We start from the raw sequence: 115,343 nt of genomic DNA, 5'->3' as shown, positions 1-115,343 counted from the left end.
GTGGAATAACTCAGGTAATAGGATCCAAGCCCGGCCACGGCCGCCACCGCGCTCAGTACAAAAGCCACACCGATTTGTTTAAAGTCTTTTTCCCTGATCCATTTCACAACATAAAAAATAGTGATCAATGCTGCGATGATGAAAAAATAATAATTGACCTGCGGGTGGTTCGACATCAGCTCCTGGTAAGCCCCGAGGGTGGCTACCGCCAGGCCGATCCAGTATCGCTTATTGAAGATCAGCAGTAATCCTGCCAGCAGCAGCGGCATAAAGCCGATGGCATACATTTTTGTTTCATGCCCCGCAGAAAGGATGACGGGATTATACGTGGAAAATCCGTACGCCAGCGCACCCAGGATGCCCGCCAGCGGGTTCAGCCCCATCGCCAGGGCCAGGATATAAAAACAGATGCAGGCAATAAAGAAAAAATTAGCGGGGTTGGGCAGCCCCAACCCAAAGATCTTTGTAAGGTCCGGTAATACGGATTTTCCCTCCATCGCGATCTGGTAGTTGGGCATACCACTGAAGAGCCCCGTATTCCAAAGCGGCATCTTGCCGGTCTTTTCTTTTACCGCAAATGCATTCTGGGCGGCGCCCTTCCAGCCAACGATATCGTGCTGGTTCAATACATTTCCCTCAAGGACCGGTCGGCAAAAAGCAAGCGCCGCCACTATAAAAATAACCACGGCAATCACATGCGGAATTATTTTCTTCACCCAATTATTTTTCATTCGTTCATTATTAAATTTACGGGCGATCGTTTAAGTCAGGGGCTGCGTCTCTGGAAGCCCCAACATGAAACCCTTTAAGTTTGGGCAAAATAATGCTATTTTACAAGAAATTAGCTTATGCGCTGGTTAATATTTTTATCAAGAGTAGCGTTTTTATGCGGTATCACGGTCATTCTGGCCTTTTCACTTCTTTTTAATGAATGGAACCGGGGAGAGACGATCAGCTCTTCGATCATCACCTCCGGGTATGCACTGGGACTGATCCTTATTCCGCTCATCAATTTCCTCTATCTGATCTGCTGGATTTTGGGGAAGAAACCCGGGGCCATTGTTCCCCGGTGGCTGATCTTCTTTAATATCCTTTGCCTCCTCCTTATTTTTGCATATACATTTTATATCAATGATCCATACTATCACCAAAAATAAACCCACAAGACTTTTCATACTGCTGGGCTGTTTTTTCGTTGCCAATGCCATTATCGCCGAAGTGATCGGGGTAAAAATATTTTCGCTGGAAAAAACGATCGGGATTCCCCCCTTTAACCTGAACCTCTTTGGCAATACTTTTTCTTTTAATCTTACGGCAGGTGTTCTGCTATGGCCCGTGGTGTTTATCATGACGGATATCATCAACGAGTATTACGGCATAAAGGGGGTCCGGTTTCTCTCTTTCCTGGCCGCAGGGTTGATCGGGTACACATTTATCATGTTCCAGGGTGCCATTGTGCTTACCCCTGCTGATTTCTGGGTAGGCAATTACACCAAAAGCAACGTCCCCAATGCAGATCATGCATACCGGGTGATGCTGGGCCAGGGCTCCTGGATCATCATCGGTTCCCTGAGCGCCTTTTTACTTGGGCAAATACTGGACGTTGCGGTCTTCCATCGCATTAAAAAGGTCACCGGCGAAAAAGCGATCTGGCTCCGCGCCACCGGCTCTACGCTTATTTCGCAGCTGGTAGACAGCTTCCTGGTGCTCTTTATTGCTTTCTATGTTGGGCCAAGATTATCGGCAAACCAGGGCGAGCCCTGGAGCCTGGTACTGGTGCTTAGCATCTGTGTAGGCAACTATATCTATAAGTTCATCGTAGCCATTGTTATGACCCCCGTGATCTACTGGGTACACAATGTTATTGAAAAGTACCTGGGCCACGAGCAGGCCGCAAAAATGAAGCAGGAGGCCATGAAAAGCTGATCTGCAGCCGGGTTGCTCTCCGGAATGGCTCCGCGGAAACAGGCATTGTGGAATATTTTACGGCCAAACGATTCAACTATTCAACTTTTCAGCTTATCTTCGCGTGATTTTTTTAATTTTCAATAGATCTAAATGTCTGATAATCAATCTCCCGCAATTTTACTTTTAGAAGATGGAGCGATTTGTACCGGTAAAGCCTTCGGTGCTATCGGCACTACCACCGGTGAAATCTGTTTCAACACCGGCATGACCGGTTACCAGGAAGTTTTTACTGATCCCAGCTACTACGGCCAGATCGTGATCATGAATGCTGTACACGTAGGTAACTATGGGGTGATTGATGAAGATGTGGAGTCGGACAGTGTAAAGATCCTGGGAGTGATCGCCAAAAACCTGAACGAGAACTATTCCCGTAAAAGAGCGATCGGATCTTTAGATGCCTATCTGAAAAAAAACAATATTGTTTCCATTCATGATGTAGATACAAGGGCGCTCGTAGCGCATGTCCGCACCAAAGGGGCCATGAACTGCATCATTTCATCAGAAATATTTGATGTGGAAGAACTGAAGAAACGCCTTGCAGCGGTGCCATCGATGGATGGACTGGAGCTGGCTTCAAAAGTAAGCACACAGGAGGTATATGAGTCCGGAGACCCCCAGGCGGGGATCCGCATTGCGGTTATGGACTACGGCATCAAACGCAATATTCTCAGATGCATGACGGACCGGGGCGCCTATGTAAAGGTATTTCCGGCAAAGACCCCGTTGGAAGCAGTAAAAGCGTTTAACCCCGACGGTTACTTTATATCCAATGGGCCTGGCGACCCAGCGGCTATGGATTATGCGGTACACCAGTTAAAACAGATCCTGGATGAAGGCAAACCGATGTTTGGCATTTGTCTCGGGCACCAGTTGCTGGCCCTGGCAAATGGCATCGCTACTTTTAAGATGCACCACGGCCACCGCGGATTGAACCACCCGGTAAAAAATTTAATTACAGGCCGATCCGAAATCACCACTCAAAATCATGGTTTTGGAGTAGACCCGGATTCGATTAAAAAATCGGAACTGGTAGAGATCACCCATGTAAACCTGAATGATCAATCCATCGAAGGCATCCGGATCAAAGGGAAACCCGCTTTCTCCGTTCAATACCACCCGGAAAGCACCCCCGGTCCCTACGATTCAAGATACCTGTTCGACGAGTTTATTAATCTCATCAAACAATCAAAAAATAATTAAGAAACGGTTGTCTCCTACGTTTGTGCAAGTGCAGGAGACTGCCGCTTTTTGTGAAACGCGATCGTTGAACGGCCCCGCGCTAAACAATGATCCGCTCCTGAAAAAGCTTCCTGTAAGATTGCGAAGGAGTCCCCGAAAATCAATATCCGCCTGCGTTGCAGTGTCAGGATGTCGTGTGCTCCCCGGCCCTTCCCGCCAACATACTGCCATCCGTTGCTTTCAGCCGGAAAAAGATCAACCCGGCCAGCGCCGTGATTCCTCCCATTGTCAAAAAAGTATATTTAAACACCGTAACGGCATCTCCCGTCCGGATCCAGGAAGCGCTTCCATACTTCGATAACAGGTAGGCACCTACGGACACCCCCAGGCTCATCGACAGCTGCTGCATTACCAGCAACAGGCTGTTGCCCATGCTGGCGTTCTCATTGTTCAGATCCGATAGGGCAAGCGTATTCATGGTGGCCATTTGAATGGAATTTACAGCGCCGAACAATACCAGAAATGGGATCAGTAAAGGCAACGGCGTGTGCGCATCCGGAACGGCAAAAAGCATGATCACCGCTGCGATCAGCATGGTATTGATGATAAGCGTTCTTTTATAACCAAACCGCCTTACAATGGGCACGACCCAGGGCTTCACCATTATAGTGGTGATCGCAGAAGGCACCAGCATCATGCCCGATACCATTGCCGTATGCCCAAAGCCCACCTGGAAAAGCAGCGGCAACAGCAAGGGCATGCCTCCGATACCCAAACGGGTAAGCAGGTTGCCAAACACGCCAATGCGCAACGTCCGGATCCGGATCAGGTGCAGGTCGATCAGCGGATATTGCTGCTTTTTAAAATGCCGGTAATATGCATGCATCAACGCGATACCCAGTGCGGCAACGCCTACCAGGTACCAGCCCTCCACCAGCTTTTCGGATCCCAGCTCTATTGCTACGGTAATGCAAACCAGGGATCCGCCAAACAACAGCATTCCCAGCGTGTCAAATGGTTTTCCCCGGTAAATATAGTTGGGCATTACTTTCCAGGCAAAGGCCATCCCAATGATCCCAACGGGTATATTGATCAGGAAGATCCAATGCCAGCTGGCCACATCTACCAGCCAGCCTCCCAGCGTAGGACCGATAATGGGGCCCACCAGGCCGGGTATGGTAATAAAGTTGATCACCCCCAGCAGCCGGTCTTTTGAATACGTATAAAGAATGGCCAGCCGCGCCACCGGCACCATCATGGAACCGCCCACCGCCTGCACCACGCGGGAAAGGATCAAAGCAGCCAGGCTGGTGGAAAACGCGCTGAGCAGGGAACCCAGGGTAAACAGCCCAATGGCCCAGATAAAGATTTTCCGGGAGCCAAAGCGATCCGACATCCATCCGCTCAGCGGGATCAGCAATGCCAGGATCAGCACGTAGCTTACAATGATGGACTGCATGCTCAGAGGCGACCGGTGCAGATCGGCAGCAATGGAAGGCAGTGCAGTATTCAGAATGGTGCCATCCAGCGATTGCATAAAGATCGCAAGGGCCGCTATCCAGGGCAGATACCGGTAAATAACGGGGGCGTTCTCTGTTTCCAAAACATACGATTTTATGTACGGTGGAACTTTTTTTATCACACGCATTACCGGAGCGCATTAAAACCGTGGCAGACCCGGGACTTTTCTTTTTAAACCCCGTCAGACCTCTAACGCTCCCAACCGCTGCAATGCATAAAGCATACAGGTTACGTGCATGGATTGAATGAACTGGTTGTTCCGGAACATTTCTTTAAAGCGCTCCATCGGTACCAGCTCAACATGGATCTCTTCATTAGGATCCAGCTCCTGGTCGCCGGTCTTCTTTCCGCCGGTAGCCAGGAACATATGCATCCAGTTATTGTTGGTAGACGGATTGGCGCAGGTTTTACCCAGGTATTCATACTTCGAAAATTCGTAGCCCGTCTCTTCCCGCAATTCCCTTTTGATCGCCGCTTCAAGACTGGCATCCGTATCATCTACACAACCGCCGGGGATCTCATAATGCGTTTCTCCTATCCCATGCCGGTATTGCATTTCCAGCAATACGTGGTTATCTTCCGTAAGTGCGAAGGCGGTCACCCAAGTAGGGAATTCATAAACATAATAAGGATCTACGATCTTGCCCAGGGGCGTTTCGCACCGGTCCCGGCGCACCGTAAACCACAGGTCCCTAAATAAATATTCTGAAGAAAGTATCTTCCAGTTCATTGCTGCCATTTTCTTTTTTCTCTTAAATAGTTGACCTGCGCCACATGATGTTTACCATGCCAGGCATATTGCTGCAGGTAATGAGACAATGGTAAAGGGCCGCCGGTGGCGGGATGAACAATCATCCGCCTCCATTGGGCGTCATCCAGGTCCCTGACCGCTTCAAACCACCTTGCATGCAGGGCATAAAGAAGCGTAATCGAAATATTGACGGGCAGGGAACGCACGTCATCGAGGCTCGCCCATTTTTGCTCATCATAAGGTTTGATCACCGGATGGTCTTCCGTTAATCCCAGCTTAAAACGGATATAAGCATTCAAATGACTGTCTGCTACATGATGCACCAGCTGATGGACCGTCCATCCGCCCTCCCGGTACGGGGTTTGCAGCTGCGCTTCATCCAGACCGGAAATTGCAGCTTCCAGCATATTTGGCAGGAACCGGATAGCACCCAGGCATTCCTGCTTTACGGATGCCGTAAACACCCGCTCTTCAAACTGCCCGATGGGATATTGATTCTCGATCATCAATTTTACAGGATTATTTTGAATGGATGCGCCTTTCTTGAATACAGCTTTTTAGTGCACCTGTAACAGTTCCACCTCAAAAAGCAGGGTTGCCCCTCCGGGGATATCGCTGCCCGCCCCGCGGTCGCCATATGCAAGATCCGACGGGATCCACAGCCGCCAGTGGCTGCCTTCTTTCATCAGGGGAATGGCGATCTGCCACCCTTTGATCAGCGCATTCAGAGGCGCCGTAAACGGCTGGTTCCGTTTAAACGAGCTGTCAAATTCCGTCCCGTCCAGCAATGCGCCCCGGTAATGGGCCGTTACCACCTGATGAACGGCAGGTTGTTTTCCTGCGCCCTCTTTAATCACTTCATACTGGATGCCTTCCGGAAGTGTTTGCACCCCCTCCTGCTCTTTATTTGTCTCCAGAAACTTCCTTCCGGTCTCTTTTTGTGCTTCAAGTTTATTATTCATAAATGCTTTCAGTTTATCCTGTAAACCCATAATTTATTTTATCGTTTCAACAAAAGTAAATAGCCTCAAAGATAGCAAATCCGGCATAAAAGACACCGATGTTTTTGTTGTTTTCCGCTTCATTCCGGCGCGTTGTATATCAAACCTCAAAGCCATCTTCCCGGCGCCCCAACCGAAAGCAGCCGGCTGTCAGCTGCCGGCCAAACGGCCATCAACGCCCTCCCCGAATGCTTTGCCTCTATTTTCCTTAAAATTTATATCCCGCCAAAACATGATCTTTTATATAGTTTTGGCGAGATATACATTCGCGATTCTACCTGCACATAAATTTATATTCTGCCAAAACATGACTTTTTATATACTTTTGGCGAAATACAGATCATGGAGGAAATCATTGGAAGAAGTGAAGAGATCCGGATCCTATCAGACATAAAAAAAACGCCGGAAGCAGAACTGGTGGCCGTTTATGGAAGAAGACGGGTGGGTAAGACCTACCTGATCCGGAGCTTCTTTGAAAACGAGATCATCTTTGAAATTTCCGGGCTGCACAATGCGTCGCTCCGGGAGCAACTTGAAAACTTCAGGGACTGTCTTTTAAAAGCAGTGCCCAAAAGAAAATTGCCGGTCCCCGAAACCTGGCTGCAGGCATTCCAGCAGCTTATCAGAATCCTGCAGCTCCGGCCAGCAAAAAAGAAAAAGGTCGTTTTCTTTGACGAATTCCCCTGGCTCGACTCGCCCCGATCCGGCTTTATGCGGGCCTTCGAGAACTTCTGGAACAGCTGGGCTTCCCGGCAAAAAAATATCATTGTGGTCATTTGCGGATCGGCCGCTTCCTGGATGATCCGCCGGATCGTAAACAACAGGGGCGGCCTGCACAACCGGCTTACCCGGCAGATCCGGCTGTTGCCCTTTTCGCTGGAGGAAACGGAACATTTTTTCCGGGCAAAGCATATGCACCTTGACCGGTACCAGGTGCTCCAGCTCTATATGGCCATGGGCGGTGTGCCTCAATACCTCAAACAGGTCAAACGCGGGGAAAGTGCCGTACAGGCCATCGACCGGGTCTGCTTCGCAAAAGACAGCTACCTGGCCAACGAATTCAGCAATCTTTACCGTTCTCTTTTCAACAGCGCCCAGCACCATATCGCCATTGTAAAGGCGCTTGCGGGGAAACCCTCCGGTCTTACCCGCAACGAGATCATCCAGGCGCTTCGTTTATCCTCCGGCGGCGGCATCACCCAGACCCTTGACGAGCTAACAGAATCCGGGTTCATCAGGCCTTATATCCCCTTTGGCAAAACCATAAAGAACAGCATCTACAAACTGGCGGATGAATACTCGCTGTTCTATATGAAATTCATTGCTGCCAACAAAAGCTCCGGAAAGGGCACCTGGATCAAACTGTTTAATACCCCTTCCTGGAAAAGCTGGAGCGGCTATGCATTTGAGGCCATCTGTCAAAAACACCTGGAGCAGCTAAAGTCGGCGCTGGGCATTTCCGGCATACATACCCGCGAAAGCATCTGGCGGACTACGGCTCCAACATCCGGGCGGCAGGGCGCACAGATCGACCTGGTTATCGACCGCAATGACCGCTGCATCAATATTTTTGAAATGAAGTTCTCCACCAATCCGTTCATACTCTCCAGGTCATACCTGTCGGCTTTAATGAACAAACAGGAGCTTTTTATTGAAACTACGGGAACAAGGAAAACCGTGTTCCTTGGCTTTATGACCACTTATGGTGTTAAGAATGCAGAAAACCACTCCGGCGTCATCCAGCACCAGTTTACGATGGACATACTGTTCTGCCCTGTGCAACCGGCACCTTAATCTTCCCGCAGGTTTCTTCCTGTGAGGTGAATAAACACATCTTCAAGATTCGCTTTTTTCACTTCCCGGGGGCGTTCAAACCCGGTGGCCACCAGGTTATCAATTAATTGATCCGGGGTATCGAGGGCAACGATCTCTCCCGAATCGATGATCGCGATCCGGTTGCATAGATATTCTGCCTCATCCATATAATGGGTGGTAATGATCACAGTGGTGCCCTCTGCGTTGATCTTGCGGATCAGCTCCCAGAGGTTTCTCCGCGCCTGGGGGTCCAGGCCCGTAGTCGGCTCATCTAAAAAGATCACACGGGGTTTGTTGATCAGCGTGGTCGCCACCGAAAACCGTTGTTTCTGTCCACCGCTCAGGTCTTTGAACTTCGCCCGTGCCTTTTCTTCAAGGTTCACCGTTTTTAACAGCTCCAGCGCATCTACCCGCTGGTTGTACAACCCGGCAAAGAGATCAACCAGCTGCAAAAGATTCAGCCCCGGATAATAGCCGCTGGCCTGTAGCTGTACACCGATGATGCTTTTGATAGCATCCGGTTCCCGGTCCAGGTTATAGCCTGCCACCACTACGCTGCCGCTGGTTTTTGCCCGCAGTGTTTCGATGATCTCCAGTGTAGTTGATTTGCCCGCACCATTAGGGCCCAGCAGGCCAAAGATCTCACCTTCATATACTTCAAAGGAAATGCCTTTTACCGCCCGGAACTGATCGTAATTCTTTACAAGATTGCTTACCGTAATGATGGGAGTAGCCATGCGCTAAAACTACAAATAAGTTGCCAATTGCCTGGCGGTTTATTTTTGAAAGATGGGTACATTAATTTTTAGCGACAGATCTTAGTAGCCACCGGTTGTTTATTTTATAGCCACAGATTCGCAGATTAGTTTTCGATTCTAGTGATTAAAGATCTACCGCAGATCGTGGCTGCGGTACCTTTCTGCACATCAGTGGTGTTCAGAACAGATAGCCGGCTGCTCACGAGCCATCTTCGGTTTATTTTTACGCGGTCAGTTGCTTTTCTCAAAAAAGGACGACCTTCGTCCGCAAAATAAAAAGACAATGAAGGTATATAAATTCGGCGGAGCCTCCGTGAACAGTGCAGAGCGGGTTTCAAACGTAGCAGATATCCTGGAGCGCTTTCCCGACGATGACCTGGTCATTGTTATTTCCGCCATGGGCAAGACCACCAATGCGCTTGAAAAAGTGGTACAGGCTTATTTTGAGCATAAGAAGGAAGAAGCCCTGCAACTTTTTGAGGAGATCAAAAGACAGCACCTTACCACCGCCAAATACCTGCTGGTAACGCATTACCTGGCCTGCGAGGCAAGATTAAGGGATTTTTTTACCGAAGTGGAATGGATGCTGCATGACCAGCCGGTCCGGGAATTTGACTATTACTATGACCAGGTCGTGAGCATCGGGGAACTACTGGCTACCTGCATCGTAAGTGCTTACCTGTCGGAGCGCGGGATCACCAATGAGTGGGTTGATGTGCGGGATATTTTCCGGACAGATGATAATTTCCGGGATGCCAATATGAACGAAGATCATACCCAGCAGCAGATTGATACGCTGATCCGCCCCCTCCTTGAATCAAAAAAATGGGTCATTACACAGGGATTTATCGGGGCCACCGATGAAAACGAAAGTACCACCCTGGGGCGCGAAGGCAGTGATTACTCCGCCGCTCTCTTTGCCAATATGCTCAACGCACAAAGTCTTACCATCTGGAAGGACGTGGAAAGCGTGATGAGCGCCGATCCCAAAAAGATCCCGGATGCCGTACCCATCCATGAGCTAAGTTACAATGAGGTCATTGAAATGGCCTATTACGGGGCCCAGGTAATTCATCCCAAAACCATCAAACCCCTCCAAAACAAAAACATCCCGTTATATGTAAAATGCTTCCTGGATGCCGATCTGCCCGGGACGGTTATCCGGGACCGCATGAGCAAGGACCTGCCGCCGATCATTGTGATCAAAGAGAACCAGGTAATGATGGAATTAAAAACAAAGGATTTTTCTTTTGTAGGAGATGCGCACGCCTACCAGCTGTATCAGTGGTTCAATGAACATTCCCTGCGGCCCACGCTTACACAAAACGGAGCCATCAGCCTTATTTTCGCTTTCGACAACTGGGAAGAAAAGATCAGCCGGTTCTCATCAGCAGCAGCCGCGCTGTTTGATGTGCACGTAACCCCTGGGCTGACCCTGACCACCATCCGGCATTACGACCAGGCAGCATACAATCAATACGTAAACAACAAGGAGATCCTTGTAAAACAACAAACCGTCCGGAATATAAGGGCGTTGCATCATTAATGCCCCGTAAGAACGACCCGGTCCTTTCTATTCGCCATTGACGGCAATGGTCTGTATCATTTTTTTTGCAACCGGTTTTTCCCGCAAAATGGCCGGGGACCAGGCAGGCATCTTTTCCAGCTTTGACAATAATACCTTATCAAAATAGTCATCTACCCCACCCCTCAATATTTTAAAATTCACCGGGCTTCCGTCTTTATCAATAATGAACTCCAGTTGCACATAGGCATGCGTTACACTATCGGGCAATGCTTTTACCATTTCCCCTCCTACCTGCTTCAGGTATTCAGAAAAAGCAGCTGCACCGCCCGGATATTCGGGCCATTTGGCCACGGCATCCGCAACAAAATCGATCTTCCGGTGGGTAGGTACAAAGTTGGATTTGGGGCGTTGTTTGGGCTGGAACCGCAATGCCAGCTGTGGAGCGTCGTTCACCACATACTCTCCGTTATCCTTTGTCAGGATCACGGGCAGCTGTTTGTGCTGCTCAAAATATTCGAATGCCTGCTCCAGTTTTACATTCAGTGCTTTGTAAGAAGGGTCTTCATTCAGCAGTTTGTTCAGGTATTCATAGCTCCTCTTTACGCTGTAATTGATCGGGAAAATATGCACCGGTATATAATCCAGTCCTGCACTCTTGGCGCTTGCGGTTAAAATATACAGTTCGTCGATCTGGTCATTCTTAATCGGAATGCATCCCACGGTTGCGCATCCCCCGTGAATAAAAATATCGCCTCCCGGTTTTGCCTGGTCCGAAAGAATACGGTCAGATGCATTGGGATAGTTCAAACCCAGCGACAAATAATAGGAACTGTTGGGATTAAATTCGTTGATATAATAAAAGCCTTCGGGCACCTGGTAATCACCTTCAAACCGCTTGGGTCCCAAAGATCCAGCCAGGGCACATACTTTATAGATCTTCAAGAGCTTGTATTGCTCTTTTATCGAATTCTTCACCCATACTTCCAGCTGGCTGTCATACTTGAACGAACGGATGTACACATATTTTGCCGGCCAGTTGAGCCCCTTCAGTTTAAAAAGATTCTTCAGATATTCTCCTTTTTTCTGGAAAGACTCTTTGGGACGCGGCAAGCTGGTTTGCGCGTCAAAAAAAGCACCATAAGATACCGTGGGCGTATAAGAATTTTGTGCAGAGCCGCATATTGAAAATATAAAAACGCTTGCAATGATAAAGTATCCCTTTTTTCCTCTCAGTTTTAAAGCCATTTTAAATCAATAATAATTCGTCGGATAATAATAGATCGCCGTTTAAAATTTAATGATCACTATTTACAAAATGAACCACCGCATCTGCTCTTTAAAAACGAAAAAAAGAGACAGATATTTTGATGATGTGTTACAAATTATCTACAAATTTAGCTTTTATATGTTAAAAAATATATAATGTAACCATCCTTACTGAATTTCATTTATTTAAGCGCACCCGTAAATTTCAGCGCACAGTGATGCCGGCTTCTTTCAAAATCCTAATTTTGGAACCCAGATGATTGATCTACGTTCAGATACCGTAACGCGTCCCTCTCCCGGCATGCTGCAGGCTATGATGCAGGCAAAGACCGGCGACGACGTTTTTGGGGAAGACCCCGCCGTTAATGACCTCGAAGCGCGTTGTGCCGCATTGTTCCATATGGAGGCAGCGCTCTTTTGTGCCAGCGGCACGCAAACCAACCAGATAGCGATCAAGTGCCATACCCAGCCCGGGGATGAGGTGATCTGCGATGCGGATGCCCATGTGTATCAGTATGAGGCCGGCGGCATTGCTTTTAATTCCGGAGCCTCCGTCCGTTTGCTTCCGGGAGACCACGGGCGTATTACAGCAGCTCAGGTGGCAGCGGCCGTTAACCCGGATGATGTGCACAAACCGGCAAGCACATTGGTCTGCATCGAAAACACCAGCAACCGCGGCGGCGGAAGCTGTTACGATTTTGAAGCGTTAGAGCAGATACAAAAAGTATGCGCGGCCCGCCATATGGGTTTTCATCTCGACGGGGCCCGTTTGTTCAATGCGCTGGTGGCCCGCGGGGAAACACCCGGCCAATATGGTCAGCTGTTCGACAGTATTTCCGTTTGCTTTTCCAAAGGCCTCGGTTGCCCGGTAGGCAGTGTATTGCTGGGTAGCAAACCGTTTATTGCTAAGGCAAGGCGCTTCCGCAAGGTACTGGGAGGCGGCATGCGCCAGGCAGGCATCCTTGCAGCCGCAGGAACTTACGCGCTGGAGCACCATATTACCCGGCTGCAGACCGACCATGCCCATGCAACAGCGATCGCCGGCGCCCTGGAGCATTGCAGTTTTGTTGAAAACATTTTACCCGTAGCAACAAATATCATTATTTTTGAAACAAGCGGCCATGCCTCCGATCTCGTTGCAAAACTCAGAGAGCAGGGAGTGCTTTGCAACGCGGTATCTGCCAACCGTGTCCGCTTTGTATTGCACCTGGACGTTACCGGGCATATGGTAGACCAGGTGCTCGAAAAGATCCGGTCCATTTAAAAACTACTAAACAAAAGAAAGAATATGTTACCAACCCAAAACCCATCCAAAACAAAAAGCTGGAAGAAACTGGCTGCCCATGCCGCGGTGATGAAACAGGTGCAGATGCGGGACCTTTTTGCCGCCGATGACCAACGCTTTCAAAAATATTCCCTCCGCCACGGTGATATACTCTTTGATTACTCAAAAAACAGGATCACGGACGATACCCTTCAGCTGCTGAGGGAGCTGGCAAAAGAAACCCGGCTGCCAGAGGCGATCCGTGCCATGTTCTCCGGAGCGCTCATCAACCAGACGGAGCACCGGTCCGTGCTGCATATAGCACTGCGGTATTTTGGGAAGGGCGCCATTTTCGGCAATGGTGAAAACGTAGTGCCAGCAGTACGCAGGGTGCAGCAGAAAATGAAACGCTTCTGCGAGGCCGTACACAGTGGAGCGCATGTAGGATACACCGGTAAGAAAATCAGGTCCATCGTAAATATCGGGATCGGGGGAAGCGACCTTGGCCCGTTTATGGTTACGGAAGCCCTGAAACCCTACACCATCAGGGGCATCGAAGCCTATTTTGTATCGAACGTTGACGGCACACAGATCACAGAGGTCCTCAAAAAGGTAAACCCCGAAACAACGCTCTTCCTGATCGCTTCAAAAACCTTTACCACCCAGGAAACGATGACCAATGCACATACGGCCCGGGATTGGTTCCTGAAAAAGGCCAAGGACGTCAAACAGGTATCCAAACACTTTGCAGCGCTGAGCACCAATGCCCCGGAAGTAAAGAAATTCGGCATCGATCCAAAGAATATGTTCGAGTTCTGGGATTGGGTGGGTGGCCGTTATTCGCTTTGGTCCGCCATCGGCCTGTCTATAGCCCTGACCATTGGCTATGATCATTTTGAAGCACTCCTGAAAGGGGCTTCCGATATTGACGAACATTTTAAAACTGCCCCTTTTGATAAGAACATCCCGGTGATCATGGCGCTGGTAGGACTCTGGTACACCGATTTTTTCGACACACAAACGGAAGCCATTCTTCCTTACGACCAGTACCTGCATCGCTTCCCCGCTTATTTCCAGCAGGGCAATATGGAAAGCAACGGAAAAAGTGTGGACCGCAACGGAAAAAAAGTTTCCTATGCTACCGGACCGGTGATCTGGGGCGAACCCGGCACCAATGGTCAGCATGCTTTCTATCAGCTCATTCACCAGGGCACCCCTCTGATCCCCTGCGATTTTATAGCCCCTGCGCAAACCCATAATCCCGTTGGAGACCATCATCAGAAATTGTTAAGCAATTTTTTTGCACAGACCGAGGCCCTGATGAATGGCAAATCACTGAAAGAAGTAAAAGCAGCATTGAAGCAATCCGGCATGCCGAAAGCCGACATCGACAAGCTGGCGCCCTTTAAAGTATTTGAAGGAAACAAGCCCACCAACTCCATCCTGATAAAGAAGATCACCCCTTATACACTGGGGCAGCTGATCGCCCTGTATGAGCACAAGATCTTTGTTCAGGGAGTGATCTGGAATATTTACAGTTTTGATCAGTGGGGTGTGGAACTGGGCAAGCAGCTGGCCAATAAAATCTTGCCGGCCCTCGAAAATGATGCCGCGGTCTCCGGGCACGACAGCAGCACTTCCGGTCTGATCAATGCTTATAAAAAGATGCGATAATGTCTTCTGTCCGAAAGGTATGTGCGCGCCTTACCGGCCGATTTTGCCTGTAAAAGCAGATCATTGACCACAAAAAAGGGTTATATTTGTCGATTAAATACCCCGTATTTAAGAATTGTGATATATGAAAAAAATCGAGTTAGAAATAGTGGCTTTATCACACAGCATAACCCAGACCCATTCATATGCCGTGGTGCTGGGTGAAGTAAATGGCTTGCGACGCCTGCCGATCGTCATCGGCGGATTTGAAGCGCAGGCCATTGCAGTAGCCCTCGAAAAAATGAATCCCAGCCGGCCTCTGACTCATGACCTGATGAAAAATTTCCTGGTGGCATTCAATATCGATTTACACGAGATCATTATTTCAGACCTGCAGGAAGGCATATTCTTCAGTAAACTTATCTGTTCATCGGATCATGATACGGTGGAAATCGACAGCCGCACTTCTGATGCCATTGCACTGGCCGTTCGCTTTGGGTGCCCCATTTACACTTACGAGCATATATTGGAAACCGCGGGTATTGTAATGGATGAAAAAGGCGAACCCAAAGCTACCAAGGAAGAGGCAGTGGGCGCCACTACCAGCGAGCCCGCACGGGACGACCTGAAAACGCTGAGCCTTGAGGAGCTCCATACAATGCTGAATGAGGTTTTGGAGAACGAGGATTATATCCGGGCAATAGCCATACGCGATGAGATCAATAGCCGGACAAAAAAATAACGCCCCGCACCACCATCTAATACACGGTCAAAGTGGTATTCTTTTCCAATTGTAAAATAAATTTAGGGCTGCACATTACGGCCCGGCGGCCGGATGGATATCACGACCTGGAAACGGTCTTTTACCCCCTGCCACTCTACGATGTGCTGGAACTGCTTCCCGCGGAAGAAACCGGGCTGAGCCTTTACGGACTTCCCATCCCCGGCAATAAGGAAAACAACATCGTATTGAAGGCCTGGCAATTGCTAAAACGTGACCGGCCCGAGCTGCCTCCTGTCTGGTTTCATCTTTTAAAGAACATCCCGGCCGGTGCCGGTCTTGGAGCGGGCAGCGCCAATGGGGCTACCGCATTGAGCGCACTGAACCGGCTCTTTGATTTACAATTGCCGGAAAAACAATTATTAAAATATGCCCTGACCCTCGGCAGCGATTGCCCGTTTTTCATCCGCAATACGCCCAGCTATGGCACCGGCCGCGGTGAGGAGCTTCAGCCGGTTTCACTGGACCTGGGCCGGTATTACCTGGTTATCGTGAACCCCGGCATCCACATCAGCACCGCATGGGCATTCAGCCGGCTTACACCCGGTCCTCCGGCGCACTCATTAAAAAACATTGCCGCTTCCCCTCCTTCCGAGTGGGTCTCCTTTGTTGCCAACGATTTTGCTCCCCTGGTGTTTGAAGCATATCCCGAAGTGAAGGAGATCCGCGACCGGTTACATGCAACCGGTGCCGTGTTTACGGCCATGACGGGAACGGGCAGCACGGTCTTCGGCCTCTTCAGGAGCCGCCCGGGCACGATCGCTTTTCCGGATACTTATTTTGTCAGATACATTTGCCTGGATGACCCATTGCTTCGTTGAATGCCATCATCCATCCCACATTTTCATTCTCATATTTTCACATCTTCAAATTCCCGTTGCGTTTATCCGCCATTTTTTGTATCTTGCGGCTATGCTTACAGCAGGTACGCTCCGACTTTCATTTTTGCGACAGCATCTCGATCTGTTGAACCACTGACATCTGTCAGGGTCCCAAACCGGTACTGCTCCGGACAATTTCCGTTTCTGATTATTTTACTCATTTTTTAAACTTTCTGACTATGTCTGCAATTGCTCAAAATACAGATAGCTATTTTATCGATCTTGAAGAAGCCTATGGCGCACACAATTATCATCCCCTTCCCGTTGTTCTTTCAAAAGGAAAAGGTGTTTTTGTATGGGATGTGGAAGGCAACCGGTACTATGATTTTCTAAGTGGTTACTCTGCCGTAAACCAGGGGCATTGCCATCCGCGCATTGTGGCAGCTTTTACGGAACAGGCGCAGCAGCTGACGCTTACCAGCCGTGCCTTTTATAATGACAAGCTGGGTGATTTTGAACAGTACATTACCAATTTGCTGGGGTATGATAAAGTGCTGCCGATGAATACGGGCGTGGAAGCGGTGGAAACCGGCATCAAGCTCTGCAGAAAATGGGCCTACGAAGTAAAGGGCATTCCTGAAAATGAAGCAGTGATCATTGTTTGTGAGCAGAACTTCCATGGAAGAACGACCACGGTTATTTCCTTTAGCAGCGACGCTTCCTCAACCAAAAATTTTGGCCCCTTCGCCGGTGGTTTTTTAAAGATCCCCTACAACGATCTTTCTGCGCTGGCCACAGCGCTGAAACAAAAAAATGTGGCCGGCTTCCTGGTTGAGCCGATACAGGGAGAAGCGGGTGTTATTGTACCCGACGATGGTTACCTGGCAACCGCCAAGCAGCTTTGTGAAGAAGCCGGTGTGCTGTTTATTGCCGACGAGATCCAAACGGGCCTCTGCCGTACCGGTCATCTGCTGGCCTGTGATGCAGAGCAGGTAAAGCCCGATATGGTGCTGCTGGGAAAGGCGCTGAGCGGAGGCATGATGCCCATTAGCGCAGTACTGGCCAATGACGCCATCATGCTGACCATTAAACCCGGGGAACATGGCTCTACCTATGGCGGCAATCCGCTGGCTGCGGTTACGGCCATCGCCTCATTGCAGGTGCTGATCGATGAAGATATGGCAGGCAATGCCCTGAGGCTGGGCGATTATTTCCGCGAACAGATCCGGGGGCTTTCTTCCCCGCATATACGCCAGGTAAGAGGCAAAGGGCTGTTGAATGCTATTGAGATCCACGCAAGCGATCCCGAAGCGGCCTGGAAGATCTGCCTGAAGATGAAAAAGAACGGGCTGCTGGCAAAACCCACCCATGGTGATAAGATCCGGTTTGCCCCTCCTCTTTGCATCACAAAAGCCCAGCTGGAAGAGGCCGTCGGAATCATTGGTCATTCATTAAACGACCTCAATGCTTAAAATATCCGCCAGCTATTTTTCTTCCGTCCTCATTGGTGCCATCGACGGCATCATTATTCCCCTTACGGTGTACTGTTTTCTTACGGGGCTGGGGAGCCCGTTCCCTGCCGCCCGGATCTATACCATTTATGCGGCGCTGGCCACGGCAGTGCTGATGGCCGCAGGCGGATTCTTTACCCGCAGGGAAGAGCTGTCGCGCACCCATGACAAACGCATTCTAAATGTCTATAAAGGATTGGATGTGGCCGACCACATCAAGGATGACCTGATAAAAGATGCACAGCGGGAAAGCTCCGAATGGAAAACAGCATGGAGCGGAAAGACGGCTCCCGGAGAGCCTTTGGCGCCATTACATTACGCATGCTGGATCTTTTGGGGATGTATTGCCGGCGGCCTTATCGTATTGCTCAATATCCGGTTAGCTGCACTACCCGGGTATCGCTTCTTTGTGCTGCCGGCGCTGATGCTGATGATAGCGGGATTTTTGAAATACCGGCTGTTTGGCCGCCCTGCATGGGGTGGGATCCTGTTAACCGCAGGCGGGGGCGTCATCGCGGCGGCAGGCGCCTATTGGATCGGCACCCTGCTTTAACCTGTGAAACTTTTAAACCCTCACAGGTCTTGCTCTGCTTCATCCTTTAATTCCATTTTAGGAAACAGTATGGTCAGCATGAGGATAATGGAAGCCAGCAGTACGAGGTATAAACCGATCTGCCGCTCAGGACAGTCGCCTGCTTCGCAGCGACCAAAAAGAATGAAATTCCGTATCGCCCACGACAGGTTCAGCACCCCAAAAAGCAGGTTCATTCTTTTTGCCCAGATCCGCGCAATGAGCGTCAGCACCAGGATCACCGTCGTCAATATAAAATGATTATATCCCGGTTTGCCATAACGGGTACCCGTGGTATCAATGCCGGATAAAGTAAGTCCCATTGACCGGATCTGTGCCCAGGGCATAAAACAGGCAATTGTAAGGACGATTGCTGCTAAAAGTGCCAGCCATTGAGAGCGACTTAAGATTTTCATCCTGCAAATAAAGAACAATCGCCTCTATAAAACAAGAGCGCCCCCTGTTCAAAGGAGCGCTCTTAAAATTTTATAGGATAAGCGTTGAATGGCCACGTATCTACACCAGATAAGAACTACGCTGTTTTTTTAACCATACAAACCAGCAACGGCCTACCCTATTATTTGTAAATATTATGCCAAAATTGAGATCCGGGAAAATTAAGCACATAAACATCTAAATACCATCCATTTACCCGTACAAATTCCCAAACATGCTGCTCCCGGCCGCAGGCTGCCCGGGCATATCTGTTGCGAGAACCGCGCTATTTCCGGTGTGGCAACCGGTCTGTTCTTTTATAAGAAATATCCTCCGGCACCGGCTTCTCCATCGCTGAAGCTTTCCGGATCAATTGTAACAGTTCTTTCCGGTAAACATCCCTTCCTTTTTTATCGGGGCCACTCACCAGTTGCTCCGCTAGCTGGTAGCCACCGGTTCCTTTGTATTCCGAGTTTTTCAACAACATGCCAAACTGGGCCAGCCCGGCAGCCAACCGGATATCAGCGCCGGCACCTGCAAACGCTACCGGGTTCCCCTCTATGCTTTTTTGCAGCAGCAGGCTTCTTTTCCCATCCGGTTTTTTATACCGGAATTTTATGGTCATCAGCTCATTTTTAAACGTTGCGGTATTGCCGGCAGTATTTTTCCGGTACCGGAGCGCATCAACGGTTTTCAATTCCGGCGCTTTTATACCAACAGGAATGATCTCATAAAGCGCGGTAACCGTATGACCGCTTCCCAGCTCACCGGCATCCTTCTGGTCATCATTAAAATCTTCTTTTGCCAGCATCCGGTTCTCATAGCCGATGAGCCGGTATCCCTGTACCCTTACCGGGTTGAATTCCACCTGCAGTTTTACATCCTTTGCGATGGTAAACATGGTACCGCCATACTGGTTGATCAACACCCTCCGTGCCTCGCTCAGGTTATCGATATATGCATGATTGCCATTTCCCTTATTGGCCAGTTTCTGCATTTTGGCATCCTGGTAATTTCCGGTTCCATACCCCAGTACCGACAAATAGACCCCGGACGCCCTCTTTTCTTCGATCAGCTTTTCCATCGCGGCATCGCTGCTTGCTCCCACATTAAAGTCCCCGTCTGTACAGAGGATCACCCGGTTGTTCCCACCTTTTATAAAATTTTCAGAGGCTACTTTATAGGCCAGGCTGATGCCTGCTCCTCCAGCCGTTGAGCCACCAGCCCTGAGTCCGTCGATGGCGTCTTTTATTTTTGTTTTGTCGTCGCCACCGGTAGGCGGCAGTACAAGCCCCGCACTACCCGCATAAACCACGATGGCTATGTTGTCTTTTACCCTTAGCTGATCCACCAGCAGCTTCATTGATGACTGAACCAGCGGAAGTTTATCCTGAGACTCCATGCTTCCGCTTACATCGATCAGGAACACCAGGTTGGAAGGCGGCAGATCATCCATAGGGATCTTCTTTCCCTGTAACCCGATGGCAACCAATTGGTGACCGGTATTCCAGGGACAGCTCGTATATACCGTATGGATCCCAAAAGGATCATTTCCTTTTGGCTGGGGGTAGTCGTAGCTGAAGTAATTGATCATTTCCTCGATCCGCACCGCGCCCGCCGGCGGCAGCTGTTCACTGTTTAGAAGGCGGCGGATATTGCTGTAGGAGGCTCCGTCTACATCTATGGAAAAGGTAGAAAGCGGATTCTCTTCTGCTTTTAAAAAGGGGTTCTCTTTATAATCTTCATACCCTTCCCGGTTCATATTACCGTTATAGCGCCAGCGTTCCGGTACCGGCCGGCGGGAGCCATACAGGGATGCGCCCCTTATCATTATGGAACCGACCACCGCAGATTTTTTTTGGGTACCCAATCCTACTACTACCACTTCGTCCAGCTGCTTCCCCAAAGGGGTAAGCACAATGGTCAGATCCGACGCTTTGCCCACGGTCACCTGCTTTTGAGCAAACCCCACCGCGGTGATGATCAGCACATCCTGATTATCTGCCCGGATGCTGAATGCACCCTGTGCATCGGTGCTTACTGCCTGCTGTGTACCTTTTACCTGTACGGATGCATGCACAACCGGCGCTTTGCCGTCATCCAGCACCACACCTTTAATGGTCCTTTGCCGGGGGGTGAGCCCCAGGGCTGCGATACCCAGGAGCAACACAGCCATTCCCTTCAGTAGTTTCATATTTTTTACTTTATGGTTCAGAGGGAGGATGCCTTATTCTTTCCGATTACACAGGCTGGGAAAAAAAAATTATCTTGCAGCTGATAAAAGGTCCTAACGGGCCGTTTTCATCCGCTTGAGTAAAATCATCAGCATACCTGTACACGCCGAACAGAGCGACGCGCAACTCCTTGATCAGTTCAAACTCAGGAAAGATCAGGAGGCGCTGGCGCAATTGTACCTGAGATACAGTGATCTGATCTATGGGGTATGTCTTAAATACCTGGAAGATCCCGAAGACGCAAAGGATGCTGTTATGAATATTTACCAGGAGCTGAGGGAGAAACTGCCCCGGCATGAAGTCCAGAATTTCAAAAGCTGGTTGTATGTACTCGCTAAGAACCACTGCCTCATGATCTTAAGGGCGGCCAAAAAGAACCGGACCATAAATTTAGATGCACAGGTTGTGCAATCGGGCGATTTTTCGCATCTGGATAGTGTCATTGAAAAAGAAGAGACCTTTAAAAAACTGGAAAAATGTATGGAATCGCTTCCGGGCGAACAGGCAAAAACGATCCGCTTATTTTATTATGACAATAAATGTTATAATGAAATAGCGGCAACAACGGGCATGGAATGGAACAAGGTGCGCAGCCTGATACAGAACGGAAGGCGGAACTTAAAAAACTGTATGGATAAAGATGCCAACTGATCCTACATATCAGTACACGGTTGAGGATATCCGGCGATATCTGAGCGGCAGCATGTCCTCTGCAGAAATGCATGAGATGGAAAAGGCTGCATTGAGCGATCCGTTGCTGGCGGACGCGCTGGATGGTTACCGGAGTGCCACGCCATCGGTAACGGATGCGCACTTAAATGAAATCCGGAGCCGGATCGGCGGCCGGCAGGCGGAGGAGATGAAACAATCCCGGGTCATTTCACTTTCCCAAACCAAGGCCCGGTGGTGGCGGGGTTTGGCCGCTGCTGCGGTTATCTGCATTATGGCAGCAGGAGCCTGGTTTTTTATGAAACCGGAACAATCCGCTACGATTGCGCCCATTGCCAAAATTATCCCGCCCGCTCCGGCTGAATCAGCCAGGGCTAAAACAGTACTTTCGCCCGACACGGTCATCATCGGGGCGAAATCATCAAATACGCCTGCCGTACCTGAAAAAAAAGCGGTCCGGCTCGCTGCAGGCAAAGTCCGCCATCCCGTAGCAGCCGCAGCCCCTACGCTCCCGGCTGCTAAGCAAAAGGCCCCGGTTGCCGGTCAGCTGGTTGGTCCCGGATCCAGGGAAATTGCCGGGCTGGCTATGCGAAACGATACACTGCGGTCCGGCATCAGCGCTGCGCAATCATCCATTCGCATACGAGGCATGAGCCCCTCCGCAAAAGCGCCCCCCGCCCCGGCTCCGGCAAAAACGGGTTTTATGATGGCCAAAAACCAGGAACCATCCTATTATCTGGGGAAGGTTACCGATACTTCCGGCGCTCCCATTCCCGGTGTCACCATTACCACACCCAACAACCATTCCACGCTCTCCAATGTAGACGGAAGCTTTCGTCTGCCGGCGCAGGACTCGGCCGGCAGCCTGGCTTTTACCGCCCCTGGCTACGACCAAAAGACACAGGAGCTGCTCGCCGGAAAAGTAGCCGGGATCCAGTTAACCGAGTCCGATACCCGGGCAAATGAAGTAGTGGTCGTTGGCTATGGGCGGCAAAAAAAGCGGGCTATTATCGGCAGCATCAGCAGTCATAAAGTAGATACCCTGCCTTATAAGGAATCGCCCTACCCCCAGGGAGGCTGGGATCGCTTTTACAACAATCTTACTACTGAAATGGGGGTGAATAAAAACAGCGCCACCAAGGAACTACACCTCCGCTTTACCGTGGAGAATGGTTTGCCCGAAAAATTCACGGTGATCAAAGCACCCGATGCTGCCACAGCACAAAAAGCCATCTCGATCATTAAGAAGGGGCCTAAATGGAAGGCCAACAGGAAGAAAAGGAAGGTAGACGTAAAAATGAAGGTAGACTAAAACGGACGGACCAAAGGCCTTTTTAAAGGGATGATCGCGCCGAGTACTCTATTTACGGGGACAACGTCAACGAGACAACAACACTTTTATCAATCCTGGTGCATCCCATCCGGTAGTGGAAGAAACGCCCTGCAATGGGAGACCTGTTAGGTCTTAAGGACCTCTAACTGGTCCCAAACCTCACGGATTTTACCGGATCCTTATCCAATTCGCTTTAATTTAGCAAAAAAGAACCTTCTTTTATGATCAGATCCCTTTTCTTTTTTCGATTGCTGTTTTTCGCCACTCCTTTTCTGTTTGTACAACCGGAAGCCCATGCCCAAAACAATGCTGGTTCTCAACCGCCCAATATTATTTTCATTATTGGGGATGACATCAGCGGGGATGACCTTGGGGCCTACGGGAACGGGCTGGTAAAAACCCCCAACCTCGACCGGATGGCGGCAGACGGCGCTCTGTTCCGCAATTTCTTTGTAACAACCAGTTCCTGCAGCCCCAGCCGCACCAGTATCTTAACCGGAAGATACCCGCACAACACCGGTGCCGCCGAGCTGCATACCCCCTTGCCTGCCAGCCTTACCTATTTTCCCGAACAACTGCGCAAGGCCGGATATTACACGGCCCTATTGGGTAAATGGCATGAGGGCCCAAACACCAAAAGAGCCTATGACCGCATCACCGGTGGTGCTGCGCGGAACGGCTCCGGAGGCGAAGCCCTGTGGGCCGATATGATCTCTAAATGCAAAGCAACCGGCAAACCCTTTTTTTTATGGCTGGCCCCGTTTGATGCGCATCGCACCTGGTCGCCCGACCGGGAATTTGCGGTGACGCACGACCCTAAAGATATCCGGGTTCCTCCAACGCTCGTCGACGATTCGTCCACCCGACGCGACCTGGCCTCCTACTACAACGAGATCGGCCGGATCGACACCCACCTGGGTAAACTCAGGGCAACGCTTGAGCAGGAAGGACTGGCACAAAATACCATCATTATTTTTACAGCGGATAACGGCCGCCCCTTTCCCGGCAGCAAGACCCGTTTGCTGGACAGGGGGCTTAAGGAACCCTTTATTATTTATTGGCCGGGCGTTATTGAACCGGGCACTGTAAACCATGCCCTGGTCAGCAGCATCGACATTGCACCTACTCTGCTGGAGATCGCAGGGGTGCGCCCTGCGCCCTCCGTACAGGGCATCAGCTTTCTGCCGCTTCTGAAAAAGCCGGCAAAAACCTTCCGCAATTATCTTTTTGGCGAGCATAACTGGCACGACTATGAGGCCTATGAACGTTCGGTACGGACAAAAGATTTTCTCTATATTTTCAATGGCCGGCCCCGGCTGGACAACGGCGGCCCCATCGATGCCAATCAAAGCCCTTCTGCACGATCCCTAAAACAACAGCGCGACCAGCTAACGCCCCTTCAAAGCGATGCCCTGGCTGCGCCGCGTGCACCCGAAGAATTCTTTGTGATGGGTCAGGACCCGCTCCAGACACTCAATCAGATCCAAAATCCAAAATACCGAAGGGAAATAAATGCCCTGCGCAAAAAGTTAAAGCAATGGCAGCGGGAAACGGGAGATACGGAACCGGTACAACTGACCCCCGACTGGTACCATCGCATAACCGGTAAAGCGCTGCCACAAAAAAATACGCGCGGCGAAATGCCGGGCGCGGCGGCCGATGCCCCCCACAACAACAACAAAGGGCCCTTTTAAGGCCCTTTGTGCATCCTGTAAAAAGATTATTATTTTGCCGGAGTGATCACGATCTTCCGGAACTCGATGGGGCCATGATCGCCCTGGATATAGATCGGTCCGGGTGCTCCCTCGTCGCTGTCCAGCGCACCACCGGTGATGCCGGGGATCTCCTGATTGCTGATCACTGTTTTCCCGTTCACGACAACCGTCACCATTCTTCCGGTCAGCGTAATATCGTAGCGCTGCCATTGATCGGGTCCTTTTGCATTGATCTCGCTGGGCGTCAAAAATCCATAGACGCCGCTAAACAGCACACTGGAGGGATGTGCATCTTTGGGGCTGTCTTCGATCTGTGTTTCATAGCGGCCTCTCAGGTATACACCGCTGTTGCTACCCTTATGATAGCGGAACTCAACGTGCAGTTTAAAGTCATTGAATTTTTGATCGGAGATCAGGTTGGCGCCTGAATGCGGGCTTGTTAAAACACCATTCTTTACCACCCACTGATTGTCCGCACCGATCGCCTTCCAGCCGGTCAGGTCTTTCCCGTTAAACAGGTTGATCGGTTTGCCCCAAGCCGGGGCTGCGGTCCTTTTCAACAAAGGAGCCCTTACCCCCTTCCACTGATGCGTCTTCCCTTCACTGGTCACAACCGTTCCTTCAATACCGCCGTTCTTCAGTTCCCCTTCGATCACAAAATCCTGATTTCCCTCTTCCCACTGCGGCGGAATGGTAAAGCTGAATTTGCCGTTATCGAAATTGACCTTTGCCACCGGTCGCGCGCTCCCGGTTACACCTACAAAATAGCCCACCAGTGTACGGGTACCCGACAGCTTTACTTCCAGCCAGGAAGGAGAAGGTTTGCCATCTACATCCACCGTAATATCCCAGCGGCCGATCAGGTCCTTTGCTTCAACAGCAGCTACCTGCCCCCATGCACGTTCCACAGCCGGCAGCGGTTTGCCGTAGGTGGCCACAGCCATCAGGCAACCAGCTCCAAACACAAGAAAATGTTTACGCATAAAAATGATTTAGAATTTAATGATTCAATGACCGGTGCTTCCGCAAGGAGGGCTCACCGGTTGCAATGCGTGCGAAAGATAAGATTTATTTTCGTTTTCCGCCGGCCTCATTCCACAAACGGGTGTATAACATTTTATTCCCGGGCAGGCCTGTGAAGACGCGCGGCTGCGGAACCACGGCCGCCCTGATTCCTGTCCTTCAGAAAAATGTTATGAGCCCCTTCTACAAACAGAAACGCCATCAGCCGCAGCTGGTATACCGGCGGACACCCGGGTTGTTGCAAAAGAGCTACTGCTTGCGATAAGCCGCAAAGCCGTCAAAGATCTTTTTTAAAACCGCCGCCTTTTCTTTATCAACGCCGATCAGATTTACCCGTTCCGAGGGGTCTTCATCCAGGTTAAACAGTTCCTTTACAGCCGGGATCATTTGCCCGGTGACCGGGTGCTCCCAGGCCGGTGCTTCCCGGTACTTCCACGGGCCCCATTTAACTGCTTCCGGTTTGCCGTGATTGACAATGAATATCGGGCGGTGCTCAAAACCAGGGCCAACCCTCCGCTCCAGCAGGCTGCTGATATCCTGTCCGTCCAGGGCCTGCCCTTCCGGCAGCCGGGCACCCGTCCAGGTTGCGATCGTAGGCAGCAGGTCTACATTGCTGATCGCCCGGGTCAGCCGATGACCGGCCGGGATCCTGTTCTTCCAGTAAAGAATAAAAGGAACACGCGCCCCACCTTCGTAGGACTGCGCTTTGGAACCCCTGAAAATGCCGGCTGCCCCGGCATGCGAACGCCTGGTGACGCCGTCCCTTTCCATCCGTGCCGGATATTCGCTCCAGGGGCCATTATCACTGGAAAAAATAAAGATGGTGTTATCGGCCATTTTCTTTTGCTCCAGCGTTTTCCAGATCGCTGCCAGTCCCTCGTCGATCTCCGTGATCACCTTGCCCAGCGGGCCACCCTGTTTTCCGTTCAGCCGGCCGGCTGCAGCCGCATACGCCACCGGCAGGTGGGGCAGGTTATGCGCCAGGTATAAAAAGAACGGCTGCCCGGGCTGCTGCTGCTCAATAAAACGGATAGATTCCCGGGTGTACAATCTGGTAAGCAGCGAATCCGCCGGGCGTTCCAGCTCCGGCGCTGTGTTCCGGAAGATCTTGATCACCGTATCCGTCTTTACATAAGGTGCCCGGTAATCATGGCTGTACAGGATCCCGTAAAAAAAGTCAAAGCCCTGGCCATTGGGTTTGTTCTGCGCCTGCTGATCGCCCAGGTGCCATTTGCCCACCATTCCGGTCCGGTACCCGTTCTTTTTCAGCATTTCCGCAATGGTCACTTCCGCATCCGGCAATCCCAGCCGGGAACCCGGTGCAATCGGATCCGGAAGATCGTACCTCGAAGCATACCGGCCGGTGAGCAGGGAAGCACGGGAAGGGGTGCAGGAAGGGCTGGTGACCACATAATTGGTGGCCAACAGACCGCGGCCCGCCATCTTGTCCAGGAAAGGGGTCTGTATCACCGGGTTTCCGTAGCAACCCAGATCAGAATAGCCCAGGTCATCTGCCAATACAAAAACAATATTGGGTCTTTGCTGGCCAAATCCGTTAAGACCCATAAGCAGCAGCCATGAAAAAAAATAAAGATGTCGCATTTTATCTGTAAATATTATCCTAAAAAAGTGCCCTATCCGGCCACCGTTCCGTCAACCGGCAGTCTTTAAATGCAGCAGGGCGTTCAGCACTTCGCTTTCAATCCGTTTTTGCCGCCGGTTGCTGCTGTCTATGGCATAAAGATCGATCTTATACTTTACAAAATCTTTTCCGACCTCCGCAATCCGGATCAGGGCCTCGCCGCCGGCAGCCAGGTCGGGCATTGTTTTCAGCACCGGCTCCAGCTTTGCCGCCAGTGCCCGGATATCCATTTTATCCTCAAGCGGCAGCTCAAACCGCACAGTCAGCTTATTGGAAACCTGGGCCGATTTGTTGACCACCGTGGCCGTAAAAACAAGATTATTGGGTACTAATACCATATCCTCCTCGTCGTTCAGCACCACAATATTCGTAAAGGTAATGTCGATGATCTTTCCCGAATGATCGCCGATACGGATGTGATCACCGATCGAGAACTGCTCCGAGAACATAACGATCAACCCGCTGATCATATTGGTAATATACTCGCGGAAGATCACGGCAATGGCCATGGCAACAATGGTCATGCTGGTAATGAATTCCCGGAGATCGATGCCAAACGCGATCATCAGCGCAATAACGGCAAAAACCGCGTTCAGGATGGCCGCAAGCCTGCCAATTCCCAACACAAAATTGCCCCGTACCCTGCGCGCCGCGTGCCGCCGGTTGTAGAAAGAGACCATGATGAACCGTCCAATGGAAATGACAACGCTGGCCGTAAGGAAGGTATTGAGCCCGTAAGCCAGCTGCAACAGGTAGGGATGCCGGACATAATAGGCTTCAAAGAAGGGGAACGAAATGCTCAGCAGGACCCACAGGATGAACCTCAGGATAAAAGAAACCGGTATTGCCTTTTTTTGTTGCTCCATCGGGCATCAATTGAAGCGCCAAACTAATCATTTTGACCGAATTTAAAAACAGGATCTTTATGCACGGGTGTGGATTTAAATTTTTGTTCTGCAGCATACAGCCTGCTATCTTTGAGCGGATGGATGAACAAAAAGAAGTAAATGCCCTGCTCAATCTGATCGACGACCCGGATCATGAGATCTATGAGGCCGTCAGCGACCGGATTATCACATACGGGCTGCCGATGATTCCCAACCTGGAGCACTTGTGGGAAACAACAGCAGACTCGGCCGTGCAGGAGCGCATTGAGTTGCTGATCCACCGTTTGTATTTTTCAGGCCTAAATGCCGATTTCAAACAATGGGATGAAGCGGGGCATCACGAACTGATGCCGGCATTGCTTTTGATCGCCAAATTTCTTTATCCGGAACTGCAGGCCGCTAAGGTACTGCACCACGTGGAACGCCTGCGCAGGAATATCTGGCTGGAGATCAACAATTACCTGACCCCGCTGGAGCAGGTACACATCATCAACAGCATTATCTATAATTATATTGGCATAAAGGGCACATCCAATAATACCGACCGCCCGAATGAATACCTGCTCCCGCAGATCCTCGAATCCAAAAAAGGGAACCAGACCGGCATTGGGGCGCTCTATTTACTGCTGGTGGATATGCTGGATATCCCGGTGCGGCTGATGCGCATCCCCCACCAGTTCGTGCTGGGCTACTGCAAACCCGGGCTGGGAGACGCCACGGGGAACCATGACGTTGACTTTTTTATAGAGCCCTCTCTGGGACAGGTATTTACACATACCGACCTGCATCATTACCTTACAAAGATCGCCGTGGAAAACTCGCCGGAACTGTTCCGTCCACAATCCAACCGCGAAGTGATCAGGCAGGTGCTCACCGACTTCAGGGAGTGTTTCAACAACGATCTCCAAAAAATACAGTACCAGGAGCTGGAGACATTGATCCGGCTACTGAACTAACATTCAGGGGAATAAGACCTGTTGTTCTTCCCCGACAGGAATTTGGCTTTTTCTTTAGGCAACCCCTTCTTTTATTTTGCGGTCTTATGCTTTCAGAAAAGATCGCATCATGAAAAAATACGCAAGAGCCTTTCTTATTCTTTTGTTTGCCACCGGGCTTGCAGTTACCGGCAGCGCCCAAAGCACCGCAGATTCTACGGATGGGCCTACAGTGGCAGTAATACCGTCCGGTAATGCAGACAGTACCAAAAGCAGCAAAGAGCTGGAGGAAAGTCTTGCAAAAGCAGCCGCTGCCGCCGAAAAGGCGGCCGGCAAGATCAGGGTCATCGTGGAGCAGAAGGCCAGCAATCTGGCAAAGACCAGCCAGCCCTATATTGACAGCCTCGCCGCATCTACTGCCAGCCTGATCGAAAAGCTGGCCCTGGAGCTGGAAAAGATCGCAGACGAGCCTTCCCCGAAGAAGGCCAGGTAAGCGGTCTTTTTAATGAGAAGCCTGCAAACCCGGAATTTGAAAATCTGAATCCCGATGACCATCGCGCCTGCGTCAAGTTCGTTTTACGATGAAGAAACTGCAGCGCAGTATTGATCTTTTTAGTCCCCCTCAACAGGCCCTGAAAGTGTCCGTACGGATGATCGTCCCTTTAGGGCACTGATCAATACGGGCACCGGTCCCGTTTGCTTTTTCAGGTTGGCCGTCATGGGGAAAAAGAACGGCGGTCCCGATCCGGTCCTGCAGCTACCCGGCAACCGAAAAATATCCTGGCAGGCTTCGCATCATGATATTGGTAAAACAAAAACCTGCAATGCCGATCTGTACCGCACGAACATTGCCCTTTAAGCCCTCCTACCTGTTTCCCAGTGGCGACAGACAGGGTTCGTAACCGATGCCCGTTAGTGTTTCCACCACCACCCGCACCGTGGTTTGCGCGGGATCCGGGACAATAAAAATCTCGTCGCGGAAAAATTGACACGGAAGGATGAGGTGCCCGGCTGCAATGTATATGCGGAACCAGGAAGATAAGATGGGTTTGCCGGTCAACGGAAAACGATACCGGGCATGAGGAAGACCGGAAAATAAGGAGGATCAGAGACGGGGGTTTGCCGTTCGTGTCAGTTTTTCCAGGTCGAGCAGCCGTATCCGTTTTCCGCTCAGCCCAATGAGTTTGTCGTGATTGAATTCCGACAGCACCCGGATGGCACTTTCTGTGGAAGTGCCTACATAATCGGCCAGTTCGATCCTGGATAGCTGTATGTTTAACGTAGTGCCGTCATTTTCCAATCCATAGGTATTCTTGAGGAACAGCAGCGCTTCGGCCATCCGCTCGCGTACATTCTTTTGCGACATGGAAACAATCAGCTGTTCCGCGTTCCGGAGATCGGCGCTGATCTTCTTAAAGATCGCGCTGCAGAACGCACGGTTGGAATGCACCAGTTTTAAAAAACAATCTTTTTCGATATAGCAGTAATCAACATCTTCCAGCGCAACGGCCGTGCAATGATACCGGTCGTTGGAAAGCAGTGAACGGTACCCGATGATGTCGCCCGGCTTTGCCAGCCGCAGTATCTGCTCTTTCCCGTCAAAACCCACAGCGCTGAGCTTGATCTTTCCTTTGCTGATGCAGAACAATCCGCTGGGCATGCCCCCTTCGGAAAAGATCACCCGGCCTTTTTTGGCACAGCTGCAGGATTTATTGCTGTTCAATACCGCCAGTTCTTTTTCCGTCAGCCCGGAGAAAAATGAATTCTGGTGCATGGTACAAGCCTGACAGATGGGGTTACTGAAATGATCCATGGTGCCGCAAAGGTACCGAAATACCCGCTGCCGTCAAAAGCCTGCCGCCACCGCCGGCGATACGCAGCGCTTCAAAAATTTGTTAAAAAGCGGTAAAATGAACCGGGCCTCCGGTTTGATACGAAAAAAATCGTAAATTGCGGATAAATGGAAGTCTTATGCCAGATAACAAATCATTGAAGCCCACTGAAAGCGAACTGGAAATTTTACAGGTACTGTGGGATAAAGGAAATGCTACTGTACGGGAGGTTCATGAGAACCTGCTTGCGTTTAAGGACGTTGGATATACCACAACGCTCAAGCTGATGCAGATCATGAATGAAAAAGGGCTGGTAAAACGCAATGATTCCTTCCGCACCCATATTTATAAGGCGGCGGTGAATAAAGAGATTACCCAAAAATACATGCTGAACAAGTTTGTCAGTAATTTATTCGGAGGCTCGTCCTCTCAACTGGTGATGCAGGCCCTGGGTGACGGCAAAGTAACCCCGGAAGAACTGGATAAGATCCAGCTAATGATCGATGCACTTAAAAAGAAAGACTAAATCATGCAATACGGATTGTACCATGTGTTTACTGCTTTGGGAAATGCGCTGTTCAGCAGCGTCTGGCAAATGGGGATCATCTGGCTGCTGATCACCCTTTACACGTATCTGCGTCCCTCAAATTCTGATGCGTCAAACAGTTTGCTGCGTTTTGCCGGACTGGTTTCGGGCTTTGTGCTTTTCCTGATCACCTTTTTCACTTCCCTTGATGCGCCGCAGGCAAACCGGGGGCTGCTAAAATGGATGATTCACCTGGAATGGTTGCGCCCCCTGCTCAACTACGGTGCCATCCTGTACCTGGCATTACTGGTGCTGCCGCTGAGGAATATCCTGAAAAATTCTTTTGAACTGCGCCGGCTGCGAAGAACCGGTACCGGCCGCGTACCGGGAGCTCTGAAGATCTTTATGCTGGATGCTGCCGGTTATCTCAATATAAAGAGAAAAGTGCAGCTTTATACATCCTCCATCATTTCTTCCCCATTGACGCTTGGTTTTTTGAAACCGGTGATCCTGATTCCGGTGGCCCTTATCAACCAGCTCACCCCGCAGCAACTGGAGGCGATCCTGCTGCATGAACTGGCGCATATAAAGCGCAACGACTATTTTTTTAACCTGGTGACCCAGATCATCATTACCTTTTTATATTTCAACCCCTTTGCGCGCCTGCTGGTTAAAGCGCAGGACCTGGATCGTGAAAAATCAGCAGACCAATGGGTATTGCGTTTTGAGTACGGACAATCCATGTACGCCTCCACCCTCCTGCAGCTGGCCCGCAATCAATTTCCCGGCAACGGGTTTACCATGCAGGCTTCCGGAAAGGAAAGCCAGCTGGGCAACCGGGTGGCCTCTATTATGGGAAGCGTCCAGAAAACAACGCTACCCTTTAAAAAGATCGGGCTGCTGGCATGCATGCTGTTGTTATCCGGCGGCTTTTACCTGACACGCAGCACCCGCCCGATGACGGACCGGGTCGCTCTTGCCGCTACAAACAGCCTGCCCGCCTCCGCCATTGCCGAAGCCCGGTACATTATGCCCGTGGCTGCTAAAGAAAGCGCTGCAGACAGCAGTCAGGAGAAATATTCGATACAACCCATTCCGGTCATCGATGATCCCGATGCCCGCCCGGGAGATAATGCCCTGTATCTGAAGATCGCTGAAACGCCCGACGGCAAAATACAGGCACCCGCACCACCGCCCGCCGCAACCGCTTCTGAGCCCCTGATCCTTTTTGCAGACCACCCAACGATCATCGTACCGGCCCTCGACAGCGCTGCGGAAGAAAAAGTACAGCAATCGATGGATGCCTTTAAGAAACTGGTGACCGAATTAAGCTGGAAGCACATGGAGAACAGCCTCGCTGAAACTGTAACGGAACAACAGAAAAAAGCGCTGAAGGACAAACTCAGCCGGCTGATCGACCAGGTTAACTGGGAGCAAAACGCCAATATGCTGCGTTCTTTTTATAAAGACATTAACTGGCAACAGGCCGATGATCAGCTGAGGGCAAGCCTGGACGCCCTGTTTCATGCAGGATCCGCCCGGCAGCACGGTTTAAAGCAAAAGGAATATCGCCGGCTGGCCGATAGCCTTTTCAGCAAAGCAGGTGTAGAGCAGCAACAAAAAGATCACCCACACTCCGCTCCCCGTACAAAAGACAGTCTTCAGGACAGGAAGGTCGTTGCCCTTTAACAGGTGGCCAGCTCCTTCGACCCGACAATAGCTTTCCGATTCATGCGGATGCCATAGCTGCCAACTTATGGCCCGGGTTATCACCGGGATCCTGAGCGCCTGTTTAAAAACAGAATGTTGATTCCCTTGATAAGCGGCGCACTGTTATCATTAAGAGGCTGACTAAAAAGTATCTCCTGTCATACCGAGTTTTCAATTTGCGTTGTAAAATCAATGAAGCCATGACAAATCTGCTTTGGGTTATCCTGAAGATGTCATCCCGGACTTGTTCCGGGATCTATTCTTGTTTCAGGATCTGCCTAAATCATGCATAGATGCTGAAACAAGTTCAGCAAGACATTCGGCATGACTAAAGTATAATTGATTTCAAATGCGTAAGCAACCTGTCATTGGCAATTTATTTCAGCATCCAAAATGAAGACTGATTGTCCGACCACTCGTCCATGCTGCAATTCAAAATGATAATCTTCCATAAACAAATTTTTTGGTTGGCCCATTAACGGGGCAGTAATCCCATAAGTGCCATGGACATGGCCCATCATGTACCGGGTCCGACCGTTTAACGGGCGGATGGTTCCCGGATACGAACCGGGGCCGCGAGCCGTGGCGTATATCTCCATGCGCCGTATCCGTATGAAGATGTTATGCGGTCCGGTCCTTTTTTGCTCCCTTTATTTTGCTACCTTTATGGTTCAATCCAGATCAGGTATGAGAATAACCGCAGACAATCGTTTCAGAAAATTAATCGTGATCGGCGACCGGCTTTTGATCAAACCGGTAAAGGGGAACGAGCGCACCGAAAGCGGGTTATACCTGCCCCCGGGCGTTCAGGAAAAAGAAAAAGTACAGCAGGGCTATGTGATCAAGACCGGGCCGGGCTATGCGATCCCCATTCCGGTTGAGGACGAGTCCTGGAAATCGGAGGAAGACCAGGTGAAATACGTTCCTTTGCAAGCCAAAGAGGGAGACCTTGCCATCTTTTTGCTGAGCGGTGCTACAGAAGTGATGTATGAAGGCGAACGGTATTTTATTGTTCCGCAGAGCGCCATCCTGATGCTGGAACGGGAAGAAGAACTTTAACCAGAAACACAATACACCATGAACGGATTTCACACTGACATCGAAAAAGACACGCTGGCCAATAATGCTTTCAGAAAGGTGCTGTACACCGCAAAACAGCTGCAGCTGGTACTGATGACGCTGCAGCCGGGAGAAGAGATCGGCTCCGAAGTACACCCGGAGAATGACCAGTTCTTCCGTTTTGAAGGCGGCACAGGCATTTGCCGGATCGACGATCAGGAATATGCGGTAGGCGATGGCGTTGCCGTTATCATTCCTTCAGGAGCCCGTCATAATGTGATCAACACGGGCAGCGATCCCCTGAAAATGTACACCATCTATGCTCCGCCGCATCATAAAGACGGCATCATCCGGGTCACGAAAAAAGAGGCAGAAGAGAACGAGGAAGATTTTGACAGCGTCACGAGTGAGCCCTAACCGGGGCAAATCGTTCAGTAATCTCAACAAAAAATCCGGGGACCTGCGATTTAGACGTCTGCCGCCAGACCTATCCATACGGAACAGATCTGCTATATATAAATTTGAATGCTGTTCACCTGCAAACAGGAGCTGCGATCTGCAGTATATTTCATCTTGGATCTTCCTGAAAATCCCCCCGGCCCGCCTTCTTATTTTCCGGGAAGCCCCGTTTGGAGATGCGCCTGCCGGAAGGAAGCACCGATAAAGCAAGCAGATTGGTTTGGGCTTACGGATATTGCCGTTTCACCATTTTTGCTTTGATGATCGTTACATTCCGGATGGGGCGGTCCCGGTCCTTTCCTTTGCTGGTGGGTACCGCGGCTATTTTGTCCAGCACCGCAATCCCCTTTACCAACCGGCCAAATACGGTATAATGCTGATCCAGGTGCGGAGCGCCGCCAACGGTGGTATAGACCTTCCGGTACGCTCCGGGGATCTTTCTCCCGTTCAGACGTTTCCATTCCAGCGTATCCAGGGCGCCGTTCGTCCATACTTTTCCCTGAACGATATAGAACTGGCTGCCGCTGCTGGCTTTTTGCGGGTTCACATCATCTCCCTCCCTGGCGGCCGCCAGGGCACCTTTACGGTGAAACAACTGCTCCCGGAACTCTGCCGGTATGGTGTACCCCGGCCCCCCTTCTCCCAGGGGTTTCCCTCCCGGCGCATTCCGGCTTTGCGGATCGCCGGACTGGATCATAAAATCCCGGATCACCCGGTGAAACAGGACACCGTTGTAGTACCCGGACTTCACCAGCCGGATGAAATTATCGCGGTGCTGAGGCGTTTCGTCGCTCAGGCGCAGCACCATATCACCATAGCTGGTGCGCAGCAGCACGTCCTTTTTATAATCGGACCGGACCGGTTTGCCCGTTGCACAACCACTCAACACCAGCATACCGATGCACAGCACCGGAAAAAATCTTTTCATTTCAAGCTTTTGTTGTATCAGCAGTAAGTCCGCGCCGGCTATTTCACCCGCTTTTTCAGATCGGCCACTTTGATCGTCATTTGCCGGCCGATCTCTTTTTTCCCTTTGTAGGTAATGATCCGTAGCTCATTGGCGTCCTTGGGGATCTGCAAAGGCCGGGAATACTTTGGATAGAAACGATCAGGCGCAGAATTATCAAAACTGGTGTAAATATCCAGACCGTCTATTTCCGGTGTGAGGGTTACAGAATATTCGCCTTCTTTTTTAGACACGGTTACGATGGGGTCATAAATGGCCGGCGAATATTTGATCTCCGCTGCATTGAACCGGTCAAAGAACCGCTCGGTCTTTGCCGCAAATTTTTTCCAGTCCTTTTTGTCCAGCGGCGACCAGACAGACTCTGCAATCGCCAGCCCGCGCGGCCAGGTCATGTACTCCGCCTGCCGGATGTTGGACACATTCTCCGTCCACAGGTTTGCCTGACCGCCCAAAATATATTCGGCATTTGCCCCTTCCGGAACCGGGTTGAATTTATACGCCTGCGATAACCGTAGGGAAGCATAAATCGGCACTTCGGTGCTTATATCCCCCTGCATGTAATCAATATAGGTAAACTGTGTGGGGCTCATTACCACATAATGCTTCGATTTTGATGCTTCGATGCCATGCTGTTCCCCGCGCCAGCTCATCAGCGCGGCCGTGGGAGAAATGCCCCCTTCGAGGATCTCGTCCCAGCCCATCAGCTTCTTGCCTTTTGCATTTACGATCTTTTCCAGCCGCTTCTCAAAATAAGCCTGTACCTGCGGGATGGTTGTGAGCTTTTCCCTTTTCATAAGGGCCTTCACCTGTGCACTTTTTTCCCAGAAATTATGAGGGGCTTCATCACCGCCTACGTGAATGTACGGGAACGGGAACAGTTGTGCCACTTCGGTGATGACCTTATCCATAAATCCATATACTTTTTCATTTGCCGGGCAAAGGGTATTGTCCATCATCGCGATCGGCGGCGCCCCGTGCGACCAATCCATTATGGGCTCTCCCGACCTTACCTGGTATTTATCGGCCCCCTCCGTACACGACAGCTCGGGGTATGAAGCAATGGCCGCAAGACTGTGCCCGGGGACATCGATCTCCGGAACAATATTTATAAAGCGGTCCTTTGCATATTGCACCAGCTCTTTAATGTCTTCATGTGTATAGTAACCTCCATAGTTTTTAGGTTCATCCGGTGTTGGCGGAGTAAATGTATTGAACAGGCCCACTTTGTTCACCCGCCATGCGCCCACTTCGGTAAGCCGGGGCAGGCTTTTGATCTGCAGCCGCCAGCCTTCATCATCCGTAAGATGAAAATGGAACATATTGTATTTAAAGCGCGACATATTGTCGATGTACCGCTTTACCTCATCGACGGTAAAAAAGTGGCGGGACACATCCAGCATCAGTCCTCTCCATCCTACTTTCGGGTAGTCGACAATTTCCACGGCGGGAGCCTGCAACTGCACGCCATCCACCCGCTCCACGCTTTCGATCTGCGCCGGCAGCAATTGCAAAAATGTCTGCACGCCATAAAAAAGCCCCGCCGGCTTGTTGGCCTTTACCGTTACCTTGCCGGGTGCTACCGAAAGCGTGTACCCTTCATCACCCAGGCGGCTGTCGCGGCTTTTGTTCAGCACCAGGCTGATCGTGGCGCCGGCATTCTCTTTCTGCTCCTGTACCGTGGCCCCGGTATTGGCGATCCTTTCTTTTAACAGGGCATAGGTATGGCCCAGGTCTGCTTTTGCGGGAACACTGATGGTCACATTCTGCGGCAGCACAAAAACGCCGTTCTGTTCCGTCAGCGAAACCGGCTCCGGTATCAATGCAATGGCATTGGGCTTTTGCTGTGCAGTGCTGATCAAAGAAATTGCAAGCGCAAGAACCGTCAGGTTCAGCTTGTTTAGTCTGTTCATATTGATCAAAAGTTAAAGATGTGGCTTGAAGTGCTAATATAACCAATAAGCGGCAGAATACATCAGCATTTACATGCGGCCTTTCATTGCTTCAAAGCCTGCAGAAGCGGTATCGGCAACGGTTCCGTCCTTTTTAGTATAAATAAAATAGCACTCCAGTTCCGGATGTCTTTTTAAAAAGGCAAACGCTTCATCGAGGTGCATCCCCATCATTACGTTGTCATACGCATCTGCGGTGATCGCATCTTTTGCAAAAACGGTTACGCTGACCATTTCATTACTCAGCGGGAACCCTGTGCGGGGATCGATGAGGTGCGACACTTTTTTATTTCCGTTCCGGTAGAAATTGCGGTATTTTCCCGAAGTTGTTATGGCCCCTTCTTTTACAAAGACCGTTTTTATCAAAACGGGGGTCTCGGTCTCCTCATTCTCCGAAGGGCTTTCGATACCGATCTTCATCATTTCCCCCGATGGCCGCTTCCGGCCCTTTACACGGATCTCGCCCCCTACTTCCACCAGATAGTCCTGCACTCCCCGGGCCTCCAGGAAGGTGGCGATCACATCTACGGTATATCCCTGCGCGATGCCGTTCACATCGATGGTAAGCCTCGGATCTTTTTTCAGCAGGCTGTCTCCTTTAAAATATAATTTCTGATAACCCACATATGCCAGTATGTCCTTTACCTTCCGCGCATCCGGAATGGTTTTGGATCTTCCATCCGGTCCGAAGCCCCAAAGTTTTACCAGCGGCATTACCGTAATATCAAAGATCCCCGCCGCAGCTTCTGAGACTTCCTGTGCCCGGAGCACCACTTTCCGCAAATGCCCGTCGGGTACCAGCCCCCGCGGCGCCCGGTTGAATCTCGTGATGACCGAATAGGGTTTGTATATGGACAGTGAACTGTCTAAGGAACGGAAGATACTATCGGCGGCTTCCCGGGTCATACTGCTGTCGGCAGCATAGTAGGTAATATGGTAAGTGGTTCCCTGCGCAAACCCGTTTATATGAATTGCCTTCAGACCCGCCGTTGTTTTAAAAAAAGAAAACAAACAAAGAACCGCAATGGCTGCCGGCAAGCTCCATCCATATTTTTTCAACCAACACATAGCCTGCAAATATAAGCAAATTCAAAGGCCATCGCCGTAAAACGATCATCGCCGGCAGTGCAGGCAGACAACTGTTTTATACTCGCCGGTACAGTTCGGGAACGCCCCCGGATAACAGGATATCTGACCGCCGCCGGTGTGCATTACAGCGCGTGGTAAAACCCGTAGATATCAAAGTCTTTATACCGTACAAGGTCTCCGTTCTTTTTGACCGCGATCAGGTCCTTATGCCCCACAGAAAACAGCCTGAGGTAACTAAAGAACCCATCCCCGATCATCCAGCGATTGGCCGGAAACCCCGAACCCGCGTCGTTCATCGAGTACAGCAACAGCCCGTTGATGTTATTGCTTACCAGGTCTTTTCCGATAATGGTATTGGAGGAATAGGTGGCCGGTTTAAATCCGGTACCGATGGATGTACGTGAGATCAATGCCCCGCTGGCGTTCAGTCCGGAAAAATAATACAGGGCGTCATTTGTCCAGATGCCATACCATCGGCCATGAGGGCCACTCCAGAATGATTCCCGGAACCCTGGCGTTGCATAATCGGAGGTCTTAAATACCAGCCAGGTGGCCCCGATCTTTACATCCGGGAACTCCGTGACCGTCCAGCTGGCGATGTGATTCTTAAAAGACCCGCTGCTAAGAATGCCTATGAGCTTTGCATAATACGGTTCAAAGATCAGCGAGATCACATCTGAAAAGCCGGAACCTACCTTAACCGGGTCTCCCAGCGATTCGCGGCCCTTCAGCGGGTACACCCACAGGTCGCCGGCAGTATCCCGCACCATGATGTCTTCAAAAAAATCAAGGACACGGGTGCGGGGATCGTCGATCAGCGGAATATTGCCGATGATCTTCCCCGTGGGCTCCACGGTGGCTTTAAAAATAAAATAAGCGACCTGCTTCTGCTCGTCTACCTCATAATCCCGCGTATCGGTCGTAAACCGGACGGGCAAGAGATACTGGATATTTTTTTCCAGCAGGGGCAGTTTTATCTTTATGGGCAGGATCCCGGTGCTGCTGTTCCCTTTTTTGATCACCGTGTCTTCTACCAGGGTATAGCTCTGCGCGGGAAGCAACTGGTAAGCAGTGTGCTTTTCCTGGTTATAAGCATCTACCATGTCCTGACCCAGGGCCTCAAAAGAAACGGGGATATCCGCGCCGGCAATACTGTTTCCCCCGATGGTGACATTATAGATCGAAAAACTGGTATCGGTTTTCAGTGAATTTACATACAACCGGTAATTGATGTTGCCGGTAAGAGACGATTGCACCAGATACAACTTGTTATAGGATTGGAGCTCGCGCAAATCTTCCGGAAGGTTTTCCTTGGCACAGGAGCCCGCCAGCATCCAACCGGACAACAGAACAACAAGGTATCTAAATGCTGAATAATGTGCTGTCATATCGCTTTAATCATTTAAACAGTTCCAAAAATCTTTTCGCATCTTATTTAGTGAGGAATTCTAATTCAAACCGGTCGATCCAGGAAAAACCGTTCACTACGGAAGTTGGTTTTGATACCCGCAGCCAATACAGGATCAGGGCAGTAATGTCTTCGGTCCTTGCGATGATGGCCGGGTTGATCTTCGTGATGTCCTGTGGTGTAAACCCGGGGTAATGCGCTATGACGAACGAAGGTATCTGCAGCGGGGAGTTTGCCCAGTTTTCCGTTGTCAGCAATGTATCGCTTACCTGCGTGGTGGTAATGAGCGTCAGCCACTTTTCGCTGGCGTAATCCGGTTTTGATCTCAGGGCGTTCATCACGGCGCCCACATAGCTATCCACTTTTTGAATGGCGGCCTTATAGCCGTCGGTATCGGCAAAACCGTACTGGGCACCGGCCTTTTGCACATCCGAAAAACGCGCCACGATCAGATCCGCGCTATCGGTTCTCAGTACCTGCTCTACTGCTGCTTTGGTGGCTTCATCGCCTGTGGTCACCAGTTTTTTATCGGCATCATTCATCAATGTGTTCACCAGGTTGGGCCAGTCCGCAACCGCCACTATGCGCTTTCCGATGTCTTCACCGTGGGTGTAGCGCAGCGCGGTAATGTTCAGCGGCACCGGAATGGTATTGGTCGTATCTACCGGAACGGCGTAAAAGGTACTGTCCCACAAGCGGGTATCAAAATTACCGGTAAGCATGGAGCCCCAGGACCCCGTATTGTTCACCGGTAAGTTGGTAACGGCGCTGAAGGAATATTTGGCATTCTTAAGAATGTTCTCAAATGACGCGGGTTTCAGCTGGGACAGGATATCTGCGCGGAGCCCGTCGATGGTGATCAGCAGGACCTTCCTGTCCCCCTTTGATACCCGTACGGTCGTATCCGGCTGGTATTCCTCGATGACCAGGCCCGGGTCCGGGAACTTCTTACACCCACCAAGCAAGCCGGCTCCCACGATGGCCAATACCGGCAGCACGAATAATTTATAGCGTTTCATTTTCATTGTGATCTCGTTTTTGGGTTCTTAAAATTCCTCTCCTTCCGGGCTCGGGGGCGGACTGGGCACCTGTGCCGCCACCGGCGTCAGCACGCCGAACTCACCGGTACACACGGCATTGTTGGCTGAACCGGGGAAGCTTTCATTCATCTCAAAACGCACATACCGTACCCCATTATACCGGTAGCCGAAATTGGCGCTGTTATACACACCGTCGCCTACGTTCCAGCCGGCACCGGTCCAGGCTGTTACCCAGGTCATATTATCCCAGCTCAGGTAGATCTTGATATTTTTCGGACGCCATTGCGAGGTGCTGTTGATGTAGAAGAACCCGCCAACATCAAAAATCTTACCCATGTCAAACGTAATGTAATGCGGGAAGTGCGGAGCCTGGCCGGCATTCAGCTTCCATTGCGAATGCCATACCGAGGCCACATTCCCATCCAGCAGGTTGCTGGCATAGGCTGCGGCATTGTCCGTTTCCTGGCAGCAGAAACCGATCACCTGCCAGCTGACCCGGTCGATCTCCCGCGGTGGCGGCATCACCGAATCCCGGATCCCGGTTTTGGTAATGGGGTTGTATTCGAAGATCGTTTTAGTGAGGTAGGGGAATTTTGTACCTACGGAGTCTGTAACATCCGGAGATACGGGAATGGCCCAGGCCCTGAAAAAGGCAGACAGGTCGGTTTGTGCAAACTCACTGGCACAGGTATAAAAGAAGTTGACCTTTTGCTGATCGGATAAGGACGACAGGTTGTATTGCCGGGCGCGGTAATCAATGTACTGCAGCATGTCGTAACCATATACTTCAAACAGCTGGATAAAGGGCAGCAACCGGATGAGGTCTGCGTTGGTACGCTGGGTAATATCCCTGCTGAAGCTGGAGGTGATGATCTTTTTTTGTTTGGCATACAACAGGCCCGTATCAATGGCCAGCTTCATGCCGGGGTGAAGGTTCTCAAAGCCGAATTGAAGCCGGTGCGCCATCTTGATGGAAAAGAGATTAGCCGCCGCCGGAGATACGGAGCTGAACAACCAGAAATAAGTGCTGTTATTCCTGCCGATCTCGTAGAGCGTCCGCCAGGCGCCTTTGGTGGTCAGTTTGGAAAGATCGGTGATCTCATTTACAAACAGGTTCTCATCCATCTGGATCACTACCGGGAACGAGTTGTGTGCATAGGATAACCGGGGCTGCACATCCATAATGACCCGTATGGGGTGGTTGGGCGCCCTGTTCAGCGAATCGGGATCATCATCAGCCAGGCCTTTCCACCTGTAAATATCTTCCTCAATAATGCGGTCCCATTCTTCCATTAAAGCCGTGGGATTGCTGATCGGATGTTTGTCTACAAAGATCTTCGGCAACTCGAATATGATGCGCTTTCCGCGAAGCTGGAACCAGGGAACCGTGGAGTTGTGAACGCTTTCGTTCCAGGCTGCATCGGAAGTTTCGCCCAGTACAAAATCCGGCGATTGGACGGCACCGGAAAACGTTACGGTAACCGTGCCCAGGCTCTTTACCGTTCCGTTCGTTCTCAGGTAAATGGTCCCTCCGTACAGGTTCCGGATGTAATTTTTTCCAGGGCGCAACCCGATCTGGCTAAAGATCAGCGGGTCTCTTTTCGTTTGTGCGATCCCCGAAAGATTGTCCGTCCATCCGCCCACCATGGCAATGATCCCTTCGGTACCCTGCGGCACTTCTATGGTAACCGGCTCTCCTGCCGGTGCATACAGGCCCGTACTGTAAAAAGGCTGTGGTGTGGAAACCACGCGGATATCTGTTGAAGGCACGTATCTTTTCGAAAAATCGATGGTTACGGCCTTATTCTTCAGCCGGGGCTCCGATGCCCCCACCAGCCCGGGAAAGATGCGGGCCTCCCTGATCTTTGAAAAGTCGGCACTCAGGCTGTCCGTCTGGCCGGGGGGCATAGTGGCATTGTCCTCTCCGTTCTCATAGCCGTCTCTAAAAGCATAGCCGTATTTTTTACAGCCGGCAACGGAGATCAGCGCCAGCATCAATAATAAGATTCCCTGATTTAATAACTTTTTCATGGGGACTGATTTAATTACTTTTATTTTGGTTCTAACCCGATGCGCACCATATTTCCCACTTCCATGTTGTCGAAAAGACCGAAACGGCCTACGAGGATGAGCGCTTTTTTTGATCCGCTGAGCGTTTCAAGCATATCGGTGATCTCCCCGCTGAATGCCCCGGTATTGTTCATTCCCGGAACCAGCTCACCGGTTTCATCCAATATCATAAAGCCCTGCCGGGTAACAAACACGTTGTTGCTGCTTTTATATTTTTCAAAGCTGCCGCTGACGATCACTTTTCCATCGTTCATCTGGGCCGCATACGTTATCAGCTGCCCCGCGGCACTGGTAGCACGGGTCATTTCCCGGGTCTGAAAGCCCATATCGGTTGCTCCATCCTCATGCAGCATGATCACCCCGTTGGGGGTGGCCACACCGTTGAACTGGGTAAAGCTGCCCACCACCATCAACCTGCGGGTAGTGCTGTTATAGGTGATCCTCGTGATCTCGCCGTTTGCTGAAGCCTGGAATCCCGGATCCGGCTGGCCGTTATCATCCAGGCGCATGATACGAGGCACCGGGATGCCATTGAAGGCCGTAAACTTCCCAACCACGATGATCTTGCCGTACGGGCTGTTCCCATCCCGGACCTGTACCGCGTCATTGATGGGCGCATTGGCGCCTTTATACAGCTGGCCGCGTGTGCGGTCGTAGTTATAGGTCGTATCCAGGTTGCCGTCCTGGTCGGTCGCGCCAATATCTTTGAGATAGGTCAGCTCCCGCACCACGTTAAAATACGTAGACTGGTTGTAGAGGTTCTTATTGTGATAACGGAAATTACCAACACTGATGATGCGTTGTTTCTTATCGATAAAAGCCCGCAGCACCCCGCCGTTAAACCCGCCTATAAAAGCAGGCAATGTATCCACATTGTACTGTGTCTCCAGCGGGTTGGGATTGTAAACGTTCTGCACGATCGAGTCCAGCTTGCCGTCTTCATAGATCCGCGTCATGTTATTGACCCCGTCCCGCTCATTGTAGCGGGAAAAACCGCCGTAGATCAGAAAACCGGGGAACCGTGTCAACGGGAGCAGCCCGGTCAGTGCGCCATTCGGCCCCTCTCCTTTTGTAAAATCACCTTTGATCAGCCCGGTAACCGGATCCAGCTTCAGCATATAGCGCACATTGGAGCTGGCCGTTGCGCCGTTGGCGGTAGCGGTATAGGCGGGCTCACCGTTGAACGATGTAAACAGCCCCATGATGTATATATTCTTTGTGGCGCCAAACTCCTCATAATGGATATCGGTAATGGCGCCGTTGACGCCGCTTCCCATAATGGCATTGCCCTGCTGGTCCGTGCCCTGGCGGTTGAATGTAGAATCGAACCAAACATCGCCGTTTACCCGGAACTGGGGGCCGAAAAAGATCCGGTCGCCCACTACGAGGGTTGCCGCTCCGGAAGAAGCATTTTCCGGAACCGTAACCAGGATGGAACTGTCGGCCGGGGACAGCTCGTCAATCGGCGCTTCCACGCCGTTCAGGAAAAATTGCAGCTCATTCGCCGGCAGCCCCTTCAGGTAATCTGCCCCTACCAGCTTGAACTTCACCTGCACGCCCGCGATCCCGGAACCGGGAACCGGCTGGGTGGCCAGAAATTTGACGGGGCTTAACACGGCGTCTTTATATGCCCCTGAAAAGCTCTGCTGGTTCTTGCTGCAGGAAAGCAGCCCGGTGTACAACAGGACAACCCCTGCAAATAAGGTCCGTTTATTCATCTTCCGTAATCTTATAAACATCGTCAGTATTTTTAACTATATTAATCAAATCCGTAGTAGCGGGCCTGCAACCATGCCTGATTCACATCAAATCCAAAGAAATGCACAGGGTACACCAGCACATGCGCAATACCGTTGCGGGGCTTAATATTACAGGTAGCTACCGGCCCCAGGAACCAGGAGTTATAAGGCGCTGCTTCGTTGGGTACAAAGGACAGGTTTAAAAAGCGGAATCCTTTGTACTTAATGCCGCGGGCATCGGTAAAGATCGTACCGATGTTCATGATCTTGCCAGACATCGACCGCACAAATTCGCCCGGGAAGGCCTGTTTGTTATTGACATCCAGCTGCGGGTAATCTTCCAGCCCCCGTACAGACCGGTACATATACATCATCAGCGTGGAACGCCAGAACTCCGGCTTCACATCACTGATCTTGCGGATGGTGTCCTTCCCCTCCAGCTTCAGCTGAAGATTAAAATACTGCAGGGAGCTCCGGATACTCGAATCTGCCGGCACAAAAAAGGTGAATGCGCTGTCTTTAAAATAATTTTCCAGCCCGGCCATCCGGATCACACTCACAAGGGTGTCAAACAGGAACGGGTTCGACTCCAGGTACTCCAGCATGCTGCCGTCAAAGGTGGGGGTGCTCAGCCCCGAATCGAAATAATACTGTTTTTTGCAACTGGTCATGGCCACAATAGTGGTAAACAGGATGGTTGTAAACAGGCAGATAAAAATCTTTCGCATGATTCAATTATTTTTTACATCCAGAACGGATTGGGTTTTACTTTGGGATTGCGCAGGATAACATTCGGATGAATGGGATAGGTCCACGCGCCGCCGAGGAACTCATCATACGTAATGGGAAATGGCGTGTATTGTCCGCTCAGGATCCGCTTGGTGCGGACCAGGTCATAGAAAGTAGCGCTTTCGCCCATCAGCTCGCGCTCCCGCTCCCACCAGATGGCGTCTTCCAGCGTTTGGCCAAACTGGTTGGTCTCTGTTCCTGTAAACAGCTCGGCGCCCGCCCGGGTGCGGATCACATTCACATCGGCAAGGGCTTCGGCGTTGCGGCCCAGCTTCTCCAGCGCTTCTGCACGGAGCAGGTACGCATCTACATACCGGAAAAGGATCTTGGCATCATTGGGGTTTTCGGTCTCCTGCTGTGTGGCAAAAGTGTTCAGGAATTTTTTGAATACAAACTGCCCGCTGCCGTCATACATGGTTGGCCGCTCAAACCACATATCAATCCGTTTATCCGAAAGGCCATTGTTCTCTTCATCATACAGCTGCATCAGGTACGGGGTGGCATAATAGGCATAAGTGACCGTTACATTTTTCTTGTAAGGCGTTCTTAAAACAATATCCGCAATCGTAGCCAGCAATCCAAAGGTTTCTCCGTAGTTATAATCCTGTCCTATTTCAAACAGGCTTTCTTTAGATGTTCCTTTAAAGATCTCCTTATAACTTTCCAGGGGCAGCAGCTCGTAGGCGCCGCCGTTCTGATCGATCAGCTGGCTTCCCAGCGCCACCACTTCCTCGTAGTACCCGTTCTCGCCCGGCTCATCAAAACAGGCCATCCACATATTCATTTCCATCATCAATACCAAAGCGCCGCCGCGCATGGCCCTTACTCCTCTCAGGGTAGGGTCGGAATAGGTCCAGGGCAGGTCATTCAATACTTCTTTGAGTGCGGCCGTGCAATTTTTAAATACCGCTACCTGGTTCATCCGCTCGTGGGGCGTTTCGTCCGACGGTTCGGTCACATACGGCACATCGCCCCAATGCCGTACCATCAGAAAATAAACAAGGCTTCTGATAAATACGGCCTCCGCCTTATACCTGCGGCGGTCCGCATCGCTGATGTCAGCAATATCCTTACTGTCAATATTTGCAAGAATGGTATTGGCTGCCGTAACAATACGGTACATATATCCCCAATCGGCCATATTCTGAAAACCGAACTGGTTCACATTCTGGTCAAAATTGCCATAGCTCCCCGCCAGCCCTACCGTAGAGCTCATCAGGCTTCGGATCCGGTTATTGTTCAGGTCGCTGATATAGGTTCTTCCCGTACCCCGCGACGAAGGGATCCACGCCGCGCAGCGAAAATCAGCCAGCGCCAGCAATGAGTACCCGTCCATACAGGTATAGCTGCGCAACAACCCGTAAGTGCCCGTGATGAATTTCTCCACGTCGTCTTCTGATTTCCAGAAATTGTTTCCCGACATGGAGTTCACAGGATCCACATTCAGGAATTTGCGGCAACCACCGGCTCCGATGCTGATCAATGCAACTACGGCCAGCAGGCATGTATATTGTTTCAACTTCATAACTAAACTTTAGAAGGTTACGTTTAAGCCTAATGAATATTTTCGGGGGCTGGGATATCCATCCGGATGATCCCGTCCCAGGTCGGATACGTTCTCTGGGTTGGGCCCGGAGTAATTGCTGATCACGAGCATATTCTGCCCGGTAAAATAAATGCGCGCCGATTTGAGCTTGATCCGGCTGATCAGGGCCTTGTCAAATGCATACCCCAGGGTAACCGAATTGAATTTAAAATAGGAACCATCTTCCATGAACAGGGTCTGGTTGTACCGGTAGGAACCGATCGCACGGTTTTGCTGATAGGTAAACGGATTGGGATACCGGGCATCGTCGCCCGGTTGCTTCCAGTAATCGTATTCATCGATCGGCGGCAGCGCTCCCGAAGACTCCGGGTTATAAAAATACTGGAACCGTTTCGCCAGCGGGGTATTGAGCACATCCCTCAGGAAGGTATAAGAGGCATTCACCGCAAGCGACCAGTTCTTATAGGTAAAGTTATTGATAAAGCCCCCTGTAAGTTTGGGCTGCGGATCCCCTACCGCAACCAGGTCATATGCATTGATCACATAGTCGCCGTTCAGGTCGGCAAAAATGGGATCCCCTTCCTGCAGGTACCGCCCGTTGATCTGCTGCCGCAATCCCGTCAGCGGGTCAACCGGCACGTCCTCGTAGGTGGAATAAACCCCCTTGGTATTGTACAGATAGTTGGACAACGCGTTCCTTCCCAGGCGGTACAGCACCGGTAGATCCGGCACATTGGGATCGGTGGCACGGCTAACGATCAGCTGGCGCACATCGGATGGGAGGTGCGTTAAGATATTTTTATTGTACGCCCCGTTGAGTGTCAGGTTCCAGGTAAAGTGCTCATTTTGTACCGGCTTAAACCGCAGCGACAATTCATGACCATAGTTCACCATGCTTACCTCGTTGGTAGGCTTTTCTGAATACCCCGATTCGCGGACAATGGGCATGGCGCGCGCGATGTTTTCCCGGGTACTGTAATACGCATCATACTCGATGGAGAACTTCCCTTTAAAAAAGCTGCCCTCATAGCCAAAGTTCCAGGTTACGGAGGTATTGGGCAAAAAATACGCATTGGGCGCCGAGCCAAAGTCGATCATTACCGAAGGCCGGCCCATATAGGTACTCCCCGGATAATAGGTTCCGTAAATATTGAACACGTTGCCCTGCGGTACGATGGAACGCCCCCAACTGGCCCGGAACCAGGAATAGTCCAGCCAGTTGCTGAATGCTTCCATAAACGCTTCCTTGTGCACATTCCATTTTACCCCGATGGATGGATTGTGCCGCCATCCGCTCAAAGGCCCGTTGGTAGAGGTCCCATCGATCCGGTAGTTCAGATCCACCACATATTTTTGCATAAACGCGTAGGAGAAGCTGCCCCCATAGCCGAAAATGCGTTTGTTCAGCGGTACGCCGTTGGTTCCGAACCGCGAATTGGCGAGGTTGTACCCGATGGGCCCTGAGATATTGTCGTTGGGCGCCCCATAGAGCAGCAGCGCGTTGCTCCTGATGGTGTTTACCGTCAGGTCACTAAAGCCATAGGCCATTACATAATGTTTGCCTTCATTAAAGTCCTTGGTGAACGTAAGCACGTTCCGGTTATAATAATCGTTCCCGATCCTTGAAAAGGTATTGTACTGCGACTGCGGATTGTTTCCCGTAGGAAGATAATAAATGCTGCCGCTGTTTAGCCATGAAGGATAAAAAGTATTGCTGTTGCTGTGCGAGTAATAATGGCTTCCCTCGGTATGAAAGCGGAGGCTTTTCAAGATCTGAAAGTCGAATTGTATGGCAGACAATATCGTGCTGCTTTTGTTATCCTCTTCAATGGAGAATGCGGCCAGCGCCCCGCTGTTTTCGGTGTAGATATCCGGAGGCGGCAGGTTGGTAGAAGCCATACCGCTGGTAGCGACCCCTGTCTGCAGCAATCCTACGCCGCTGCCGTTGTTCCGTACCTGGTTGGTGGCATTCACGTTGGCCATGAGTTTGATCTTTTTGGACCTGGGCTCAAAGATCGTGTTCATGCCTACGCTGTACCGGCTCATGCCGGTGTTCTTAATGATCCCGTCCTCGTCGTAATAACCCAGGTTTATTTTATAGTTGAAGGTGGGGTCTCCGCCCTTTACGCTCAGGTTATGATTCTGGTTAAAGCTGTTCCCAAAAAAATAAGACTGCCAGTTGGTGGAGTTATTGAAGTAAGGGTTCAGACTGTCCGAAAGAAAAAGATTGAGATTCACCATGGCCCAGCCATAATCCGGGGAATCATAATAGTTATGATTAATGATCTGATCCACTTTTATTGCCCGCTCGATGCGGCCGCCGTATATTTCCCGCAGTTTCGGAACCGTGCTCAGGAAGAAATTGGTCACATAGTTGATCTCCGGTTTGCCCGAGCGTCCCTTTTTGGTATTGATGATCCAGACCCCGTAAGCGCCCCGCGATCCGTATACGGCGGTAGCCGCAGCATCTTTCAGGATCTGTATTTCTTCAATATCTTCTGCCGGTATGAGCGTAAGCGGGTTTACACCGGTACCTGCGGTTGCAAAGCCATACTCATAATCCGTATTGGGATCGATCGGTACCCCATCGATGATCATCAGCGGCTGCGTGGAAGCGAGAAAAGCATCGTTTCCCTGCCCGGACACTTCGATGGTGCTCAGCCCCCGCTGAAAAATAGAGCTGCGCGCCCCCGGCATACCGCTGGTGGTCTGGATATTGACCCCTGCCACTTTTCCCTGCAACAGGTCTGCCACGTTTGCGGCCGGTACATCCTTGATGTCATCCGCCGTAATGATGGCGGAGGCACCGGTAGACAGGAGCTTGCTTTTCCGGGCAAACCCCACCACCACCACATCATTCATCGAGCCTTTGGCCTCATCTGTTTGCAGGTACACCACAATATCATTTTCATCTTTTCCCAGTTTGTACACCTGTTCCTTATAATCCACATGCGAAAAGGTCAGCGGCTCCATCGGATCCACAAGGATCTTAAACTGGCCCAGCAAGTCGGTACTGGTTCCCCTGTTCCCCACACTAATGCTTACGCTTTGGACCGGCTTCTGCGTTTTATCGTCAAAAACCTTACCTCTGAGCTCAAACCGTTGTCCCATGGCATCTTTCAGCCCCAAGCAAACCAGCAGGAACAATAAGACCTTCAATTTCCTCATAAAATAATTTTAGTAATGTTTTCTTATCAGGGTTTTAGTCGTCCGTAAATTTGGGCGATGTTGTCTTGAAATGAAAGGCTATTTCCCAATCCCCTTTTTGATAAATGGCAAAATTGAACCCTAATGTTGCCGTTACGCCCACGCCGCCGGCACCCAGCCGGTAGTAAGAAAATGCAACCTGCGCCCTGGTACCGTTGGCATTGGTAAACCGGGTAGGAAATTGCGTAAGCGGGATGGGATATGCCACGGTATATTTGACCTCGGTATCCGTCAGTTGCATACCGAATCCATGTACCAGGTGCTCCCAATCCGTGCTGTTGAACAATTTGGGGTTGATGGGTGCATACGCGGAATCAAGGAATTTAAAGGTTAATGAATTTCCGTCGCTGCTGAGCTTGTTAAAATACACATCCACTTCTGATGCGGACATAGCTGTATTATCGCGCCTTCTGAAAAAATTGCTCATGGAAATGCCGCTGACACCGGAGGTAAGTGCCGGGTTCGACGTCATGCCGGTATTGAGGTTATAATTATGCGGCTCATGCGGCACCGGTTTGTAAGGCATAAAACGCAGGTTATAAAAGTAACGGGTAGCGCCGCTGTTGCTTACTTTTACATCAAACCGGTATCCCGAGTCGGGACGGGTGATGAGCTTGGAGGTATTCACGCTGCCCCATACCACGATGTCTCCGGATGATCTCCGCATTTCCAGTATCCGGTGGTTCTCCGTGGTGCGTTTTTGCTCGATCTCATCAATCGATTTTTCTTCGCCTGTGTACGCGCCGGCACCGGTCGATTTCCACACGGTTACCGGGTATATATCCTCGGTCAGCTCGGGAGCCGGCTCTCCGTTAAAACGGCGCACATTGATGATCTCAAAATCCATTGGAAGCGATGACTCACCACTGCTGAAGGCCCCCCGTGCGATATAGTTCCGGCCCAAAATGGGCGAAAACGTTGTGGTCAGGAACGTAGCCGCCGGATCAATCGTATCCCGGTCCTGGGGCGTCAGCTTTTTACAGGACCCGCTGATCAGTACAGCCACCAAGTATATTCCACCAAAAAATAGTTTTTTCATAAAATGCTTTAAGAAATTAATAGTTCATCCAGATCTCGTCCAGGTTGGAATAGAACCGGTCCGTATACAGCCGTCCCGAGAACACCTGTATCACTGTAAAACGGAAGTAACGCGCCAGGACCTTCTGCGGGAAGTTGAACCGCTTGGGCAGCTTTACCGTTGCCGGGTCCGGCGGATAATTGAACCGCATCTTTATCCAGCTGGATGAATCCGCCAGGTTCTTTGTACCGTCCGGTGCAAACTCAAGATAGAAATCCACCGGCGAGCCATCGTGGGACCCGTCCGTCCTCACCTGGATGGTGACCCCGCCGATCAGCGTGTTCCGCTTCATGTCGACCGTAAAGAACGGCGGCGGCGGTGGCGGGATCGTAAGCGTGTGCCAGCGCGTGTTCAGGTTATTATCCAGGGCGTGCAGCACCGTTCCTCCCCAGGCACCGGTGTATTGCGAGCTCCAGGCGATGGGGGTCCAGCCGGACCGCTCGATCGTTGGATCCTGCAGGCGCTGTGTAAAGCTGGCAAATCCGAATTCGTGATTTTGTGTTAACACATGCACCAGTGCATTGCTGGTTTGTACCGCTGCAATGGAGCTGGTGTTCACCGACTTCCAGAAGCGCCGGAAGATGGAGTTGTTCATATCGCTCAGTTCGATCGCCTTGGGACCGTCTTTCAGCGACCCGGCAGCATTCTGCTGAATGGCCTTCAGGTTCATGGTATATCCCAGCACCGATGAAACGGGGAACCCGCTGCTTGATGTGGCCAGGTACTCATAACTGTACACACTGTCGAAAATATAACGGGAGATCAGCGTTTCCAGGGTTTCGTAGTGGAACATACCCGAATCGCTGCGGCTCAGATCATATGTGCGGGGCTTAAAATACAGGTACGGGCTGTCCTTCCTGTATTGCTCGAGGTTAAAGTTCTTTTCGGCAACTTCAAACGCTTCGTTGGGGATCGCAAAAATGGTCATATTGCCCGGCGACGAAAGTTTTGATACCAGTTCCGGATAGCGCCGGATCACTACAACCATGGAATCATAGACTCCTTTTTGGCTTTCCAGGTACTGCAGTACGGTGCCGTCATAAGTTTCTGTTTGGGCAACCTGATAGTTGTGATAAGGGCTGTCCCTCTTCTTACAGGCCTGTATCAGGATGGTGGTCATGCCCGCCAGGAACATATAGCCAATAAGTCTGCTGATTGCTTTTTTCATCGCCGTTGTATTAAAAGAAGTTAACGTTTCCAATAAGCGTTCTGCTCAATCAAAGGATTCTTGCTGATGATCTCCTGGTCAATGGGCCAGTAGATCCCTCCTTCATCCAGCAGCCTGTTAAACTCGGGGTTATCGCGCACCAGCCGGTTATAACGTACCTGATCGTACCACCAGGTACCCTCCCCCGCCAGTTCTATCCTGCGTTCCCTGAAAATATTGTACAGCAATCCGCCCTCCATGCTTTGCTCGGTCGGGGGCAGGGAAAAGCCGGTGTACTGGTTCTTGGTGGCCGTCCAGTATCCCGGCGCATTGCGTGCGCCCCGGACGCTGTTCAGGCTGCCGTAGGCCCCGGAAAAATCGCCCAGCGCATACTGCGCTTCGGCCATCAGCAACCGGTTGTCTTCAAAGCGGTACAACGGAATGCACGAACCAAAAATCGTGAAGGTGTTGGCCCCCGGGGCGATGTTCTTAAACTTTCCGAAGATCGGGATGGTGCCATAGTAATTGGTAAAATAAATATTCTCGTAGTTATTGAACTCCGGCTGATACGGATGCCGGTAATCATCGATCGTATAGAACCATTTTGCGATGGTGTCCCTGGATATGTATAGATCCGGCGCGCTCCGGGGAATATAGGGGTCAGCCAGGGTAAGCGACTCGATATGCCCCACGCCGCTGGGGCCCGATTCGCGGCTGGCCATATTGTAAGGAAAAGAGATCAGCTGGTAGCACAACGAACCCTTGACGCCATTGCTGTAAAAGATACTGTTGGCGCCGGCCAGGTATGCGCGCGCATTGCCCGCGCTGACATAGTCCGTTCTTGCGGCGGCGGCATTGGAATTGATCTCGGTGGTCACCTGCAGGCAGGACTGGTAGTCGCCCATCCAGGCATATATTTGCGCCATTACGCCCAGGCACTGGTAGTAACCCCAGAAAGAATTTCCCCAGCTGGACCATCCCTGCCCGTAATAGCCGCCGTCATAGTTGAGCTGCGAGCGGTCGTCACCTCCGTATTCGGTGGGCAGGCTATCCTTGTACAGGCGCAGCTCGTCAATACAAAAATTCATCACCTGGTCCTGGGGCGTGCGCGCCGTTTGCTTGATCTCCCCGTTGTTGGATGCCGCGGTGATCAGGGGCACATCTCCCCAGATACGTGTTATATAAAAATACAGGAACGCGCGCAGCAGGTGGGCCTGTGCCACATCTACCTTATTGTTCAGGTCGGAGTACCTCAGGTCTTCCTTGCATTTTGGCGCGTTTTCGATAAATGTATTGCAGGCGTCAATGGCCGCATAAAAGCGCCGCCAGTTGGTGAGCTGCCGGATCTGGGGAAAGCCTTTGTTCAGCTCATTTTTGATCACTGCATCGAGATAGTTCCCGCTTACGGTGGAAGTAAAATTGCCTTTGCGCAGGTCGCCGTATAGCCAGTGGGCATTGTTCTCCGCCAGCGCGGCCCTCGACAAACCGTAGATGGCAACAAGACCGGCCCGGGCATCATCATAGCTCTTCCACATATTTTGAGTAGCCGTTGCTGCGGAAGACTGTGTTTCCAGTTTTTTATTGCACCCTGCAGCGATCAGAAGCGCGATCGACAGGCCGGATAAAAAAGTGCCGTTTAATTGCTTGATCACATTCAACTTCTTCATAACTAAAAATTCAATTTTAAGCCCAGAATGTATGATTTGGGAATCGGTAAGCTCCGGCCGTTATACATGCCCAGATAATCCACCTGTTCCGGATCCCCGCCGGAAAACGAGGTGACCGTAAATAAATTGGTGGCCGTTACATATACCAGCGCCCGGTTTAAACGCCCGGAAAATATCTTACCGGCCAGATCATACCCGACGCTCAGCGTACGCAGCTTCAGGTAGCCGGCGTCCTCCAGGAACAGGTCCTGGTCTGCCCGGTAGGGGATCGTGCTGCTCCAGGGATTGTACAGCGGGTAACGGTTGTAGTCAAATGTCTTTTGCCAGAAGGTTACTTCTTTTACATAGGTAATGTTCCGCGAGTTTTCGTTGTTGATAAAATCCAGCTTATTGGAGGTAGCCTGGTTCAGCAACTGGTGGCCCAGCGCATAATAGAACTGAAAGTCGAGGCTGAACTTCCCGTAGCGAAGATTGCTTCCCAGGCCCCCGGTATAGATCGGAAGCGCATTTCCTTTTACCACTTTATCGCTCTCGTCCACAGTACCGTCGCCGTTCACATCCCTCCACAAGGCATCCCCGGGCGAAAAATTGATCAGGCCGCTGAAGCTAAGCGGGCTGCGGGTCCCATCGGGATTCAGTTTTCCAGGAGGGATGTCGGCCTCGCTGTTGATCACTCCGTAGTTTTCATACAGCCAGTAACCGTCCACCGGTTTCCCGATCTCGATCTTCTTATCTCCGTAAGTCAGCTCCCGGAGGTCATACGGCAGCTGCAGCAGCTTATTTTTATTCCAGTTAAAGTTGGCGTACAGATCCCAGTTAAGCCGGTCGTCGCTCCTCAGCACCTGGGCAACAAGCGTCAGGTTGACCCCGGTGTTCTGCACCGTCATCCCCTGAACATATTTATAGGCGAATCCATTCTCCGCAGGCATGCTTACGGGAACGAGCATGTTCTTGTCCTTGTTGTTGTAAAAATCGATCCCCAGCAAATAACGGTCTTTCTGCAGCCCGATCTCGGTTCCCACATTCAGCTTTTCGCTGAAGGGCCAGTTATAATAGTTATTTACCCATCCGAATGAATAGGGCTGCGACAGTCCCGCCAGGCCGGCATAGCTTCCCAGGGTGGGCTCATCCGAATAACCCAGGTCTACCCGGTATTGGGAGCCGACCTTGTAACGGTCGTCCTGCAGCAGCTTTCCAAAAATGCCCCAGGATCCCTTTAACGCCAGCGTGCTGAGGGCACCGGTGTTAATGAGCCGGTGCAGGTTAAAACGAGCGCTGGCCACGGGGGTGAACAGCCAGCGGGTATATTCGGAAAAATTGGAATGCCCGTCATACCGGCCCACCACATCCAGATCGAACAGGTTCCGGTACGAGTAGCCGATACGGCCGTATAAGGAAGAAAGGTTTCCTTTCATCTTATCGGTGAACGGGTATCCGAAAATATCATTGCGGTTGGCATACTGATCCGGGGAAAGGCCTGTATTGAGATAAATTTCTTTGATCTTTATAAAATCATTGGGGCTGTTGTAGGCCAGTACATAATCATATTTGGTAAAATCGGCCAGGTACTGCTGCCCCGCTTCCAGGCGTACCTGGTGCGCCCGGTCCCCCAGCGGCAGCTGGTATTTGATGGAATTGGCTATGGAAAAGCGCTGGTTAAAGCCCGTGTACGTAGATAAAAAACTATTGTTGTCCATCAGTGGTTTTCCGTAAAAAACATCCCGCAGCGATTCCTCATAATCCACTGCCAGCCGTGTTTTCAGCTCCAGTTTATCAAACCGGGCGGTGGCAGTAAAAGATCCGAAGAACGAGTTATTGACATTGTCGTCCACAGCACCCTTGTATTTGGACAGAAAGCTGTTATAGGCGTTTGCATTGGGCGGCATGGGATTGGTAAGGTCCGGTACAAAGCGGGTTTCCGCAAACCGGTCCCGCAGGCTCCGGTTACGGTCGCGGTCCATTCTGGTAGCGTTGATGTTGCCGGAAACGACCAGCCATTTTGCCGGCACCATATTGATGCCTAAGACAATGTTGTACCGGTTCAGGGTTGTAGCATCAAAATTATGGTCCTTGGTGTCGCTGACATTGAACATAAAGTTGGCCCGGTCAGTGCCTCCGAGTAAACCAAAGCCGAGGTAGTACACGGGTTTTGTTTTGTAGTACACATCCGTCCAGTTCGACGGGCCGTAAAAATTCGGATCCAGCAGATTGGCCACATACAACGGTTTGTTCTGGATCTGGCTGAGCGTGGCATATCTCTGATAATAGCGTTCCCTGAACTCATTTTCATACTGGCCATTGACAGCATACACATCCGGGCGCTGCAACATGCCTATATAGGTATCCACGTTTATCTGGCGTATGCCCGACTGTGCTTTTTTTGTGGTGATCCACAAAGCGCCGTTCGATGCCAGGGGGCCCAGTACCGCAAGATCCGATGGCGTTTTCATCACTTCCACCTTTTCAATATTGTTCACATCCAGGGCTGCCAGGAAATTGGTTCCTGAGCCCAGCCGGTTAAAATCATAACGCTGGATATTATAGGACAATGCGTTTTCCTGAACCAGCGGAATACCATTTACGTACACTGCCGGTTGCATGGCATAAAGGTCCTGCTTGTTAAAAACGGGTGCCGTTATTCCCCGTATATACATAAACTGTTCGGCGCCCGGCTCCCCGCTTTCTTCCTTTACCAGCACACCGGGGGCATTCCCTTTGATATACTGCTGCAACGAAATAAGGGGTGCCTGCTTAACGGCTTTTAAATTGACCACTGTCCATGCCGCTGTCGTATCCGAAAGACCCGGGTGGTCGGATCTTTTCAGGTAATCGTTAAATTTCCGGGCATTGTTTGCTTTTTCCAGGGAATCTGCCCTGTCTGCAGCACTAAGGCTATCCTCCTGGGCAAGCCCGGTCAATGGCAGCCCTCCCAAAAAAAACAATACAAAGCCTATCCACTGTCTTTTTAAACAATTTTGCATTTGCATATGAACAGTTAATTTATACACCAAAAGAAACAATCTCAGGATTTACACGCAGTAAAACGGTCGTCAGCAATCTCAAATCCAGTCTGTTAAAGCTTAATTATTCGCTCATAAAAAACTTCAAATAACTTTAAAAACCTTTATTTTATTTAAAGAATTTCAAATATATAGGACTGTAATGGATATAACAAAACTTATTTAAAGTTTTTTATAATAATTTTTTTGTTAAAGGATAATTAATAAATCCTTAATATTTACGTAAAATAGCATCATTTTGAATCGATTCTTTTGAAAAAAAATAGTGAAACATTTTTAAACTTTTATAAAAAATGACAGCTACTATCTTCGGCCGGAAAAAACCCGGTTCGTCCCGGGATTACGATACGGTTTCATTGTCTTTTGCAGGCTGCTTCCCGTAAGCCGATCGAAGCAGCATCCCCGTCATTCAACCGCCATCAATTTTGGAATACCACAAATGCTTCATTGCCGGCCAGTGCGAACACCATAACCGTCAGTTTATAGCGCACGTTCGCGACTGAAATACGCACAGAAACTTTAATGTTGCTGCATTTCTGGGGTTGCGCCTTTCGCCTGTTTTTAGGACGACCCCCAACCATAGAAACAAAAGAGTCTCCAGGATGCCGGGGCCTCCTATGTCTGCCACTGAAGAAGAGAAGTACCGGCCCTTTTTATATTGCGCCCGGGCTGCTGCTATCTTAAACGGCCCTGAAAAAAATTCAGTGTTTCTGAAGCTGTTTAAAGCGGTGGCTTCGCAGCAGCCACCATCTGTAAAAAATCGAGGTTAAACGATCATGGAGGAAAAGAGCAGGAAAGAGGTCCGAACGGATCATCCGGGGGGATCCGGTACATGGTGGACCGTACCCATGGTACTCATGGGCCTACTGCCCCGTTAAAATGTGGCTTTAATAACGCGCCGACGGCGCTTAAGCGGGCGGGCGCGTGTTGAGTGCCAGTACCCGCAGAAGTGTATGCGATCCCATGACATAAAAAAGGGCTGCCCTTTTGAAGACAGCCCTGCGTTTTATGAAACAGATCATTACGGCTTCACCGAAAACTTATAGTAGGACACTGTATGGTAGGTGGCACCGGGCTTTAATTCCACACTTGGGAAAGCGGGCTGGTTGGGCGAATCGGGGAAATGCTGCGTCTCTGCGCAAAATGCCCCCCGGTGAATGTCTTTTGCCCCGGACTTCAGGGTGTTTTTTCCTTCGTTAAAATTACCGCTGTAAAACTGCAGCCCTGGCTCCTGTGTATAAATATCCATCACGATCCCGGACTGGTCGCCGGTAAAGGTTGCCGCATGGGTAAGACCATAGGCACCTTTGGTTCCCTTCAGTACATAGTTGTGGTCATACCCTCTTCCATATTTCAGCTGAACATTATCTTCACCGATACGGGCGCCAATGGTTACCGGATTTGTAAAATCAAACGGGGTTCCGGCTACCGGCTCCAGCTTGCCCGTTGGAATCAGAGTGGAATCCACCGGCGTGTATTGATCGGCATAGATCTGTGCCGTGTGCTGTAAGATATCACCGCTGCCTTCACCATTCAGGTTAAAATACGCATGGTTGGTCAGGTTCACAACGGTATTTTTATTGGTTGTGGCCTTATATTCCATTTTTACGGCGTTATCTGAGGTAACGCTGTAGGTAACGTTCACTTTCAGTTCTCCCGGAAAGCCTTCTTCCATATCCGGGCTGGTATAGCTCAGCTCCAGCGTGCTGTCGTTGGGCTGAACGGCGTCCCATACCACATACTGGAATCCTTTTTTTCCTCCATGCAGGCTATTGGGCCCGTTATTGGCTGCCAGCGTATATTCCTTACCATCCAGCTTAAACCGGGCTTTTGCGATGCGGTTCCCATAACGCCCGATCGTAGCGCCCAGGTAAGCTTCGGTCGCTTTCTGATATCCCTCTGCACTGTTTAGCCCGATGACCACGTCGGTAGGTTTGCCGGACTTATCCGGAACCCAGAGGCCAACGATCCGGCCGCCATAACTGGTAATGGCTACCCGCATCCCGTTCGCATTCTTTAAGGTGTACAGGCCGGTCTTTTTGCCGTCGATAGTGGCCTCAAAACTTGCGGGGTCCAGCGCTCCGGCGCTGTCTGCACCGGCCACACGGGTCGTATCCGGTGTCTCTTGCGCACCTTCATTGTTTCCGGGGTTATTACAGGAGATCGCTCCCGCGGCCAAAAAAGCCAACGCCGCCATTTTTAACGTTTGATTCATGTTGATCATTTTATTGATTTGATTATTTCTGGATTTAAAATTAACGAATCTATACTCAGGGCACAACAGGAAATGCCACAATGCGCAAACGGGTAAAGCCATAGGGGATCAATGTGAACGACCGGATCTCCGGCGCTACTTCCCCTTTATAAATACCCTCCCTGTCTGATACCGGCTGATCCGCAACCTGTCCTTTTTCCGCCTTCCAGGAAGGAATGCGTTTTCCGGATGCGGTAATGGCTACCGGGGCAAAATCCTGTGTCCATTTAAAGCCCGGTTTTAACGGATGCTCCGCTACCTTCAGCACACCGGGATCATCCACGATCTTTTTTAATAAGCCATAGTTCCAGGCATCGCTTGTAGCCAGCGTTTCGTACGGGCCCTCTGCCGGCTCTGTTGCCTCCGTTGCCGTTTCTTTCAGCTTTAAGGCATACACCAGCGGGCCCCGTTCTACCGTTCGCGAGTTACGCCCCCAGTTTGTGATCCGCACATCCATCGGCAGCCGCAGCTTTACCACATCTCCTTTTTTCCAGGTCCTTTTGAGCGTTACCAGTCCCTGTTGTATCTCCGGCTCCAGGGGTTCGCCATTGATCGTAATGACCGGCTTTTTACACCAGCCGGGGACCCTTAATAAAAAGGGGAACGTCATATTTTTTCCGGGCGTTACTTCAAAAAGGATCTCATCATTGAACGGATAATCTGTTTTTTCAACGATCGTCACCGGAACGGTGCCGATGGTGGTTGTCAGCCGGCTTGGTGCATAGACCAGCGCGGCTACGCCCTTGTCGTGGGTCTGATGCCAAAGGCTCTGAACAAATTTGGGCCAGCCCTGGTGCATGTTGGCCAGGCAGCAACTGTAGCCGCTGCGGGCGCCGAACACGTTATTCATCTGCCGGTTGAACGGTAAAGAAAAATCGTACACCCCCCTGCTGACATCTACCTGGTTGGCGATCTGGAAATATTGCTTCCGGTTAAAATCTGCGGTGGTCTGCGGCGGGAACGCGTTAAAGGTCATCCGCTCCAATGCATCTGCAAATTGGAGTTCCCCGGTAATGGAAAGCGCTTCTTCCATCGAAAACATCGTTTCTACAATGGCGCATAATTCTGTACCCTGGGTGGGCAGATTCCCATGGAGGTCTTCATCCGCAGAAAAAATGCCGTTGGGCAGGCCATGCAGCAGCATAATATCGCTCCAGCCCCGGTTCAGGATCTCAAGGTATTTTTTATCGGAAGTGCGTTCATAATTGAGCGCCGGCTCTTTCAGCGCCATGCCCACGTTCACACCGTGCCGGGTCATCCAGGCCTTATTGTTTTGGAAGGCTGCTGCCTGCATCACCCAATCGCGCCCGCCCAATAAAGCGCTCCAGGGCAGCGACTGGCCCCGGATCGTGGCCGAAAGCCGCAGCAAAAAAGATTCTTTGGTGATCCCGTACAGCCATTGCGCCACCAGCATATTTTCCGAGCCCCGGGATACAGCCCATTCTGTCCATTTTGAAAGCGGCACTTTTTTTAAGGCCGCCTCCTGGTAATGAAAATAACGAAGCATGAACGGGATGACCCGTTTGTCTTTAGTGGCGCTGTAGTATTGCTGCAGTACTTTCAGCATCACCATTTTGGGCCACCAGTCCTCGCCTTTATCGGCCGTTTCGAGCGTGATGGGTTTCCCCGTTTCCTTTTCATATTTTGTCAGCGGACCAAAATATCCCGATGGCCGCTGGTGCTCCAGGGTCCAGTTGATGTATCGCCCTACTTTCCGGGTCAGCTGCGGGTCTTTCAGCAGGTAGGCGGTGGGCACTGCACCATCCAGCCAGTAGGGGGTTTCCTCCCACCCGTCTCCATTGCCGCCCAGCCAGCCATTGTCTTTTTTGATCTTTTCGTGTGTTTCATCCAAATGACCGGTTGCATTCCGGGCCACTGTTTGCAGCTGGTCCAGCAGCCAGCCGGCCGGCTGTATCGCGCCGATGTCGAAGTTTTTAAATACCCTTGGCGTATAATGAATGGGATCACCGGCAGTGGGGGCCTTCTTTTGCCCAAAAGCCGTTGTGGCTAAAAACAATAAAACCGTTCCGTAAAAAACATACAAACGCATGTGCAATCGTTGATAAATGTCGAATATACAATAAATAATGTCCGGGCAGCTTTACAAGGTACCCATTTTTTCTATACGCCCGAACCGGATCTTCACATCATGCCCGCCCCCGCTTCTTTTTCTTGAGGTAACCACCCCAACCGTTTGCTCATCAAATTGGTAAATGCTTTGCCAGATGGTCTGGTGCCAGTCTTTTTCAAAGGGAACACTGTGTGTCCAGGGCATTTCCAGCTGCCTCCAGGTCTTACCGAAATCATTGCTTGCGGATACCGTTCCCAGGTTGGACGACAACAGCAGGTTACCATCGGAGAGCGCACATACATAGGGCGCTGCTTTCTGACCGGGGATCTTCGTACCCAATCCTTCCTCCCAGTGGATGCCGTCGGCGCCCGTTTTATAATAGATGCCGCAATCTTCGGGACCGCAGACTTCATAAACAACGATGTAATTCCCATCCTGCATCCGGTCTGCAACCGGCATGCCCGGCCGCGACAACGGATGTCCGGGCGTATGGGCCACCCAGATCTCCGGGCCCCAGGTTTTGCCGGAATCCGCCGAAATCTTCTGTGCAATGATCTGGCTATACGATGGAGCACCGGTCACGTGCTTTTCGCTGGCGTACAAGACGGCCAGCCGGCCGTCTTTCAAAAAATAGAAATGCGGCTCATACAATCCCTTATCCGGCTTTCCCAGGGTGCCGGGAGCGCCCTCATTTGTATCGATCACACTCAGCAAGCGCCAGTTCCTTCCACCATCGCTGCTCTGATATACCGGCAGCCGGTACGACTCCTGCCAGCGTACCGATCGCCCGGCCAGCAACACATCACCATTGGGCAGCTGCACCAGCTGTGCATTGTCCAGGTCCCTTCCCGGGTCAGTAATGGTGCTGATCTTTGTCCAGCTTTTACCATTGTCGCTGCTTTCCGAGATCTCCAGCTCCAGCCCGCCTTTTGCATCCCGTTTGTATCCTTTGTTGCGGAGTACCGTATAGCCTGCCAGCCATTTTCCGTTAGCAAGCCGCAGGAGGCGCGGATACTGGGCGCCATATACCGGCAGCGCCTCCCCCGTTTCATTTTCCCTGTAGCCGGTGCTGATGGTAACACTGTCTGTCCAGCGGATGGAAATGGCTGGCGGCGTTTCTTTGATCAGCGCCGGCCACCCGTTCTTATAAACAATGCGATCCAGGTACAGGATACGGCCATATTTCTTTTCGTTAAATGCCGCCCGGGGTATGGCATGATAGGCGATCCATTTTTGCCCTTCCTTATCTTTGAACACCGAGTTATGCCCCGGCGCCACTATCATGGCGTCGCTTTCCAGGATCACGCTGCTTTTGTTTTCCGATACGGCTCCCAGACGGGTGTAAGGCCCCGTAATATTTTTTGACCGGGCCACCATTACCGCATAATGCGCATCCACGCCACAGCAGTTGTCGCCGGAATAATAAAGATAATAGTAGCCCTGATCATAATCGATCCATGCACCTTCTACCAGTTTTCCATAATCTTTATCCGCCCCTGCCGGCAGGATCGCATGGTCTACGGATCCCGCAGCAAACGTTTTCATGGACGGATCCATTTCCCGGATCCGCAGCGGCTGAAAGCCGGAGCCCCATACCATATAATATTTTTTTGACCGCGGGTCGCGGAGCACCATCGGATCAATGGCTTCAAAGTCCGGTCGTACGATGAGGGGTGCGCCCGCATCGCGGAAGGGGCCTTCCGGCCGGTTGGCAAAGGCCACACCGATCGCTTTACCCGCAGCGGTATCCACCGTTTCTGCGGAATAAAAAAGCACATACTTGTTTATTGTTTCATTGTACAGGACATGCGGCGCCCAAAAATCCTTATAGCCCCAGGATGGTTTTTCAGGGAGGGCATCGCCGATGATCTTCCAGTTTTTCAGATCACCGGACACAGCCACCTGAATGTTCCGGAACCTGCCGGCAGAACCGGAGTTGGTAGCATATGCATAATACTTCCCGTTGGCAAGGATCACGGTGGGGTCCGGAAAATCCGTATCGATCGCCGCCGGTTTTTGTGCCACTGACGGAAGTGTTGCCAGCAGCATCAAACAACCATAAACAATTTTTTTCATATCACTTCTTTTTAGAGGGCTCGGGCAGCGGCTTTGTTGTTGGCAGGGGACGCCCAAAATCAGGCGTGCCGTCTTTCCGCCAGGTGAACCGCTGGGCACGGGGTGAGCGATGCTCTCCGCATCCCTGGCCGGGCCGGGGATTTGCATGATAAAGGATCCAGTCTTCTTTTCCATCCGGCGATTTAAAGAAGGAGTTATGACCGGCTGCATAAACCCCGTTCTCCGGAGCGGCCTTAAATACCGGCTCGGGACTTTTCAGCCAGTTTGCACGGTTTAAAAGATCGCGGTTGTCCTTTAGGGAAAGCATACCCAGGGTATAATTTTCGGTCCAGCATCCGCTTGCAGAATAGACAATAAAAATGCGGTCTTTACGGATCAGGAACTGAGGGCCTTCATTTACCAATACGTGATCCGGGGTCTCCCCTTTCAGGTACCCGTATTTCTCCCATTTATGTTCCGGTTCTGAGATCAGCACGCGCTCCCCTTCGACGGTCCAGGGGTTGCTCATTTTTGCGATATAGATATTCTGCTGGCCGTTGGCATCTCCTTCCCATCCGGACCAGATCATATACAACTGACCTTTATACTCAAATACATCTCCGTCAATGGCCCATTTATCCGAAGGATCTGCCACCTTGCCTTTGAAGATCCATTCACCCTGCATCGGATCCGGCGCGCTGTTCTCGAGCACATACATCCGGTGGTTGTGGTTATTGCCGTTATCCGCCGCAAAATACATATACCATTTTCCTCTTAAAAATAAGATCTCCGGCGCCCACAGTTGTTTTGAATACATGGTATTGCGCGGAGGCGTCCAGATGGTTTTCCGCTCTGCAGTTTTCAGATCGGAAAGACTTTTTGTCTTCCACAACACCAGCTTGTTCTGTGTGGTATGTGTATAATAATAATAACCGTCCTTATGAAAGCTGTAGGGATCTGCACCGGACGGCAGCAGCGGGTTGGTAAATGTGTGCAGCGCAGCGGTGTTTTTGGAGCCGGAGCACCCGGCAATCAATCCTGCAAAAAAAAGAATCAAAAAAGATCGGATCATTTTATATAATTTAAAAATCGGAATGTTTTGGGATCGGCCCGGATCAGCGGGTCTTTCTTATGCCTGGAAAAGAGCAATTGTATGATCGCTGTTTTCCGGGGGCCCACTTTCGACGGTGCAAAATGGGTATGCAGCACATACTGCCAGTGCCCCTGGCCATCCTTAAAAAGGTCGCCGTGGCCGGTGCCGTTGTACCCCACAAGGGTTTTCGAGATCACCGGGTTGATGGTTGCTTTCTTCCAGGGCCCCAACGGCGATGTGCTGGTAGCCAGGCCAATGGCATAGTCCGGGTTACGAAAATCGTTGGCCGAATAGAGCATATAATATATTTTACCTCTTTTGAAAACGGTAGGCCCTTCGGTAACACCCCATTGGGCGTTTACCGTATTTTCCCACCCGGAAGCGGCATGGATGCATTCCTTCGCCGTTGCTTCGCGGATGCCACTCAGGTCTTCCTCCATTTCAGCGACAAAAATGCGGTTGCCTTCCTGCAGGCGCACATGATATAGATAGACCTTTCCTTTATCAAAGAATACGAACGGATCGATCATACGCCCTGGTCCCTGCAGGGGTGCCGGTTTTTCCTGCCGGAAGGGCCCCAGCGGGTGATCTGCCACGGCAATGGCAATATGCTCATTGGCGGTATAGGCCATGTAAAATTTTTTCCGGTACATAAAGACCTGGGGGGCCCAAAAGCCCCTGGTACCAAATGCATCGCCCGGGGTCAGTACCTTGCCGGCGGCCTTCCAGTGAACCAGGTCGGTGGATGTATAGGCCCTGAAACCCTTGTCGGCCCCGGAGCCGTTGGTTCCGTACAGGTAATACACGCCCCCGTGAAAAAAAATGGTAGGATCCGCCACCAGCGGATTCTGCTCTCCGGCAGCCTGCGCCCTTCCCCGGACGGGAAGCAATAGCAGGAAACCGGCAAGCATCATAAAAAGAATGCGCCGCATTATTTCGATTTAATACAATGATACAAAATATGTCCTTTGTTATTTTGCCCGGATCCCCGTTCGTGCATGCAGCATGAAACGGGGACCGGGCTTTTTGTAAAAACAAACAATGACGGGCCGTCTATTTTTTTCCGGTCATTGATTTTATGAAATCCACTTCCTCCTGTTTGTAAGGCGTGCCGTCTTTTCTGAAAATATCATGGAACCAAAGCGGCGGTTCTGCAGTATAGGTTTTTGTCCAGCTGTCCCAGGGAAAAATGGTCTGCGATTTCCCGTCAACAAATCCCCAGTTGATCATGGCCACATTGTTTTCTTTTGCAATGGGCAGCGAGCTCTGGAAAGTGCTCTTGTTGGGTCTTGCCATATATTCTGTACACCAGAGTGGTTTGTTATACCGCTTTAACTGACTGATCTTTTTCCGCAACGTCAGTGAGTCGTCGTAGCAATGAAAGGAAATGATGTCCGACTCCTGCAGCTGTAAGCGTTCAATCGGTTTCAGGGTGCTGTCCGACTCCCAGTTGCCGGCCCATACACCCGAGGTCAGTGGTTGTGAAGGGTTGGCGCTCCGGGCCCATTCAAATGTTTGCTTCAGCAGGGGCAGCACGCGCTCTACTTTGTCGGGGATCTCTACTTTCTGATAAGATGCGCCGGTCATGTTATCCGGCTCATTCCATACATCCCAGGCGATGATGCGCGGGTCCCCGGCAAACTTTCCAACCACTGATTTTACATACCGTTCCAGTTCCGGGTACTGTGTAGAATCCTTTAATACGGCCTGCCCGGGGCTCTGCACCCAACCGGAATTGTGCACAAAGGGTTTGGGATCCCGTTGTTTTCCCGCCTTCGGGAACGGATCCCAGCAGGAATCAAAAATGGTGAACAATATTTTTATTTTGTGGCGGTCGGCGATCTCAAGGAACTTATTGATCCGGTCGTAAAATCCCTGCTCATCATTTTTAAACACAAGGTCATGCAGATAAACCCGCATTACATTCATTCCGATCGATGCCGCCAGGGCCAGCTCTTTATCGATGGTAGCCGTATCGAATGTCGCGGCCTGCCACATCTCCAGCTGGTTGATCGCAGTGCTGGGCAAAAAGTTGGCACCCACATACCAGGGCTGGGTCGCATACCATTCGTTGGCCTGCTGCGCGGTCCAGGTCTCCCGGGTTGCGGCCGGAGCATCCTCCGGCCCTGTTTCACCGGACTCCGGTGTGTTACACGATACAAACAGCAACACCCCTGTCATCAGGGCCACTGTACCTTTCATTACCTTTTTAATGTTCAATTTCTTCATGATGCATTATGGTTTTATATAATTGATTGTTCGTCATAAGAGGGCTTTGTTCTATGGTGGACGCATAAATATCAAAAAGGTTGTTTCACTGTTCTTCCGTTTCAAATGCCGCAGATATGCAGGTCTGCCCAAAGACCCCGTTGTGTTGCGCTCCATAAGCCGATCCGCGCACCCGCTGCTATGCATCCGTGCGCCCCAATCGCTGCCTGCTAATAGCCGGGGTTCTGTTTCAAGTTCGTATTGTTGAGCACTTCCGTCTGCGGTATGGGCAAACGGATATGCTTTCCGATAGCAAAGTTCTTAAAATCCGGATCCCGTACCGCCACCGCGTTCACTTTCTCCTGGGTATCCAGGTCGCCCCAGCGTTTCAGATCTGCCCAGCGCACACTTTCCCCGCAAAGCTCCAGCGCCCGCTCGATCTTTAACCGCTCGCGGAAACTGTCCTTGCCCAAAATAGCGGTGGGATGCGCAACGGCCAGCGGGGCCATTTTCGACCGGGTTCTTACCTGGTTTACATACGGCACCGCAGCGGCTGTTTGCCCCAGCTCGTTCAGCACCTCGGCATACATCAGCAGGATATCCGCATAGCGCACCAGCCGGTTGTTCACCTCCGAAAAATAATCTTCGTTGCTCCGATAGTAATCTCTCGAATATTTTTTAAACCAGGCCTCATCGGCGTTCCATTCCCAGCTCCTGCCGTAGATCTTATCGCCAAAGTCCTTTTCCAGGTCCGGATAAAAAAGGGAATAGCGCAGCCGGGGATCGATACCGTCATCGATGGTCTTTTCCTTTTTAAACTCCTGCACCAGCCAGAAACGGGCCTGACCATCTGACCAGCCGATCCCTCTCGGTGCAAAGAACTGGCAGCGGTTGGTACCCATATTGGCATTGACACCATCTCCCTCACCCGTTTTATTGGCATCGGAGAACTGGATCTCAAAAACGGACTCTTTATTGTTTTCCTGGGTAGACCGGAAATTCTCTTTAAAATCCACCAGCTCATACATTCCCTTACCGGCACCGGTGATAAAATAATCCAATGCCGTTTTGGCCTCCGGCCATTTATGCTGCTGCATGTAGGTGCGTGCCAGATAAGCGTTCACGGCCCCTTTGGTGGGACGTCCTACATTGGCATCGTCCCAGGTTTCCGGAAGATCAGGCAGGGCCTCTGTAAGATCTTTTTCTACCTGTGCCCACACTTCGGCCAATGTATTCTGCTGGGGCAAAAATCCGGGATCATCCAGGTGCGGGTCTAAAATAATGGGAACATTCTCATACAGGATCGCTGCATAGTAGTAGTAAAAGGCCCTGAAAAATTTTGCCTGGGCAATTACCGCCTTTTTCTTTGCTTCATCCGCAAAGGGAATATCCGGAACAAATTTCAATACCTGGTTGCAACGGAACACCGCTTTAAAAATATCTTTAAATGTATTTGCGTTGCCCTCCCAGAAATTATAATTAATATACTGGAACCTTGTCCAGTCCGCCAGCTCCACCCAGGGACTTTTGCTCATGCCTTCATCCGACGTAAGGTCCAGGCGGAAATAGATCCAACGGTTCCAGCCTCCGTTCTGGTAGAACATGGCGTAAATGGAGTTCACTGCTTTTTGGGCATCGTCTTCACTTTTCCAGAAACTTGCAACAGGTAACCTGTTGGGATTATCCTGATCCAGCAACGACTTCCTGCAGGAAATGATCAATATCAGCAAAGGAATAACTATTACTATTTTTTTCATGTCAATCGTTTTAATCCGAAATGCGTCTGATTGAATAAATATATCTTATGGGGTCACGTATTTAAAATCCAAAGTTCAAACCGAATGTAACCATGCGTACATTGGGATATGCACCAAAATCGTATCCCTTCTCAAAAATGCTTGTGTTACTGAACTCCGGATCAAGACCACTGTATGGAGTAAATGTGAGCAGGTTCTGACCCGATACGGAAACCTGTGCATGTTCAAAACCGATCTTCTTCACGAATGCATCGGACAGCCGGTAAGAAAGGTTGATCAGCTTCAGCCGGAAAAAGTTGCCGTTTTCCAGCCAGCGTTCCGTATCGCCCCTTGCATTCAGGGTAGATGCATATAAAACACGCGGCATATCGGTATTGGGGTTTTCGGGGGTCCAGGGCTGAATACCGGCCCTGTAATTGGAATTATCATCAAAGCGGTCCGTTACGCTGCGGGGGCCGTTAAACACTTTGGAGCCAAAAGAGCCAAACCAATCCATCGTTATCTCAAAATTTTTGTACGAAGCGCCCAGGTTCAGACCGGTTTCCAGCTTTGGCCAGGGACTGCCTACGATCGCCTTATCATCATTGGTGATTTGCCCATCGCCGTTGTTATCGACAAAACGGATGTCGCCGGGTTTTGCATCGGGTTGAATGACCTTACCCTCCGCATTTTTATAATTCGCCACTTCATCCTGCGATTGAAAGAGGCCGTTGGTCTGCAATACGTACCACATGCCGATCGGCTGCCCGAGCCGGGTTACTGTATTGCCCACGTATAGCTCGTTCTTCCCGTATGCCAGCTCCAATACCTTGTTCCTGACGGTAGTAACATTCAGCGCGGCGTTGTAATTAAAATCATGAATGCTGTTCCGGTAGGCAATGGTAAATTCAAAGCCCTTGTTCTCAAGACTGACGGCGTTCACAAACGGGGCCAGCCCGTCATGACCGCTTGAATAGAGCAATGGTGAGCGGTAGAGCACCTTCTGGGTTTGCGCTATATAATATTCGGCAGTAAATGAAAGTCTATTATCCAGCAGGGTGGCGTCGAAACCATAGTTCTGCTGTTGCAGCTTTTCCCATACCAGGTAAGGATTGGTCAGCTGCACCTGTATGGCGGTTGGCGCAGTATGCTGATCCTTTCCGATGGCGATCGTGGGCAGGGTGTTGATGACCGCATCCGGCTCATAGGGACCGATATTGGAGCTGCCGAGGGTACCATAGTTTGCCCGCACCTTCAGGTCGTTGATCCAGTCTGCCTTAAAGAACTTCTCTTTGCTGATGCGCCATCCCGCGGAAACGGAAGGAAACTGCTCCCACTCCAGATCCGTTCCCAGCCTTGAAGAACCGTCAGAGCGGACAATCCCGTTTATCAGGTACCGGTCGTCAAATGCATATTCCACCCTTCCAAAATAAGAGATCAGGGCCACGCGCTCCCTGAAACCGCCCAGCTGCGCTTCATTTCCCTGATCCAGCACATCGTAATAATGGCCGGATGCATCCTGCAGAACGTTTCTTTTGCTGCCCCAGATCTGTGCATAATCATCGCGCTGGAACGATTGCCCGGCGATCACCGTCAGGTCGTGCTTCGCAAATTCCTTCTTAAAGGTCAGTGTATTCTCGATCAGCTTGGTTACCGATTCGGCCCGGTTCTCATTGGCGATGGCCGGGTCATAAGGCTGGTTAAGGGTCCAGTTGCCCAGCTTTCTAAAATATTTATAATGATCCCGGCTGGTTTCATAGCCCAGGTTCAGACGGTACGTTAAAAAATCGAAAGGCTTCAGTTCGGACCACAGGTTTCCCCGCAGCCGCAGGTTCTCATTGGTCTCATTGATCAGGTCTGCTATTGCCACCGGGTTCGTTCCGAAAGTGCGGGCTTTCCGCTCGTCACCATACCCATATCCTCCGGGGTGTGTATCATCATATACCGGGATGGTGGGCAAGAGCCGTATGACATCAATAACAGGATTTCCGCCCATCTCATCTGTTTTCGCATTGCTGATGGCCAGGTTCTCGCCGATGCTGAAGATCCCCTTGGTGCCCTGTGTGTTTACCCGCAGGTTATAGCGGTCGAAACCGGTACTGATCACCGTACCTTTATTTCCGAAATACCCCCCCGACACAAAATAGGACCCGTTGTTTCCCCCTCCGGAAAAACTCAGGTTCAGGTCCCGGATATTTCCCTGCCGGAAAGCCTCGTCCTGCCAGTTGGTGTTGACCATCGTATCCAGTTGCTGACGGGGAACGTTGGCATTGTCATAGGCCATATAGTTCAGTCTTTTAAATTCATCCGTCTCCGCAAGCTTATACCGGGGCATGGTCTGCACCGAATACTTCGCCGAGGCATCGATCCGCATTGGTCCCGATTTACCCTTTTTCGTTGTGATGATGATCACTCCATTCGCCGCGCGGGAGCCATAGATCGCTGCTGCGGATGCATCTTTTAAGATCTGGATGGATTCGATGTCTTCCGGATTGAAATCCCTGTTTGCGGTAGTGATCAATCCATCAATAACATACAAAGGGTTGGAGTTTGAAATATTCTTCAATCCTCTTATTTGTATCTGGGCCTCGGAGCCGGGCCGCCCCCCTCCCCGTACTTTGATGCCGGTGGCCAGCCCCTGCAATGCTTCTGCAACGGTGGTAGCCTGCCGTTTATTGACATCCGCAGCCTTCACCACGGAAACAGCGCCCGTCAGGTCCTTCTTTAGCTGGGTACCATAACCGACCACCACCACTTCATTCAGATCCGTAGCCGCGGATCTTAAGGTCACATCGATCTTCGGTTGGTCCCCCACCCTCACTTCCTCTGAGGTGTAGCCAACGCTGGTAAAGACCAACGTAGCGCCGGCAGGAGCCGTAATATGGTAGGTTCCCTGCTCGCTGGTAAGCGTAGCCGTCGTTGTTCCTTTAACAGAAACGCTTACGCCCCGGAGCGGAACGCCTTTGTCATCGGAAACGTTTCCGGTGATCGCTGTTCCTTTTTGTGCATTTAAAACAGTTGCAAAGCAAAACAACAAAAAGAATAAAAGGGGGCCTGTCTTTTGTAAGACATGGCGGGATGGCTTTTCGGATCTATATTTCATATAGCGCTGGTTTAACAAGCTGAGTGACTCCAAAATTATCACTACCAATTCCCCGATCCCGCATATTTTGTCTCAATCTTTCATCAAATTGTATCAGGTGGAGAATTTGAAAATTCGAAAATGGGGAAATGAGAGCAGGGAGATTAGATGATAGACATTAGACGATAGACCATAGGCATTAGATGATAGAAGACGGCAGGTAGCAGCCGGTGCCTGGAACAATACAATGGTTATGCGCCTTCTGTAAGAGGAGCTTCTGTACTTTAAAATTCAATACTTCACATTGGATATTTTATATTCCCCCCATTGGGATGCTTATATTTGGCATTAAAATCCGGTCATAATTGAAGCATACGGTCCTATATCTTTTTTTTCTTATCACCATTCTTTGTGTACGTTCTGCCGGTGCCCAGCAATATTATTTTGAGCGCTTCCAGGTTGAGAAGGGATTGTCCAACAATACGGCCACCTGCGTCATACAGGACAAAAAAGGGTTTATCTGGGCCGGCACCAAGGATGGGCTTAACCGCTTTGACGGCTATAGCTTTAAAGTGTTCCGGAATATTTCCGGAGACAGCACCAGCCTGGGCAACAATTCTGTATGGCAGCTGCGTGAAGGGAACGATGGTACCATCTGGGTGGGAACAGAGCATGGCATTTATGCTTACAATCCCGATAACGAAACATTTGCACATCTGCAAGAGACGCCCAAGCAACTGGTACGTGCCATTGCCGAAGACGCTGAAGGCAACCTGTGGTTCGTTATTAATTTTAAGCTATACCGCTACTCCGGGCGGACCCAACAGACCACCCGCTTTTTTAACGGGGAACTGGATTTTTGTACCACCCTTACCATCTCCCGGAACAATGAGCTTTGGGTAGGAACGCTCCACGGTTCCATCGGCCGTTACGATCCGGCAACCGGCCGGTTCACCTTTTTTTCTGTCTTTGGCCATTCCCAACCTGCAGTATCTACCTGGCTGGAACGGATCTTTGATACAGGAGAGGGTTATTTTCTGATCGGCACGGCAACCCAGGGAATAAAAAAATTCAATACCCGTGATCATACGTATGAAGACCTGCTTACCTATAATACAGATAAAACAGAGATCTACGCCCGGGATTTTGTACAGTCAAAGCCGGGCGAATACTGGATCGCAACGGAAAGCGGCATCTATATTTACAACACGCAGAACAATCAGTTCGTTAACCTTAAAAAGAATTATCAGAACCCCTATGCACTTACCGACAACGCTGTTTATTCGCTCTGTAAAGACCGGGAAGGCGGTATCTGGATCGGGACCTACTTTGGCGGACTGAATTATTATCCGAAAGCGAACCCCGCTTTTGAAAAGTATTTTCCCCGGATGAACGCCCGCTCCATTCACGGGAACGCGGTCAGGGAGATCACCGCCGACAACCGCGGCCACCTGTGGATCGGCACTGAAGATGCCGGCCTGAATAAACTGGACACCAGTACCGGGAAGTTCACAAATTTCAAACCCACCGGTAAAAATACCGGCATCGCACACACCAATATACACGGCCTCCTGTACGATGGCGACCGGTTGTGGATCGGTACATTTGAACATGGCCTCGACATGATGGATCTGCGGACAGAGACCGTGATCCGTCATTTCACCGCCGGCCCCGGGCCCAACGAATTGCGCAGCAATTTTATTCACAGTTTATATAAGACCTCCGATGGCCGGATATGGATCGGCAGCTCCAACGGCATCTACCGGTACGATCCTAAAAACGGGAATTTCCGGTCGCCGGATTATTTTCCCAGGGAAGCATTTTATTCATGCATCCTGGAAACGACAGACGGCACCATCTGGGCCGGAACATTTCAGAACGGACTTCACTACTACAATCCGCAGAAGAAGATATTTGGCCGCCTGCAGGTATGGCAGCAGAACAGGGACCTGCTTGCAGAGAACCGGATCACCTATATTCATGAAGCAGCCGACAAAACCCTTTGGATCGCAACCGAAGATGGTTTATACAACCTTCACCCGTCTACAAAAAAAATAAAGATCTACACGACCGCAGCCGGGTTGCCCAGCAACCTGATCTATACGATCACGGAAGACAGCCTGCACCGCCACTGGATCACCACATCAAAAGGATTGGTCTTATTGGATCAGCATGCCCGCATCCTGCGCACATTTACCAAAACCAGCGGACTGCTCGGCGATCAGTTCAACTATTCGTCCCTGTTCCATTCAAAAAACGGCCGCATTTATTATGGCAGTGTAAAAGGACTCATCAGCTTTAACCCGTACGAGCTAAAACCAGACACTTATGTTCCGCCGGTGTATATCACCAACTTTTCCGTATTCAATGTACCCCTGACGATCGCTTCAGAGAACGGGCCTTTACTGCAATCACTTCAGAACACGCGGCAGATCAGCCTTGCCTACGATCAATCGACATTCAATATCGACTTTGCGGCCATCAACTTTACCGCACCGGATAATGTTGAATATGCTTATAAGCTGGAAGGACTGGATAAGGACTGGAATTACATCAAAACAAACCGCAGTGTTTATTTTACCAACCTGCCCCATGGCGAATACATTTTCAAAGTACGCTCCACCAACAGCAGCGGCCAATGGCGGAACAATGAACGGGCGCTCCGGATCACGATCCGCCCCCCGCTGTGGAAAACGCCCCTTGCCTATTTGTGCTATCTGATCCTGGCCGGGTCGGCAACCTTCCTGCTGATCCGGACCTACCGGCAGTACCTCGCCAATAAACAAAAACGCAAAATGCAGCTGTATGCCATGCAAAAGGAAAAAGAACTGGTAGAAGCCAAAATAGATTTCTTTACAAAAGTTGCCCATGAGATCCGGACCCCGCTCACGCTGATCAAGGCGCCGCTGGAAAAGATCACCGGGCAGATAGCCCAAACGCCCCAAACGGAAAAATACCTTAACAGCATGAACAGGAACACGGAGCGACTGCTGGAGCTCACCAACCAACTGCTCGACTTCCGGAAGATCGAGGAAAGACAGCTGTCCCTGAATTTTACAAAAACAAATATCCCGCAGCTGCTTACCGATATATGGAGCAGCTTTCAACCCACCGCCGAAAATAAAAACCTCCATTTCCGGATTGCAGTTCCTCCTGTCCCTTTTGATGCATTTGTAGACCGGGATGCCTTTACAAAGATCATCAGCAATCTTCTCAATAATGCCCTCAAATATGGGAAAACAAAGGTCTTTACCCAATTAACCGCTCCCGGCGCAGACCATCATTTTAAGATCACGGTCAGCAATGACGGGGATCCCATTCCTGCCGCTGATCAGCAAAAAATATTTGAACTGTTCTTCCGTTCAAAGCTCACGGAAACGGTGGCCGGAACCGGCATCGGGCTTTATCTTGCCCGGTCGCTTACCGAACTCCATGGAGGAAGCATCCGCCTGACAGGTAATGGAGAACAGATCTGTTTCGAGCTTCTGTTCCCGCACCGGACGGAACCGGCCTGAGTCGGGGTACACATTATAAAACCGGTTTCTGCTGTTTTTGTGACTTCTTTAATTATATTTACCGTCTATTTTTTATTTGAATGATTATGCATATGAAACTGCGATCCGCATTGATGTTTTGTTCTTCGTTTTTAATTTTCTCCCTTTTCCCGGGCAGCCCTGTAAAGGCACAGACCCAAACCGAGCCTGCTATTATCCCGCGGCCGGCAGTGGTAAAATCCCTGCCGGGCCGGTTCCTGCTGAATGCAGCCACAAAGATCTGTGTAACACCCGGAAACCCGGCAGGCAGGAAACTGGGTGCGATGCTGTCCCAGGCACTTAAGGACAGAACAGGGCTTACGATCCCTGTAAGCGAAAGCAGAAGCCCCGTAGCCAATGCATTCATCATTCACCTGGGGCCGGGGACGGACTCCCTGGGCAAAGAAGGCTACCGGCTCACTGTCAACAACAAAAATATCCTGCTCCGTGCATCGGAAGGCAATGGCGCCTTTTACGGGATACAAACGATTTTACAATTATTACCCACCACTAAAAAAGCGCTGACCGGTATCCCTGCTGTGGAGATCACCGACTGGCCGCGGTTTGAATGGAGAGGACTGATGCTGGATTGCGGCCGCTATTATTACTCGATGAACTTTTTAAAAAAGCTGATCGACTATATGGCCATGCATAAAATGAATACCTTTCACTGGCATCTTACAGAAGATCATGGCTGGCGCCTTGAAATAAAAAAATACCCCAGGCTAACGGATATCGGCGCCTGGAGAACCACAACTGAGTTTAGCCAGGGGCGTTTAAACGGAACCCCGGCCGGTGGCTATTATACCCAGGAGCAGGCCAAAGAACTGGTAGCCTATGCTGCAGAACGTTATGTAACGATTGTACCGGAAATTGAAATGCCGGGGCATGCCACGGCAGCGCTGATCGCCTATCCTGAGCTGTCCTGCAGCGGCGGCCCCTTTAAACCCCTTACCAGGTGGGGCATCCAGAAAGAGATTTTTTGCGCCGGAAATGAAAGAACCTTTGAGTTCCTCGAAGACGTAATCAAAGAAGTAGTGGCCATTTTTCCGGGAGCCGTCATTCATATGGGCGGTGACGAGGCACCTAAAGACCGGTGGAAAAGCTGCCCGAAGTGCCAGGAACGGATTCGTAAAGAGCACCTCAAAGACGAACATGAATTACAGAGCTACTTTGTGAAGCGCGTTGAAAAAATATTCACCGCTCAAAAAAAGAACTACATCGGCTGGGATGAGATACTCGAAGGCGGACTGGCACCCAATGCCTGGGTGATGAGCTGGCGGGGCATTAAGGGCGGCATTGAAGCTGCCCGGCAACAGCACAATGTGGTAATGACCCCCTATAACTATTATTATCTTGATTACTACCAGGGAAAACCATCAATGGAGCCCAATGCCATTTTTGACCATGCCATCAATACACTGGAAAAAGTATATAATTTTGAGCCCACCCCTCCGGAGCTTACCGAAGCAGAAGCCCGTTTTATAAAGGGCGTGCAGGGAAATGTGTGGAGTGAGTTCATTCATACTCCTGAAAAAGTGGAATACATGGCCTTTCCGCGCGCGGCAGCCATTGCAGAAACAGGCTGGACGCCGAAGAACCGCAAGCAATGGGACGACTTTGCCCGGCGAATGGAAACACAGTACGAGCGCTACGACTTTCTTGAACTGAATTATGCCAGAAGCGCGTACAATGTATGGCAGACAACCCTCACCGACAGTCTTGCGAACACGGCAGAGATCCGTTTCAAAACCAATAGTTATCAACCGGAGATCCGCTACACTACCGATGGCAATGAGCCTACGACGCAGTCAACTTTGTACACGGGCCCTTTTAAAGTAAAACCGCCGCTGCTGATTAAATCGGCAACCTTTAAAAACGGGAAAATGATGGGCAAAGTATATGAAGAAGCGGTTCTCAGGAAATGATTCAGCATTTAAAAACGTTTTTACAATCTTGACCCAGGAAGAGAACAACAACCCGTCTCACAGCGCATTTACCCTTCTTTTGGTGGATGATAACGAGGAAATTCTTGATTTTCTGAAAGACGACCTCGAAGAAAAATATATTGTGCTAACGGCCACCAACGGCAGGGAAGCGCTCCGGCAGCTGGAAGAGCATATCATTCACCTGATCATCTGCGATATCATGATGCCGGGAATGGACGGCCTAGAATTTTGCGATCTTGTAAAATCCAACTTCGAGCTCAGCCATATCCCGATCGTTCTGCTTACCGCAAAAAACACACTCCAGTCAAAAATAGAAGGGCTGGATGCGGGGGCCGACGCTTATATCGAAAAACCTTTTTCCCCGGAGCACCTGAACGCACAGGTTTCAAGTTTGCTCAGCAACCGGATGAAGCTGAAGGATTACTTTGCCAAATCGCCATTGACCCATATCAAAACCATGGCGCATACAAAAATGGACGAGCAGTTCCTCGAAAAGCTGCAGCAACTCATAGAAGCCAACCTCTCCAATACGCTCCTGGACGTTGAATTCCTGGCGCAGAACCTGAACATGAGCCGTCCTACGCTTTACCGTAAAATAAAGTCCATTTCTGATCTGTCGCCCAATGAAATGATCAATCTTACCCGCCTCAAAAAAGCAGCGGCCCTGATCAGCCAGGAGCACCATCACATGAATGAGATCTCGGAGACCGTCGGTTACAGCTCCCTTACGCAATTTGGCAGGAACTTTCACAAGCAGTTTGGAATGACGCCCACGGAATACGCCAAAAAGATCAGCGGTTAACGGCCGCCAGCTGCACTAAAGACCGGGCGGCAACAAACCCGGAGCTCCAGGCATTTTGAAAATTATACCCGCCGGTAATGCCATCCACATCCGTTATTTCGCCCGCAAAGAAAAGCCCCGGTACCTTTTTGCTCATCATTGTATGCGGTTCCAGCTCCGACAGCACAATGCCTCCGGCGGTAACAAACTCTTCCTTGTAAGTGGTTTTACCGCTAACGGGCAGTTCAAACGCCAGCAGGTTCCGGATCAGCTGGTTCTGGTTCTTCGAGGGAAGGTCTGCCCAGCGTTTCTGATCATCAATGCCGGATTGCAAAAGAAGGAACTGCCAAAGACGGTTGGGCAATCCCCATTCATTTTTACCCGCTATTTTTTGCGCTCCTTTTTCCGACCGCCACCGGAGGAACAACTCCCGGAGCTCCGGCTCCCGCAGATCCGGCAGCCAGTTTATAAGAGCGCCGAAGCGCCATTGCAGAAGGGCCAGGTTCCGCGCTGCCCAGGCGCTCAGGCGCAATACCACCGGCCCGCTGATACCCCAATGGGTGATCAGCAAGGGACCACGCTGCTGTAATTTGGTGGCTGCCACTGAAACCTTTGCATCGGGCACGCTCAGGCCCATCAATGCCGTTAACGGATGCTGCGGGCTGTTGAATGTAAATAAAGAAGGAACCGGCGGTGCAATGGAATGGCCCAGGCCTGTCAGCCATTGAAACTGCTCCTGCCGGGGAAACCCTCCGCAGGCCATGCATACATAATCACAGCGAAGAATGTCTCCGCGCGCAGTGCTGAGCATAAAATCAGCAGCGGTCCTTTCTACTGCCGTTACCGCGCATTGCATCCGGACCTCCACACCATACCGCCGGGCTTCTTCCAGCAAGCAATCAATAATGGTTTGCGAAGTATCCGTAACCGGGAACATCCGCCCGTCTGCTTCTGTTTTTAACGACACGCCTCTTTGCTGAAACCAGGCAATGGTATCATTGGTAAAAAACTGGTGGAAGAGTTTCTTTACAAAATTTCCTCCCCGGGGATAGCGCTTTGCCATTTCCGCAATTTCAAAGCAGGCATGGGTTACATTGCAGCGCCCGCCCCCGCTGATCTTTACCTTCGACAGCAGCTTATTGCTTTTTTCGACAATCACCACCTTCAGCTGCGGATCCATGCGCGCCGCGTTCACTGCACAAAAGAAACCCGAAGCGCCTCCCCCAATGATATAAACCGTTTTTCCCAATTTCCAATTTTTGCCAAAGATAAGACACCGGATTTTTAACATAATGGGAGTCGGCCATTATCTACCATTGGGTCATGACTGGTACGCCGGTTTTCATTTCAAAACGTTGTCGGATACCTCAAAGTGCACTACCGTACTCAGATACAGGTTTTAAAAACATACTACTTTATCCAACCATTCGCCCGCATCCAGTTCAGACATCTTTCGAACCAATGATCGTTATTGGTTTTATTGTTGAGCCCGTACCCGTGGCCGCCCGCAGCATAAATATGCATTTCGGCTTTTACACCCACAGCCAGCAGGGCCTGGTAATACGCAATGCTATTGGCCACCGGTACTACCCTGTCATCGGAACTGTGTAGCAGAAAGGCAGGAGGTGTTGCCGCCGTTATCTGTTTTTCATTAGAATACTGGTCCACTTTTTCCGCCACAGCCGTGTCTTTACCGAGCAAGGCGCGCCGCGAGCCTTTATGTACAAGCGGTTCCGTAAAGCTGATAACCGGGTAAACCAGTATTGAAAAGTCAGGGCGCAAGCTGGTATGCCGGGGATTATCAATGACCCGGTCATTAAAATGCGTGGATGCGGTAGATGCGAGATGCCCGCCGGCGGAAAAGCCAATAATGCCGACCCGGTCCTGGTTGATATTCCATTCGGAGGCCCGCTCTCTTATGATCCTGATTGCCTGCTGCGCATCCTGTAATGGCCCGATCGTTCTATTGACCATTATCCTGTCGTCCGGCAACCGGTATTTCAAAACAAAAGCGGCAACACCCTTTTCAGCAAATGCTTTTGCCACATCCGTTCCTTCCTGGTTGATCACCAAATAAGAATAGCCGCCACCGGGGCAGATCACCACTGCAGTGCCGGTGGCTTTTTCTTTTGAAGGGAAATAAGCGGTTATGGATGGAGCTGTAACCGATCGCACCAGGATCCGGCCCGTAGCTGTAGTATCCCATTTTTCCGTTACCGCATCTGTTTTAATGGAATTCGGTACCACCGGGTATAAAGGAACCACCAGTTGTGCCCTGCCGCCCAGGAACGTTAACAAAACCACAGCGGATGTGAGTAAATAGCGCTTCATATTCAATCGTTCATCATTTAAAAAAAAGGATCCACATGCAATTTATGTGTTTATGTAGAACATATCAAAGATAGCGTATAAAATGAAAGATGAAAAATTATGAGCCTGTTTCTTTGGAAGGCACCACCGTTCCGTTTATTCAATCCGCAAATATAAAATCAATGACAATCACAGGTGGGGCTGATAATCTCCCGGGCCATATCATTCTGAGTCCGCAGCCCCTTAGGTGCATTCAGGGCAGCAGCTGTATCAAACACATCTTCCATTTGTTTCTTTTACATTTGCAGACGGCATTGCTTCCTGTTCCAATCAAAAAAAATATGTCTTTTTATAAAATATCCTGTTTTCTGATGGCATGCTGCATTACGCTGTTGTGCCCCGCCCAGTCCCCTTCTTTCCCGATCCTGCGGTCCGGCAAAGAATACCGGAATGCCCTCCGCAAAAATGCTGATAACCGCCTGGTGGAATTAAAAAGCCGGATACCCGGCCTGGTGTACGATCTCCGGTATGCCACCACTAATAATTTTATGCACCGGCGGATGTATCCCGGAGGCACCCGCTATACCTTTATGAGAAGGCCGGCTGCCGAAGCGCTGGCCGCAGCTCAGAAGGAACTGAACCTGGAGGGACTGGGGCTGAAAATATTTGACGCCTACAGGCCCTACTCCGTTTCCCAAAAGTTCTGGGAGCTGGTAAAGGACGAACGGTATGTAGCCAATCCTGCAAAAGGGAGCAACCACAATCGCGGAACGGCTGTCGACCTTACCCTTATTGACCTGAAAACACAGCAGGAATTGCATATGGGAACAGGCTTTGATAATTTTACAGATACGGCGCACCATAGCTTTACCGGCCTGCCCCCGCAGGTACTGAAGAACCGCGGCCGGTTAAGGTCTGTCATGGAACGTCACGGGTTTGGGGCGCTGGACTCGGAATGGTGGCACTATACCTACAGGACAGGGACTTTTGATGTGCTGGATCTTTCATTTAAACAACTCAGCAAACGCCCATGACCGCGGACCGCTTTTATATCATCACCGGCGGACCAGGATCGGGGAAGACCACCCTGCTCACCGCGCTGGAGCATGCAGGCTTCCACACCGTTCCGGAGGCTGCGCGTACGATTATCAAAGAGCAGGTCCAGACAGGAGGAACAGCGCTTCCCTGGAAGGACCGCCGGCGCTATACCCGTCTGATGCTCGACCGGTCCGTAGAAAGTTATCAGGCAGCCACGGAACAGGCAAAAAAGCACCCGGAACGCCTGTTCTTTTTTGATCGTGGCATTCCCGACACCCTTTGTTATGCCAACATGACCGGCATCGGCATTTCAAAGCAGATGGATGCCGTTGCCCGGACGCATCCCTACAACAAAACCGTATGGATGCTGCCTCCGTGGAAAGAGATCTATGCCATCGATGATGAGCGCAAACAAGACTGGGCTGAAGCCGTTTTTACCTACCTGCAAATGAAAGAGATCTATACCCGGTATCAGTACAACGTTACCGAAGTGCCGCCTGGCGATGTCCGCTACCGCAGTGCATTCATTATTGCCCGCCTCAAACTTTGATCTTCGATGGTATAGCGCCTGCGGACACGCGCCAGGGCAGGAAAATGTACCGTACCTACGGCACTCCCCTCCTGTTAGGGGGATCTGGCCGGCGGCCTTCTGTATTCCATTCAAAGGGCAAGAGGCATCGCCTCGACCAGTCTATCAACAACGAACCTCGGTTCGTTGTAAAAACCTGCAACGGAAACAGGAGAACCATAGGTTCGGACCATAAATTGACGGATATGATGCGGATAAGCGCCCGGGCGGGAAAATGTACCGTACCTACGGCACTCCCCGGCTGTTAGGGGGATCTGGCCGGCGACCTTCTGTATTCCATTCAAAGGGCAAGAGGCATCGCCTCGACCAGTCTATCAACAACGAACCTCGGTTCGTTGTAAAAACCTGCAACGGAAACAGGAGAACCATAGGTTCGGACCATAAATTGACGGATATGATGCGGATAAGCGCCCGGGCGGGAAAATGTACCGTACCTATGGCACTCCCCGGCTGTTAGGGGGATCTGGCCGGCGGCCTTCTGTATTTTCTATTCAAAGAGCAAGAGGCATCGCCTCGACCAGTCTATCAACAACGAACCTCGGTTCGTTGTAAAAGCCTGCAACGGAAACAGGAGAACCATAGGTTCGGACCATAAATTGACGGATATGATGTGGACCCGCGCCAGGGCAGGGGCCCACCCCGGGGGTGCTGATGTTCTTTTGCAGAAAGCATCTCCGGAAAAAGAAAAACATTATATTCGAATAAAAATCACTATGAAAAAAATGATTGCCTTATGCATTGCACACCTGCTATTCTTGTTAACCGCCAATGCCCAAACAGAAAAAGGGAAATGGGTCATTTCCGGACAAACCAACCTTAGTTTTGCATATAACAGCAGCGCTGAATATATGAAAAGCTACAAGACGAAATCGGGGACCTTCACCCTGCAACCCGCTGTCGGTTATTTTGTAGCCACCAACCTGGCGGTTGGGTTATCAGCTGCCTACACGTACAGCAAGGCCGATTTTTCAGAAGCAACTTCCACCCTGGCGCTGATGCCACAGGCGGAATATTATTTCCCGCTTGAAGGTAAGGCCAGGCCCTTTGTTACGATCGGCGGAGGGTATGCCCGTCACAGCGAGGGCGATTCTGCCATTTTTAAATACGATGGCTTTGCCGCCGGGGGTGGTGCCGGCGTGGCCCTTTTCCTGAAAAACAATATATCCCTCGACCTGGGCGCCCATTACACGTATACCCAGCTGGAAAACATACAAAAAAGGGGCTATTACGTTAAGAACAACGGGCTTGGATTTTTAGCCGGGTTTTCCCTTTTCTTCTGACGCCGGCTTGCGGACCGGCCTCTTTTCAGGCGTAGCTTCTCTGGTTTATACCGGGAATTTCCTTTGCGGTGCCACCAGCTGCAGCAGGTAACCGATGCCCCAAACCAGCAGGGCACCCACGGCATTCAGCCATAAAAATCCCAGTGAAATGATCCCGTATTCATTCAGGAAAAACAAGACCACCACGATCACCTCGGCGATCAGCGCCGCCCAGAACACCGCATTGCCCCTGATGCGTTTTGAGTAGAATGCCACCAGGAAGATCCCGAGGATCGTTCCGTAGAAGAGCGATCCCAATACATTCACCACCTCTATCAAACTGTTTCCCCAATTGGACACAAACATTGCAACGGCAATACAGAATATCCCCCACAAAAAGGTATATCTTTTTGAAACAAGGTAGTCCCGTTCCGCCGGTTGCTCCTTTTGCGAAAAACGTTTATGAAAATCGATCACGGTGCTGGATGCAAGGGAGTTCAGCGCCGCGGCGATACTTCCCCAGCTGGCAAGAAAAATAATGGCGATGATCAGTCCTACCAACCCCACCGGTAAATAATCCACTACAAAATGCAGGAAAATATAGTTGGTATCATTGTCGGCGCCCCCGTTCTTTTTTACCAGTCCCTTGATCCGGGCCCGGACCGATTCCGTTTCGGTCTGAAGTACCTGCAGCTGCCGGAAGGCTGTTGCCCGCTCACTGGAGTACAGGGCAAGGGCCGCGTCCTTTTTCTGCTGAATGCCCTCCAGCTGGTATTGCAATTGATGCAGGGAGTCGCTGTAAACCGATTGCTCCAGCCGCTTTAACTCCAGCTCGTTAAAAAAAGCAGGCGCCTTATTGAACTGGTAAAAGGCAAAGACCAGTACCCCGATCAGTAAAATAAGGAACTGCATGGGCACCTTCACGATTCCGTTCATCAGCAGGCCGAGACGGCTTTCTTTAAGATTCCGGGCTGTCAGATAACGGCCTACCTGCGACTGGTCGGTTCCAAAATACGACAGCAGCAGGAAAAACCCTCCGATCACCCCGCTAAAGATATTATACCGGTCGCCCCAATCAAAGCCTTTATCGGTGATGCCCGTAGTGATCACATTCATTTTCCCCAACTTTCCGCCAACACGTAATGCGTCGGTGAAGCCGATCCCCGGGGGCAGGTCTTTTACGATATAGTATCCGGCAACGAACATGGCGCCCATGATGATCAAAAACTGGAAGGTCTGTGTATAGGCCACTGCCCGGGCACCACCGGTTACGGTATAAATGATCAGGAGCCCGCCCATGAACAGGTTGGTCAGGTAAATATTCCATCCCAGCAATACGGACAGGATGATGGAAGGAGCATAAATGCTGATCCCGGTTGACAGTCCCCGTTGCAGCAGGAACAAAAAAGAAGTGAAGGTCCTTGTTTTCAGGTCGAACCGCTGCTCGAGGTACTCATAAGCAGTAAATACCTTAAGCCTGCTAAAAACCGGAACAAAAGAAATGCAGATGACAATAGCGGCCAGCGGCAGTCCGAAATAATACTGAACAAAGCGCATTCCGTCTGTATAGGCCTGCCCCGGTGCGGCAAGGAAGGTGATGGCACTGGCCTGGGTGCCCATAATACTCAACAGGATCAGGTACCAGGGCATGCTCCTGTTGGAACGGAAATAACCATCAAGATCGCGCGTTGTACGGCTTTTGTAGATCCCGTAAAGGATAATACCGGACAATGTAACAATCAGAACAACCCAGTCCAGTGGCTTCATGAGTAGGTTTTTGTGATCTGGTGAAAGCAGGCGATCAGCAAGAAAAGCACCACGACCACGAGAACATACCATATAGTCCAGGACCCGAAGAGGGGGGCCTTTTCCTCATCCTGTATCTGCTTATTCATACGCATTGATTATTAGAGGCCGGAGATTAGATGTTAGACGTCAGATATTAGATATTAGACATTAGACCCTGGATGCCTGATCGTTGATATTTGATGCTTGATATTTGATACCTGATCCCTGGCATGTCTTCTGCATCATGTACAATTCCGGATCCCTATTCACCATTCACTACTCCCCATTCACTCCCTCACCGCTTCGCCCGCAGGCTGTTCATAAATACGATCCCCAAACCGATGATCAGTCCCAGCATCAGACCCAGCCGTATCTTTTTAATAAGTGTGCCGACGATCAGTCCGATCACAATGGCAACAAGAAATGCCATTTCACCCCGGCGGATGCCCATAATCTCCTTTTTCTTATCAGTCATTTACATTTGTTGATGTCTGCGAATTTAATGCAATAATATTTGCAAATAAACGAATTGCCCCGGGAACTGCAGCCGGCAGCTGCCTGAAAAATGTGATCCCGCAATAAGTAAAATAACCTTTCCCATATTTGCCGGTTATCAGGGCACCGGCATTTTCCTGCTCTCCGGGATCGCGCATCACCAGCACCGGTTTCAGGTGTGCATCCCAGTTGGCTGCGTGATAAGTGCTCCGCTCCTGCACCCAGCCTTCAAAATCTTTGTCCGTGATCTGGTTGGGGTAGCGCAATACCCGCATGAAAGGATCTGTAAAACGCACCGGGGCATTCTCATCTGTAATCCGGCTCCGGGAAATGGAAAAATCATACGGACCGATCTTTGCTTTTACAGGCCCGATGTTATTATTTGTACAGTATTGAACGATCAGGTTCCCTCCGTTGCGAATATAAGCCATCAACGGCTCATAGGCATCATTCAGCCATTCGTGGATATTATAGGCCCGTACGCCGCTTATAATGGCATCAAAACCGGAAAGCTCCGTTGTTGCCAGTTTTTGACGGTCCAGCAGCACTACCTGGTAGCCCATGGCCGTCAGCACTTCCGGTACTTTATCACCCGCACCCGGTATGTATCCGATCTTCTTTCCCGCAGTTCTCAGATCGATGTTCAGCAGCTTTACCGAATCGGTATAGAGGTAATTGATATCGGGAATATGATCATAGCGGATCGATTTTATCGCCTGCCCGTACCGCTCTGCGGGAGCAGTACGCTCCCATACATTGCCCTCCACCGTGGTTACAGCATTGCTGAGCTGTTTATTGGACACGGGTATAAAAACACCGGCCCCGGTATCTGCAACCGCCGCCGCTTCCGTTCCGGGCAATCCTGCCAGTCCAAACTGCAGCTCACTGGCAACGGATTGATTGATGGTATAGTGAAGCTTCAGTTTTTTTTCTTCTGTTTTTCCCTTTTGGAACAGCAGTATTTTTGGAGACAGCTGCACAGTGATGCGGGGCGCCACCATTACCGGCTGGTATATTTCACCTTTCACCGGGTCTGTAAAATGATACAATACCGGTACATCAAATGTCAGGTCTACACCTTCGATGGCCGTGACAAATCGGGCCGTAAAGGCCGGTGCCACATCCGGGATGCCGATCTCCTGCTGATCATGCACCGTATAATTGGCAGGCGCCATCTTTTCGCGCAGCCAGTAGGGCTGTGTTAACGGGGTATTTTTGGCAATGGGTACCGCTACCTTCTGCACCAGGTTCCGGTTGGCCGGCAGCGGCTGATCCAGCAGCAGCTGTTCATCCCCGATACCGATGGCTTTGAGCCTTATGGCCCCGGCCGACCGGTTGATCGCATTTACGGTGAACGCCACCGTATCACCGGGAAATAATAGCTGCGTGCTGCTGGTAGCTCTTATAAATAAACCGCAACATTGCCGGATCAGCTCCCGCACCTCGGCCATTTTTTTGTTTTTCCAGTATGAATCCGGCAATTGCCCGATCATCCGGTACAATGCTGCCAGAGGCTGAACCGATGCCGCCGGACGGAGGATCGAAAATGCTTCCCCGATCTTTTTAACGGCAGTTTCAATTTCTTTGCCACCGGGCCCCACACGGTTCCAGCTAAGATCAATGCCATCCATCAGCTCAGTTGAAGGCGCGCTTCCGCCGGTTGTTTTAAAATATTCCCAGCTCTCACCCCGGGTTCCGGCAGAGCCAAACCCCTGGCTTTTGTGCTGGCTTCTGCTGAGTGCCGCTATCTCGCCATAACTCTTCCCCAGGGAAGCATTGTACCCCCCTACATCTATTTTGAACTCGGAAGGTCCTGTGGTATTCGTTCCGCCGAAATTAAATGTATTCCATAAAATACGTTTGGCCTGCCAGGGCTTTACATAGTTCAGCTGCTCCGGGTATCGCCGGGGATCGGCAGCCATTTTGAATGCTTCATTGGCCAGGATCGCCGACGCCGTATGATGACCGTGCCCCCCCTCTCCGGTTACCGGAAATCGGGTAATGATCACATCCGGCTGAAATTTCCGGATCACCCAAACGACATCACTCAACACCAGCCGGCGGTTCCATATAGCAAACGTTTCTTCCGGATTTTTTGAAAATCCAAAATCAAATGCGCGGGTAAAAAACTGCTCGCCGCCATCGATACGCCGCGCAGCAAGCAGCTCCTGTGTGCGGATCAATCCCAGCTCGATACCCTGCTCCTCCCCGATAAGGTTCTGCCCGCCGTCTCCGCGCGTCAGCGAAAGATAACCGGTGCGGTAGCACTTCTCATTTGCCAGGTAGGTGATCAGCCGTGTATTTTCATCATCCGGATGTGCCGCCAGGTAAAGAACAGAACCCAGTACATTCAGTTTCCGGATGCCCTGCTGGATCTCGCTTCCCGACCAGCTCCGGGGTGCCTGGGCAATCCCCGTACCACAAAAGCACATCAATAAAAAAGAACAGACAATACGCTTCATCTTACGAATATACAATGGAGCGTTGAGAATTGAGCCATCAGCTATCAGCCACGGAATTTGAAAACGTGGAAATATGGAAACGCTTCAGGCCGGACCGAACGTTGAGCTTTATCCTGACCGAAACCGGGAAAAACATGAACCCAAAGAAAGTGCCCCGGAGTTTCCGGGTATAAAAACGGATCTGACTAAAAGTCGAGCCCCAGGCAGGAACACGGCCGGCCATGTAATCCAGAAACTTTTTATACCTTTCCCAAAATTTTATTTTCATGCGCAGTCTTGTTGTTGCCGCGGCCCTGCTCCTGCTTACCGCCTGTTCCTCCACAAAAAAGGCCGGCTCACCGCCGGCCGGTTCTTCCGGGATCAACGCGGGGCATTATACCAGTACCAAACATATCAACGCTTCGAACGGAGCCGTTGTATCTGCACACCCGCTGGCCAGTATGGCAGGATTGGAAATGTTGAAAAAAGGAGGAAATGCTGTGGATGCCGCCATTGCCACTCAGTGGGCATTAGCGGTAGTGTATCCCGGAGCCGGCAACATCGGTGGCGGCGGGTTTATGGTGGCCCGGTTGGCCAATAAGGAAAAAATAGCCATCGATTACCGGGAGATGGCACCCTCCGGAGCGCATCGGGATATGTACCTCGATGCCAACGGTAATGCGGTTGCAGCAAAGAGCCTGAACGGGCACCTTTCCTCCGGCGTGCCGGGAACGGTAGCCGGCCTGTTTGCCGCGCAGCGCTATGCCAAACTTCCCATGCGGGTATTGATACAGCCGGCTATTGATTTTGCCGAGCACGGCTTTGTGATCACCGCAGCGGAAGCCCGCGGGCTCAATGCCAACAGGGAAGACTTTCAGCAATTCAGCACCCGCCCAACGGCTTTTGTAAAACAAGCGCAGTGGCGGGAAGGCGATACCCTGATCCAGAAAGAGCTTGCCGCAACATTAAGGCGGATACAGGAAAACGGGCAGCCGGGATTTTATGAAGGTGAAACCGCCCGCCTGATTGTGGAAGAAATGAAACGCGGCAGCGGTATCATCAGCCTGGATGACCTGAAAACCTACCAGGCAAAGCTGCGGCAGCCCCTCGGTTTTACGTACAGGGGATACCAAATCATCGGGATGCCGATGCCCAGCAGCGGCGGGTTGTTGCTGAACCAGATGCTGAAAATGATTGAGCCGTACAATATCGGCGCGATGGGCTTTGCAACGCCGGCAGCCGTGCAGTTGATGACCGAAGCCGAACGCCGGGCCTATGCCGACCGGGCGCGCTATATGGGCGATGCCGATTTTGTAAAAGTACCTGTTAAAGAACTGACCAGTGAAGCCTACCTCAAGAACAGGATGCAGGACTATGATCCGCAGAAGGCCGGCAACAGCAAACAAACCGCAGAAGGTATAGTGCCCGGTTATGAAAGCGAAGAGACCACACACTTAAGTGTTCTGGATAAGGAAGGAAACGCGGTGGCCGTAACCACCACCCTCAACAACAGCTACGGGAGCCGTACCGTTGTGGGCGGCGCGGGCTTTCTTTTAAATGATGAAATGGATGATTTCAGCGCCAAACCCGGATCTCCCAACCTCTTCGGCGCCGTGGGCGGAAAGGCCAATGCCATTGCGCCGGGAAAGCGCATGCTCAGCTCCATGGCTCCCACCCTTGTTTTAAAAAACAATGCCCCCTTCCTTGTGGTAGGTACGCCGGGCGGCACCACCATCCCTACTTCTGTTTTTCAGACGATCGTTAACATCATCGATTTTAATATGAGCACGGATGACGCGGTAAACAAACCAAAATTCCACCATCAATGGCTACCGGACCGCATTGATATTGAAAGCGGTTTCCCGGAGCAGACGTCCCGGGCCCTTGAAAAAATGGGTTATAAATTATACAACCGCAAACAAATTGGCCGTACGGAGGTTATAAAAGTACAGCCCGGCGGAAAAATGGAAGCTGTAGCCGACCACCGGGGCGATGATTCAGCAGCGGGATTTTAAGGTTCGAAGTTCAATGTTAACCGGGTCTTCGTGTCTTAACAGGTTCATCAGAAATCAGAAACGTGAAACATGAACGAAACATTATTCATAAAAAGCGCGATTCAGCAATTTAAGGATTACAAAGGATTGGCAGAACGGACATTTCAGCAATTAGAGGATGCCGATTTTCATTTTCGGCCGGATGTGGCCAACAACAATCTTGCGGTGAACATTACGCATCTGCATGGCAATATGCTCAGCCGCTGGAGCCATTTCCTTGCCGAAGATGGCGAAAAAGAATGGCGGAAAAGAGATGCGGAGTTTGAAGAGCAGCACCTTGACCGGGCACACCTGATGGGCCTCTGGGAAGAAGGCTGGAAATGCCTGCTGGACGCTCTCGAGTCATTAAAACCGGAGGACCTGCAGAAAACAGTGACCATCCGCACCAAACCGTTAACGGTCATTGAAGCCATACACCGCCAGCTGACCCACTACGCTTACCATGTAGGCCAGATCGTGTTTATCGGCAAGCAGATCCGCAAAGATCGATGGGAAAGCCTTTCCATTAACAAAGGGGCATCAAAAGCATTCAATGAACAACTAAAAAACGAAGCCCGGTAAATCATGGCAGAAGATCTTTCTATACATTCCGGATCAAAAGAAGAGCAATACCGATCGCTCCTTCCGCAGATCCGTGCGCTCCTTGAAGGAGAACCCGATCTGATCGCCAACCTCTCCAATATTGCCGCGGCGCTGAAAGAGCAATTCAACTGGTGGTGGGTCGGCTTTTATCTTGTCAAAAATGACGAACTGGTACTGGGCCCCTTCCAGGGACCCGTTGCCTGTACCCGCATCCGGAAAGGGCGCGGTGTTTGCGGTACCGCATGGGAAAAAGCCGAAACCCTCATCGTAGCAGATGTGGAACAGTTCCCCGGCCATATTGCCTGCAGCAGCCGCTCAAGATCCGAGATCGTTGTGCCCATCATCCGCAACGGGGAAGTGCTGGGCGTGCTGGATGCAGACAGCGAAATACAAGACCATTTTAGCACCACAGATCAGCTACACCTGGAAGCGCTGTTGAACAGTATTTCTTTTCACTTATTATAAAAGCAGCTATGAGCACAAAAAAGATAACGATAACGGGTAAGGTACAGGGTGTCTTTTTCAGAAAAACCGCAAAGCAGCAGGCCGATATGATGGGAATCCTGGGTTCTGTTCAGAACCTGCCGGACGGTTCCGTGCTTATTTATGCATATGGAGATGCAGAGCCGCTGCAACGCTTTATCGACTGGTGCAAACAGGGATCGCCCGGTTCTTCCGTAACAGCGGTCACCGTTACCGATGTTCCTGAAGCAGCAGAATACAGATGGTTTGAGATACGGGGATGATGTGCGGCTTCAGGGCGGGCGCATCATTTATGCTGCCGCATCCGGAACGCCGCCAACGGCACAGACCCTTTTTTATTTTAAGGATCAGAACCCGGGGCCATGCCTGCTGCCTTTACCTGTGCAACTCCCACACCCACACATTGACGGCGACATTCCAAACATACAATCGCCAGCCCAGCCGATACCTGGGGGCCCTTTCCTGTACCTGATTTGCCGGTTTGAGCCAATTTCCCTACTTTTGAACGGCGCCTTTACTCTTTTCTAAACAGGTATCTGCTCCTGCTATGCAGACCATTCCTTAAGGTATCAGACCGTTTTTCTCATAAGATCTCATAAAAAAAGCGCACCGGTTTATTGAAAACATCAAAATTCAGAAAATGAACACAACGCAAATCACCATCAAAGGCAATACCATCCGCGCCGCTTTGCAACAGGCCCTGCAGCTGAAGGCCGAGGAACTGGGCATCACCGGCACAATGCAAAGCAATAAAAACAATACGGTAACACTGATCACTTCCGGTACCCGGGATAACCTGGAGCGCTATATCGACTGGTGTGCATCTGCTGCCAGGGAGCACGGAGTGGAAATTGCTGAAACCAGGGATCTTGCTTTTAAAGCCTTTTATAGGTTTTCCTGAGCAGGATCCGCAACCGGCATGCGACAGTTTTCCACCGGATATTCCGGCCCCATTCCTTTATCTCATAACAAAAGCATATCGGAAATCAGAAAAAATGATGCGCGTGCCGCTACTTTTCAGTGATATTGCGTAAGTTGCTTCTTATTTAAAACAATGCTCTTATTCATGAAAAAGCAACTTTGTTTCGCGATTGCGGCCCTTTATGCAGGTTCCTTTCTGTATGCACAAAACGGCGATCCCAAAATCACCGAAGTATGGAACCCTGAACCAAGAATTGTAACGCCCGGTCAAACGAGCGCAGATCCCCCTTCCGACGCCATTGTTTTGTTTGACGGCTCTGATCTTTCCAATTGGGAAAAAGCCGATGGCAAGGGAGCTGCGGCCTGGAAGGTGGAGAACAAAGCCATGACCGTGGTCAAAGGCTCCGGAGCGATCCGCACCAAACAAAGCTTTGGCGACTGCCAGCTGCATATTGAATGGCGTACACCCGCAGTAGTAAAGGGAGACGGACAGGGAAGAGGCAACAGCGGTATCTTTTTAATGAGCAACTATGAGCTGCAGGTGCTGGACGGCTATAAGAACCGCACCTATAGCAATGGCCAGGCAGGCAGCATCTACAAACAACTGATCCCGCTGGCCAATGCCTCCCGCAAACCCGGGGAATGGCAGACCTACGATGTCATTTTCACCGCTCCACGCTTTAATAAAGACAGTACCTTAAAGTCGCAGGGAAGGATTACAGTTATCCACAACGGGGTGCTGGTACAAAACAATGCGGCCATCCTGGGAGCCACTCAATACATCGGCATTCCCACGAATACCTTTCATAAAGAAAAAGAGCCCCTCATCCTGCAGGATCATGGCAATCCGGTAAGCTTCCGGAACATCTGGGTTCGGGAACTGGAATAACGGTGAATACCGGCACGCAAAAGCGGGCATCAGGAATAATATAAGCCAGATACCGGGCGAAGAACGACAGGTATTATTGCATATGGATGCCACCGTCTTTCTATAGGATCTGTGTATTGGGCAAGCCTGATTTATGCCGTTCATAACGGATATCAAAATCAAGAATCAACAGCCACTTCTACTGCCTTCCGGGCGATGTTATTGCTCACAGGCTCCTGTATGGATCCGTGTATCCTGGGCGCTTGCCCCATGACATGAAATCCTGTTATCTCCGGGATCGGACCCGGGGCTTTTTATACGCCTCAACTTACCCGAAGTAGAGCCGGCGGCAACAAAAAATTGACGACCTGTTTGTTTTATCTGAATATAAAGTATATTTACGCCCGTTCAAAAAGCGGAAGTAGCTCACCTGGTAGAGCGGCAGCTTCCCAAGCTGCAGGTAGCCGGTTCGAGTCCGGTCTTCCGCTCTTATTTTTAATATTCGGTTCAAGGGTGCCATTTTGTTTTCATTTTGAAAACAAAATTCCGGTCGCTATGTCCCTGGAAATTGAATATCCTTTCGCCGCAGCGCTTATCCGGGCGTGCCATAAAACCAGCAGCAACAATAGCGCTACAAGATACCCGGATTGAACTGGGCCCTTCGCGGCAGCCATTCCTGTATTCGTACACCATACCTTGTTATTTTGCCGCCGCAAACGGGCTTTCGCGTTTGCAATATTCAGCTGATTTATCTTATCTTTGCCCTTTAATGAAGCTTTCCACCAAACATTTATTGGGTATTAAAGACCTCACAAAAGAGGACATTTCCCTTTTTTTAGATACAGCAGCACAGTTTAAAGAAGTTTTACAGCGACCGGTTAAGAAAGTTCCTTCCTTAAGAGATATAACCATCGTAAACCTGTTTTACGAAAACTCAACCCGGACCCGCATTTCATTTGAACTGGCCGAGAAAAGGCTGTCGGCCGATACCATCAATTTTACAGCGTCGGGGTCTTCCGTTTCCAAAGGAGAAACCCTTCTCGACACCGTCAACAATATCCTGTCCATGAAAGTGGATATGGTGGTGATGCGGCACAGCGCCACCGGTGCCCCTCATTTTCTGGCCCGGCATATCCCGGCCGCCATTGTCAACGCCGGGGACGGGATCAATGAGCACCCCACCCAGGGGCTGCTGGACGCATTCTCGATCCGGGAAAAGATCGGAACGCTGAACGGCACAAAAGTGGCCATCATCGGCGACATCATGCACAGCCGTGTGGCCATGAGCAATATGTACCTCCTCACCAAAATGGGCGCAAAGGTCACTGTTTGCGGTCCCCCTACCCTTGTACCCAAATACATTGAAGAAGCGTTTGGCGTAAGCGTAAACTATAATTTACAGGAAACCCTCAACTGGTGCGATGTGGCCAATGTACTGCGCATTCAGCTGGAGCGGCAGAACCAGGTACTCTTTTCATCACTCCGGGAATACAACCTTTCCTATGGCATCAGCCGCAAACTGCTGGAGGGTCTGAAAAAAGATATTGTGATCATGCATCCCGGCCCTATCAACCGGGGCGTGGAGCTGGACAGCGACGTGGCGGACTCCGGGCAGTCCATCATCCTGCAGCAGGTAGAAAATGGCGTAGCGGTAAGGATGGCGGTCTTATATTTGCTTTCCAATAAAAATCAATAACAGCGTATTTAATCTGGTACCATGTCAAGAATCTGCCTGTTTCCCGGAACTTTTGACCCCATTACCCTGGGGCATGTGGACATCATCAACCGGGCGCTGCCTTTGTTTGATAAAATCGTGGTAGGGATCGGGATCAATACCTCAAAAAGCCCGATGTTCAGCGCAGAAAAGCGATTGACCTGGATAAAGGATATCTTCCCCGACAGCTCGCGTATTGAAGGTGCAATGTACGAGGGGCTTACCGTAAACTTTTGCAAGGAAATAGGCGCGGGGTTTATTTTACGCGGTATCCGTTATGTAAGCGATTTCGAGTATGAAAAGACCATTGCAGATGCCAACCGGACTTTAGATCCAACCATTGAAACGATCTTTCTTACCGGGGAGCCTAAATATACTTCCGTGGCCTCCACCATTGTACGCGACATTATCAAAAACAACGGTGATGCCAGTCCGTTCCTGCCGGAAGCCGTCTATACATCTTTATAAGAGCTGTTTGCTTCGCAGTTTTGGGTACTCTTATATCCGGTGGTATTGCCGGAGGCGGGAATTTTCAGCACTGAAGTTCAGCCGAAGAATGGGAATTGAATTTTACGCTTCTGCCCAATCCCGCTTTTTGCAATAGCTTGCTATCCGTCCGTTATCATGATCTGTCTACTTCATAATTCAATTCAGTTACGCCACTGGAAAATTGCCGTGTAGTTGACAACAATTTTAGTTTTATGGGGCCGCTGATATCCGTAAACAACGGAATGCCCCGTCCGAGGATGACCGGATTAACGAATAACCAGTAGCCGTCAATTAAGTCCTGTTGTATAAGTGCATGTGTTGCTGTCGGACTGCCAAAAAGCAAGATGTCCTTATCCGATTTTTGTTTTATTGCATGTATACCGTCTGAAATATTGTCGCTGATAATTGTCGTGTTCGTCAATGCAGCATCCTTCATTGTTTTTGATAAAACAACTTTATGAACATCCTTATACCATTTTGAATGTTCAATATCGTGCTTGGTCGCTGTTGGTTTGTCTCCTGCGGAAGGCCAGTAACTTTCCATCATCTGATAGGTGACCCGTCCATATAATGCAGTGTCGCCTTCGCTTATCCGCTTACCAACATAGTCAAAGAGTTCTTCATCCACCTTAGCCCAGTTGAGTTCTCCGTTTGGACCGGCTACAAAACCGTCAAGCGAAACATGCATAAATGAAATTACTTTCCCCATATTTTTTTTACTTTTTATTGTTGACGGCCTGCTCAATCCCGCCCGGTACCGCGGCTTCAGGCATATCAAGTATTTCTATCTTTCAGCATGCTGAATTTTATGCAATAGCCCCTTACCTGCCTTTCCGATTGTTTCTCCATAGGTCTCCGGCAATCCCCCTTGTCTTCCATGCCCGTAATGTGAACAGCTACCCCCGTCGTGTTTGCGCCGATCAGCACACAAAAAAGGGTTATATCAAAAGTCCGCATTGCCCTGCCGTTCCGATAACAACCGGGATCGTTCCGGTTTCTAAAATGGTTATCCGTCAATGGATCCTGAACGCCCGTCCGGGGGCCGAAATTCAGAACAGCAATGCGCAATAAAACGCCTTTTGATACAACCGCTCCAATATGAATGCTCACCAGGGACCGGCTACCCCCAGAGATTATTGCTGTATTCCCCCTTCCCGATCAGGTCATTCAGTTGCTTTTGTACCGCAGGCGCATCTTCTTTGTAGGTAACTCCAAACCAGGGCGCGTCGGTCTTGATCACTTTAACCACGCCTCCTTCTTTGATAAAATGATCCACAACTGCCGGGATCAGGAACTCCGATTTGGGAACGTTCAGGTATTCTTTTATAAATTCTTTGAACTGTACCGCATACCATTCATAGATGGAGGGATGAAAGCACCAGAAATTCATAGAAACCGTAGTGTCTTTGGGAAGTTCCCGGGGTTCCAGGCCATCGTCAGAAACAACCACCTCTCCGTTTGCCGCAATATTATACCGCTCTACAACACTTTGCAGGTTGCCTTTCGCATCCAGTCCGCACACGCCCCTGTTCACCGTGCCGTGGTCCGACAGGGTATTCATGATATTGTATCCGACAACTGCGTACGTTTTTTCATCAACGCCTGTGGTCAGAAACGTATATGCTTTTTTAAAGGCATCCGCACCATAAAAATCATCGGCGTTGATCACCGCAAACGGCTCGTCCACTACTGTTTGTGTGCTCAGTACCGCATGGCCGGTTCCCCAGGGCTTGGTGCGTTCTGCCGGTATTTCCGCTCCATCGAGGAACATATCCAGCTCCTGGAAAGCAAATTCATAATTCACCTTACCATCCAGCTTGGAGGCAAACAGTTCCCGGAAATTGGCTTCAAACTGCTTCCGGATCAAAAAAACAATTTTACCAAAGCCGGCCTTGATGGCATCGGCGATGGAATAATCCATAATGGTTTCTCCTGAAGGGCCAAAGGCCTCCACCTGTTTCATACTTCCGTAACGGGATGCCATACCGGCAGCTAAGATCACTAATGTTGGTTTCATTCAATTTTTTTTTACGTCTTCTATCGGATTGATATATTTACTTAACGAGATCTCAAAAATAGGTAAATTAGCCATCCGATGTATCGGACCGGCACACCGGATTATCGCAGCGATGGAAGCAATTCAGGAAGATTTAGCCACTTTAATGCCTGTACCCTGGCTGGGCAATGCCACCACAAAGGTGCATGTGCTCCGGCTTGACCGGGTACACCCGCTGATCAGCGGCAATAAATGGTACAAACTGCGCTTTTACCTTGAAGCCGCCAGAACGCAGGGTAAAAGCATTGTTACATTTGGAGGAGCCTACTCCAACCACATTCTGGCCACTGCTGCGGCCTGCAGGCTGGAGGGCATCCGCTGTGCCGGCATCATTCGTGGCGAAGCGCCCCGGCTCTATTCCCAAACCCTTACGGATGCCGCAACCCGGGGCATGGAGCTGCATTTTATTACACGCGGAGCCTATCAGCAAAAACAGCTTCCGGCACCGTTTGCCGGCGACGACTGGCTGGTGATCCCCGAAGGTGGTTACGGCATATTGGGGATGCAGGGCGCCGCTACCATCCCGGTTCCCCCCGGACCGTTTGACCATATCTGCTGTGCCGTTGGTACCGGTACCATGCTGGCCGGGCTGCTGCAGCCGGCAGCCGGCAGCACTGCGGTAACCGGCTTCAGTGTCTTAAAAAATCACAAAAGCATCACGCAGGAAATCGATGCGCTCCTTCCGGAGGACCATCGGCCCTACTTCCTCAACCCCGACTTTCATTTTGGAGGCTATGCAAAATACAATACCCGGCTCATTCGTTTTATGAATGAGCTGTATGATCAAACCGGGATCCCTACCGACTTTGTGTACACCGCCAAGCTTTTTTACGGGGTAAAGGCCCTGCTGGAGGAGGATCTTAAAAACAGCCGCAATGTACTGGTGATCCATAGCGGCGGGTTGCAGGGAAATCGCTCGCTGCCAAAAGGAACGTTAATTTTTTAAGGATTCCGGCCGGCGGCCCTATCTTTGTTTGAATCAAAAAAACAGAAGAGACCGCGCACAGGATATGAAAAAAATAGTTTTGTTACTCTTGATCGGATCTGTAATCAGCAATTTTTCGTTTGGCCAGGAAGACCTTCCCAAAGATTTTTCGGTAATCAAAGTAGGCAAGCGTGTTGTAGTTTCCTGGACGCATAATTTCCCCTCGGTAAAGATGATCTCCGTGCAGCGCTCGTACGACAGCAGCCGGTATTTTCAGTCCATTGGCGCACCGCCCGACCCCAACCTGAAAGACAATGGGGTTTCGGATCCGAATCCTCCAAATGACAGCATGTATTACCGGGTATATGTATTGCTGGACGGGGCCCGGTATGTAATGACGAAGGCGAAACGTCCGATGGTCGATACCTCCGGAGTGGCAGGCTCCTATAACGACGTAAACCCCAATAACAACCCGCCTTCCCAAACGGCCGATTTTCTTCCGGCGGGGTTTGTGCAGTCGAAGTATATCTTTATGACCCCGGACCGCTACGTGCGTGTGGAGCTGCCGATGGATTCCCGGAAATATGACATTAAGTTCTTTAACGAAAATTACCAGCCGCTGTTTGAGCTGAAAGACGTCAGGGAGAAACGGTTTAAGCTGGACCGGTCCTATTTTTATAAAGCGGGGTATATCAACTTTGAGCTCTACGCCAACGGAAAGATCCTGGAAAAATATAAATTGTTCCTGCCCAAGGAGTTCTAAAGGGAAGGTCTGAGGATCGGGCTACGGCCAGCCATGGGATCCAAACGGCGGGCCATCGCACATACTGAAAGCGGGCGCCGGTAGTTCCATGCCCAAAATTAACATTTCATCCCTGCCATACTGTCATACAACCAACAGATTTACCTATCTTTGCAATTTCATAAGAACGAATACAGTATGTTAGATTTAGCCACAGCAAAGGTGCACGACGAGGCACGTCAGGGAGAACAGTTTGCACCCTTTAAAGATGACCCTAACAGCTACCGGAAACGGTTTTATATTGAAAGCTATGGCTGCCAGATGAATTTTGCAGACAGCGAGGTGGTTGCGGCCATTTTAAACAAGGAAGGCTTTGGGGCCACCCGTAATGTGGAAGAGGCGGATCTTATCTTTATCAATACCTGCTCGATCCGTGAAAAGGCCGAGCAAACCGTTCGCAAACGGCTTACCGACTTCAAAAGACTGAAAACAGGCCGGCCCGGTACTCTTATTGGCGTATTGGGATGTATGGCGGAACGCCTCAAATCAAAGTTTCTTGAGGAAGAAAAGCTGGTAGATATCGTGGTAGGGCCGGATGCCTACCGCAGCCTTCCCCGCCTGGTAAATGAAGCCAATGACGGGCAAAAAAGTGTAAATGTGCTGCTGAGCCGCGAAGAGACCTATGCCGATATCGCGCCTGTGCGCCTGAACAGCAATGGCGTCAGCGCATTTGTCAGCATCATGCGCGGCTGTAACAATATGTGCTCTTTTTGTGTGGTACCATTCACAAGAGGCCGGGAGCGCAGCCGCGATGCAGAAAGCATCATCAACGAGTGCCGGGATCTTTTTGACAAAGGATATAAGGAGGTTACCCTGCTGGGGCAAAATGTAGATTCGTATCATTATATTCCCGGGAGCGGAACGGAGGCCGATGCCGTAAGTTTTGCAACCCTGCTGGAGCAGGTGGCACTGATCTCCCCCGAATTAAGGGTACGGTTTTCCACTTCGCACCCCAAAGACATTACCGATGATGTACTGCATACCATGGCCGCATACGAAAACATCTGCAAGTGCATCCACCTCCCCGTCCAAAGCGGCTCCACACGCGTGCTGCAGCTGATGAACCGTACGTATACCCGCGAATGGTACATGAAGAAAGTAGACCGGATCCGGGAGCTCCTGCCGGATTGCAGCATCACATCCGACATCATTGCCGGCTTTTGCTCGGAAACCGATCAGGATCACCAGGATACCCTGTCCATCATGGATTACAGCAACTACGTATACGGGTATATGTTCTATTATAGCGAACGGCCCGGCACACTGGCACAACGCCGGTATAAAGATGATATTCCGCTGGAGCTGAAAAAGAAACGGCTGCAGGAGATCATCGAAAAACAAAACCAGCTGTCGCTAAACGATTATAAAAAGGATATCGGTAAACCCTATAAAGTGCTGATCGATGGCGACAGCAAGCGCAGCAGTGAGCAATGGGTAGGCCGCAACTCCCAGAACAAAGTGGTGATCTTTTCCAAACAGGAGAATGCGGCTCATAAAAAAGGCGATTATGTGCTGGTGAGGATCGATGATTGTACCCAGGCAACATTATTTGGAACGATCGTATAAACAGGGATCAAACAGGGCACGGGAAATAACAGGCCGGAAGGAGGAACTGGTAGCAAGAGGTATCATAAGGATTTAAAAGATCTTTGGGGAATATGGGTTACAATTTAGGTTTTACAGAAGACGCCATCGCCGACATCGAACATTTGAAAAAAAGGCGACAGAGATATATGAGGTCAGGGAAGCGACCGTTACTGTTGAGATCATTCAGGCCATTGGCTATTATTACGATAAATAACTTTTATTAAATTTCTAAAATCTTGGATTTACAATCAATAAAGAACCGCTTTAACATCATCGGCAACTCACCGGAGCTGAACTATGCGCTGCAGGTAGCGGTCCAGGTGGCCAACACGGATCTTACCGTGCTGATCATTGGTGACAGCGGAGTAGGTAAGGAAGCCTTCTCCTCCATCATCCATTCGCTCTCCTCAAGAAAACACAATCCTTTCATCGCCGTCAACTGTGGTGCCATCCCGGAGGGTACGATCGATTCCGAACTCTTTGGCCATGAAAAGGGCTCCTTTACGGGGGCCGTAGATGCGCGCAAAGGTTATTTTGAAACGGTGAACGGCGGCACCATTTTCCTGGACGAGATCGGGGAAATGCCCCTGGGTACCCAGGCCCGGCTTTTGCGGGTTTTGGAAGCAGGGGAATATATCCGTGTAGGCTCCAGTAAAGTGCAGAAAACAGATGTGCGGGTGATCGCTGCAACCAATAAAGACCTGCTCAAACTGGTAGAACAAAATAAGTTCAGGGAAGACCTTTACTACCGGCTAAGCACCGTTCCCATAAGAGTGCCCTCGCTGTCCGGCCGGAGAGAAGACATCGTTCTGCTCTTCCGGAAATTTGCCGCGGACTTTGCAGATAAATATAAAACGCAGTCGGTGCAGCTGGACGAAGACGCCAAAAACCTGCTGCTGGAATACCCCTGGCCCGGCAATATCCGGGAATTAAAAAATATTGCGGAGCAGATATCGGTACTGTCGGAGAACAAGCAGATCTCGGCCAAAGCGCTCGGCCGCTACCTGCAGCCCTATTCCAACAACCGCCTGCCGGCCGTATCCACCGCACAGCATCAAAACGAATTTCAAAACGAACGGGAGATCCTTTACAAACTCTTTTTCGATATGAAAAAAGATGTCAATGAACTCAAACGGATGTTCCTCGAAGTACTGCAGAACCCGTCCGTTGCCGCCCAGAACCCTTCCCTGATCAATGAGCTGAAAGATCTCAGCAACGGGCACGACTCCGGATACCTGCCGGCCCCTGCCGCCACCTATCAACCGGTGCAGCTCTCCATGCCGCCGTCATCAGCTCCGGTGATCGTAGACAATTCGATTGACGAGCACGAGGAAGTAGACGAAAGTCTTAACATCATGGAAAAGGAAAAAGAGCTGATCATCAAAGCCCTGAAAAAACACAAAGGAAAAAGAAAAGATGCATCCCTGGACCTGGGGATCAGCGAACGTACGCTTTACAGAAAACTAAAAGAATATGACATTGAAGAATTATAAGACCTTTTTTGCAGTGCTGGCAGTATTGGCAGTACTGGTGCTGGCATTTGCCCAAAGCGGTTGCGGCATTTATAAGTTCAAAGATGTAAGCATACCGGATACCATTAAAGTAGTACGCGTAGGCATCATTCAGAATAAGGCCTCCTATGTAAACCCGCAGCTGGCGCCCGAGCTGACGGAGAGCCTGAAACGGAAAATAACCAGCCAGACCCGCCTGAGGCAGACAAACAACAGCGATGACGCGGATTGGGATATCAACTGTACCATTACGTCCTATTCCTTCTCCACCTCCGGTATCTCCAACCAGCGGGCCAATACCAACCGCCTGAACGTGGGTGTGCACATAGATGTACGGGACAATCATTCACAAAAAATAAACAAGTACGATGTAACCCGCAGTTTTGACTACGATGGAACGCTGGCCCTTCAGCAGGCGGAGCAGGGACTGAAAACGGAAATGCTGAGAAGTCTTTCCGATGATATTTTTAACCGGATATTTTCCAACTGGTAAACTATGAATCATTTTATCCATTCGATTGCCTTTGCTGCGTTTCCCGAGCACCACCACCCGATGCCGGTTGCTGACCTGCAACAGATGGTGCAGCGATACCCTTATGCCCCGGCCCTTCAGCTGCTGCTGGCGGCACGCCTGAAGGAAGCGCAGGACGATGGGTTTGCAGACCAATGGCAAAAGACCCTGCTTTATTTTAAAGACCCCTTGTTGCTGCAATACCAGTTCTTTGCAGGATACAAACCGGCAGCAGGGCAGCCGCCTGTTGTTATTGCTGCAGAAAACAATGCTCCCGTGCGGGAGGCTGATGAAGCAGCAGGGACCGGTGATGCAGCAGCGCTTCCTGTCATACCGGGTCTGAAACTGGAGCCTTTGGATGCGGCAAAAGCCGGCATGCTGTTTACCCCCTATTATACGGTGGACTACTTTGCATCCCAGGGCATTAAACTGGCCGATGAAAGCGGCTCCGCCGATCATTTTGGAAGCCAGTTAAAAAGCTTTACATCCTGGCTCCGGGAAATGCGCCGGCTTCCGGATGCAACTTCAGGGATCCGGATCAGCGCTACAAATGAAGCAGTTATCGAAAAAATGGCGGCAAAATCGCTAAACGGGGAAAACGAAGAAACCGCTGCGATGGCCGAAGTTTGGGCCAAACAGGGGAATAAAGTAAAAGCCATTGAGATCTATCAAAAATTAAGTTTGCTAAATCCCTCTAAAAGAGCTTATTTTGCAGCGAAAATTGAACATCTAAAGAAATAATTCATGTTAACAACGCTATTTGTAATATTGATCATATTGGTTTGTGCTATTTTAAGTTTTATCATCCTGATCCAAAACCCCAAAGGAGGCGGCCTGACCGGTACTTTTGGAGGCGTGAGCAGCCAGTTTATGGGAGTGAAGCAAACCAAAGACGTGCTGGAAAAAGGCACCTGGATCTTCGCTGCTGTGATCGCTGTATTGTGTTTGTTCTCAACGTTCTTTGTTTCCGGTTCCAAAGTAGGCGCCGCAACAAACGGACGGTTACAGGATATAAGCACCCAGCCTGTACAGCAGGCACAACCCCAGGCCCCTGCCATTCCGTTTAACAACGGTGTGCAGCAGCCTGCCACCCAAACAGCCCCTCAACCGGCAAAACCGGATTCAGGAAAATAAAAGAACATACAGTCTCCAACCATATTTCCATCCCGGCAATGATCGCCGGGATTTTTTTTGCAGCCCCCTGGTACAAAAACGGCAAGGCAGGCCACACGCTCTTATCGACAGAACGCAGCGACCGGTGCAATGCGTACCTGCCAGATCATCCCGCCATCTCAATGCCGCCGGGCAGGCAAAAACAGCCCCCGTTTAAAACGGAAGAACTGAAACAAATACAGGAGCCGTTGGCCATGTTATGAAAATAAAATTTGCAAAATGTTGTCTAACCAGTCAACTTAACTATAATGCCGGCGATATCCGGCTCTCTACCCTGATGGAAATCATTCAGACCGGGCTTGGGGGCCGTTTAAAACTGACCCTGCAGCTCTAAAAGGGGTTACCGCAAATTCATGCCCCTGCACCGGAGCTATCATCTGAAACGCCGCCGGATCCGCCGCACTTATCCGAAAAGTATGAATGCAATGATCAGCGTGAGGATCACATTGAACGACTGGGCTATTAAAAATGCCCACAGCGGTTTGCGGCTGTTATTTTTAAACAGGTCGGCAAACCTTGTTTCCAGGCCGATACTGGTAAACGCCAGTCCAAACCAAAGCCCCTGGATACTCTTCAGCCCACTCTTTACAGAAGCGGTTACTTCCGGGGTCACCAAGAATGAAAATAACAGCGAAGCTCCTATGAACCCCAGTATAAACTTTGGGAACCGCTGCCAGATCACGCGCAATGTTGGCTTTTCATGCGTTCCGGTAGTGGTGCTTTTGGTATAGGTCCAATATACAGAGATGGCAAATGCGGCGATGCCCAGCAATACATTCTGCGAAAACTTCACAATGGTGCTGATCTTGAGTGCTTCCTCCCCCACCAATGAGCCCGAAGCCACTACAGCACCGGAAGTATCGATGCTGCCACCCAGCCAGGCCCCCGTTACACGTTCAGGAAAATGAAAATAATTGGCGATGACAGGCATAAAGATCATCATCGGTACGGCCGTAACCAGTACCATGGAGATCACATAGGACAATTTTTTAGAATCCCCCTTGATCGCACCGGAAGTAGCAATGGCTGCCGACACACCGCAAATGGATACGGCGCTGGAGATCATCATCGTCAGATCGTCATCCACTTTGAGTTTACGGCAGAGCCAGAATGCGAAATACCAGACCGATAAAACCACAACAAGCGCCTGTATAAGTCCCAGTCCGCCGGCTTTCATGATGTTTGAAAAAAGAACAGCGCATCCCAGCAATACCAGGCCGATCTTTACATACAGTTCTGCATTCAGCACTTCACGGACCCACCCGGGCAATCTGAAAAAATTTCCGATGATCAATCCAAGAGCAAGGCTGAAGATCACCGCTTCCAGGTTCAGATCATTCATCATCCGGTTTCCAGCCAGCACAAGGGCTACCTGGGTAATGACAAAGATCAGCCCAAATATGGGGATCGTGCTTTTCACCGGCTTCCCGGTCAACAATGCCGCCAGGACGGCTACGGGGAATACGATGAGCAGTTGCTTTCCGATATCCGCGAGATTGGATGAAGAGAAAACCGTTGTCGCAAGATCCGTACCGTCCTTCCATGAATAGACCGGAACGGGGATTACCAGCCCCGAAAGGGCAAGAAGAATGATAAGGCCTCCCATTACTACAACAGCCCAATCCTCGTGCATCAGTGGTTTTTTTGTTTGCTCCATTATTTATTTTTCGTTTTTAAAATACCCGTGCCCCATAACCCGCCTGCCGGCAAAAGCAGACGCAGTACGATACAAAAAGCACCGCCGGCGCCTTACTGCTGCTCCTTAAACTGCATTCCCAGGTGGTACATGGTAAAGGCCCATATATCTGCGGCCTCTTCGATGATCTTACCCGTGGGTTTCCCTGCCCCATGTCCTGCATTGGTTTCAATACGGATCAATACCGGGTTCGTACCCCGATGATATTCCTGCAAGCGTGCTGCAAATTTAAAGGAATGTGCCGGCACTACGCGATCATCATGATCACCGGTGGTTATCAGCGTAGCCGGGTAGCTGGTCCCTTTTTTCAGGTTATGATAGGGCGAATATTTGTACAGGTACGGAAAATAAGCGGCCGAATCGGCGCTGCCATACTCAACCGTCCATCCCCACCCTACCGTAAACTTCTGGTAACGCAGCATATCCAGCACCCCAACCTGGGGAATGGCTACCTGAAACAGGTCCGGACGCTGGGTCATTACCGCACCCACCAGCAATCCGCCATTGCTGCCGCCCCGTATTGCCGTTTTGTTTTTGTTGGTATATTTTTTTTCGATCAGGTATTCCGCAGCGCTGATAAAATCATCAAATACATTTTGCTTGTTCAGCAGCATTCCGGCCTTATGCCAGGCCTCCCCGTATTCGCTGCCCCCTCTCAGGTTCACCACGGCATAGATGCCGCCCTGTTCCACAAAGAACGCATTGCTGACGCTAAAGCCGGGCGTCATCGGAATATTAAACCCGCCATAACCATATAGCAATACAGGATTGTTCCCGTCTTTTTTCAACCCCTTCTTATAGGTCAGGAACATCGGAACCCGTTGCCCGTCTTTGCTTTTAAAGAACACCTGCTCCGTTACGAGGTTATCAGTTTTTAAACGCAATGCTGTTTTCTGATACAAGGCAGAAGTTCCTGCAGCGATGTTGTATTGATAAATGGCCGGCGGCGTGGCAAAAGAAGTATACGTGTAAAAAAAGTCCTTATCTTCTTTCTCAGCCCCGAAGCCGCCCGCAGTGCCGATCCCCGGCAATTCAATATCCCGGATCTTCCGGCCGTTAAAATCATATTGCACAATCTTCGACGCTGCATCTTTCAGATAGCTCGCAAAAAGATAGCCCCCGGCAGTACCCACGCCCTGCAGCGCTTCCTTTTGCTCGGGGATCAGGGTCTTCCAGTTTTCCCTCGCGGGATTTTTGGGATCAACCGCCACCACCCGGTAGTTGGGCGCCTGATAATTGGTGTGCAGCAAGAGCAGACCGCCGTTATTTTCTATAACGGACGACTCCGTATCAAACCCCTTTACGAGCAAGGCAAAATCCTGCTGGGCCGGGTTCCTGAGGTCCCGGTACCAGATCTCGCTGCCGCTGGTGCCTTCGGTCACATTAAGGACCAGGAAGCGCTGGTCTTCTGTAAGCCCGGCACCAAAATACCGGAGGGGATGTTCTTTATCCTGGTAAATGATGACATCCTCTTTTTGTGAAGTACCCAGCTTGTGATAGAATACCTTCTGAAATTCATTTTTTTTACTCAGCTTTGATTGTTCGTCCGGTGCCTCATATGCACTGTAATAAAAGCCCTCATTCCCTTTCCATGCAGCTCCTCCAAACTTTGTCCAGTTGATCTTATCGGTAAGCAGCGTCTTTGTTTCCGTATTCATCACAAAGATCTCGCTCCAGTCGCTCCCGGCCTTTGATACCGCATAGGCACAAAGCTTGCCGTCTTTTGTAAAAGACAGGCCACTGAGCGCGGCAATGCCTTCGCTGCTTAAGGTGTTGGGATCAATAAACACCTCGGGAGCAACGGTGAGCTCATTTGTCCGGTACAGGACGGCCTGGTTCTGCAGCCCGTCGTTCTTATAAAAATAATAGTAATCGCCTTTTTTGAAGGGAGCCCCGGACCTGGGGTAATTCCATAAAGACTCTAGCTTGCTCTTTATTTGTGTACGGTAAGGGATCGTGGAAAGATACGCATCGGTTAGCTTGTTCTGCGCCTGCACCCATGCGTTGGTTTCCGCGCTGTTGTCATCTTCCAGCCAGCGGTACGGGTCTGCTACTTTGGTTCCGAAATAGTCGTCTGTAACCGTCTCCTTCTGTGTAACGGGATATTGAAGCTGCGCCATGGTTCTCATCGTCAGTAATACAAATAGAAAACAAAAAAGTTCCTTCATATAAAGCTCATTTGAATAAAGATACCGTTCATTTCTGATTGCTCATATCCGCGTAAACCGGTTTATCCTTGGTTACCCAGAACTCCACAAGCGTTCCTTCGCCACAGGCCGTGGTGATCTTGATCCGGGCATTGATCTTTTGCGCCCGGGATCTTATATTCTTTACGCCGTTGCGATCAGTGGATTTGTCCGCGTCGAATCCGATCCCGTTATCCTTTACGGCAAAAAAGATCGCCGCATCTTCATCCCTGGCCACAATAGACGCCTCCGTACACCGGGAATACTTGACCAGGTTGTTTACAGTTTCTTTTACGATAAGAAAGATATTCCTGCGGGTGTCCATCGGCAACGGGATCTCTGAAATAGACTCGGGAAAGTCGATGACGAATTCGATCCCTTTCGACTGGAACATGGGGATGGCATATTCCCGGATATGCTGGCACAGATTGCTGAACTTATCGTTAGAAGGTTTTACCAGCCAGATGATATCATCCAGGGCATCAAGCGTATCTTTTGCATTCGCCTCTATTTTGGAAAGCAGTTCTTCTTTATTGGTGCCCGAGGTCCGGAGCAGCTCGCTGAAAATATGGATGCTGCTTAATGTAGATCCCATATCGTCATGCAGATCCGAAGCGATCTGGGAGCGGATCTCCAGCTCCTGGCGCAGCCGCTTATTGCGCTCCAGCAGCCGGTACCGTAAATAGTACAGGATGCCGGAGGTGAGGATCAGCAGGAACAGGATCAGTGCCCCAAATAAAAAAACACGGTCATTCTTCCGCAAAATGCTGTCTTTTTTCCGGTTGGCTTCCAGGAACGCGATCCGCTCCTTTTCTTTCTCCGTATCGTAGATCACTTCCATTTGCCGCACATGCCGGTTATTGCTCTCCGTTACAATGCTGTCGCCGTATTTTTTAAACAGCTTGCTATAGAACAACGCTGAATCCAGATGCCGGGTCCGCTCATTCGCTTTCATCAGGCCTTCATAAGCCGCTTTGATCTCCGTCATCGTGCCAATATTACGCGCTATCTCCAGGGCATCGAAAAACATGCTCTTGGCCTGGTCATACCGCTTCAGCAGCAGGTAAGCAGTTCCCAGGTTATTATAGTTATTGGCACTGTACAATCCATCGCCCAATGTATCGGTGATCCGCTTTGCCCTTTCAAACAACAAGATCGCCTCATGCACTTTGTTTTGTTTTTTCAATACATTGCCAATAGAGTTATAGCAGATGGCCAGTCCTTTATGATTGTTTATTTTTTTGTTATAGAACAGTGATCGTTTATAGTACAGGTCCGCAGAATCAAGCTTTCCCATATACTCATAGGCTTCACCGATGTTATTGTAGTTCATGGCCATCCCCAGCAGGTTATGGGCTTTTTGGGCGATCGGCAAACTCTTCCTGAAGTACACAATGGCATCTTCATAATTGCCCAGTACAATGTGGATATTACCGATGCTGTTGAGTGAAACACTGGCACTGTAATCATCGCCTACTTTTTCTGCAAGCCGCAATGCTTCCATATGAAGAGTCAGTGCCTTTCCGTTCTCATCCAGCCGCCGGTACACTACTCCCATATTATTGGTTGCATGGATCTCCGTTCTGACATCTCCTGTTTTGCGGGCAAGCTCCCTGCTGTCCTTATGATTGGCCAATGCCAGCGCATACCTCGAAAAATCGCGGTTATAAACGCCGTAAGCGTCGAGCAGGCGGGGCTCCGCTTCGTAATACGGCAACCGCTTTACCAATTCAAAGCCTATCTTGAACAGGGTGTCGATGAAGTTGCTTTTCCGGTGGCGCACCACGAAGGCGATGATCGAATCCACTTTGGCTTTGCTGTCCGGCCGGTTCAGCAGCGCCCTTGTGTCAGCGCTTTCCGGCATGCCGGGCTGGGGTAAGGACGCACCCCGGCCTGCAGCCCATACAAGCAGCAACCCTGCTATTAAAAGCAAACCATAGGGACGAACAATTTTCATGTTTTTGTAAGGAAAATAGACCAATTTTTTCTCAGATCCGGCCCTTAAAGTTACTAAAATCCCACGTAAAACAGTGGCCAACCGGCAGTTGGGAGCAAGCATCATTTTGTCGTTCATCATCCAGGGGCAACCGGAAGGCACCTTAAACCCGGCCGTTGGTCCATGAGCAATAAAATGAACCCGGCCCGGATGACGCCTGGAACCTAATGGTGCTCTGCGCTAAAAATAAAGGACCCCCGTTTCCGGGCGTCCTTCTTAATCTTCAGCAGCGAGCTGTCATTTCATTTATTTCAACTGCGCCAATGCCTTTTTGATGCGGCTCCAGCCCTCTTCAATCTTTTCGAGACTGTTCGCAAAGGAAAAGCGGACACAATTCGGCTCTCCAAAAGCGGCACCCATTACAGACGATACATGCGCCTTATTCAGGATATACATACAAAGATCCGCAGAATCTTTGACCGCCGTTTCCCCGTCCGACTTTCCAAAATAGCTGCTCATATCCGGGAAGATATAAAAAGCGCCATCCGGCTCGGTACAGGTAATACCCGGAACATCGCTGATCAGTTCCATCACGCGTTTTTTCCTTCGGGTAAATTCGTTTGTCATTTCAAGGGAAGCTGTAAGGTCCGCGGTCAGCGCCGTTACCGTTGCCTTTTGCGCAATGGTGTTGGTTCCGCTGGTGATCTGCCCCTGCAGCTTTTCCATTCCTTTTGCAATTTCTACGGTCGACGCCGTGTACCCGATACGCCAGCCGGTCATGGCAAACCCTTTTGCCAGCCCGTTTACAACGATCACCCGGTCTTTGATGGCATCAAATTGTGCGATGCTTTCATGCTTGCCTACGTAGTTAATATACTCATAGATCTCATCAGAAATGATGTAGACCTGCGGATGCTTTTTAAATACTTCCACCAGGCTGGCCAGCTCCTCCTGGCTGTAAACAGCCCCTGAAGGGTTACAGGGAGAAGAGAACAGGAAGGCTTTGGTATTGGGGGTAATGGCTTTTTCCAGGTCGGCTGCAGAGATCTTGAGCTTCTGCTCCACCGTTGTCCGGATCTCCACTACCTTACCCCGGGCAATTTTCACCAGCTCGGAATACGTTACCCAATACGGAGTGGGGATGATCACCTCTTCTCCATCGTCAACCAATGCGAGGATCACATTCGCCAGGCTTTGCTTGGCCCCGGTAGAGATAACGATCTGCTCCGGCTTGTAATCCAGGTTATTATCTCTTTTCAGCTTGGTACAAACCGCCTCCCGGGCATCTAAAAAGCCGGGCACCGGTGAATAGTGGCTCCAGTTGTCATGAATGGCCTTAATGGCAGCCTCCTTGATGTGCTGGGGCGTATCAAAATCGGGTTCACCCAGACTCAGATCGATCACATCAATCCCCTGGGCCCTCAGTTCGCGGCCTAACTTGGCCATTTTCAGCGTTTCAGGCTCGCTAAAACGCTGCAAAAGAGAAGATAACGACATTTTAAACGTTTATGATTGATTTTTAAACAAATTCAGGCAAATTTAGGGGTTACAAAGACAGCTTCGAACTTCAAATCCGAAAAAATCGAAATATTCTATAAAAAGCGGGTATAAACAGAAATTTATACAGTAGAAAACCCGTGTATAAAACCAAATCCACTATATCGCTATAACCCTTATCTTTGCTGCCTTTAAATTCAAAAGAGGAACCAAAGATTAAATAACAAAAACGTATGCAACTTAAAGGACTGGTTAGATTTTTTACAATCTTACTCATTATCTACTCACTCTACCAGCTGTCATTTACATGGTTTGTCCGCAACCACGAAAAGAAATTGGAAACGATTGCGCACAATTATGTAAATGCGAACTACCAGACTGCTGCCCAGAAATTCCCCTCCAATAAAGACTCGCAGGAGGTGTACCAGGAAAAGCTGAACCAGCTCTACAACGATCGCCTGACCCGTTTAAAAGACAGTACGAAAGACGAAACCATCACTTACGGAATCACCGGTGCCATCAGCTACCAGAAAGCGAAAGAAGAAGAGCTCAACCTTGGCCTGGATCTCCAGGGCGGGATGAACGTTACCATGGAAGTGGAAATGAACGGATTGCTGCAGACCCTTGCCAACGATTCAAAAGACCCCAACTTTTTAAAAGCGCTTGCAAATGCTGATAAACGCAAAGGGAACAGTGATGCCAATTTCATTACCCTGTTTGTAGAAGAGTTTAAAAAATTAAGCCCCAATACGCCCCTTGCCTCCCTTTTTGCTACCGCAAACCGCGAAAGCTTAAAAGTAACCGATAACGATGCCAAGGTAACCCGGTTCCTCCAGGAGCAGGCCAAAGCGGCTTTTGACAATACAGCCCGGCTGATCACTACCCGTATCGATAAATTCGGGGTGGCCCAACCCAGCATCAACCCGGATCCCAGCAAACAGATCATTTCTGTAGAATTGCCGGGTGTTCAGGATAAAGAGCGGGTACGTAAAAACTTACAGGCCTCCGCCAACCTGCAGTTCTGGGAAGTGTATAACATTTCTGAACTGTGGGGCAATCTTCAGAAGGCGGATGAGATCTACTTCGCCCAGAATTCCGGCAAATCTGCAAAAGACAGCACGGTTAAAGCCGATTCTGCAAGTGTAGCTGCCGGCGCGGTTGCCCAAACGGACTCTGCAAAAACAGCAGGAACAGATACGGCAAAAAAATTACAGGATCAGCTGTCACAATTAGCCAATGCGGATAAGAACGCTGCTAAAACAGGAGACGCCGCTGCAAGCCAGCAGCAGGAACTGAAAAAGCATATCTGGGGCACACTGATCCCCCCGGTAGATGAGCGGGGTTCATTGTCGGATATGGGCATCATCGGACAGGTGAATATTAAAGATACTGCGGATGTAAGAGCCATGCTTACGGCACCAGCCATCCGGTCCCAGTTCCCTTCCGAAATTGCCTGGATGTATGGTATGCCGGATAAGATCGGCAACAAGAAAAGCAATATGGTGGCCCTTTATGCCATCAAAACCAACGGACGTGATAAAGCCAAACTGGAAGGGGAACACGTAACCAATGCCGGCGCCGACTATGATCAGACCGGTAAAACCAATGTATCCCTTGAAATGGATGCGATCGGAAGCCGCGTATGGGCCGATATGACCCGCGCCAATAAAGGTAAACATATCGCCATTGTAGTAGACAACCAGGTGTATTCCGCTCCTGTTGTAAACGATGTTATCGAAGGCGGCCGTTCCAGCATCTCCGGCAGCTTCAGCGCAGAAGAAGCTAAGGATCTGGCCAACATCCTCAAGATCGGTAAACTGCCGGCACCGGCCAAGATCGTATCGGATGAAACCGTAGGACCTACCCTGGGTGAAGCAGCGATCAAAGGCGGACTGATGTCCTTTACCATCTCCTTTATTGTGATCTTCATATTGATGCTGATCTACTACAATACCAGCGGATGGGTGGCCAATATTGCATTGATCCTGAACCTGCTGTTCACTGTAGGCGTACTGGCCGGTCTGGGCGCTACCCTCACCGCACCCGGTATTGCCGGTCTGGTGCTGACCATTGGTATGGCGGTAGACAGTAATGTAATCATTTATGAACGGATCAAGGAAGAGCTGACCAAGGGTAAGAGTTATATATCGGCCATCAATGACGGTTATAACCGGTCCCTGGCACCGGTGCTGGATGGTCACGTAACCACATTGATCACGGCCTTTATCCTGTATTACTTCGGGTTAGGACCGGTGAAAGGTTTTGCAACCACACAGATCCTCGGTCTGCTGCTTTCCCTGTTCTGCGGGATCCTGGTAAGCCGCTGGGTAACTGATTGGTTCACCAACAAGAACCGCCACCTGAAATACTTTACCGGTCTGAGCCGCAGTATCTTCAAGCACAGTGCTTTTAAATTTATTGAGTTCAGGAAAATCGCTTACGGCATCTCCGTAGTGATCCTGCTGTTATCGATCGGTACCATTTTCCACGGCTTCGACTATGGTGTGGAATTCAATGGTGGACGATCCTTCCGGGTAGACTTTGGTAAAAAAGTAGACGTAGAAAAAATACGGGATGATGTGAAGGTTGCCTTTAATGACGAAAATCCGTTCATCAAGACCGTAGGCGACGCCAGCGCACTGGACATCACCACTTCCTACCTCATCACTGATCCGAATACGACCAGGGCCGACTCCGTCGTAGCCCATAAGCTGTATGACGGATTAAAAAATCATCTACCACCGGGAACCAGCTTTGAGCAGTTCGATACACAATATAAAATAGGTACCAAAAAGGTATTGCCCACCATCTCTGATGATCTGAAGAGAGGTGCTGTTACAGCAACCGTGCTGGCAATACTGGCCATCTTCGTGTACATCTTCCTGCGGTTCCGCGACTGGAGGTACTCTTTGGGTACGATCTTCTCGCTGCTGCACGATGCTCTGGTAACGTTGATCGTGTTCTCCTATGCAAGAGAATGGGTGCCTTTCCCGCTGGAAATTGATCAGCATTTTATTGCGGCGATCCTGACGGTGATCGGTTTCTCCATGAACGATACGGTGGTGGTATTTGACCGGATCCGGGAAGATGGAAGACTGTATCCGAACCTGGATCAGAAAACGCTGGTGAATAAAGCGATCAATGATACCCTGAGCCGTACCATTATGACCTCCCTCACCGTGTTCATTACCGTGCTGATCCTGTTCATTTTCGGAGGCGAGGCTGTAAGAGGGTTTGCCTTCGCCATGCTGATCGGTGTGGTTACCGGGGTTTACTCTTCTATCTTTGTAGCAGCACCGGTACTGGTAGACCTTAGAGGAGGCCTCTCCAGAAAAGGAAAGAGCAACGCTGCTGTTAAAGTACAGCCGGAGCATCATTAAACAAAACAGATAGCATCTATCAATAGAAACCGTATCAGGATCTGATACGGTTTTTTCATTTTTCCCAGGTCCCCTCCGGAAACCCCGAAAAGAAAAAAGTCTCACCGGCCATGGCCTGCGTCGCGGTCAGTGTTTCACCGACCGGACGATAAGTTTATAAAGACCCTTTTGACACCGGTTCATTACCAACCGCCTCTTTTGCACCATCAACTGCTGATTTTTTCCTGATCCCGTAACTTCTTTTCCTGATCCCGTAAACGTTTTCCTGCTTCAAAAAATAGATTTGCGCCGTCTAAAATAAATCTATAATGAAGCAAAAGCATACCCTCCTACTCCTTTGTTCCTTTTTGATCACCTCTTTTCTTATGGCGCAGTCCGGAAAGATCAGCGGCGTCATTACCACATCTGACGGTAAACCTGCGCCGTATATCACCGTTGCTATACGGGGTACACAACAAACATCCCTGAGTAATGAAGAGGGCTATTATGAAATAAAGAATATAAAGCCCGGGAACTGGACCCTGTCCGTATCCGCCGCAGAAGCTGCTCCCCAGGAACGGGCCATTGTGATCGCTAAGGGAGCAATGCTCACCGAGCATTTCGTCATTAAGGAAACGGCCCGGGAACTGGACGCGGTATTTGTCAACGCGCGCAAAAGCACCGAACATGCATCCGTAAGCCTGCGTCTGAAAACATCACTGCTGGAAACGCCGCAGAACATACAGGT

Annotated in this window: 90 protein-coding genes and 1 tRNA gene (2 of these 91 running past the window's edge); 44 read left to right on the top strand and 47 right to left on the bottom strand. The window is 50.4% G+C overall.

The genetic code is table 11. The annotated features are described in order from the left end of the window. Window positions 1-731, bottom strand: partial view of a YfhO family protein gene (locus B160_RS0108750; protein ID WP_018627522.1) — the 5' portion only. It extends 1,759 nt beyond the left edge of the window; only the first 731 of its 2,490 coding nucleotides appear in the window; its start codon is at window positions 729-731; its stop codon lies off the left edge, out of view. 117 nt (window positions 732-848) lie between these two features. On the opposite strand from B160_RS0108750, the gene B160_RS0108745 reads away from it, so the two are divergent. From B160_RS0108745 to carA, 3 genes are all read left to right on the top strand, one after another. Beyond that, a complete protein-coding gene (locus B160_RS0108745) occupies window positions 849-1,157 on the top strand; it encodes a hypothetical protein (protein ID WP_018627521.1) in 309 nt (102 codons plus the stop codon). Further along, window positions 1,132-1,926, top strand: coding sequence for a queuosine precursor transporter (locus B160_RS0108740; protein WP_018627520.1), 795 nt, complete (start codon window positions 1,132-1,134; stop codon window positions 1,924-1,926). Before B160_RS0108745 ends, B160_RS0108740 begins: the two co-directional genes overlap by 26 nt. A 132-nt stretch (window positions 1,927-2,058) precedes the next feature. Continuing rightward, window positions 2,059-3,168: a glutamine-hydrolyzing carbamoyl-phosphate synthase small subunit gene (gene carA, locus B160_RS0108735; protein ID WP_018627519.1), complete on the top strand. Its 1,110-nt coding sequence runs from the start codon at window positions 2,059-2,061 to the stop codon at window positions 3,166-3,168. Between the two features lie 163 nt (window positions 3,169-3,331). Here carA and B160_RS0108730 read toward each other — a convergent pair whose 3' ends face one another. From B160_RS0108730 to bamJ, 4 genes are all read right to left on the bottom strand, one after another. Then, the gene (locus tag B160_RS0108730) at window positions 3,332-4,750 is read right to left on the bottom strand and encodes a DHA2 family efflux MFS transporter permease subunit (protein WP_211218064.1); all 1,419 of its coding nucleotides are present in this window, start codon (window positions 4,748-4,750) and stop codon (window positions 3,332-3,334) included. Window positions 4,751-4,849: 99 nt separating this feature from the next. Continuing rightward, a complete protein-coding gene (locus B160_RS0108725) occupies window positions 4,850-5,398 on the bottom strand; it encodes an NUDIX hydrolase (protein WP_018627517.1) in 549 nt (182 codons plus the stop codon). Continuing rightward, on the bottom strand, window positions 5,395-5,925 hold the full coding sequence (locus B160_RS0108720; RefSeq protein ID WP_018627516.1) for a YfiT family bacillithiol transferase: 531 nt from the start codon (window positions 5,923-5,925) through the stop codon (window positions 5,395-5,397). The genes B160_RS0108725 and B160_RS0108720 overlap by 4 nt, the downstream gene beginning before the upstream one ends. A gap of 51 nt (window positions 5,926-5,976) precedes the next feature. Continuing rightward, window positions 5,977-6,411 (bottom strand): BamJ family beta-barrel-assembly machinery protein, encoded by a 435-nt coding sequence (gene bamJ, locus B160_RS0108715; RefSeq protein WP_018627515.1) that lies wholly within the window; start codon window positions 6,409-6,411, stop codon window positions 5,977-5,979. A gap of 351 nt (window positions 6,412-6,762) precedes the next feature. Between bamJ and B160_RS0108705 the strand changes: the two genes are divergently transcribed. Continuing rightward, window positions 6,763-8,214 carry an AAA family ATPase gene (locus B160_RS0108705; RefSeq protein ID WP_018627514.1) on the top strand — a complete coding sequence of 484 codons (1,452 nt, stop codon included), beginning with the start codon at window positions 6,763-6,765 and terminating at the stop codon, window positions 8,212-8,214. Here B160_RS0108705 and B160_RS0108700 read toward each other — a convergent pair. Then, window positions 8,211-8,972 carry an ABC transporter ATP-binding protein gene (locus B160_RS0108700; RefSeq protein ID WP_018627513.1) on the bottom strand — a complete coding sequence of 254 codons (762 nt, stop codon included), beginning with the start codon at window positions 8,970-8,972 and terminating at the stop codon, window positions 8,211-8,213. The two genes, B160_RS0108705 and B160_RS0108700, sit on opposite strands and share 4 nt — an antisense overlap. Window positions 8,973-9,276: 304 nt before the next feature. Between B160_RS0108700 and B160_RS0108695 the strand changes: the two genes are divergently transcribed. Further along, window positions 9,277-10,539, top strand: a complete 1,263-nt coding sequence (locus B160_RS0108695; protein ID WP_018627512.1) for an aspartate kinase — start codon at window positions 9,277-9,279, stop codon at window positions 10,537-10,539. 27 nt (window positions 10,540-10,566) lie between these two features. Here the strand turns inward: B160_RS0108695 and B160_RS30525 are convergent, their stop codons facing one another. Then, a complete protein-coding gene (locus B160_RS30525) occupies window positions 10,567-11,766 on the bottom strand; it encodes a L,D-transpeptidase family protein (protein ID WP_018627511.1) in 1,200 nt (399 codons plus the stop codon). Window positions 11,767-12,043: 277 nt separating this feature from the next. On the opposite strand from B160_RS30525, the gene B160_RS0108680 reads away from it, so the two are divergent. The 6 genes from B160_RS0108680 (at window position 12,044) to B160_RS0108655 (ending at window position 18,370) form a co-directional block, all read left to right on the top strand. Beyond that, window positions 12,044-13,051, top strand: coding sequence for a threonine aldolase family protein (locus tag B160_RS0108680; protein WP_018627509.1), 1,008 nt, complete (start codon window positions 12,044-12,046; stop codon window positions 13,049-13,051). Between the two features lie 24 nt (window positions 13,052-13,075). Further along, window positions 13,076-14,725, top strand: coding sequence for a glucose-6-phosphate isomerase (gene pgi / locus B160_RS0108675; protein WP_018627508.1), 1,650 nt, complete (start codon window positions 13,076-13,078; stop codon window positions 14,723-14,725). A gap of 124 nt (window positions 14,726-14,849) precedes the next feature. Further along, window positions 14,850-15,446 carry a bifunctional nuclease family protein gene (locus tag B160_RS0108670; RefSeq protein ID WP_018627507.1) on the top strand — a complete coding sequence of 199 codons (597 nt, stop codon included), beginning with the start codon at window positions 14,850-14,852 and terminating at the stop codon, window positions 15,444-15,446. 32 nt (window positions 15,447-15,478) lie between these two features. Next, complete coding sequence (gene ispE, locus B160_RS0108665; protein ID WP_018627506.1) at window positions 15,479-16,306, top strand: 4-(cytidine 5'-diphospho)-2-C-methyl-D-erythritol kinase; 828 nt, start codon at window positions 15,479-15,481, stop codon at window positions 16,304-16,306. A gap of 239 nt (window positions 16,307-16,545) precedes the next feature. Continuing rightward, a complete protein-coding gene (gene rocD, locus B160_RS0108660) occupies window positions 16,546-17,778 on the top strand; it encodes an ornithine--oxo-acid transaminase (RefSeq protein ID WP_018627505.1) in 1,233 nt (410 codons plus the stop codon). After that, the gene (locus B160_RS0108655) at window positions 17,771-18,370 is read left to right on the top strand and encodes a VIT1/CCC1 transporter family protein (RefSeq protein WP_018627504.1); all 600 of its coding nucleotides are present in this window, start codon (window positions 17,771-17,773) and stop codon (window positions 18,368-18,370) included. The genes rocD and B160_RS0108655 overlap by 8 nt, the downstream gene beginning before the upstream one ends. A 20-nt stretch (window positions 18,371-18,390) precedes the next feature. Here the strand turns inward: B160_RS0108655 and B160_RS0108650 are convergent, their stop codons facing one another. Both B160_RS0108650 and B160_RS28765 read right to left on the bottom strand, forming a co-directional pair. Continuing rightward, window positions 18,391-18,804: a hypothetical protein gene (locus B160_RS0108650; protein ID WP_083927681.1), complete on the bottom strand. Its 414-nt coding sequence runs from the start codon at window positions 18,802-18,804 to the stop codon at window positions 18,391-18,393. Window positions 18,805-19,109: 305 nt separating this feature from the next. Next, a complete protein-coding gene (locus B160_RS28765) occupies window positions 19,110-21,017 on the bottom strand; it encodes a vWA domain-containing protein (RefSeq protein WP_018627502.1) in 1,908 nt (635 codons plus the stop codon). 115 nt (window positions 21,018-21,132) lie between these two features. On the opposite strand from B160_RS28765, the gene B160_RS0108640 reads away from it, so the two are divergent. The 3 genes from B160_RS0108640 to B160_RS0108630 all read left to right on the top strand — a co-directional run bounded on the left by B160_RS0108640 (window position 21,133) and on the right by B160_RS0108630 (window position 24,753). Then, entirely contained in the window at window positions 21,133-21,708 is a 576-nt protein-coding gene (locus tag B160_RS0108640) for an RNA polymerase sigma factor (protein ID WP_018627501.1), read from the top strand. Then, the gene (locus tag B160_RS0108635; protein ID WP_018627500.1) at window positions 21,698-23,038 is read left to right on the top strand and encodes a carboxypeptidase regulatory-like domain-containing protein; all 1,341 of its coding nucleotides are present in this window, start codon (window positions 21,698-21,700) and stop codon (window positions 23,036-23,038) included. The genes B160_RS0108640 and B160_RS0108635 overlap by 11 nt, the downstream gene beginning before the upstream one ends. 242 nt (window positions 23,039-23,280) lie before the next feature. Further along, complete coding sequence (locus B160_RS0108630) at window positions 23,281-24,753, top strand: sulfatase family protein (protein WP_018627499.1); 1,473 nt, start codon at window positions 23,281-23,283, stop codon at window positions 24,751-24,753. A gap of 29 nt (window positions 24,754-24,782) precedes the next feature. Here the strand turns inward: B160_RS0108630 and B160_RS0108625 are convergent, their stop codons facing one another. The 3 genes from B160_RS0108625 to B160_RS0108610 all read right to left on the bottom strand — a co-directional run bounded on the left by B160_RS0108625 (window position 24,783) and on the right by B160_RS0108610 (window position 28,305). Next, window positions 24,783-25,757, bottom strand: coding sequence for a 3-keto-disaccharide hydrolase (locus tag B160_RS0108625; protein ID WP_018627498.1), 975 nt, complete (start codon window positions 25,755-25,757; stop codon window positions 24,783-24,785). 289 nt (window positions 25,758-26,046) lie between these two features. Continuing rightward, a complete protein-coding gene (locus tag B160_RS0108615; protein WP_018627496.1) occupies window positions 26,047-27,399 on the bottom strand; it encodes a sulfatase-like hydrolase/transferase in 1,353 nt (450 codons plus the stop codon). Between the two features lie 51 nt (window positions 27,400-27,450). Then, window positions 27,451-28,305, bottom strand: coding sequence for a mechanosensitive ion channel family protein (locus tag B160_RS0108610; RefSeq protein ID WP_018627495.1), 855 nt, complete (start codon window positions 28,303-28,305; stop codon window positions 27,451-27,453). A gap of 32 nt (window positions 28,306-28,337) precedes the next feature. Here B160_RS0108610 and B160_RS0108605 point away from each other — a divergent pair, with 32 nt between their 5' ends. Next, the gene (locus tag B160_RS0108605) at window positions 28,338-29,282 is read left to right on the top strand and encodes a transglutaminase-like domain-containing protein (RefSeq protein ID WP_245562171.1); all 945 of its coding nucleotides are present in this window, start codon (window positions 28,338-28,340) and stop codon (window positions 29,280-29,282) included. A gap of 109 nt (window positions 29,283-29,391) precedes the next feature. Then, window positions 29,392-29,754 (top strand): hypothetical protein, encoded by a 363-nt coding sequence (locus B160_RS0108600; protein ID WP_018627493.1) that lies wholly within the window; start codon window positions 29,392-29,394, stop codon window positions 29,752-29,754. A 612-nt stretch (window positions 29,755-30,366) separates the two neighbouring features. Here B160_RS0108600 and B160_RS28755 read toward each other — a convergent pair. Further along, window positions 30,367-31,035, bottom strand: a complete 669-nt coding sequence (locus B160_RS28755) for a Crp/Fnr family transcriptional regulator (RefSeq protein ID WP_018627491.1) — start codon at window positions 31,033-31,035, stop codon at window positions 30,367-30,369. 197 nt (window positions 31,036-31,232) lie between these two features. Here B160_RS28755 and B160_RS0108580 point away from each other — a divergent pair, with 197 nt between their 5' ends. The 4 genes from B160_RS0108580 (at window position 31,233) to B160_RS31330 (ending at window position 34,805) form a co-directional block, all read left to right on the top strand. Then, complete coding sequence (locus B160_RS0108580) at window positions 31,233-31,619, top strand: BlaI/MecI/CopY family transcriptional regulator (RefSeq protein ID WP_018627489.1); 387 nt, start codon at window positions 31,233-31,235, stop codon at window positions 31,617-31,619. A gap of 3 nt (window positions 31,620-31,622) precedes the next feature. Continuing rightward, window positions 31,623-33,308 carry a M56 family metallopeptidase gene (locus tag B160_RS0108575; protein WP_018627488.1) on the top strand — a complete coding sequence of 562 codons (1,686 nt, stop codon included), beginning with the start codon at window positions 31,623-31,625 and terminating at the stop codon, window positions 33,306-33,308. A 708-nt stretch (window positions 33,309-34,016) separates the two neighbouring features. Then, the gene (locus B160_RS31335) at window positions 34,017-34,388 is read left to right on the top strand and encodes a co-chaperone GroES (RefSeq protein WP_026309641.1); all 372 of its coding nucleotides are present in this window, start codon (window positions 34,017-34,019) and stop codon (window positions 34,386-34,388) included. An 18-nt stretch (window positions 34,389-34,406) separates the two neighbouring features. Beyond that, window positions 34,407-34,805: a cupin domain-containing protein gene (locus B160_RS31330; RefSeq protein WP_018627486.1), complete on the top strand. Its 399-nt coding sequence runs from the start codon at window positions 34,407-34,409 to the stop codon at window positions 34,803-34,805. 268 nt (window positions 34,806-35,073) lie between these two features. On the opposite strand, the gene B160_RS0108555 is transcribed toward B160_RS31330, so the two are convergent. The 22 genes from B160_RS0108555 to B160_RS0108435 all read right to left on the bottom strand — a co-directional run bounded on the left by B160_RS0108555 (window position 35,074) and on the right by B160_RS0108435 (window position 72,083). Next, window positions 35,074-35,775, bottom strand: coding sequence for a peptidylprolyl isomerase (locus B160_RS0108555; protein ID WP_018627485.1), 702 nt, complete (start codon window positions 35,773-35,775; stop codon window positions 35,074-35,076). Between the two features lie 38 nt (window positions 35,776-35,813). Continuing rightward, on the bottom strand, window positions 35,814-37,724 hold the full coding sequence (locus B160_RS0108550; protein WP_018627484.1) for a beta-N-acetylhexosaminidase: 1,911 nt from the start codon (window positions 37,722-37,724) through the stop codon (window positions 35,814-35,816). A gap of 69 nt (window positions 37,725-37,793) precedes the next feature. Further along, window positions 37,794-38,831: an FAD:protein FMN transferase gene (locus tag B160_RS0108545; RefSeq protein ID WP_026309639.1), complete on the bottom strand. Its 1,038-nt coding sequence runs from the start codon at window positions 38,829-38,831 to the stop codon at window positions 37,794-37,796. 143 nt (window positions 38,832-38,974) lie between these two features. Further along, the gene (locus B160_RS0108540) at window positions 38,975-40,240 is read right to left on the bottom strand and encodes a DUF1735 domain-containing protein (RefSeq protein ID WP_018627482.1); all 1,266 of its coding nucleotides are present in this window, start codon (window positions 40,238-40,240) and stop codon (window positions 38,975-38,977) included. A 43-nt stretch (window positions 40,241-40,283) separates the two neighbouring features. Further along, window positions 40,284-41,285 (bottom strand): alkaline phosphatase family protein, encoded by a 1,002-nt coding sequence (locus B160_RS0108535; protein ID WP_018627481.1) that lies wholly within the window; start codon window positions 41,283-41,285, stop codon window positions 40,284-40,286. Window positions 41,286-41,306: 21 nt separating this feature from the next. Then, window positions 41,307-43,331: a M60 family metallopeptidase gene (locus B160_RS0108530; protein ID WP_018627480.1), complete on the bottom strand. Its 2,025-nt coding sequence runs from the start codon at window positions 43,329-43,331 to the stop codon at window positions 41,307-41,309. A 20-nt stretch (window positions 43,332-43,351) separates the two neighbouring features. Continuing rightward, window positions 43,352-45,109, bottom strand: a complete 1,758-nt coding sequence (locus B160_RS0108525; RefSeq protein WP_018627479.1) for a DUF5008 domain-containing protein — start codon at window positions 45,107-45,109, stop codon at window positions 43,352-43,354. 20 nt (window positions 45,110-45,129) lie between these two features. Continuing rightward, the gene (locus B160_RS28750; protein ID WP_018627478.1) at window positions 45,130-45,837 is read right to left on the bottom strand and encodes a hypothetical protein; all 708 of its coding nucleotides are present in this window, start codon (window positions 45,835-45,837) and stop codon (window positions 45,130-45,132) included. A gap of 14 nt (window positions 45,838-45,851) precedes the next feature. Beyond that, the gene (locus B160_RS0108515; RefSeq protein ID WP_018627477.1) at window positions 45,852-47,423 is read right to left on the bottom strand and encodes a RagB/SusD family nutrient uptake outer membrane protein; all 1,572 of its coding nucleotides are present in this window, start codon (window positions 47,421-47,423) and stop codon (window positions 45,852-45,854) included. Window positions 47,424-47,432: 9 nt separating this feature from the next. After that, complete coding sequence (locus tag B160_RS0108510; RefSeq protein WP_018627476.1) at window positions 47,433-50,612, bottom strand: SusC/RagA family TonB-linked outer membrane protein; 3,180 nt, start codon at window positions 50,610-50,612, stop codon at window positions 47,433-47,435. 34 nt (window positions 50,613-50,646) lie between these two features. Continuing rightward, entirely contained in the window at window positions 50,647-51,690 is a 1,044-nt protein-coding gene (locus B160_RS0108505; protein WP_018627475.1) for a DUF5007 domain-containing protein, read from the bottom strand. Between the two features lie 16 nt (window positions 51,691-51,706). Then, complete coding sequence (locus B160_RS0108500) at window positions 51,707-52,897, bottom strand: discoidin domain-containing protein (RefSeq protein WP_018627474.1); 1,191 nt, start codon at window positions 52,895-52,897, stop codon at window positions 51,707-51,709. A gap of 20 nt (window positions 52,898-52,917) precedes the next feature. Beyond that, entirely contained in the window at window positions 52,918-54,543 is a 1,626-nt protein-coding gene (locus B160_RS0108495) for a RagB/SusD family nutrient uptake outer membrane protein (RefSeq protein ID WP_018627473.1), read from the bottom strand. A 2-nt stretch (window positions 54,544-54,545) separates the two neighbouring features. After that, complete coding sequence (locus B160_RS28745; RefSeq protein ID WP_018627472.1) at window positions 54,546-57,530, bottom strand: SusC/RagA family TonB-linked outer membrane protein; 2,985 nt, start codon at window positions 57,528-57,530, stop codon at window positions 54,546-54,548. Window positions 57,531-58,584: 1,054 nt separating this feature from the next. Beyond that, window positions 58,585-59,778, bottom strand: a complete 1,194-nt coding sequence (locus B160_RS0108475; RefSeq protein WP_157557963.1) for an aldose epimerase family protein — start codon at window positions 59,776-59,778, stop codon at window positions 58,585-58,587. A gap of 55 nt (window positions 59,779-59,833) precedes the next feature. Then, window positions 59,834-61,867 (bottom strand): beta-L-arabinofuranosidase domain-containing protein, encoded by a 2,034-nt coding sequence (locus B160_RS0108470; RefSeq protein ID WP_018627468.1) that lies wholly within the window; start codon window positions 61,865-61,867, stop codon window positions 59,834-59,836. Between the two features lie 51 nt (window positions 61,868-61,918). After that, entirely contained in the window at window positions 61,919-63,964 is a 2,046-nt protein-coding gene (locus tag B160_RS31945; RefSeq protein ID WP_018627467.1) for a family 43 glycosylhydrolase, read from the bottom strand. 1 nt (window position 63,965) lies between these two features. Beyond that, window positions 63,966-65,015, bottom strand: a complete 1,050-nt coding sequence (locus B160_RS0108455) for a glycoside hydrolase family 43 protein (RefSeq protein ID WP_018627466.1) — start codon at window positions 65,013-65,015, stop codon at window positions 63,966-63,968. Then, on the bottom strand, window positions 65,012-65,968 hold the full coding sequence (locus tag B160_RS0108450; protein ID WP_018627465.1) for a glycoside hydrolase family 43 protein: 957 nt from the start codon (window positions 65,966-65,968) through the stop codon (window positions 65,012-65,014). Before B160_RS0108450 ends, B160_RS0108455 begins: the two co-directional genes overlap by 4 nt. A 121-nt stretch (window positions 65,969-66,089) precedes the next feature. Then, window positions 66,090-67,265 (bottom strand): cellulase family glycosylhydrolase, encoded by a 1,176-nt coding sequence (locus B160_RS0108445; protein WP_018627464.1) that lies wholly within the window; start codon window positions 67,263-67,265, stop codon window positions 66,090-66,092. 209 nt (window positions 67,266-67,474) lie between these two features. After that, window positions 67,475-69,001, bottom strand: coding sequence for a RagB/SusD family nutrient uptake outer membrane protein (locus B160_RS0108440; RefSeq protein WP_018627463.1), 1,527 nt, complete (start codon window positions 68,999-69,001; stop codon window positions 67,475-67,477). A 61-nt stretch (window positions 69,002-69,062) separates the two neighbouring features. Then, on the bottom strand, window positions 69,063-72,083 hold the full coding sequence (locus tag B160_RS0108435) for a SusC/RagA family TonB-linked outer membrane protein (protein ID WP_026309634.1): 3,021 nt from the start codon (window positions 72,081-72,083) through the stop codon (window positions 69,063-69,065). 344 nt (window positions 72,084-72,427) lie between these two features. On the opposite strand from B160_RS0108435, the gene B160_RS0108430 reads away from it, so the two are divergent. The 3 genes from B160_RS0108430 (at window position 72,428) to B160_RS0108420 (ending at window position 78,346) form a co-directional block, all read left to right on the top strand. Further along, window positions 72,428-75,577 carry a ligand-binding sensor domain-containing protein gene (locus tag B160_RS0108430; protein WP_018627461.1) on the top strand — a complete coding sequence of 1,050 codons (3,150 nt, stop codon included), beginning with the start codon at window positions 72,428-72,430 and terminating at the stop codon, window positions 75,575-75,577. 92 nt (window positions 75,578-75,669) lie between these two features. Next, window positions 75,670-77,523: a beta-N-acetylhexosaminidase gene (locus B160_RS0108425; protein ID WP_040679654.1), complete on the top strand. Its 1,854-nt coding sequence runs from the start codon at window positions 75,670-75,672 to the stop codon at window positions 77,521-77,523. Then, window positions 77,498-78,346 (top strand): response regulator transcription factor, encoded by an 849-nt coding sequence (locus tag B160_RS0108420; RefSeq protein ID WP_018627459.1) that lies wholly within the window; start codon window positions 77,498-77,500, stop codon window positions 78,344-78,346. The genes B160_RS0108425 and B160_RS0108420 overlap by 26 nt, the downstream gene beginning before the upstream one ends. Here the strand turns inward: B160_RS0108420 and B160_RS0108415 are convergent. Both B160_RS0108415 and B160_RS0108410 read right to left on the bottom strand, forming a co-directional pair. Then, entirely contained in the window at window positions 78,336-79,574 is a 1,239-nt protein-coding gene (locus B160_RS0108415; protein WP_040679650.1) for a BaiN/RdsA family NAD(P)/FAD-dependent oxidoreductase, read from the bottom strand. The genes B160_RS0108420 and B160_RS0108415 overlap by 11 nt on opposite strands. A gap of 161 nt (window positions 79,575-79,735) precedes the next feature. Next, window positions 79,736-80,656 (bottom strand): alpha/beta hydrolase, encoded by a 921-nt coding sequence (locus B160_RS0108410; protein ID WP_018627457.1) that lies wholly within the window; start codon window positions 80,654-80,656, stop codon window positions 79,736-79,738. Window positions 80,657-81,006: 350 nt separating this feature from the next. Between B160_RS0108410 and B160_RS0108405 the strand changes: the two genes are divergently transcribed. The 3 genes from B160_RS0108405 (at window position 81,007) to B160_RS30515 (ending at window position 83,542) form a co-directional block, all read left to right on the top strand. Further along, window positions 81,007-81,669 (top strand): M15 family metallopeptidase, encoded by a 663-nt coding sequence (locus tag B160_RS0108405; RefSeq protein WP_040679649.1) that lies wholly within the window; start codon window positions 81,007-81,009, stop codon window positions 81,667-81,669. Further along, on the top strand, window positions 81,666-82,223 hold the full coding sequence (locus tag B160_RS0108400; RefSeq protein WP_018627455.1) for an AAA family ATPase: 558 nt from the start codon (window positions 81,666-81,668) through the stop codon (window positions 82,221-82,223). Before B160_RS0108405 ends, B160_RS0108400 begins: the two co-directional genes overlap by 4 nt. Before the next feature lie 752 nt (window positions 82,224-82,975). Beyond that, entirely contained in the window at window positions 82,976-83,542 is a 567-nt protein-coding gene (locus tag B160_RS30515) for an outer membrane beta-barrel protein (RefSeq protein ID WP_169540021.1), read from the top strand. Window positions 83,543-83,587: 45 nt separating this feature from the next. Here B160_RS30515 and B160_RS0108390 read toward each other — a convergent pair whose 3' ends face one another. The 4 genes from B160_RS0108390 to B160_RS0108375 form a co-directional block, all read right to left on the bottom strand. Further along, window positions 83,588-85,288, bottom strand: a complete 1,701-nt coding sequence (locus B160_RS0108390; protein WP_018627453.1) for a sodium:solute symporter family protein — start codon at window positions 85,286-85,288, stop codon at window positions 83,588-83,590. After that, window positions 85,285-85,416, bottom strand: coding sequence for a hypothetical protein (locus B160_RS32385; protein ID WP_018627452.1), 132 nt, complete (start codon window positions 85,414-85,416; stop codon window positions 85,285-85,287). The genes B160_RS0108390 and B160_RS32385 overlap by 4 nt, the downstream gene beginning before the upstream one ends. Before the next feature lie 188 nt (window positions 85,417-85,604). Continuing rightward, a complete protein-coding gene (locus B160_RS0108380) occupies window positions 85,605-85,784 on the bottom strand; it encodes a hypothetical protein (protein ID WP_018627451.1) in 180 nt (59 codons plus the stop codon). Beyond that, on the bottom strand, window positions 85,777-88,266 hold the full coding sequence (locus B160_RS0108375) for a PIG-L family deacetylase (RefSeq protein WP_018627450.1): 2,490 nt from the start codon (window positions 88,264-88,266) through the stop codon (window positions 85,777-85,779). Before B160_RS0108375 ends, B160_RS0108380 begins: the two co-directional genes overlap by 8 nt. A 266-nt stretch (window positions 88,267-88,532) precedes the next feature. Between B160_RS0108375 and ggt the strand changes: the two genes are divergently transcribed. The 9 genes from ggt to coaD all read left to right on the top strand — a co-directional run bounded on the left by ggt (window position 88,533) and on the right by coaD (window position 95,335). Beyond that, entirely contained in the window at window positions 88,533-90,260 is a 1,728-nt protein-coding gene (gene ggt, locus B160_RS0108365) for a gamma-glutamyltransferase (protein WP_018627448.1), read from the top strand. A gap of 69 nt (window positions 90,261-90,329) precedes the next feature. Then, on the top strand, window positions 90,330-90,860 hold the full coding sequence (locus B160_RS0108360) for a DUF1572 family protein (RefSeq protein ID WP_018627447.1): 531 nt from the start codon (window positions 90,330-90,332) through the stop codon (window positions 90,858-90,860). A gap of 3 nt (window positions 90,861-90,863) precedes the next feature. Further along, window positions 90,864-91,346: a GAF domain-containing protein gene (locus tag B160_RS0108355; RefSeq protein ID WP_018627446.1), complete on the top strand. Its 483-nt coding sequence runs from the start codon at window positions 90,864-90,866 to the stop codon at window positions 91,344-91,346. Window positions 91,347-91,354: 8 nt separating this feature from the next. Beyond that, window positions 91,355-91,627, top strand: a complete 273-nt coding sequence (locus tag B160_RS0108350; RefSeq protein ID WP_018627445.1) for an acylphosphatase — start codon at window positions 91,355-91,357, stop codon at window positions 91,625-91,627. 377 nt (window positions 91,628-92,004) lie between these two features. Beyond that, the gene (locus B160_RS0108345; protein ID WP_018627444.1) at window positions 92,005-92,265 is read left to right on the top strand and encodes an acylphosphatase; all 261 of its coding nucleotides are present in this window, start codon (window positions 92,005-92,007) and stop codon (window positions 92,263-92,265) included. A 165-nt stretch (window positions 92,266-92,430) separates the two neighbouring features. Beyond that, a complete protein-coding gene (locus B160_RS0108340) occupies window positions 92,431-93,174 on the top strand; it encodes a 3-keto-disaccharide hydrolase (protein ID WP_018627443.1) in 744 nt (247 codons plus the stop codon). Between the two features lie 394 nt (window positions 93,175-93,568). After that, window positions 93,569-93,641: transfer RNA gene (locus B160_RS0108335), tRNA-Gly, on the top strand. Window positions 93,642-93,922: 281 nt separating this feature from the next. Then, complete coding sequence (locus tag B160_RS0108330) at window positions 93,923-94,849, top strand: aspartate carbamoyltransferase catalytic subunit (RefSeq protein WP_026309631.1); 927 nt, start codon at window positions 93,923-93,925, stop codon at window positions 94,847-94,849. Between the two features lie 21 nt (window positions 94,850-94,870). Further along, window positions 94,871-95,335, top strand: coding sequence for a pantetheine-phosphate adenylyltransferase (gene coaD, locus B160_RS0108325; RefSeq protein ID WP_018627441.1), 465 nt, complete (start codon window positions 94,871-94,873; stop codon window positions 95,333-95,335). Between the two features lie 154 nt (window positions 95,336-95,489). On the opposite strand, the gene B160_RS0108320 is transcribed toward coaD, so the two are convergent. Both B160_RS0108320 and B160_RS0108310 read right to left on the bottom strand, forming a co-directional pair. Then, entirely contained in the window at window positions 95,490-96,065 is a 576-nt protein-coding gene (locus B160_RS0108320; RefSeq protein ID WP_026309630.1) for a dihydrofolate reductase family protein, read from the bottom strand. Window positions 96,066-96,476: 411 nt separating this feature from the next. After that, the gene (locus B160_RS0108310) at window positions 96,477-97,373 is read right to left on the bottom strand and encodes a sugar phosphate nucleotidyltransferase (RefSeq protein ID WP_018627438.1); all 897 of its coding nucleotides are present in this window, start codon (window positions 97,371-97,373) and stop codon (window positions 96,477-96,479) included. A 112-nt stretch (window positions 97,374-97,485) separates the two neighbouring features. Here B160_RS0108310 and B160_RS0108305 point away from each other — a divergent pair, with 112 nt between their 5' ends. The 7 genes from B160_RS0108305 to secG all read left to right on the top strand — a co-directional run bounded on the left by B160_RS0108305 (window position 97,486) and on the right by secG (window position 103,882). Further along, the gene (locus B160_RS0108305) at window positions 97,486-98,358 is read left to right on the top strand and encodes a 1-aminocyclopropane-1-carboxylate deaminase/D-cysteine desulfhydrase (RefSeq protein WP_157557962.1); all 873 of its coding nucleotides are present in this window, start codon (window positions 97,486-97,488) and stop codon (window positions 98,356-98,358) included. 88 nt (window positions 98,359-98,446) lie between these two features. Continuing rightward, on the top strand, window positions 98,447-99,100 hold the full coding sequence (locus B160_RS0108300) for a hypothetical protein (protein ID WP_245562169.1): 654 nt from the start codon (window positions 98,447-98,449) through the stop codon (window positions 99,098-99,100). Window positions 99,101-99,277: 177 nt separating this feature from the next. Continuing rightward, the gene (gene miaB, locus B160_RS0108295; protein ID WP_018627435.1) at window positions 99,278-100,705 is read left to right on the top strand and encodes a tRNA (N6-isopentenyl adenosine(37)-C2)-methylthiotransferase MiaB; all 1,428 of its coding nucleotides are present in this window, start codon (window positions 99,278-99,280) and stop codon (window positions 100,703-100,705) included. Between the two features lie 257 nt (window positions 100,706-100,962). Beyond that, on the top strand, window positions 100,963-102,219 hold the full coding sequence (locus tag B160_RS0108290) for a sigma-54 interaction domain-containing protein (protein WP_018627434.1): 1,257 nt from the start codon (window positions 100,963-100,965) through the stop codon (window positions 102,217-102,219). After that, window positions 102,200-102,730 carry an LPS assembly lipoprotein LptE gene (gene lptE, locus B160_RS0108285; RefSeq protein WP_018627433.1) on the top strand — a complete coding sequence of 177 codons (531 nt, stop codon included), beginning with the start codon at window positions 102,200-102,202 and terminating at the stop codon, window positions 102,728-102,730. The genes B160_RS0108290 and lptE overlap by 20 nt, the downstream gene beginning before the upstream one ends. A 3-nt stretch (window positions 102,731-102,733) precedes the next feature. Next, entirely contained in the window at window positions 102,734-103,489 is a 756-nt protein-coding gene (locus B160_RS0108280) for a hypothetical protein (RefSeq protein ID WP_018627432.1), read from the top strand. 3 nt (window positions 103,490-103,492) lie between these two features. Further along, entirely contained in the window at window positions 103,493-103,882 is a 390-nt protein-coding gene (gene secG, locus B160_RS0108275) for a preprotein translocase subunit SecG (RefSeq protein WP_018627431.1), read from the top strand. A 442-nt stretch (window positions 103,883-104,324) separates the two neighbouring features. Here secG and B160_RS0108260 read toward each other — a convergent pair whose 3' ends face one another. From B160_RS0108260 to B160_RS0108245, 4 genes are all read right to left on the bottom strand, one after another. Next, window positions 104,325-105,578 (bottom strand): YeiH family protein, encoded by a 1,254-nt coding sequence (locus tag B160_RS0108260; protein ID WP_018627428.1) that lies wholly within the window; start codon window positions 105,576-105,578, stop codon window positions 104,325-104,327. Between the two features lie 92 nt (window positions 105,579-105,670). Further along, window positions 105,671-107,785 carry a prolyl oligopeptidase family serine peptidase gene (locus B160_RS0108255; RefSeq protein ID WP_018627427.1) on the bottom strand — a complete coding sequence of 705 codons (2,115 nt, stop codon included), beginning with the start codon at window positions 107,783-107,785 and terminating at the stop codon, window positions 105,671-105,673. A gap of 28 nt (window positions 107,786-107,813) precedes the next feature. Further along, window positions 107,814-109,760 (bottom strand): tetratricopeptide repeat-containing sensor histidine kinase, encoded by a 1,947-nt coding sequence (locus B160_RS0108250; RefSeq protein WP_157557961.1) that lies wholly within the window; start codon window positions 109,758-109,760, stop codon window positions 107,814-107,816. Between the two features lie 285 nt (window positions 109,761-110,045). Next, entirely contained in the window at window positions 110,046-111,236 is a 1,191-nt protein-coding gene (locus B160_RS0108245; protein WP_026309629.1) for a pyridoxal phosphate-dependent aminotransferase, read from the bottom strand. Window positions 111,237-111,469: 233 nt separating this feature from the next. On the opposite strand from B160_RS0108245, the gene secDF reads away from it, so the two are divergent. Further along, a complete protein-coding gene (gene secDF / locus B160_RS0108235) occupies window positions 111,470-114,616 on the top strand; it encodes a protein translocase subunit SecDF (RefSeq protein WP_018627423.1) in 3,147 nt (1,048 codons plus the stop codon). Between the two features lie 308 nt (window positions 114,617-114,924). Further along, window positions 114,925-115,343, top strand: partial view of a TonB-dependent receptor gene (locus tag B160_RS0108225; protein ID WP_018627421.1) — the 5' portion only. It continues 1,996 nt past the right edge of the window; the window shows 419 of its 2,415 coding nt (coding positions 1-419); the start codon lies at window positions 114,925-114,927; its stop codon lies beyond the right edge, outside the window.

It is taken from the genome of Niabella aurantiaca DSM 17617, from assembly GCF_000374125.1.
Taxonomy (GTDB): domain Bacteria; phylum Bacteroidota; class Bacteroidia; order Chitinophagales; family Chitinophagaceae; genus Niabella; species Niabella aurantiaca.
This window is presented reverse-complemented; position numbering and strand designations above follow the sequence as displayed.

Coding starts and splice junctions, on each gene's coding strand:
- B160_RS0108745 (WP_018627521.1), top strand. CDS start 849: ATGCGCTGGTTAATATTTTTATCAAGAGTAGCGTTTTTATGCGGTATC.
- B160_RS0108740 (WP_018627520.1), top strand. CDS start 1,132: ATGATCCATACTATCACCAAAAATAAACCCACAAGACTTTTCATACTG.
- carA (WP_018627519.1), top strand. CDS start 2,059: ATGTCTGATAATCAATCTCCCGCAATTTTACTTTTAGAAGATGGAGCG.
- B160_RS0108725 (WP_018627517.1), bottom strand. CDS start 5,398: ATGAACTGGAAGATACTTTCTTCAGAATATTTATTTAGGGACCTGTGG.
- B160_RS0108720 (WP_018627516.1), bottom strand. CDS start 5,925: ATGATCGAGAATCAATATCCCATCGGGCAGTTTGAAGAGCGGGTGTTT.
- bamJ (WP_018627515.1), bottom strand. CDS start 6,411: ATGGGTTTACAGGATAAACTGAAAGCATTTATGAATAATAAACTTGAA.
- B160_RS0108705 (WP_018627514.1), top strand. CDS start 6,763: ATGGAGGAAATCATTGGAAGAAGTGAAGAGATCCGGATCCTATCAGAC.
- B160_RS0108700 (WP_018627513.1), bottom strand. CDS start 8,972: ATGGCTACTCCCATCATTACGGTAAGCAATCTTGTAAAGAATTACGAT.
- B160_RS0108695 (WP_018627512.1), top strand. CDS start 9,277: ATGAAGGTATATAAATTCGGCGGAGCCTCCGTGAACAGTGCAGAGCGG.
- B160_RS30525 (WP_018627511.1), bottom strand. CDS start 11,766: ATGGCTTTAAAACTGAGAGGAAAAAAGGGATACTTTATCATTGCAAGC.
- B160_RS0108680 (WP_018627509.1), top strand. CDS start 12,044: ATGATTGATCTACGTTCAGATACCGTAACGCGTCCCTCTCCCGGCATG.
- pgi (WP_018627508.1), top strand. CDS start 13,076: ATGTTACCAACCCAAAACCCATCCAAAACAAAAAGCTGGAAGAAACTG.
- B160_RS0108670 (WP_018627507.1), top strand. CDS start 14,850: ATGAAAAAAATCGAGTTAGAAATAGTGGCTTTATCACACAGCATAACC.
- rocD (WP_018627505.1), top strand. CDS start 16,546: ATGTCTGCAATTGCTCAAAATACAGATAGCTATTTTATCGATCTTGAA.
- B160_RS0108655 (WP_018627504.1), top strand. CDS start 17,771: ATGCTTAAAATATCCGCCAGCTATTTTTCTTCCGTCCTCATTGGTGCC.
- B160_RS0108650 (WP_083927681.1), bottom strand. CDS start 18,804: ATGAAAATCTTAAGTCGCTCTCAATGGCTGGCACTTTTAGCAGCAATC.
- B160_RS28765 (WP_018627502.1), bottom strand. CDS start 21,017: ATGAAACTACTGAAGGGAATGGCTGTGTTGCTCCTGGGTATCGCAGCC.
- B160_RS0108635 (WP_018627500.1), top strand. CDS start 21,698: ATGCCAACTGATCCTACATATCAGTACACGGTTGAGGATATCCGGCGA.
- B160_RS0108630 (WP_018627499.1), top strand. CDS start 23,281: ATGATCAGATCCCTTTTCTTTTTTCGATTGCTGTTTTTCGCCACTCCT.
- B160_RS0108625 (WP_018627498.1), bottom strand. CDS start 25,757: ATGCGTAAACATTTTCTTGTGTTTGGAGCTGGTTGCCTGATGGCTGTG.
- B160_RS0108615 (WP_018627496.1), bottom strand. CDS start 27,399: ATGCGACATCTTTATTTTTTTTCATGGCTGCTGCTTATGGGTCTTAAC.
- B160_RS0108610 (WP_018627495.1), bottom strand. CDS start 28,305: ATGGAGCAACAAAAAAAGGCAATACCGGTTTCTTTTATCCTGAGGTTC.
- B160_RS0108600 (WP_018627493.1), top strand. CDS start 29,392: ATGAAAAAATACGCAAGAGCCTTTCTTATTCTTTTGTTTGCCACCGGG.
- B160_RS28755 (WP_018627491.1), bottom strand. CDS start 31,035: ATGCACCAGAATTCATTTTTCTCCGGGCTGACGGAAAAAGAACTGGCG.
- B160_RS0108580 (WP_018627489.1), top strand. CDS start 31,233: ATGCCAGATAACAAATCATTGAAGCCCACTGAAAGCGAACTGGAAATT.
- B160_RS0108575 (WP_018627488.1), top strand. CDS start 31,623: ATGCAATACGGATTGTACCATGTGTTTACTGCTTTGGGAAATGCGCTG.
- B160_RS31335 (WP_026309641.1), top strand. CDS start 34,017: ATGAGAATAACCGCAGACAATCGTTTCAGAAAATTAATCGTGATCGGC.
- B160_RS31330 (WP_018627486.1), top strand. CDS start 34,407: ATGAACGGATTTCACACTGACATCGAAAAAGACACGCTGGCCAATAAT.
- B160_RS0108555 (WP_018627485.1), bottom strand. CDS start 35,775: ATGAAAAGATTTTTTCCGGTGCTGTGCATCGGTATGCTGGTGTTGAGT.
- B160_RS0108550 (WP_018627484.1), bottom strand. CDS start 37,724: ATGAACAGACTAAACAAGCTGAACCTGACGGTTCTTGCGCTTGCAATT.
- B160_RS0108545 (WP_026309639.1), bottom strand. CDS start 38,831: ATGTGTTGGTTGAAAAAATATGGATGGAGCTTGCCGGCAGCCATTGCG.
- B160_RS0108540 (WP_018627482.1), bottom strand. CDS start 40,240: ATGACAGCACATTATTCAGCATTTAGATACCTTGTTGTTCTGTTGTCC.
- B160_RS0108535 (WP_018627481.1), bottom strand. CDS start 41,285: ATGAAAATGAAACGCTATAAATTATTCGTGCTGCCGGTATTGGCCATC.
- B160_RS0108530 (WP_018627480.1), bottom strand. CDS start 43,331: ATGAAAAAGTTATTAAATCAGGGAATCTTATTATTGATGCTGGCGCTG.
- B160_RS0108525 (WP_018627479.1), bottom strand. CDS start 45,109: ATGTTTATAAGATTACGGAAGATGAATAAACGGACCTTATTTGCAGGG.
- B160_RS28750 (WP_018627478.1), bottom strand. CDS start 45,837: ATGCGAAAGATTTTTATCTGCCTGTTTACAACCATCCTGTTTACCACT.
- B160_RS0108515 (WP_018627477.1), bottom strand. CDS start 47,423: ATGAAGTTGAAACAATATACATGCCTGCTGGCCGTAGTTGCATTGATC.
- B160_RS0108510 (WP_018627476.1), bottom strand. CDS start 50,612: ATGAGGAAATTGAAGGTCTTATTGTTCCTGCTGGTTTGCTTGGGGCTG.
- B160_RS0108505 (WP_018627475.1), bottom strand. CDS start 51,690: ATGAAAAAACTATTTTTTGGTGGAATATACTTGGTGGCTGTACTGATC.
- B160_RS0108500 (WP_018627474.1), bottom strand. CDS start 52,897: ATGAAAAAAGCAATCAGCAGACTTATTGGCTATATGTTCCTGGCGGGC.
- B160_RS0108495 (WP_018627473.1), bottom strand. CDS start 54,543: ATGAAGAAGTTGAATGTGATCAAGCAATTAAACGGCACTTTTTTATCC.
- B160_RS28745 (WP_018627472.1), bottom strand. CDS start 57,530: ATGCAAATGCAAAATTGTTTAAAAAGACAGTGGATAGGCTTTGTATTG.
- B160_RS0108475 (WP_157557963.1), bottom strand. CDS start 59,778: ATGAATCAAACGTTAAAAATGGCGGCGTTGGCTTTTTTGGCCGCGGGA.
- B160_RS0108470 (WP_018627468.1), bottom strand. CDS start 61,867: ATGCGTTTGTATGTTTTTTACGGAACGGTTTTATTGTTTTTAGCCACA.
- B160_RS31945 (WP_018627467.1), bottom strand. CDS start 63,964: ATGAAAAAAATTGTTTATGGTTGTTTGATGCTGCTGGCAACACTTCCG.
- B160_RS0108455 (WP_018627466.1), bottom strand. CDS start 65,015: ATGATCCGATCTTTTTTGATTCTTTTTTTTGCAGGATTGATTGCCGGG.
- B160_RS0108450 (WP_018627465.1), bottom strand. CDS start 65,968: ATGCGGCGCATTCTTTTTATGATGCTTGCCGGTTTCCTGCTATTGCTT.
- B160_RS0108445 (WP_018627464.1), bottom strand. CDS start 67,265: ATGAAGAAATTGAACATTAAAAAGGTAATGAAAGGTACAGTGGCCCTG.
- B160_RS0108440 (WP_018627463.1), bottom strand. CDS start 69,001: ATGAAAAAAATAGTAATAGTTATTCCTTTGCTGATATTGATCATTTCC.
- B160_RS0108435 (WP_026309634.1), bottom strand. CDS start 72,083: ATGAAATATAGATCCGAAAAGCCATCCCGCCATGTCTTACAAAAGACA.
- B160_RS0108425 (WP_040679654.1), top strand. CDS start 75,670: ATGAAACTGCGATCCGCATTGATGTTTTGTTCTTCGTTTTTAATTTTC.
- B160_RS0108420 (WP_018627459.1), top strand. CDS start 77,498: ATGAAGAAGCGGTTCTCAGGAAATGATTCAGCATTTAAAAACGTTTTT.
- B160_RS0108410 (WP_018627457.1), bottom strand. CDS start 80,656: ATGAAGCGCTATTTACTCACATCCGCTGTGGTTTTGTTAACGTTCCTG.
- B160_RS0108405 (WP_040679649.1), top strand. CDS start 81,007: ATGGCATGCTGCATTACGCTGTTGTGCCCCGCCCAGTCCCCTTCTTTC.
- B160_RS0108400 (WP_018627455.1), top strand. CDS start 81,666: ATGACCGCGGACCGCTTTTATATCATCACCGGCGGACCAGGATCGGGG.
- B160_RS30515 (WP_169540021.1), top strand. CDS start 82,976: ATGAAAAAAATGATTGCCTTATGCATTGCACACCTGCTATTCTTGTTA.
- B160_RS0108390 (WP_018627453.1), bottom strand. CDS start 85,288: ATGAAGCCACTGGACTGGGTTGTTCTGATTGTTACATTGTCCGGTATT.
- B160_RS32385 (WP_018627452.1), bottom strand. CDS start 85,416: ATGAATAAGCAGATACAGGATGAGGAAAAGGCCCCCCTCTTCGGGTCC.
- B160_RS0108380 (WP_018627451.1), bottom strand. CDS start 85,784: ATGACTGATAAGAAAAAGGAGATTATGGGCATCCGCCGGGGTGAAATG.
- B160_RS0108375 (WP_018627450.1), bottom strand. CDS start 88,266: ATGAAGCGTATTGTCTGTTCTTTTTTATTGATGTGCTTTTGTGGTACG.
- ggt (WP_018627448.1), top strand. CDS start 88,533: ATGCGCAGTCTTGTTGTTGCCGCGGCCCTGCTCCTGCTTACCGCCTGT.
- B160_RS0108360 (WP_018627447.1), top strand. CDS start 90,330: ATGAACGAAACATTATTCATAAAAAGCGCGATTCAGCAATTTAAGGAT.
- B160_RS0108355 (WP_018627446.1), top strand. CDS start 90,864: ATGGCAGAAGATCTTTCTATACATTCCGGATCAAAAGAAGAGCAATAC.
- B160_RS0108350 (WP_018627445.1), top strand. CDS start 91,355: ATGAGCACAAAAAAGATAACGATAACGGGTAAGGTACAGGGTGTCTTT.
- B160_RS0108345 (WP_018627444.1), top strand. CDS start 92,005: ATGAACACAACGCAAATCACCATCAAAGGCAATACCATCCGCGCCGCT.
- B160_RS0108340 (WP_018627443.1), top strand. CDS start 92,431: ATGAAAAAGCAACTTTGTTTCGCGATTGCGGCCCTTTATGCAGGTTCC.
- B160_RS0108330 (WP_026309631.1), top strand. CDS start 93,923: ATGAAGCTTTCCACCAAACATTTATTGGGTATTAAAGACCTCACAAAA.
- coaD (WP_018627441.1), top strand. CDS start 94,871: ATGTCAAGAATCTGCCTGTTTCCCGGAACTTTTGACCCCATTACCCTG.
- B160_RS0108320 (WP_026309630.1), bottom strand. CDS start 96,065: ATGGGGAAAGTAATTTCATTTATGCATGTTTCGCTTGACGGTTTTGTA.
- B160_RS0108310 (WP_018627438.1), bottom strand. CDS start 97,373: ATGAAACCAACATTAGTGATCTTAGCTGCCGGTATGGCATCCCGTTAC.
- B160_RS0108305 (WP_157557962.1), top strand. CDS start 97,486: ATGGAAGCAATTCAGGAAGATTTAGCCACTTTAATGCCTGTACCCTGG.
- miaB (WP_018627435.1), top strand. CDS start 99,278: ATGTTAGATTTAGCCACAGCAAAGGTGCACGACGAGGCACGTCAGGGA.
- lptE (WP_018627433.1), top strand. CDS start 102,200: ATGACATTGAAGAATTATAAGACCTTTTTTGCAGTGCTGGCAGTATTG.
- B160_RS0108280 (WP_018627432.1), top strand. CDS start 102,734: ATGAATCATTTTATCCATTCGATTGCCTTTGCTGCGTTTCCCGAGCAC.
- secG (WP_018627431.1), top strand. CDS start 103,493: ATGTTAACAACGCTATTTGTAATATTGATCATATTGGTTTGTGCTATT.
- B160_RS0108260 (WP_018627428.1), bottom strand. CDS start 105,578: ATGGAGCAAACAAAAAAACCACTGATGCACGAGGATTGGGCTGTTGTA.
- B160_RS0108255 (WP_018627427.1), bottom strand. CDS start 107,785: ATGAAGGAACTTTTTTGTTTTCTATTTGTATTACTGACGATGAGAACC.
- B160_RS0108250 (WP_157557961.1), bottom strand. CDS start 109,760: ATGAAAATTGTTCGTCCCTATGGTTTGCTTTTAATAGCAGGGTTGCTG.
- B160_RS0108245 (WP_026309629.1), bottom strand. CDS start 111,236: ATGTCGTTATCTTCTCTTTTGCAGCGTTTTAGCGAGCCTGAAACGCTG.
- secDF (WP_018627423.1), top strand. CDS start 111,470: ATGCAACTTAAAGGACTGGTTAGATTTTTTACAATCTTACTCATTATC.